The 107,858-nt window shown below is 65.5% G+C and carries 95 protein-coding genes, 1 tRNA gene and 1 riboswitch; of the genes, 45 read left to right on the top strand and 51 right to left on the bottom strand.

Annotated elements, in window-relative coordinates:
• Positions 1–645: 645 nt before the first annotated feature.
• The 3 genes from zapD to M2361_RS27365 all read right to left on the bottom strand — a co-directional run bounded on the left by zapD (position 646) and on the right by M2361_RS27365 (position 2,982).
• Entirely contained in the window at positions 646–1,398 is a 753-nt protein-coding gene (zapD, locus tag M2361_RS27375) for a cell division protein ZapD (RefSeq protein WP_259252906.1), read from the bottom strand.
• A 68-nt stretch (positions 1,399–1,466) separates the two neighbouring features.
• The gene (gene coaE / locus M2361_RS27370; protein ID WP_259252905.1) at positions 1,467–2,084 is read right to left on the bottom strand and encodes a dephospho-CoA kinase; all 618 of its coding nucleotides are present in this window, start codon (positions 2,082–2,084) and stop codon (positions 1,467–1,469) included.
• Positions 2,085–2,124: 40 nt separating this feature from the next.
• The gene (locus M2361_RS27365) at positions 2,125–2,982 is read right to left on the bottom strand and encodes an A24 family peptidase (protein ID WP_259252904.1); all 858 of its coding nucleotides are present in this window, start codon (positions 2,980–2,982) and stop codon (positions 2,125–2,127) included.
• A 193-nt stretch (positions 2,983–3,175) separates the two neighbouring features.
• Here M2361_RS27365 and M2361_RS27360 point away from each other — a divergent pair, with 193 nt between their 5' ends.
• A complete protein-coding gene (locus M2361_RS27360) occupies positions 3,176–3,937 on the top strand; it encodes a copper resistance protein NlpE (RefSeq protein ID WP_259252903.1) in 762 nt (253 codons plus the stop codon).
• Between the two features lie 134 nt (positions 3,938–4,071).
• On the opposite strand, the gene M2361_RS27355 is transcribed toward M2361_RS27360, so the two are convergent.
• From M2361_RS27355 to M2361_RS27340, 4 genes are all read right to left on the bottom strand, one after another.
• The gene (locus M2361_RS27355) at positions 4,072–4,515 is read right to left on the bottom strand and encodes a response regulator transcription factor (RefSeq protein ID WP_259252902.1); all 444 of its coding nucleotides are present in this window, start codon (positions 4,513–4,515) and stop codon (positions 4,072–4,074) included.
• A 137-nt stretch (positions 4,516–4,652) separates the two neighbouring features.
• Positions 4,653–5,507, bottom strand: coding sequence for a pantoate--beta-alanine ligase (gene panC, locus M2361_RS27350; protein ID WP_100853285.1), 855 nt, complete (start codon positions 5,505–5,507; stop codon positions 4,653–4,655).
• Positions 5,508–5,543: 36 nt separating this feature from the next.
• Positions 5,544–6,434 carry a ScpA family protein gene (locus M2361_RS27345; protein ID WP_050447028.1) on the bottom strand — a complete coding sequence of 297 codons (891 nt, stop codon included), beginning with the start codon at positions 6,432–6,434 and terminating at the stop codon, positions 5,544–5,546.
• 17 nt (positions 6,435–6,451) lie between these two features.
• Complete coding sequence (locus tag M2361_RS27340) at positions 6,452–6,640, bottom strand: DUF3460 family protein (protein ID WP_100853287.1); 189 nt, start codon at positions 6,638–6,640, stop codon at positions 6,452–6,454.
• A 98-nt stretch (positions 6,641–6,738) separates the two neighbouring features.
• Here M2361_RS27340 and M2361_RS27335 point away from each other — a divergent pair, with 98 nt between their 5' ends.
• Together M2361_RS27335 and glpK are read left to right on the top strand one after the other, a co-directional pair.
• The gene (locus tag M2361_RS27335) at positions 6,739–8,193 is read left to right on the top strand and encodes a DHA2 family efflux MFS transporter permease subunit (protein ID WP_259252901.1); all 1,455 of its coding nucleotides are present in this window, start codon (positions 6,739–6,741) and stop codon (positions 8,191–8,193) included.
• Positions 8,180–9,700: a glycerol kinase GlpK gene (gene glpK, locus M2361_RS27330; protein WP_259252900.1), complete on the top strand. Its 1,521-nt coding sequence runs from the start codon at positions 8,180–8,182 to the stop codon at positions 9,698–9,700. Before M2361_RS27335 ends, glpK begins: the two co-directional genes overlap by 14 nt.
• Before the next feature lie 282 nt (positions 9,701–9,982).
• Here the strand turns inward: glpK and M2361_RS27325 are convergent, their stop codons facing one another.
• A complete protein-coding gene (locus M2361_RS27325; RefSeq protein WP_259252899.1) occupies positions 9,983–13,594 on the bottom strand; it encodes an indolepyruvate ferredoxin oxidoreductase family protein in 3,612 nt (1,203 codons plus the stop codon).
• Positions 13,595–13,766: 172 nt separating this feature from the next.
• On the opposite strand from M2361_RS27325, the gene mutY reads away from it, so the two are divergent.
• Positions 13,767–14,846, top strand: a complete 1,080-nt coding sequence (mutY, locus tag M2361_RS27320; RefSeq protein WP_259252898.1) for an A/G-specific adenine glycosylase — start codon at positions 13,767–13,769, stop codon at positions 14,844–14,846.
• Between the two features lie 56 nt (positions 14,847–14,902).
• Here the strand turns inward: mutY and M2361_RS27315 are convergent, their stop codons facing one another.
• Entirely contained in the window at positions 14,903–15,733 is an 831-nt protein-coding gene (locus tag M2361_RS27315) for a helix-turn-helix transcriptional regulator (protein WP_259252897.1), read from the bottom strand.
• Positions 15,734–15,826: 93 nt separating this feature from the next.
• On the opposite strand from M2361_RS27315, the gene M2361_RS27310 reads away from it, so the two are divergent.
• Positions 15,827–16,597 carry a class I SAM-dependent methyltransferase gene (locus M2361_RS27310; RefSeq protein WP_259252896.1) on the top strand — a complete coding sequence of 257 codons (771 nt, stop codon included), beginning with the start codon at positions 15,827–15,829 and terminating at the stop codon, positions 16,595–16,597.
• A gap of 75 nt (positions 16,598–16,672) precedes the next feature.
• Here M2361_RS27310 and M2361_RS27305 read toward each other — a convergent pair whose 3' ends face one another.
• The 4 genes from M2361_RS27305 to M2361_RS27290 form a co-directional block, all read right to left on the bottom strand.
• A complete protein-coding gene (locus M2361_RS27305; RefSeq protein ID WP_259252895.1) occupies positions 16,673–18,244 on the bottom strand; it encodes a mannitol dehydrogenase family protein in 1,572 nt (523 codons plus the stop codon).
• On the bottom strand, positions 18,232–19,443 hold the full coding sequence (manD, locus tag M2361_RS27300; RefSeq protein WP_259252894.1) for a D-mannonate dehydratase ManD: 1,212 nt from the start codon (positions 19,441–19,443) through the stop codon (positions 18,232–18,234). Before manD ends, M2361_RS27305 begins: the two co-directional genes overlap by 13 nt.
• Positions 19,444–19,504: 61 nt before the next feature.
• Entirely contained in the window at positions 19,505–20,542 is a 1,038-nt protein-coding gene (locus M2361_RS27295; protein WP_259252893.1) for an L-idonate 5-dehydrogenase, read from the bottom strand.
• Between the two features lie 30 nt (positions 20,543–20,572).
• Entirely contained in the window at positions 20,573–21,301 is a 729-nt protein-coding gene (locus M2361_RS27290) for a FadR/GntR family transcriptional regulator (RefSeq protein ID WP_259252892.1), read from the bottom strand.
• 183 nt (positions 21,302–21,484) lie between these two features.
• Between M2361_RS27290 and iaaH the strand changes: the two genes are divergently transcribed.
• On the top strand, positions 21,485–22,963 hold the full coding sequence (gene iaaH / locus M2361_RS27285; RefSeq protein ID WP_259252891.1) for an indoleacetamide hydrolase: 1,479 nt from the start codon (positions 21,485–21,487) through the stop codon (positions 22,961–22,963).
• Between the two features lie 114 nt (positions 22,964–23,077).
• On the opposite strand, the gene metH is transcribed toward iaaH, so the two are convergent.
• Positions 23,078–26,851, bottom strand: coding sequence for a methionine synthase (metH, locus tag M2361_RS27280; RefSeq protein ID WP_259252890.1), 3,774 nt, complete (start codon positions 26,849–26,851; stop codon positions 23,078–23,080).
• Between the two features lie 446 nt (positions 26,852–27,297).
• On the opposite strand from metH, the gene M2361_RS27275 reads away from it, so the two are divergent.
• From M2361_RS27275 to M2361_RS27250, 6 genes are all read left to right on the top strand, one after another.
• Positions 27,298–29,343 carry a TonB-dependent receptor gene (locus tag M2361_RS27275; RefSeq protein WP_259252889.1) on the top strand — a complete coding sequence of 682 codons (2,046 nt, stop codon included), beginning with the start codon at positions 27,298–27,300 and terminating at the stop codon, positions 29,341–29,343.
• A 52-nt stretch (positions 29,344–29,395) separates the two neighbouring features.
• Positions 29,396–30,418 (top strand): cobalamin-binding protein, encoded by a 1,023-nt coding sequence (locus tag M2361_RS27270; RefSeq protein ID WP_259252888.1) that lies wholly within the window; start codon positions 29,396–29,398, stop codon positions 30,416–30,418.
• A gap of 183 nt (positions 30,419–30,601) precedes the next feature.
• Entirely contained in the window at positions 30,602–31,411 is an 810-nt protein-coding gene (locus tag M2361_RS27265; RefSeq protein WP_259252887.1) for a thiazole synthase, read from the top strand.
• Positions 31,408–32,250: a bifunctional hydroxymethylpyrimidine kinase/phosphomethylpyrimidine kinase gene (thiD, locus tag M2361_RS27260; protein WP_259252886.1), complete on the top strand. Its 843-nt coding sequence runs from the start codon at positions 31,408–31,410 to the stop codon at positions 32,248–32,250. Before M2361_RS27265 ends, thiD begins: the two co-directional genes overlap by 4 nt.
• 184 nt (positions 32,251–32,434) lie before the next feature.
• Positions 32,435–33,115 (top strand): protein-L-isoaspartate O-methyltransferase, encoded by a 681-nt coding sequence (locus M2361_RS27255; protein ID WP_050449103.1) that lies wholly within the window; start codon positions 32,435–32,437, stop codon positions 33,113–33,115.
• 79 nt (positions 33,116–33,194) lie between these two features.
• Positions 33,195–34,526 carry a TolC family outer membrane protein gene (locus tag M2361_RS27250; RefSeq protein ID WP_100853308.1) on the top strand — a complete coding sequence of 444 codons (1,332 nt, stop codon included), beginning with the start codon at positions 33,195–33,197 and terminating at the stop codon, positions 34,524–34,526.
• A gap of 394 nt (positions 34,527–34,920) precedes the next feature.
• On the opposite strand, the gene rfaE2 is transcribed toward M2361_RS27250, so the two are convergent.
• The 6 genes from rfaE2 to ubiE all read right to left on the bottom strand — a co-directional run bounded on the left by rfaE2 (position 34,921) and on the right by ubiE (position 41,049).
• Positions 34,921–35,409, bottom strand: coding sequence for a D-glycero-beta-D-manno-heptose 1-phosphate adenylyltransferase (gene rfaE2 / locus M2361_RS27245; protein ID WP_050449144.1), 489 nt, complete (start codon positions 35,407–35,409; stop codon positions 34,921–34,923).
• A 230-nt stretch (positions 35,410–35,639) separates the two neighbouring features.
• Positions 35,640–36,518, bottom strand: a complete 879-nt coding sequence (locus M2361_RS27240) for a ferritin-like domain-containing protein (RefSeq protein WP_259252885.1) — start codon at positions 36,516–36,518, stop codon at positions 35,640–35,642.
• Positions 36,519–36,698: 180 nt separating this feature from the next.
• The gene (ubiB, locus tag M2361_RS27235; RefSeq protein WP_259252884.1) at positions 36,699–38,252 is read right to left on the bottom strand and encodes a ubiquinone biosynthesis regulatory protein kinase UbiB; all 1,554 of its coding nucleotides are present in this window, start codon (positions 38,250–38,252) and stop codon (positions 36,699–36,701) included.
• 3 nt (positions 38,253–38,255) lie between these two features.
• On the bottom strand, positions 38,256–38,903 hold the full coding sequence (locus M2361_RS27230) for an SCP2 domain-containing protein (protein ID WP_259252883.1): 648 nt from the start codon (positions 38,901–38,903) through the stop codon (positions 38,256–38,258).
• Between the two features lie 188 nt (positions 38,904–39,091).
• Positions 39,092–40,096: a Tim44 domain-containing protein gene (locus M2361_RS27225; protein ID WP_259252882.1), complete on the bottom strand. Its 1,005-nt coding sequence runs from the start codon at positions 40,094–40,096 to the stop codon at positions 39,092–39,094.
• A 176-nt stretch (positions 40,097–40,272) separates the two neighbouring features.
• Entirely contained in the window at positions 40,273–41,049 is a 777-nt protein-coding gene (gene ubiE / locus M2361_RS27220; protein WP_259252881.1) for a bifunctional demethylmenaquinone methyltransferase/2-methoxy-6-polyprenyl-1,4-benzoquinol methylase UbiE, read from the bottom strand.
• A 162-nt stretch (positions 41,050–41,211) separates the two neighbouring features.
• On the opposite strand from ubiE, the gene phoB reads away from it, so the two are divergent.
• From phoB to serA, 8 genes are all read left to right on the top strand, one after another.
• Positions 41,212–41,910 (top strand): phosphate regulon transcriptional regulator PhoB, encoded by a 699-nt coding sequence (gene phoB, locus M2361_RS27215; RefSeq protein ID WP_006227196.1) that lies wholly within the window; start codon positions 41,212–41,214, stop codon positions 41,908–41,910.
• Positions 41,911–41,922: 12 nt separating this feature from the next.
• Positions 41,923–43,230, top strand: a complete 1,308-nt coding sequence (gene phoR / locus M2361_RS27210; protein WP_259252880.1) for a phosphate regulon sensor histidine kinase PhoR — start codon at positions 41,923–41,925, stop codon at positions 43,228–43,230.
• 84 nt (positions 43,231–43,314) lie between these two features.
• Positions 43,315–44,001, top strand: a complete 687-nt coding sequence (locus M2361_RS27205) for a heavy metal response regulator transcription factor (RefSeq protein ID WP_259252879.1) — start codon at positions 43,315–43,317, stop codon at positions 43,999–44,001.
• 39 nt (positions 44,002–44,040) lie between these two features.
• Complete coding sequence (locus tag M2361_RS27200; RefSeq protein WP_259252878.1) at positions 44,041–45,474, top strand: heavy metal sensor histidine kinase; 1,434 nt, start codon at positions 44,041–44,043, stop codon at positions 45,472–45,474.
• A 112-nt stretch (positions 45,475–45,586) separates the two neighbouring features.
• Positions 45,587–47,365, top strand: a complete 1,779-nt coding sequence (locus M2361_RS27195) for a copper resistance system multicopper oxidase (protein WP_259252877.1) — start codon at positions 45,587–45,589, stop codon at positions 47,363–47,365.
• 27 nt (positions 47,366–47,392) lie between these two features.
• Complete coding sequence (locus tag M2361_RS27190) at positions 47,393–48,367, top strand: copper resistance protein B (protein WP_259252876.1); 975 nt, start codon at positions 47,393–47,395, stop codon at positions 48,365–48,367.
• 39 nt (positions 48,368–48,406) lie between these two features.
• The gene (locus M2361_RS27185) at positions 48,407–48,862 is read left to right on the top strand and encodes a DUF411 domain-containing protein (protein WP_259252875.1); all 456 of its coding nucleotides are present in this window, start codon (positions 48,407–48,409) and stop codon (positions 48,860–48,862) included.
• 211 nt (positions 48,863–49,073) lie between these two features.
• Positions 49,074–50,270 carry a phosphoglycerate dehydrogenase gene (gene serA, locus M2361_RS27180; RefSeq protein ID WP_259252874.1) on the top strand — a complete coding sequence of 399 codons (1,197 nt, stop codon included), beginning with the start codon at positions 49,074–49,076 and terminating at the stop codon, positions 50,268–50,270.
• A 574-nt stretch (positions 50,271–50,844) separates the two neighbouring features.
• Here the strand turns inward: serA and M2361_RS27175 are convergent.
• On the bottom strand, positions 50,845–51,708 hold the full coding sequence (locus M2361_RS27175) for a LysR substrate-binding domain-containing protein (RefSeq protein WP_259252913.1): 864 nt from the start codon (positions 51,706–51,708) through the stop codon (positions 50,845–50,847).
• Positions 51,709–51,853: 145 nt separating this feature from the next.
• On the opposite strand from M2361_RS27175, the gene M2361_RS27170 reads away from it, so the two are divergent.
• Genes M2361_RS27170 through M2361_RS27160 form a run of 3 tightly spaced genes read left to right on the top strand, consistent with a single transcriptional unit; the run spans position 51,854 to position 54,038 of the window.
• The gene (locus M2361_RS27170; protein WP_100853321.1) at positions 51,854–52,285 is read left to right on the top strand and encodes a VOC family protein; all 432 of its coding nucleotides are present in this window, start codon (positions 51,854–51,856) and stop codon (positions 52,283–52,285) included.
• 23 nt (positions 52,286–52,308) lie between these two features.
• The gene (gene pxpB, locus M2361_RS27165) at positions 52,309–53,043 is read left to right on the top strand and encodes a 5-oxoprolinase subunit PxpB (protein ID WP_259252873.1); all 735 of its coding nucleotides are present in this window, start codon (positions 52,309–52,311) and stop codon (positions 53,041–53,043) included.
• Entirely contained in the window at positions 53,040–54,038 is a 999-nt protein-coding gene (locus M2361_RS27160) for a biotin-dependent carboxyltransferase family protein (protein ID WP_259252872.1), read from the top strand. Before pxpB ends, M2361_RS27160 begins: the two co-directional genes overlap by 4 nt.
• Positions 54,039–54,051: 13 nt before the next feature.
• Here M2361_RS27160 and M2361_RS27155 read toward each other — a convergent pair whose 3' ends face one another.
• The gene (locus tag M2361_RS27155; protein WP_259252871.1) at positions 54,052–54,765 is read right to left on the bottom strand and encodes a GntR family transcriptional regulator; all 714 of its coding nucleotides are present in this window, start codon (positions 54,763–54,765) and stop codon (positions 54,052–54,054) included.
• Positions 54,766–54,906: 141 nt separating this feature from the next.
• Positions 54,907–55,545 (bottom strand): trimeric intracellular cation channel family protein, encoded by a 639-nt coding sequence (locus tag M2361_RS27150; RefSeq protein WP_050449121.1) that lies wholly within the window; start codon positions 55,543–55,545, stop codon positions 54,907–54,909.
• 291 nt (positions 55,546–55,836) lie between these two features.
• On the opposite strand from M2361_RS27150, the gene M2361_RS27145 reads away from it, so the two are divergent.
• Positions 55,837–56,706 carry a universal stress protein gene (locus M2361_RS27145; protein ID WP_259252870.1) on the top strand — a complete coding sequence of 290 codons (870 nt, stop codon included), beginning with the start codon at positions 55,837–55,839 and terminating at the stop codon, positions 56,704–56,706.
• 56 nt (positions 56,707–56,762) lie between these two features.
• On the opposite strand, the gene M2361_RS27140 is transcribed toward M2361_RS27145, so the two are convergent.
• The 3 genes from M2361_RS27140 to M2361_RS27130 all read right to left on the bottom strand — a co-directional run bounded on the left by M2361_RS27140 (position 56,763) and on the right by M2361_RS27130 (position 60,007).
• Positions 56,763–58,046 carry a muropeptide transporter gene (locus tag M2361_RS27140; RefSeq protein WP_404976460.1) on the bottom strand — a complete coding sequence of 428 codons (1,284 nt, stop codon included), beginning with the start codon at positions 58,044–58,046 and terminating at the stop codon, positions 56,763–56,765.
• A 75-nt stretch (positions 58,047–58,121) separates the two neighbouring features.
• The gene (metW, locus tag M2361_RS27135; RefSeq protein ID WP_100853326.1) at positions 58,122–58,736 is read right to left on the bottom strand and encodes a methionine biosynthesis protein MetW; all 615 of its coding nucleotides are present in this window, start codon (positions 58,734–58,736) and stop codon (positions 58,122–58,124) included.
• Entirely contained in the window at positions 58,733–60,007 is a 1,275-nt protein-coding gene (locus M2361_RS27130) for a homoserine O-acetyltransferase (RefSeq protein WP_259252869.1), read from the bottom strand. Before M2361_RS27130 ends, metW begins: the two co-directional genes overlap by 4 nt.
• Positions 59,997–60,078, bottom strand: a riboswitch (SAM riboswitch). Its footprint overlaps the gene before it by 11 nt.
• A 134-nt stretch (positions 60,079–60,212) precedes the next feature.
• Between M2361_RS27130 and M2361_RS27125 the strand changes: the two genes are divergently transcribed.
• Positions 60,213–61,220, top strand: coding sequence for an Ldh family oxidoreductase (locus M2361_RS27125; RefSeq protein ID WP_259252868.1), 1,008 nt, complete (start codon positions 60,213–60,215; stop codon positions 61,218–61,220).
• A gap of 84 nt (positions 61,221–61,304) precedes the next feature.
• Here M2361_RS27125 and M2361_RS27120 read toward each other — a convergent pair whose 3' ends face one another.
• Positions 61,305–62,201: an AEC family transporter gene (locus M2361_RS27120; RefSeq protein WP_259252867.1), complete on the bottom strand. Its 897-nt coding sequence runs from the start codon at positions 62,199–62,201 to the stop codon at positions 61,305–61,307.
• A 299-nt stretch (positions 62,202–62,500) separates the two neighbouring features.
• On the opposite strand from M2361_RS27120, the gene M2361_RS29030 reads away from it, so the two are divergent.
• Entirely contained in the window at positions 62,501–62,719 is a 219-nt protein-coding gene (locus M2361_RS29030) for a helix-turn-helix domain-containing protein (protein ID WP_310508938.1), read from the top strand.
• Here the strand turns inward: M2361_RS29030 and M2361_RS27110 are convergent.
• Entirely contained in the window at positions 62,709–63,332 is a 624-nt protein-coding gene (locus M2361_RS27110) for a hypothetical protein (RefSeq protein WP_259252865.1), read from the bottom strand. The genes M2361_RS29030 and M2361_RS27110 overlap by 11 nt on opposite strands.
• A 42-nt stretch (positions 63,333–63,374) precedes the next feature.
• Between M2361_RS27110 and M2361_RS27105 the strand changes: the two genes are divergently transcribed.
• The 3 genes from M2361_RS27105 to M2361_RS27095 all read left to right on the top strand — a co-directional run bounded on the left by M2361_RS27105 (position 63,375) and on the right by M2361_RS27095 (position 66,504).
• Positions 63,375–64,283, top strand: coding sequence for an alpha/beta hydrolase (locus tag M2361_RS27105; RefSeq protein ID WP_259252864.1), 909 nt, complete (start codon positions 63,375–63,377; stop codon positions 64,281–64,283).
• 32 nt (positions 64,284–64,315) lie between these two features.
• Positions 64,316–65,887, top strand: a complete 1,572-nt coding sequence (gene gshA / locus M2361_RS27100) for a glutamate--cysteine ligase (RefSeq protein ID WP_259252863.1) — start codon at positions 64,316–64,318, stop codon at positions 65,885–65,887.
• A gap of 98 nt (positions 65,888–65,985) precedes the next feature.
• Positions 65,986–66,504, top strand: coding sequence for a lipocalin family protein (locus M2361_RS27095; RefSeq protein ID WP_100853332.1), 519 nt, complete (start codon positions 65,986–65,988; stop codon positions 66,502–66,504).
• 22 nt (positions 66,505–66,526) lie between these two features.
• On the opposite strand, the gene M2361_RS27090 is transcribed toward M2361_RS27095, so the two are convergent.
• From M2361_RS27090 to M2361_RS27035, 12 genes are all read right to left on the bottom strand, one after another.
• Entirely contained in the window at positions 66,527–67,471 is a 945-nt protein-coding gene (locus tag M2361_RS27090) for a succinylglutamate desuccinylase/aspartoacylase family protein (protein ID WP_259252862.1), read from the bottom strand.
• A 58-nt stretch (positions 67,472–67,529) separates the two neighbouring features.
• Positions 67,530–68,522 carry a tripartite tricarboxylate transporter substrate binding protein gene (locus tag M2361_RS27085; protein ID WP_100853334.1) on the bottom strand — a complete coding sequence of 331 codons (993 nt, stop codon included), beginning with the start codon at positions 68,520–68,522 and terminating at the stop codon, positions 67,530–67,532.
• A 156-nt stretch (positions 68,523–68,678) separates the two neighbouring features.
• Positions 68,679–69,593 (bottom strand): LysR family transcriptional regulator, encoded by a 915-nt coding sequence (locus M2361_RS27080; RefSeq protein ID WP_259252861.1) that lies wholly within the window; start codon positions 69,591–69,593, stop codon positions 68,679–68,681.
• A 25-nt stretch (positions 69,594–69,618) separates the two neighbouring features.
• On the bottom strand, positions 69,619–70,503 hold the full coding sequence (locus tag M2361_RS27075) for an alpha/beta hydrolase (RefSeq protein WP_259252860.1): 885 nt from the start codon (positions 70,501–70,503) through the stop codon (positions 69,619–69,621).
• On the bottom strand, positions 70,496–71,257 hold the full coding sequence (locus tag M2361_RS27070; RefSeq protein WP_310508937.1) for an FCD domain-containing protein: 762 nt from the start codon (positions 71,255–71,257) through the stop codon (positions 70,496–70,498). The genes M2361_RS27075 and M2361_RS27070 overlap by 8 nt, the downstream gene beginning before the upstream one ends.
• Before the next feature lie 95 nt (positions 71,258–71,352).
• A complete protein-coding gene (locus tag M2361_RS27065; protein ID WP_259252858.1) occupies positions 71,353–72,057 on the bottom strand; it encodes an ABC transporter ATP-binding protein in 705 nt (234 codons plus the stop codon).
• Positions 72,044–72,814 (bottom strand): ABC transporter ATP-binding protein, encoded by a 771-nt coding sequence (locus M2361_RS27060; RefSeq protein ID WP_259252857.1) that lies wholly within the window; start codon positions 72,812–72,814, stop codon positions 72,044–72,046. Before M2361_RS27060 ends, M2361_RS27065 begins: the two co-directional genes overlap by 14 nt.
• Complete coding sequence (locus tag M2361_RS27055) at positions 72,804–73,790, bottom strand: branched-chain amino acid ABC transporter permease (protein WP_100853339.1); 987 nt, start codon at positions 73,788–73,790, stop codon at positions 72,804–72,806. Before M2361_RS27055 ends, M2361_RS27060 begins: the two co-directional genes overlap by 11 nt.
• Positions 73,787–74,701 carry a branched-chain amino acid ABC transporter permease gene (locus M2361_RS27050; protein WP_054421256.1) on the bottom strand — a complete coding sequence of 305 codons (915 nt, stop codon included), beginning with the start codon at positions 74,699–74,701 and terminating at the stop codon, positions 73,787–73,789. Before M2361_RS27050 ends, M2361_RS27055 begins: the two co-directional genes overlap by 4 nt.
• Entirely contained in the window at positions 74,698–75,891 is a 1,194-nt protein-coding gene (locus M2361_RS27045; RefSeq protein ID WP_259252856.1) for an ABC transporter substrate-binding protein, read from the bottom strand. The genes M2361_RS27050 and M2361_RS27045 overlap by 4 nt, the downstream gene beginning before the upstream one ends.
• 46 nt (positions 75,892–75,937) lie before the next feature.
• Positions 75,938–76,849, bottom strand: coding sequence for a fumarylacetoacetate hydrolase family protein (locus tag M2361_RS27040; RefSeq protein ID WP_100853341.1), 912 nt, complete (start codon positions 76,847–76,849; stop codon positions 75,938–75,940).
• Between the two features lie 116 nt (positions 76,850–76,965).
• Positions 76,966–78,090: a cupin domain-containing protein gene (locus tag M2361_RS27035; protein WP_259252855.1), complete on the bottom strand. Its 1,125-nt coding sequence runs from the start codon at positions 78,088–78,090 to the stop codon at positions 76,966–76,968.
• Between the two features lie 199 nt (positions 78,091–78,289).
• Here M2361_RS27035 and M2361_RS27030 point away from each other — a divergent pair, with 199 nt between their 5' ends.
• Positions 78,290–78,535, top strand: coding sequence for a hypothetical protein (locus M2361_RS27030; RefSeq protein ID WP_006217094.1), 246 nt, complete (start codon positions 78,290–78,292; stop codon positions 78,533–78,535).
• Positions 78,536–78,820: 285 nt separating this feature from the next.
• Here the strand turns inward: M2361_RS27030 and M2361_RS27025 are convergent.
• Positions 78,821–78,895: transfer RNA gene (locus M2361_RS27025), tRNA-Arg, on the bottom strand.
• A 231-nt stretch (positions 78,896–79,126) separates the two neighbouring features.
• On the opposite strand from M2361_RS27025, the gene M2361_RS27020 reads away from it, so the two are divergent.
• Complete coding sequence (locus M2361_RS27020; protein ID WP_259252853.1) at positions 79,127–80,095, top strand: cytochrome c5 family protein; 969 nt, start codon at positions 79,127–79,129, stop codon at positions 80,093–80,095.
• Positions 80,096–80,307: 212 nt separating this feature from the next.
• On the opposite strand, the gene M2361_RS27015 is transcribed toward M2361_RS27020, so the two are convergent.
• From M2361_RS27015 to M2361_RS27000, 4 genes are all read right to left on the bottom strand, one after another.
• Positions 80,308–81,831, bottom strand: coding sequence for a 3-hydroxyacyl-CoA dehydrogenase (locus M2361_RS27015; protein ID WP_100853344.1), 1,524 nt, complete (start codon positions 81,829–81,831; stop codon positions 80,308–80,310).
• Positions 81,832–81,919: 88 nt separating this feature from the next.
• A complete protein-coding gene (locus M2361_RS27010; protein ID WP_230694995.1) occupies positions 81,920–83,149 on the bottom strand; it encodes a CaiB/BaiF CoA-transferase family protein in 1,230 nt (409 codons plus the stop codon).
• Positions 83,150–83,355: 206 nt separating this feature from the next.
• Positions 83,356–84,504: an acyl-CoA dehydrogenase family protein gene (locus M2361_RS27005; RefSeq protein ID WP_050446748.1), complete on the bottom strand. Its 1,149-nt coding sequence runs from the start codon at positions 84,502–84,504 to the stop codon at positions 83,356–83,358.
• A 48-nt stretch (positions 84,505–84,552) separates the two neighbouring features.
• Entirely contained in the window at positions 84,553–85,176 is a 624-nt protein-coding gene (locus tag M2361_RS27000; protein WP_100853347.1) for a TetR/AcrR family transcriptional regulator, read from the bottom strand.
• Positions 85,177–85,380: 204 nt separating this feature from the next.
• On the opposite strand from M2361_RS27000, the gene M2361_RS26995 reads away from it, so the two are divergent.
• Together M2361_RS26995 and M2361_RS26990 are read left to right on the top strand one after the other, a co-directional pair.
• The gene (locus M2361_RS26995) at positions 85,381–86,352 is read left to right on the top strand and encodes a nitronate monooxygenase family protein (RefSeq protein WP_259252852.1); all 972 of its coding nucleotides are present in this window, start codon (positions 85,381–85,383) and stop codon (positions 86,350–86,352) included.
• A complete protein-coding gene (locus M2361_RS26990) occupies positions 86,349–87,086 on the top strand; it encodes an enoyl-CoA hydratase-related protein (RefSeq protein ID WP_259252851.1) in 738 nt (245 codons plus the stop codon). The genes M2361_RS26995 and M2361_RS26990 overlap by 4 nt, the downstream gene beginning before the upstream one ends.
• A 188-nt stretch (positions 87,087–87,274) precedes the next feature.
• On the opposite strand, the gene M2361_RS26985 is transcribed toward M2361_RS26990, so the two are convergent.
• A complete protein-coding gene (locus tag M2361_RS26985; protein WP_050446752.1) occupies positions 87,275–88,108 on the bottom strand; it encodes an enoyl-CoA hydratase/isomerase family protein in 834 nt (277 codons plus the stop codon).
• A gap of 115 nt (positions 88,109–88,223) precedes the next feature.
• On the opposite strand from M2361_RS26985, the gene M2361_RS26980 reads away from it, so the two are divergent.
• From M2361_RS26980 to dapD, 11 genes are all read left to right on the top strand, one after another.
• Positions 88,224–89,102, top strand: a complete 879-nt coding sequence (locus M2361_RS26980) for an NAD(P)H-hydrate dehydratase (RefSeq protein WP_259252850.1) — start codon at positions 88,224–88,226, stop codon at positions 89,100–89,102.
• A gap of 121 nt (positions 89,103–89,223) precedes the next feature.
• Positions 89,224–89,457 (top strand): hypothetical protein, encoded by a 234-nt coding sequence (locus tag M2361_RS26975; protein ID WP_050446754.1) that lies wholly within the window; start codon positions 89,224–89,226, stop codon positions 89,455–89,457.
• Between the two features lie 356 nt (positions 89,458–89,813).
• Positions 89,814–91,427: an ABC transporter substrate-binding protein gene (locus M2361_RS26970; RefSeq protein ID WP_259252849.1), complete on the top strand. Its 1,614-nt coding sequence runs from the start codon at positions 89,814–89,816 to the stop codon at positions 91,425–91,427.
• A 93-nt stretch (positions 91,428–91,520) separates the two neighbouring features.
• On the top strand, positions 91,521–92,492 hold the full coding sequence (locus tag M2361_RS26965; RefSeq protein ID WP_259252848.1) for a succinylglutamate desuccinylase/aspartoacylase family protein: 972 nt from the start codon (positions 91,521–91,523) through the stop codon (positions 92,490–92,492).
• Between the two features lie 102 nt (positions 92,493–92,594).
• On the top strand, positions 92,595–93,572 hold the full coding sequence (locus M2361_RS26960) for an ABC transporter permease (RefSeq protein WP_259252847.1): 978 nt from the start codon (positions 92,595–92,597) through the stop codon (positions 93,570–93,572).
• Between the two features lie 6 nt (positions 93,573–93,578).
• Positions 93,579–94,499, top strand: a complete 921-nt coding sequence (locus tag M2361_RS26955; protein ID WP_259252846.1) for an ABC transporter permease — start codon at positions 93,579–93,581, stop codon at positions 94,497–94,499.
• Positions 94,496–95,479, top strand: coding sequence for an ABC transporter ATP-binding protein (locus M2361_RS26950; protein ID WP_259252845.1), 984 nt, complete (start codon positions 94,496–94,498; stop codon positions 95,477–95,479). The genes M2361_RS26955 and M2361_RS26950 overlap by 4 nt, the downstream gene beginning before the upstream one ends.
• Positions 95,476–96,486: an ABC transporter ATP-binding protein gene (locus M2361_RS26945; RefSeq protein ID WP_050446760.1), complete on the top strand. Its 1,011-nt coding sequence runs from the start codon at positions 95,476–95,478 to the stop codon at positions 96,484–96,486. The genes M2361_RS26950 and M2361_RS26945 overlap by 4 nt, the downstream gene beginning before the upstream one ends.
• Complete coding sequence (locus tag M2361_RS26940; RefSeq protein WP_259252843.1) at positions 96,486–97,391, top strand: alpha/beta hydrolase; 906 nt, start codon at positions 96,486–96,488, stop codon at positions 97,389–97,391. Before M2361_RS26945 ends, M2361_RS26940 begins: the two co-directional genes overlap by 1 nt.
• A 39-nt stretch (positions 97,392–97,430) precedes the next feature.
• Complete coding sequence (locus tag M2361_RS26935) at positions 97,431–98,561, top strand: M20 family metallopeptidase (RefSeq protein ID WP_259252842.1); 1,131 nt, start codon at positions 97,431–97,433, stop codon at positions 98,559–98,561.
• 104 nt (positions 98,562–98,665) lie between these two features.
• A complete protein-coding gene (gene dapD / locus M2361_RS26930; protein WP_259252841.1) occupies positions 98,666–99,643 on the top strand; it encodes a 2,3,4,5-tetrahydropyridine-2,6-dicarboxylate N-succinyltransferase in 978 nt (325 codons plus the stop codon).
• Between the two features lie 206 nt (positions 99,644–99,849).
• On the opposite strand, the gene M2361_RS26925 is transcribed toward dapD, so the two are convergent.
• Both M2361_RS26925 and M2361_RS26920 read right to left on the bottom strand, forming a co-directional pair.
• The gene (locus tag M2361_RS26925) at positions 99,850–100,470 is read right to left on the bottom strand and encodes a hypothetical protein (RefSeq protein ID WP_259252840.1); all 621 of its coding nucleotides are present in this window, start codon (positions 100,468–100,470) and stop codon (positions 99,850–99,852) included.
• A 156-nt stretch (positions 100,471–100,626) separates the two neighbouring features.
• A complete protein-coding gene (locus M2361_RS26920; RefSeq protein ID WP_259252839.1) occupies positions 100,627–101,478 on the bottom strand; it encodes a class II glutamine amidotransferase in 852 nt (283 codons plus the stop codon).
• Positions 101,479–101,594: 116 nt separating this feature from the next.
• On the opposite strand from M2361_RS26920, the gene M2361_RS26915 reads away from it, so the two are divergent.
• On the top strand, positions 101,595–102,656 hold the full coding sequence (locus tag M2361_RS26915; protein ID WP_259252838.1) for a low specificity L-threonine aldolase: 1,062 nt from the start codon (positions 101,595–101,597) through the stop codon (positions 102,654–102,656).
• A 28-nt stretch (positions 102,657–102,684) separates the two neighbouring features.
• Here M2361_RS26915 and M2361_RS26910 read toward each other — a convergent pair whose 3' ends face one another.
• From M2361_RS26910 to M2361_RS26900, 3 genes are read right to left on the bottom strand one after another with little or no spacing between them, the layout of a single operon-like run.
• Positions 102,685–103,512 (bottom strand): AraC family transcriptional regulator, encoded by an 828-nt coding sequence (locus M2361_RS26910; protein ID WP_259252837.1) that lies wholly within the window; start codon positions 103,510–103,512, stop codon positions 102,685–102,687.
• A 15-nt stretch (positions 103,513–103,527) separates the two neighbouring features.
• Positions 103,528–105,588: a UvrD-helicase domain-containing protein gene (locus tag M2361_RS26905; RefSeq protein WP_259252836.1), complete on the bottom strand. Its 2,061-nt coding sequence runs from the start codon at positions 105,586–105,588 to the stop codon at positions 103,528–103,530.
• A 13-nt stretch (positions 105,589–105,601) separates the two neighbouring features.
• Positions 105,602–107,692, bottom strand: a complete 2,091-nt coding sequence (locus M2361_RS26900) for a primosomal protein N' (RefSeq protein ID WP_259252835.1) — start codon at positions 107,690–107,692, stop codon at positions 105,602–105,604.
• Positions 107,693–107,858: the final 166 nt, after the last annotated feature.

Below are 107,858 nucleotides of genomic sequence, written 5' to 3'. Positions count from 1 at the left end.
CTGGGCTATGGCCTGCCGCGCTCCACCCATCCTACGGATGCGTTTTGCCGGGCGGGTGACGTGATGGTGCTATTTGGCGGTGCTTGATGGGTTTCTCGCGTTGGGGGGCTGGGTACTGGGCTATGGCCTGCCGCGCTCCACCCATCCTACGGATGCGTTTTGCCGGGCGGGTGACGTGATGGTGCTATTTGGCGGTGCTTGATGGGTTTCGCGCGTTGGGGGCTGGGTGCTTGGCTTTGGCTTGCCGCGCTCCACCCATCCTACGGGTGCGGTTTGCCGGGCGGGTGACGTGATGGCGCGAATTCGGCGGTGTGTGATGGGTTTCGCGCGTTGGAGGGCTGGGTGCTTGGCTTTGGCCTGCCGCGCTCCACCCATCCTACCGGTGCTTTTTGCGGATGGATGGCGCGATGTTGATCGTAGGATGGGTGGAGCGCGGGAAACTGTGCGCTAGAACACGACTGGGTATCGCGCGAAACCCATCAGGCAGCGCTGAATTCTAGGAAAGGGTGACCACAGTGCGACGGCTGCTTGATGGGTTTCGTGCGATCTACGGTGGGGTTCTTGCCACTGATCTCCCGCACTGCACCCATCCTACCGGCTTCATCCATCCTACCGGCTGCACCCGTCTTATCGGCTACACCCACCCTACGAGCTGCACAGGGTCATTTGAAAGGCGACGTCGCGGGCGACTTGCTGGGGTTTGAATTCGCCGTCCTGGGTGGAAAAGCGTATCCAGATCATGTACTTATTCGCGCTGATCTCGGGAAACAGACCTTGGTCCGGGTCTACCCAGACACGCAGCAATTGGAATTGCTTGCCGCCCAGCATCTGCTGGTAGGCGCCCTGCTCGGCCACGATATCGGTCTTGCGGCCGGATTCGCGCAGCAATCGCAAGGCCAGCGTCAGCCCGTCGTATAGCGCCAAAAAGGGAGACACCCAGGCCTGCAGGTCCGCGCAGCGGGCGGCTTCGGACTTGTTCTGCCAGGCAAAGTAAGAAGGCATGTCCACTTGCGTGGCGCTGCCCGGCACGGACAGGCGTCCGCGCAAGCTGGTCAGCCATTCGTTTTCACGCAGGGACTGCCCGGTCTTGCCGGGCGCGGCCAGGGCGCTGGCCACTTTTTCAAGTTCGCGCAGCATGCCTTCCAGCGCATCCTGCGCCACGCCGGGGTGATCGCGCAGGCCCATCAGCGCGGTGCGCTGGCGCTCCAGGTCTTGCAGCACGGCGCCTTTCACGTCGGTGCGTTCGCAAGCGTCGAGCAGATCGAAAAGAGAGGTGACGGCCACCTGATGTTGGCGTGAGTCCCCAGCCCGCGAAAAGAAAAACAACCTGTCCAACAGGTATTCCAATCGCAGGTAAGCGCGGATGCGCTCATTGAAGGGATATTCGTAAACAATCACGCTTTTTTACAGGCCCATCAGTAGTCGGCCAAACGGCCGAGATGTTCAGAGTGCCGGTCAAGTTGTGCTTACCGGCTCGTTGTCGCCGCCAGCGCAAGCCAGCGGTCATGCAAGATCCTTGCCTGCGCGCGCAACTGCTCTGGTGATGTGGCGCCGTCGTTGGTGATGACGTCGTCCGCGATGTCCAAGCGAGTTTCCCGCGCAGCCTGTGCCGCCATAATACGCCTGATGGCTGGCTCCGTCAGCCCGCTGCGCGCCTGCACGCGAGCCACTTGCGTGTCGGGGTCGCAATCCACCACGCAGATGCGATCCACGCGCCCACGCCATCGCGTCAGGGACTCCACCAAAAGCGGCACAACGAACACCAGATACGATCCGGTCGCGGCCGCGGCCTGGCGCCGCGTTTCTTCGCTGATGATGGGATGCAGCACGGCTTCCAATCGCAACCGCGCCTGGGGGTCCGAGAAGGCGCGCTCGCGCATCCATTCACGGTTGAGCGCGCCGTCCGGCGTCAGCGCCTGCGCGCCGAATTCAGCTTCAATGGCGGGCATCGCCGCGCCGCCCACCGCCGTCAACGCACGCGCGATTTCATCGGTGTCGACCAGCGTCGCGCCCCATTCCGCCAGCATGTCGGCCACGCGGGACTTGCCCGAACCGATGCCACCCGTCAGCCCGATCTTGAACATGATGTTTATCCTTTCTTGCCGGACTTTCGTCCTGGTGCACCTAGTGCATTAACTGCCACAAGCCCGCATCGCCGCCCAGCAGCAACATCACGATACCGGCCAGGGCCAGGTAGGGCCCGAAGGGCAAAGGCTGCCCTCGGCTCGCGCGCCCGCTCAGAGTCAGCGCACCGCCGATCGCCACGCCCACCAGGGACGCCGCCAGCAGCAGCATCGGCAGCGACTCGGCGCCAAACCATGCGCCTAATGCCGCCAGCAGTTTGAAGTCGCCATAGCCCATGCCTTCGCGTCCGGTCAGCAAGCGGAACAGATGAAAGATCAGCCACAGGAAAACATAGCCGGCCACGGCCCCGATCACCGCCATGGGCAGCGTGGTGAACGTGCCGAACAGGTTGACCAACAGACCCGCCCACACCAACGGCTGCGTCAGCACATCCGGCAGCAGTGTGGTCTCAAAATCAATCCAGGCCAAGGCGACCAGCATGGCCGACAGGCCCATGGCGAACAAGGCAACCGGTGTCGCACCGTAGCGCCACGCACAAGCGGCGAACAAGGCGCAGGTCAGCAATTCAATCGCGGGATAACGCCAAGCGATCACCGCGTTGCAGGCAGCGCAACGTCCACGCAGCAGCAGCCACCCCAACACCGGCAGCCTGCGCCAGCCGCGTACCGGAGCGTTGCAGGCCGGGCAGTGCGACGCGGGGCGGAACAGGCCATCTGGGCTGTCCGGCCGCGCGCGGCCCACCGCATCCAGGCACTGCGCCTGCCATTCGCGTTCCATCATGCGGGGCAGCCGGTAGGTCAGCACCGTGAGCCAGCCACCGATGAACAGCCCGGCCAGCGCGGCCAGGCCAATAAACATGCCCAAGGGAATATCGAAGACCCGCCACACCACGTTCATGCCGCCGCCTGCCCCACGCGCGCACCCGAGTCCGCGCCCCATCTGTCGGCCAGAAGGCAAAAGGCGAAACACCGGCCGTGTCGTTTATTGTTCATAAAGTGCTGGCTACACCCAAGAGTGGCTAAGGGAACGTATCGAATCTTCGCATAAGTGCGTAAAATCGGAGACAGACTCAACTCACGGATAAGCTGCCATGACCGCCCGCGTCGACATCGTTTCTCGATCCCGCAAACTCAGCGTCATGGGGCTGCTGCTGGCCGGAACCGCCCTAGGCGCGGCAGGCTGCGCCCAACAAAAAACCGAAGGCTATTACGACCCCCCGGTTGAAAGCACGGTGACCGATGCCCAATACCAGGGTTCGGGCGCCGGCTACCGCAGCGTCATCCGCGCGCCGTCGCAAGTGCAGATCGCGCTCAAGCCCGATGCCCGCAAGCCGCAGAACCAGGCCGCGCAAGCCTCGGGGGATGCCCCCAGCACCGAAGACGGCCAAGCCGTGCCGGAAGGCGCAAGCAATGCAGGCGGCGCTTCCACGCCCGCCCCGGCCCCGGCCCCCAATGCCGCGTCGCAAAGCCTGGTGCCGCAGCCGCAAACCTATATGGGCACCCTGCCGTGTTTCTCGCCCGCCATGCAATGCACGGCGCAGCGCGTCACGCTGACCTTGGCTCCCAACGGCCGTTGGCGCGGCCGCACGGCCTACCTTGAAGACGACCCCAAAAAGGGCCCCGCCGTCACCGAGCAAGGCTGCTGGGATGCCACCGACGAACGCCCGCCGCGCGTCATCCTGATGGATGCCAACGGCAACGTACGTGTTGAATTCGTGGTGGCCGCCAACAATGTGCTGCGTGTGCGTTCCATTGGTGGCCAAACGCCCAACCTGAACTACAACCTGACCCGCCAGCCGGACCTGGATCCGATTGACGAGCTGGCCAAGGCCGCGGCGCCCAAGTGCCCCTGATGCCATAAAGGCAATGCGACGCCGGGCCGGTTGAATCTGCCCTGCTCCACGACGCAACGCCCATCGGGCCTGACGAACACCACGTTCGCCAGGCCCGGTTCTTTTTGGGCGCAAGCTGGCGGCACATGGGTGCGTCATGACTCGGGCGCGCCGGGTCGGGGATCAGGGGCGGGCGATTCAGGAACCGAGGGTGCGGATTCACCTGCGCCAGGTGGGCAGCCGCCGTATTCCTGAGAGGGTTCGTGCAGCACGTGGGGCGCTGGCAATGGCGATGGCGGAACATGCGCGGGGGCAATCGACGGGCCTTCAGGCAAATCCCCCAGCGCCGCGGCTTCCAGGATGGGAGACGCGCCGGAACGGCCATGCGCGCACAGACGGCAAGCCAGTTGCATGGCGTTGCGAGCGTCAAGCTTGGCGAAGATGCGGGCGCGATGGGCCTCGGCCGTGCGCAGCGAAATGCCTAGGTCAATGGCGATGACCTTGTTCGGCCGGCCGGCCGCTACATAGGCGACGATTTGCCGTTCGCGGGGCGTCAACGCGGAAAGCGCCGTGTCAAGATCGGGACGGGAAACACGCATGGGGCGACTCGTTTTTGCAATGTAGGATTACAAGAAGTCTGCCCGGCCGCCCAAAACGGCGATAGCTGGCAATTCTGTCAGGGGTCAGGGCGGCGCAGGGATGCCACCCTCGACCCGGGCCCCGCCCCCGCATAGGATCAGGCCTTGTAGGCCAGTTCCAGGTTGTCGATCAGTCGGGTGGCGCCCAGCTTGGCGGCTGCCAGCACCACCACGGGTTCGCCGGCCTGCAGGTCGGCGGCGTCAGGGCGGTTCAGGTCACGCTGACGGCGCAAGGCGATGTAGTCCACCTTCCAGCCGCGCTGGGTCAGGTGGTTGGCGGCGTCACGCTCAAGAGCCTGGGCATCGCGCTCACCTTGGGCCAGACGCTGGCCCATGTTCTGCAGGGCGGCATAGAGCGCGGGCGCCTCGGCGCGTTCGCCCTCGGTCAGATAGCGGTTGCGCGACGACAGCGCCAGGCCGTCATCCGCGCGCACGGTTTCATGCGCCAGCACTTCCACCGGCAGTTGGAACTGGCGGCACATATTGCGCACCACCATCAACTGTTGATAGTCCTTCTTGCCGAACACGGCCACGCGCGGCTGCACGCAGGAAAACAGCTTCAGCACCACCGTGCTGACACCCTCGAAAAAGCCCGGGCGGAACTCGCCTTCCAGGATGTCGCCCAGATCATTCGGCGGCTGCACGCGGAAGTTCTGCGGTTCGGGGTACATCTCGCGCTCATTGGGCGCGAACAGCACGTAAACGTCGCGCGCCTGCTCCAGCTTTTCGATGTCGGCGGCCAGGGTGCGGGGATATTGATCGAAGTCTTCGTTGGGGCCGAATTGCAGGCGGTTCACGAAAATACTGGCCACCACGGGGTCCCCGTGCTGACGCGCCAGCTTCATCAAGGACAGGTGGCCTTCGTGCAGGTTGCCCATCGTCGGCACGAAAGACACGCGGTTTTGCCCGCGCAGGTGATCGCGCAATTCCTGGATGGTGTGTACGACTTTCAAGGGGACTCTCCGGGGTTGGGGGCAGCCCGGTCAGGATCAGGCCGCGACCGCCGCCACGCTGGTGTAAGCCAGGCGGACATAGATGGGCGCGTAGGGCTCGGCCTGCGTAATCTCAAGCAAGGATTCGCGGGCCAGCTCCAGCATGGCGATGAAATGCACGACAACGACCGCCGCGGGCGCGCCTTCGCGGACACGCTCCATGAAGAGGTCGCCGAATTCCATGAAGCGCACGTCGTTCAGGCGCCGCAGGATATGCGTCATGTGGTCGCGCACCGACAACTGTTCGCGGGTGATGTGATGGTGCTGGTTCAGCTTGGCCCGTTTCATGATGTCGGCCCAGGCCTGGCGCAGGTCGTCCACGCTGACCTCGGGCATCATGCGTTCAACGCTGAGGTCGGCCACGGCCTGGCTGCTGACAAAGTCGCGGCCCAGTTGGGGCAGCTTGTCGAGCTTTTGCGCGGCCAGCTTCATCTGCTCGTATTCAAGCAGGCGGCGCACCAGCTCGGCGCGCGGATCCTCGGGCTCTTCGCCGGTGTCGGTTTTCTTTACCGGCAGCAGCATGCGCGATTTGATTTCAATCAGCATGGCCGCCATCAGCAGATATTCGGCGGCCAGCTCCAGATTGGTGATGCGGATCTGGTCCACATAAGACAGGTACTGCCGCGTGACATCCGCCATCGGGATGTCCAGAACGTTGAAGTTCTGCTTGCGGATCAGGTACAGCAGCAAATCCAGCGGCCCTTCGAACGCCTCCAGAAACACTTCCAGCGCATCCGGCGGAATGTACAGATCCGTCGGCATCTGGAACAGCGGCTCGCCGTACAGGCGCGCGAACGCCACGCTATCGACGGTGTCTGGCGTGCTGTCCACAGGCGGCGCCACTAGCTTGTCCAGGGCCTCGCCAGGGACTGAAGGGTTACGGGACATGTCTGCCGCAACGGGGATCAGTCTGCCGAGTACACGTACGGTTTTTGGGGCACGCGGGCCGCGCGGAAGCCTTCAAGCAGCTCCGAATCTTGCTGTTTGTCCCACAGACGGGCGCGGCCTTCACGCTGGCGTTCTTCCGTGCCAGGGTGCGACTGCTTGAAGTCTTTCAGGAAAAGGGTGATCTCGGATTCGTAGTTGGTCGCCATGACGCCAATTTCAGTAGGTTGCAGATCCGACGAGTTTACTTCACGCCGGGCAAATCCCCGGCGTTACAATCGTCAGGCTTCCAACGCCCCCGCCCGCCATGTCAGCCGAATCCGCAGCCGCAGCCAATCCCGCTCCGCCCTCAAACCCGGACGCGCTGCGTGCGGCACGCATGATCCCCTTCATCGTGGGCTGTGCACTGTTCATGCAAATGCTGGACGCCACCGTCGTGGCCACCGCCCTGCCCGCCATGGCGCGGGCCTTGGGGTCTACGCCGGTGCGGCTGAACGTGGCGATTACGTCCTACCTGCTGGCGGTGGCCGTGTTCGTGCCGATCAGCGGCTGGGCGGCTGACCGCTACGGCGCCCGCCGGGTATTCTTGGCCGCCATCGGGCTGTTTACGCTCAGTTCGGTCGCCTGCGCCATCTCGCAGGACCTGCCTCAGTTGGTCATGGCACGGATCGTCCAGGGAATGGCGGGCGCGATGATGGTGCCCGTGGGGCGCATCATCCTGCTGCGCACGGTGCCCAAGCAGGATCTGCTGAAAGCCATGTCGTTTTTGTCCATCCCTGCGCTGCTTGGGCCGGTGATCGGACCGCCGCTGGGCGGCTTCATGGTCACGTATATGTCGTGGCACTGGATTTTCCTGATCAATATCCCTATTGGCGTGTTGGGTATTGCGCTGGTGCTGCGCTATGTAGCTGAAATCAAGGAAGAATCCACCCCGCGCCTGGACTGGCTGGGGTTTCTGCTTAGCGCGCTCTGCCTGGCGTCGCTGGTCAGCGGCTTTGAAGCCATTGGCCGCGATGTGATGCCCTTGCCCATGTTGCTGGGGCTGATCGCGGTGGGCGCGGCGTGCGGATTCCTGTACGCCTGGCACGCACGGCGCATCGAACATCCCATCATCGACCTGTCGTTGATGCGCATTCCCACCTTCGCCATTTCCACGCTGGGCGGCAACCTGTGCCGCTTCGCCGTGGGCGCGACCCCGTTCCTGCTGGCCATGCTGCTGCAGGTGGGCTTTGGCCTGACGCCGTTCGCCGCCGGCATGATCACCTTTGCCAGCGCCGCCGGCGCGCTGCTGATGAAATTCGTGGCCACTCCCATCGTCCGGCACTTCGGTTTCCGCCGCGTACTGACCGTGAATGGGCTGCTTACCGGCGTGTTCATCATGGTGTGCGCCACCTTCACGCCCACCACGCCAGTGTGGTTGATGATTGCCATTCTGCTGGTCGGCGGCTTCTTCCGTTCGCTGCAATTCACCGGGGTAAATACGCTAACCTATGCCGACATACCCCCTTCCAAAATGAGCCACGCCAGCAGTTTCGCCGCCATGGCGCAACAACTGGGCATCACGTTGGGCGTCGGGGTGGCCGCGGTAACGCTGAACGTCAGCATGACCCTGCGCGGCGCCGAGACGCTTGCGGTCAGCGACGTCATCGCCGGCTTCCTCGTCATCGGGCTGATGTGCATGGCCTCGGTCCTTTCCTTTAGACGCCTTGAGCCGCAGGCCGGGGCACACCTGAACGGCGGCAAACAAAGTGACGACGAATGAATTTGTCCTAGCCCTGGACCAGGGCACGACCAGCTCGCGAGCCATCGTGTTCGACCGCGCGGGCGTGGTGCGCGGCGTCGGCCAGCGTGAATTTCGCCAGCACTATCCCCGGCCGGGCTGGGTGGAACACGATGCCGGCGAGATCTGGCACAGCCAATTGGACGTGGCCCGCGAAGCGCTGCGCAATGCCGGCGCCACCGCCGCCGACATCGCCGCCATCGGCATCACCAACCAACGCGAAACCACGCTGATCTGGGAACGCGCCACCGGCCGCCCGCTTGCCCGCGCCATCGTCTGGCAAGACCGCCGCACTGCGCCAATGTGCGACCAACTGCGCAACGACGGTCACGCCGACTTCCTGCAATCGCGCACGGGCCTGGTGCTGGACGCCTATTTTTCGGGCACCAAGCTCGCGTGGCTGCTGGACCACGTGCCCGGCGCGCGCCAGATGGCCGAGCGCGGCGAGCTGGCTTTCGGCACGGTGGACACCTGGCTGATCTGGCAATTGACCGGCGGCGCGGTGCACAGCACCGACTGCAGCAACGCGTCGCGCACGATGTTGTTCGATCTGCACACGCAGGATTGGAACGACGAGATCCTGGCGCTGTTGAATATTCCGCGCAGTGTGTTGCCCCGCATCGCGCCCAGCAGCGCGGTCGTGGGGGAAGCCCTGCCGGAATGGCTGGGCGGCTCAATTCCCATCGCGGGCGTGGCCGGCGACCAGCAGGCCGCCACCTTCGGCCAGGCCTGCTTCACCCCCGGCATGGCGAAGAATACCTACGGCACCGGCTGCTTCATGCTGATGAACGTGGGCGACAAGCCGGTGCAGTCCAAGAACCATCTGCTGTCGACGGTGGGCTGGGGGTTGCCGCAAGCGGGGGTTGATGGCTGGAAGCCCACCTACATGCTGGAAGGCGGCGTGTTCGTGGCGGGCGCGGCGGTGCAGTGGCTGCGTGACGGGCTGGGCATCATCCAGCGCTCGGAAGAAGTGGAATCCCTGGCCGCCAGCGTGTCGGATACCGACGACGTGTTCATGGTGCCGGCCTTCGCCGGCCTGGGCGCGCCGCACTGGGACCCTTATGCGCGCGGCACCCTGGTGGGCCTGACCCGTGGCACGACGCGCGCGCACATTGCGCGAGCGACGCTGGAATCCATCGCGCTGCAAAGCGCGGAGTTGCTGACTTGCATGAACGGCGACAGCGGCATCGCGCTGACCGAACTGCGGGTAGACGGCGGCGCCGCCCGCAACGACCTGCTGATGCAAATGCAGGCAGACCTGCTCGGCGTGCCGGTAGTGCGCCCGCGAGTCCCGGAGTCGACGGCATTGGGCGCCGCGGGTTTGGCGGGGCTGGCAGTAGGATTCTGGGGCAGCCAGGAAGAATTCGCCTCCAAGTGGCAAGCCGAACGCACCTTCGAACCCGCCTGGCCACAAGCCGTGCGCGAAGCCCGGATGAAGCGGTGGCGGCAGGCGGTGGAATTGTCGAAGGGGTGGAGTTCGGGGAAGTGATGGGTTACGTGCGCTGAGCACCCGCGTTCGCGGGCCGACCGCCTCGCACTTCACCCATCCTACAAGGCACGGCATCACACCCGTAGGATGGGTGCAGCGCGCGAGGCCCGATGCAAGAACCCCGTAGCCAGCCGCGCGAAACCCATCAAGCAGCCCACACCCGTAGGATGGGTGCAGCGCGCCAAACCCAGCGCAAGAACCCCACCCCCAACCGCGCGAAACCCATCAAGCAGCGCCGCATTCCTACCAGGATCCGCCACACCCGATCCCCGCAAACTGACATCAAGCCGCCCGCGCTCCAATCGCCACCACACGCGCGCTAAATTCCTTCAACAACTCCTCCCTGACCTGCTCCGCCCGCGCCAACGCCTCTTCCTTCACGTGCCCGTACCCACGTATCTCTTCCGGCACACTAGCCAGCGCGACAGCCTTATCCAGATTTCCGCGATTCAGTTTCGACAAGATTGCCGTCAGCGTTTCCCGATATTCCCGAATCAACTCCCGCTCTGCGCGCCGTTCCGCCGTATACCCAAACACATCCAGCCTAGTCCCGCGCAAGCGCCGCAGCTTCGCCAACACCCCAAACACCTTCAACATCCCCGGCCCGTAACTGCGCTTGATCAGATGCCCCTTCTTATCGCGCCGTGAGAACAGCGGCGGCGCAAGATGGAAATGCAGTTTCCAGTCTCCTTCAAACTGCTCGCTGACCTTCTTCACGAACTCGCCATCCGAATACAAGCGCGCCACTTCGTACTCGTCCTTGTAGGCCATCAGTTTGAAGTAGTACCGCGCCACCGCCATCGCCAGCCGCTGGGTGCCGGTGGCTTCCTGTTCTGCGCGCGCCACCTTGTCCACCAGATCCGTGTACTGCTTGGCGTAGGCCGCGTTCTGGTATTCGGTCAGGAAGGCCTTGCGCTGCGCCACCACTTGCGCCAGTTCACCCGACGGCTTCTTCAGCTCGACCACCGGGGTGGTGGTGCGTGGCCGCTTGAGCTCGATGATGTCTTCCGGCGGCGCCAGCGGCACGCCGCCGTTGGCCATCAGCCGCGCCACGTCGGCCGGGTCATGCGCCGCGCGGCGGCCCCAGGCAAAGGCGGTGAGGTTATTGGCAACCTGCTGACCGTTCAATTCAATCGCGCGCAGCAGCGCCGCTTGCGATAGCGGGATCCAGCCCTTTTGATAGGCGTATCCCATCATCAAGGGATTGGAATAGATCGCGTCACCCAGCAGCGCCACGGCCATCGCGGCGGCATCAACCGCGTAGAGCTTGTCATTGCCGCACGCGGCTTGCAGGTCGGCCGTCAGGTTGGCGCCGGGCAGCGTCCAGTTGGGGTTGGCCACGAATGCAGCCGTAGGCGCGGTATCGCTGTTCAGCAGCACGCGCGTGCGGCCGGGGCGCACGCGCGCCATGCTGTCCGCGCTGGTCGCCACCACCAGGTCGCCCGCCAGCAGCAAGTCGGCCTCGCCCATGGCAACCCGCGTATTCAACAAATGGTCGGGCGATTCCGCCAGCACCACGTGCGAATACACCGCGCCGCCCTTTTGCGCCAGGCCGGCCATATCCAGCACCGAACAGCCCCTGCCCTCCAGGTGCGCGGCCATTCCCAGCAATTGCCCGATGGTGACCACCCCCGTGCCGCCCACGCCCGCGATGAAGACACCATACGGTTGATCCAGCAACGGCACGGTGGGATGCGGCAAGCCTTCGTCCACCACACCCTCTTGCGACAAGGCCTTGGGCTTTTTCAGCTTGCCGCCTTCCACCGTCACAAAGCTGGGGCAGAAGCCCTTCAAACAGGAAAAGTCCTTGTTGCAGCTTGATTGGTTGATCTTGCGCTTGCGGCCGAACTCCGTTTCCAGCGGCTCCACCGACAAGCAATGCGACGCCTTTGAGCAATCGCCACAGCCTTCGCACACGCGCTCGTTGATAACCACGCGGCGGGCGGGGTCGGGATAGGCATTGCGTTTGCGGCGGCGGCGTTTTTCGGTGGCGCAAGTCTGGTCGTAGATCAGCACCGATACCCCGGGATGCTCGCGCAGATCGCGCATCACAGTGTCCAGTTCGTCGCGATGCATCACCGGCACGCCCGGCGCCAAGTCGGATATGTCCTTGTATTGGTCGGGGTCGTCCGTCACCACCACGATCTTGTCGATGCCCTCGGCCGCCACCTGCCGGCTGATCATCGGCACGTTGATGGGGCCGTCCACCGGTTGCCCGCCCGTCATGGCCACCGCGTCGTTGAACAGGATCTTGTACGTGATGGGCACCTTGGCCGCCACGGCCGCGCGGATCGCCAACAAACCCGAATGAAAATACGTGCCGTCGCCCAGGTTGGCGAAGACGTGCTTCTCTTCGGTGAACGGCGCCTGGCCCACCCAGGGCACCCCTTCCCCGCCCATCTGCGTGTAGACCTCGGTATTACGGTCCATCCACCTGACCATGTAATGACAACCAATGCCCGCCATGCCGCGCGAGCCTTCCGGCAAGCGGGTCGACGTGTTGTGCGGACAGCCCGAACAGAACCATGGCTTGCGTTCCTCCACAACGCGCGGACGCGCCAGCGCTTGTTCGCGGTCGCGGATGAAAGCCAGGCGCGCATCGATGCCCGCGCGCACGTCTTCCGGCAGATCAAAACGCAGCAGCCGCGCAGCGATAGCGCGGGCCACCATCGCGGGCGAAAACTCGTAGTGCGCAGGCAGCAGCCAGTTGCCCTGCGGCACGGACCATTCGCCGCCATCCTTGTCATCGAACTTGCCAACCACGCGCGGAATCTTCTTGCCGCTGCCGATCCAACTGAACAGTTCTTCCTTCAGTTGGTATTCCAGCACTTGGCGCTTTTCCTCAATCACCAAGATCTCGTCCAGCCCTTCGGCAAACTGCTGCGTGCCAGTGGATTCCAGCGGCCACACCATGCCCACCTTGAACAGGCGCAGGCCGATGCGCTGGCACACGGCTTCCGTCAACCCAAGGTCCGACAGCGCTTGGCGCGTGTCCAGATACGCCTTGCCCGACGTCATGATGCCAAAGCGCGCATCGCGTTGCGGCACGTGCCAGAGCTCGCGGTTGAGCTTGTTGGCGCGCGCGTAGGCCAACGCGGCGTACAGCTTGTAGTCCAAGAGCCGCGCCTCTTGTTGCAAGGGCGTATCCGCCAAGCGGATGTTCAGGCCGTCGGCCGGCAGGATGAAATCTTCGGGCAGTTGGATCTGCACGCGCTGCGGGTCCACGTCCACCGACGCGGACACTTCGACGATATCGGTGATGCACTTCATGCCCACCCACACGCCCGCGTAGCGGCTCATGGCCCAGCCGTGCAGGCCGTAGTCCAGCACTTCCTGGACGCTGGACGGAAACAGCACCGGAATCATGCAGGCTTTCAGGATGTGGTCGCTTTGGTGCGGCAAGGTGGATGACTTGGCCGGATGGTCGTCGCCCGCCACCACCAGCACGCCGCCATGGCGCGACGTGCCCGCCGCATTGGCGTGCTTGAAGACGTCGCCGCAACGGTCCACGCCGGGGCCCTTGCCGTACCACATGCCAAAGACGCCGTCGTATTTTGCGCCGGGAAACAGGTTGACCTGTTGCGAGCCCCAGACCGCCGTGGCAGCCAGGTCTTCATTGATGCCAGGCTGGAACTCAACGTGGTGCGCCTTCAGGTGCTTGGCCGCCTTCCACATGTTCTGGTCCACCCCGCCCAGCGGGGACCCCCGGTAGCCGGACACGAAGCCCGCCGTGTTCAAGCCGGCCTGTACATCGCGCACGCGCTGCATCATGGGCAGCCGGACCAGGGCATGGATGCCGCTCATCCAGGCGCGCCCGGATTCCAAGGTGTACTTGTCGTCCAACTGGACGGATTCAAGCGCCGCGCGCAAGGCGGGAGTCAGGGGGGCATTCATGTCTACTCCAAGATCCTGGATGCCCCTCCAGCAACGCGAGCCGCCTCGCTTGACGGTCACGCGGGCCAACAAGGGCCGTGAAAGTGAAGTCGTGGCGCGTACGCGCTGTAGTGCCGATAGTTGTAACCGGTCACCCCCACCCCGGCAATAGGGCGATGCGATAATTGCCGGCATGGACTTCGCCCCTCGAATCGTTGCCTGGCAACGCCAGCATGGCCGCCACGATCTGCCCTGGCAAAACACACGTGACCCGTATCGGATCTGGCTGTCCGAGATCATGCTGCAGCAAACGCAAGTGGCCACGGTGATTCCGTATTACGAGCGCTTCCTGCAACGCTTTCCAACCGTGGCCGCGCTTGCCGCCGCCACCCAGGAAGACGTGATGCCCTATTGGGCGGGGCTGGGCTACTACGCCCGCGCCCGCAACCTGCATCGCTGCGCGGTGCAGATCGCTGAAAACTGGAACGGAAGCTTTCCGCCTTCGGCCGAAGCCATCGCCACGCTGCCCGGCATCGGCCGGTCCACCGCCGCCGCCATTGCCGCCTTCGCCTACGGCGAGCGTTCCCCCATTCTGGACGGCAACGTCAAGCGCGTGTTCACCCGCCACTTCGGCATCGCCGGCGACCCCGCCAAGCGCGAGGTCGAAACCCGGTTGTGGGCGCTGGCCGACGCACAGGTCGAGGCCGCGCCCGGCCTGGACATGGCCGCCTACACGCAAGGCTTAATGGACCTGGGCGCAACGCTGTGCACGCGCGGCAAGCCCGCCTGTGAACGATGTCCCATGGCAGAGACCTGCGTCGCCCGCCGTGAAGGACGCCAGGCCGAACTGCCCACGCCCAAGGTACGCAAGACGATCCCCGAACGCGAGACGGGCATGTTGGTGCTGCAATACCAGGGCGCTTTCCTGTTGCAGCAGCGGCCCGAGCCGGGCATCTGGGGCGGGCTCTGGAGCCTGCCAGAATTCGACGTGTCGGGTGACCCCGATGCCGCTTCCCGCGCGCTGGGCCTGGAACCCGAACAACGCTTCGAACTAGCCGCCTTCGCGCACACGTTCACGCACTACCGCCTGCACATTCGCCCCTGGCTGGTGCCGGTGCGCGCGGCCAGCCTGCGCGAATCGCCCTTACCCGAACGCTGGGTGCAGGCCGACAAGCTGGCATCGATGGCGCTGCCCGCGCCGGTCAAGAAGCTATTGCAGGGGCTGGTCGACGCGGGGATGCAAGACAGATTGTTCTCCACGGCCAAGGCCTGAACCGCGATCGCGGCGGGCGGCGAGCGCCAGCGGACGACCAACGGCGCGCTGAACCGCTACCTGTCTTCGGGCGCCGCCCCGCTCAACAACATCACCAGCTTCAAGTCCGGATGCGTGGCCAGCCGGAACGTGATCTGCTGAAACGCCAGCTTGCCGTCGCGCGGATGCTGGAATTCGCGCAAGCCCCCTTCGCGTTCCACCACGGCGTGGCGCGTCCACCAATGGGCGAAGACGGGGCTTTGGCGATTCAGCGTGTCCAGCAAGGCCAGCACGGCGGACTCGTCCAGATGCGCACCCGCGTCGGCGCGAAATTCCGCCACGACGCGGCGCGCGCGCTGGTCCCAGTCCACCACCAGATCACGGGCGGCCGGGTCCAGGAAGATGTAGCGCAGCAGGTTGGGTTCGGGGTCGCGCGTGGGCCAGTTGTCGAACAGGTCGCGCAGCGGCTCATTACAGGCCAGCACGTTCCAGGCGCGGTCCAGCACATAGGCCGGCGCGTTGATCGCGTCCACGCATTCCTGCAAGGGGCCGGGCGCGGCGCCCGCGTCATCGCGCGCGTGTTGCGGGTCGGCGCAGTCGGCCAGGTCGAACAGGTAGGCGCGTTCCGCGCGCGCCAATTGCAGCACGCCCGCAATGCGCGACCACACGGACGGCGACACCGAGACCTCGCGCCCCTGTTCGATCCACGTGTACCAAGTGACGCTGATGCCGCACAACTGCGCGACCTCTTCGCGGCGCAGGCCAGGCGTGCGCCGTCGCATGCCTTCGGGCAGGCCGGCCATGCGCGGGGTGATGCGGGAGCGCGCGCTGCGCACGAATTCGCCCAGTGCCTGGCGGCGCAGGGGCGACCCGTCTTGGGGGGCCGTGCCTTGGGGGGAAGTAGTCATACCAGGATAAGCAATGGACTTGTACGTGTATAAAGGCCGGCCTATCTTAGCGCCTGCACCTGACATCCCGCACAACGCCATCAAAGGAATTTCATGACCGCCAGCACCCACGACGCCGCCGTCGACCGCCAGTTCAGCCCCCGCGCCACCGCGTACCTGACCAGCGCCGTCCACGCCCAGGGCGAAGACCTGCTGCAAATGGCCGGCATCGCCCGCCAACACCCCCAGGCGCGCGTGCTGGACCTGGGCTGTGGCGGCGGCCACGTGAGCTTTCACGTGGCGCCCGAGGTCAAGGACGTGACCGCCTACGACCTGTCTCAGCAAATGTTGGACGTGGTGGCGGGCGAAGCCGCCAAGCGCGGCCTGAACAACCTGGCCACGCGCCAGGGCAAGGCCGAATACCTGCCGTTTGCGGATGGCGAGTTCGACCTGGTGATGTCGCGCTATTCCACGCACCACTGGCAAGACGCCGGCCGTGGCCTGCGCGAAGCGTTTCGCGTGCTCAAGCCCGGCGGCATCGCCGTGTTTGCCGATGTGGTGTCGCCCGGCGAGCCGCTGCTGGACACCTGGCTGCAAACGATAGAAGTGCTGCGCGACACGTCCCACGTGCGCGACTATTCGGTGGCCGAATGGACGCGCATGCTGACCGAGGCTGGCTTCACGTTGCAGGGCCTGTCGCCGCGCCGCCTGCCGCTGGAATTCCAGACCTGGGTCACGCGCATGCGCACGCCGGAGACGCTGGTGGCGGCGCTGCGCCATATGTTCAGCATCGCGCCTGACGTGGTGCGCGCGCATTTTGACGTGCAGCAAGACGGCTCGTTCACCAGCGATACGGCCACGATCGTGGTGAAGAAGCCGGGCTGATTCACCCCCGCGCTATGCGATGCATGAGGTGCCCGGCATGTCCGGCGTGGATGCCGGGCTGACGGGTAAGGCAGCTCACGGCAGCAGATCGCTTAGCGCCCCGCCTACGCCCTGACTGCGCAGCGCGTGCGCCGCTTGCGACACCGCCCGCACAAAACGCGGGTCTGCGCCCAGGTCGCCGAACACTGCGGGCATGCCGGTCAGCGTTTCGGTCCAGGCCAGCATGGCGGCCGGCCCAGGGCCGCTGCATTCAGCGGCAAGTTCGGCGGCAAGTTCTGCTTGCGCGTAGCGTTGCGCCAGCTCGGCGGCCATGGGGTCCTGGATGTCGTAGCGCAGCCCAGCCTCGTCAACGCCGCGCAGGAAATGCAGCCACGCGGCAACCGCCAGCGCCAGCTTGCCGATCGGCAAGTCCGCCGCCAACCGCGCCCGTACGGTGTCCAGCAGGCGCTGCGGCAGCTTCTGCGAACCGTCCATCGCAATCTGCCGGGTCTGGTGCTTCAACGCCGGGTTCTCAAAGCGCTGCAACAGCCTTTGCTGATAGCGCGCCAGGTCCAGGCCCGGCAGGGGCGGCAGCGTCGGCACGATTTCGTCCTGCATCAACGCTGCCAGATAGGCTTTCAACGCGGGCTGCGCCATCGCTTCGTCCACGGTTGCCCAGCCCGCCATTACCGACAAATAAGCCAGCGCCGAATGCGCGCCGTTGACGGTGCGCAGCTTCAAGGTTTCAAACGGCGCGGCCTCGGCCACGAAGCGCGCACCGCCCGCGACCCAGTCGGGGCGGCCGGCCGCGAACTGATCTTCCACCACCCATTCCAGATACGGCTCACCCAGCACCGGCCAGGCATCGTGCATGCCCAGCGCTCGCGCCACATCGCGCCGGTCCTGATCGGTCGTGCGCGGCACGATGCGGTCCACCATTGAGCACGGGAACGCGCACAGTGTTTCGATCCACGTCGCCAGCGCCGGGTCTACCTGCCGCGCGAACTCCAGCACCATGCCGCGCAGCAAATGCCCGTTGCTGGGCAGGTTGTCCAGCGACATCAGCGTGATCGGGCCACGTCCCGCCGCACGCCGTTGCTGCAAGCCCCGCACCAGAAAGCCGATGGTGCTGCGCGGTGCCTGCGCTTGCGCAAGGTCATGCACGATGTCGGGGTGTTGCAGGTTCAAGCGGCCGCTGGCCGGGTCGTGGCAATAGCCTTTTTCCGTCACGGTCACGCTGACGATGCGCGTGTCCGCATGCCCGATGCGCGCCAGCACGGCCTGCGGATCTTCCGGCGCAACCAGCATTTCAAGCAGGCAGCCGATTACCGTGGCCTGCTGTTGCTCGCGGCCGGTCGCGTCGGCGCTGCGCAAGGCCAAGGTGTACAAACCCGCTTGCGGCGCCAGCGCATCGCGCGTGTCGGCCTGCCGCAAGGACACGCCGCAAATGCCCCAGGCCAGGTCCACGCCCCCGACCCCGCCCCCGCCTACATGCAGCGCGGCTTCGTTCACCGCGGCAAGATGCGCGCGCGCGAACGCGCCCAGGCCCAGATGCACGATGCCCACGCGCAAGGCGTTGCGGTCGTAAGAAGGCCGTGCCACGTCCAAGGGCAGCGAGGCCAGACAAGCAGGTGTCAGGTGCTCCACACCAGCCGCTACCAATTCCATAGCGTGCCGTCCTGCTGCAAGCGGTTCACCGGCAGGTAGGCGCGCTTGTACGGATACTTGGCCGCCAGCTTTTCGTCGATGTCGACCCCATGGCCGGGCACATCACCGGGGTACAGCATGCCTTGGTCGAACGTATAGGCGTGCGGAAACACGGCGTCGGTCTCTTCCGTGTGGCGCATGTATTCCTGGATGCCGAAGTTGGGCACCCACAAATCAAAGTGCAGCGCCGCCCCCATGCAAACCGGCGACAGATCGGTGGCGCCGTGGCAGCCGGTGCGCACCTGATACAGCGAGGCCAGGTCCGCGATGCGGCGCAGATGCGTGATGCCGCCAGCGTGCACCACGGTGGTCCGGATGTAGTCGATCAACTGGTTTTGCACCAGGTCCTTGCAGTCCCAGATGGAATTGAATATCTCGCCCACGGCCAGCGGCGTGGTCGTGTGCTGCCGGATCAGGCGGAAGGCATCCTGGTTTTCTGCCGGTGTGGCGTCTTCCATCCAGAACAGGTTGTAGGGTTCCAGCGACTTGCCCAGCCGCCCGGCTTCAATCGGCGTCAGGCGGTGATGCACGTCGTGCAGCAGATGGTGCTCGAAACCCAGCTTGTCGCGGATGCGGTCAAACAGTTGCGGCGTGTGGCGCAGGTACTTTTCGGTGGACCAGTCGTGCTCGCTGGGCAGGTCGGCGTCGGCGGGCTCGTAGAACAGGTTGCCGCGCCCCACGCCGTAGACCTTGTCCAGCCCCGGCACGCCGCTTTGCGCGCGGATGGCGCGGTAGCCCATGTCGGCATAGCGCAGGACTTCATCCACGGTGTGCTCGATGTCCGAGCCATTGGCGTGGCCGTAGACCATGACGCCGCTGCGGCTCTTGCCGCCCAGCAGCTGATACAGCGGCAAGCCCGCCGCCTTGGCCTTCAGGTCCCACAGCGCAGTGTCCACGGCGGCAATCGCTGTCATGGTGACCGGGCCGCGTCGCCAGTAAGCGCCTTTGTACAGGTACTGCCAGATGTCCTCGATCTGATGCGCGTCGCGCCCGATCAGGCAGGGAATGACGTGTTCGGTCAGATAGGCCGACACCGCCAGTTCGCGCCCGTTCAAGGTGGCGTCGCCGATGCCGGTCAGGCCCTGGTCGGTTTCGATTTTCAAGGTGACGAAATTGCGTCCCGGCGAACAAACGATCACGCGAGCATTCGTAATTTTCATTTTGGTTTCCGGGTAGGCGGGAGGGGGATAGAAAACTGGGGCGAACCGGCTGGATGCCGCGTCAGAACGTCACCATCACTTTCATCGCCTGATGCCGGTCAGCCGCCAGCGCGAAGGCGTCATGCACGTTGCGCACCGGCACCGCCGCCGTCAGCAGGGGCGACACGTCCAATACGCCCCGGCTTAGATAATCCACAGCCCAGGCGTATTCATCGACAAAGCGAAAGCTGCCGATCACGGACAAGCTCTTCACCATGATCTGGTTGAAGGGGCATTGCTCGCTGCTGCCGTTCAAGGTGCCCACGGTGACGATCACGCCGCGCGGGCGCGTGGCGCGAATGCAGTTGGCCAGCCCCGCGTAATTGCCGGAGGCTTCGAAGCACACGTCGATGGTGCCCTTGCCCTCGGCCAGCGCGTCGATGGCGCCCGGGTCGGTCGCGGCGTTGAGGGTGCGCGTGGCGCCCACCCGGGAGCAAGTGGCCAGCGTTTCGTCCACGATGTCCACCACCGTCACCTGGCTGGCGCCGGCCAGCCGCGCCCCCATCAAGGTCAGCGCGCCGATGGGTCCGGCACCCACCACCATCACCGACTTGCCCAGCAGGCTGCCGGCGCTGCGTACCGCGTGCAGCGCCACGGCCAGGGGCTCGCCGAAGGCGGCGAGTTCGAACGACAAGCTATCCGGCACGGGCAGGCACTGCTTTTCCTGCACCACCACCTGTTCGCGCATCGCGCCCTGCATGTGCGGATACCGGCTGGCGCTGCCGAAAAAGTGCACGGCTTCGCAATGATTGGAATCGCCTTGGCGGCAGTAGCGGCACACGCCGCAAGTGCGCGCCGGGTCCAGCGCCACGCGGTCGCCCCGCTTCACGGTGGTGACGGCGGCCCCCACTTCAAGCACCTGACCCGAGGCCTCGTGGCCCGGCGTCAGCGGCTCGCGGATGACGAAGTCGCCCACCCTGCCATGGCGGTAGTAATGCAGGTCCGACCCGCAGATACCCACGGCCTTGATGCCCACGCGCACCTGCGTCGGCGCCAGCGGCTCGGGCGCCTGTTCGTCCAGGCGCAGATCCTGGGCACCATGAATTGCGCAATTCAACATGCTTGTGTGCTCACTGCATGGCGGGATGCCCTATCGCCACCCCTGTGCGAACTCGCCGATGACGCGCTCAAGGTGAGCGCGCATGGCTTGCCTGGCCGCCTGCGCATCGCCAGCGACCAAGGCGCTGAAAATGCGCTGATGGTCTTCTTGCGATGCCTGGCGTAATTCCTTCGTATGGAAATGCTGTTCTATCTTTTTCCAGATAGGCCCTTGGGCCTGATCCCACATCGACGTCACCGTCGCCAGCAGCACGCTATTGCCGGTGGCCTGCGCGATATACAGATGAAAGCGGCGGTCAGCCGCTTCGTTGGCCGCCTTGTCCGTCATGTGTTCGCGCATGGTCGTCAGCGCTTCAAAGATGCGGTCCAGGTCGGCGTCGTTACGGGTGGTGGCCGCCAACGCGGCGATTTCGGATTCAATCAGGCAGCGTGCACGCAGCAATTCAAAGGGCCCCGCCCCCGCTTCCTGCGCGGGCGGCAGGCGCGCCACGCCGGGCTTGGGTTCGCAAACGTAGATGCCCGATCCGCCCCGCACTTCCACCACCCCTTGCAGTTCCAGCGCGATGATCGCTTCGCGCAGCGCGGTGCGGCTGACGTCGAAACGTTCGGCCAGCGCGCGTTCGGCCGGCAAGCGCTTGCCGACGGCGAATTCGCCTTGAGCGACCAGGGCCTGGATTTGCGCGGCCAGCCGTACATAGGCGCGGTCCGCCACCGGCTTGTTGGCGGGTTCTTCGAGTTTGGGGAGCAGTTGCAGCGTCATGGCATTTGAAAAGTGGTTCGACCAAATCTAAATTGGTTTACCAATTTTCAACATCATGGTTTACCAGTATCAAAGTGGTAAACCGTCGAAGCAAGCTGGAAAAGCGAAGCCTGCTCGACACACCCCGCGCCCACGCGGTATAGATGGCGGTTCCACAAAATCCGTGCCGGTAAGGAAAGCGCCATGTCCGAATCATCATCACAGCCCGTGTCCGCCCAACCCCTGTCACACCCGGCCGGCGACGATACCCTGGCCAACCTGACCGTCGGCCAGGCCGCCGCCCTGATCCGCGAAGGGAGCTTGTCCAGCGTCGCGCTGACACAGGCCAGCCTGGACCGCATCGACGCCCATGCGGCGCTGAATGCCTTCATCACCGTGGACCGCGACGGCGCGCTGGAACAAGCCCGCGCCTATGACGCCAGGCCGAACAAAGGGCCGTTGGGCGGCGTGCCCATCGCCATCAAGGACAACATCCACGTGGCCGGCTTGCCCAACACGGCCGGCACGCCCGCCCTGAAATCGTTTCGGCCCGCCGAAGACGCGCCGGTGGTGCAACGGCTGCGCGCGGCGGGCGCGGTCATCGTGGGCAAGACCAACATGCATGAACTGGCCTTTGGCGTGTCGGGCTACAACACCGCGTTTCCCGGCCCGTTGGGCGATGGCACGCGCAACGCCTACGACCACAGCCGCATCGCCGGGGGTTCGTCGTCCGGCAGCGGCGCGGCGGTGGGTGCGCGCCTGACGCCCGCCGCCATGGGCACCGACACGGGCGCATCGGTGCGGTTGCCGGCTTCAGTGAACGGCGCCGTCGGGTTCCGGCCGTCGGTCGGGCGCTACGACGGCGCGGGCATCACACCCATTTCGCACACCCGCGACACCCCGGGCCCCATTGCCAACAGCATGGAAGACATCGTGCTGCTGGATGCGGTGCTGGCCGATGACGCCACAGCGCTTGCCCCCCTGCGTTCGGAGAACATCCGCCTGGGCCTGGCCAGCTATTTCTGGACCGACCTGGCCCCCCAGGTGCGCGACGTCACGTACGCCGCGCTGCAAAAGCTGCGCGACGCCGGCGTGCAATTGGTAGAGATCGACATGCCCGAGCTGCCGGCCGCGAATGCGGCGGTGGGCATGCCGCTATGCCTGTACGAACAAAAGCCCGACCTGACCGCCTACCTGCAACGCTACGGCACGGGCGTGAGCTTTGACGAGGTGGTGGCGCAGATATCCAGCCCCGACGTCAAAGGCATCTTCGAAGGCTTGATCGTGCCAGGCGTGCTGCCCACGCCGGACGGCCAGGTGCTAGCGCTGCAACCGCTGTACGAGCGCGTTATCGCGGAACAACGCGATGAGCTCATCGACGTTTACCGCCGCGCGTTCCAGGAACACGAGCTTGACGGCCTGCTCTTTCCGACGGTGCCGATCCTGCCGCCGGCCGCCACGCCGGAAGCCAGCAGCTTCGAGGCGTTCAGCGAATTGGCCCGCAACGTGGACCCCGGCAGCAACGCCGGCCTGCCGGGCTTGAGCGTGCCGGCCGGGTTGTCGAAAGAAGGCTTGCCGGTGGGCTTGGAAATCGACGGACTGCCGGGCGAAGACCGGACGGTGCTGGCTATCGGGCTGACCGTTGAACGCATCCTGGGCCGCATCGCCCCGCCGAAGCCATAGACAGGAATAGGCGGCGATGGTTGGGAACAGGCGCCACAGGCGCCAAGGGCGCCACCTGCCAGGGCCGGCGCTCAGCCCCGAAGGGCCAGCGCCTTTGCGCGGAAGGCCAGCGACTTAGCCCAGGTTGGGCGCCAGCGTGCGCTTCAGGTCTTCGATGCTGCGACCGCTGCGCTTGGCGTAGTCCTCTAGCTGGTCTTCGCCGATCACGCCCACGTTGAAGTATTGCGAGTCGGGGTGGCTGAAGTAAAAGCCTGACACGCTGGACGCCGGGTACATGGCGTAGCTGTCGGTGAGCATCATGCCGATGTCGCTGCCGTCCAGCACGCGGAACATGTCGGTCTTGACCACGTGTTCCGGGCAGGCCGGGTAGCCAGGCGCGGGGCGGATGCCCACGTATTTTTCGGCAATCATGTCTTCGTTGGACAGGGCCTCGTCGGGCGCGTAGCCCCACAGGTCCTGGCGCACGCGGGCATGCAGGCATTCGGCGAAGCCTTCGGCCAGGCGGTCGGCCAAGGACTTCAACATGATGCTGGAATAGTCATCCAGCGCCTTCTCGAATTCCGCTTCCTTTTTCTCGATGCCAATGCCCGCCGTCACGGCGAACATGCCGATGTAGTCCATCTTGCCCGACGACTTGGGCGCGATGTAGTCCGACAACGATTTGTTGCTGACGCCTTCGCGCTTGGCGCCCTGCTGGCGCAGGTTGCGATACGTGAACAGCACTTCGCTGCGCGTTTCGTCCTTGTAGATTTCGATGTCTTCGTCGTTGACGCTGTTGGCCGGGTAGAAGCCGACGACGCCGTTGGCGGTCAGCCAGCGGCCTTCGACGATGCGCTTCATCATGGCCAGGCCGTCGGCGTAGACCTTGCGCGCCTGCTCGCCCACGACCTTGTCGTCAAGAATGGCGGGGAACGGGCCGAACAGGCTCCACGTCTGGAAGAACGGGCCCCAATCCACATACTTCACGATCTCGGCCAGGTCATAGCTCTTGAACGTGCGGCGGCCAATGAACTTCGGGCGCGGCGGCGTGTAGTTGTCCCAATCGATGACCGGACGCGAGGCGCGCGCGTCCGCCAGCGGCAGAATCGGCGTGGCCTTGCGGTTGGCGTGGCGGCGGCGCACGTCCTCATATTCCTGGGCCAGGTCGGCCAGGTAGGTTTCGGATTGGTCCGACATCAGATTCGTAGCCACGCCCACCGAACGGCTGGCGTCCGGCACATAGATGACCGGGCCGTCGTAGTTGGGCGCAATCTTCACGGCGGTGTGCACGCGGCTGGTGGTGGCGCCGCCGATCATCAGCGGCAGCTTGCGGCTGCGGAAGTACTCGTCGCGCTGCATTTCGCTGGCCACATAGGCCATTTCTTCCAGGCTGGGCGTGATCAGGCCGGACAGGCCGACGATGTCGGCGTTTTCTTCCTTGGCTTTTTCCAGGATCTGTGCGCAGGGCACCATCACACCCATGTTCACGACTTCGAAGTTATTGCACTGCAAGACCACCGACACGATGTTCTTGCCGATGTCGTGCACGTCGCCCTTGACGGTGGCGATGACGATCTTGCCCTTGGCGCGCACGTCGCCGCCAGCGGCCGCGATCTGGCGCTTTTCTTCTTCGATGAACGGAATCAAATGGGCCACGGCCTGCTTCATGACGCGCGCGGATTTCACCACCTGCGGCAGGAACATCTTGCCTTCGCCGAACAGGTCGCCCACGACGTTCATGCCGTCCATCAGCGGGCCTTCGATGACTTCGATGGGGCGGCCGCCCCGGTCAAAGATCTTCTGGCGTACTTCTTCGGTGTCTTCCACGATGAACGTGGTGATGCCGTGCACCAGCGCGTGCGACAGGCGCTGCTCGACGTCCGCCTTGCGCCAGGTCAGGTCTTCTTCGCGCTTGGCGCCGGAGCCCTTCACGCTGTCGGCAAACTGCACCAGGCGTTCAGTGGGCGTGCGCTCGTCGTCGGGCTCTGTCTTGCCGACGGGGTTGGGGCGGTCCAGCACCACGTCTTCAACCAGGTCGCGCAGTTTCGGATCCAGGTCGGCGTACACGCCCAACTGACCGGCGTTGACGATGCCCATCGTCATGCCTTCCTTGACCGCGTAATACAGGAACACGGTGTGGATGGCTTCGCGCATCGGCTCGTTGCCACGGAACGAGAAGCTGACGTTGGACACGCCGCCCGAGATGCGGGCGTGCGGCAGGTTGTCGCGGATCCAGCGGGTGCCTTCAATGAAGTCCACCGCGTAGTGGTTGTGTTCGTCGATGCCGGTGGCGACCGCGAAAACGTTCGGGTCGAAAATGATGTCTTCCGGCGGAAAGCCTTCTTCGTCGACCAGGATCTTGTACGCGCGTCCGCAGATTTCCTTGCGACGTTCCAGCGTGTCGGCCTGGCCCAGTTCGTCAAAGGCCATGACGACCACGGCCGCGCCGTAGCGGCGGCACAGGCGCGCGTGATGGCGGAAAGGCTCGATCCCTTCCTTCATGGAAATGGAGTTCACCACCGCCTTGCCCTGCACGCACTTCAGGCCGGTTTCGATGACTTCCCACTTCGAGCTGTCGATCATGACCGGCACGCGCGCGATGTCGGGCTCGGACGCAATCAAGTTCAGGAAGCGGTGCATGCAGGCCACCGAATCCAGCATGGCCTCGTCCATGTTGATGTCGATGATCTGCGCGCCGTTCTCAACCTGCTGGCGGGCCACGGCCAGCGCCTCGTCGTACTTTTCCTCGCGGATCAGGCGGGCGAACATCTTGCTGCCGGTCACGTTGGTGCGTTCGCCCACGTTGACGTACAGCGTGTCTTCGTCGATGTTCAGCGCTTCCAGGCCCGACAGGCGTGTCTTGACGGGAATGTCGGGCACGACGCGCGGCGTCAGCGACGCGACCTTGTCGGCAATGGCGCGGATGTGGTCGGGCGTGGTGCCGCAACAGCCGCCCGACATGTTCACCAGCCCGGCGCGGGCAAATTCTTCCAGCAGCGCGGACGTGTCGGCGGGCGTTTCGTCAAAGCCGGTTTCGGCCATGGGGTTGGGCAGGCCGGCGTTGGGGTACACGCAGACGTAGGTGTCACAGATCTTGGACAGCTCGGCCACGTAGGGCCGCATCAGCGCCGCGCCCAGCGCGCAGTTCAGGCCGATGGTGACGGGGCGCGCATGGCGCACGGAATTCCAGAAGGCTTCGACCGTCTGGCCCGACAGGATGCGGCCGGAAGCGTCGGTGACGGTGCCCGAGATCATCACGGGCAGGCGGATGCCGCGCGCTTCGAACACTTCTTCGGTGGCGAAGATGGCGGCCTTGGCGTTCAGCGTGTCGAAAATGGTTTCGATCAGGACGATGTCGATGCCGCCGTCCAGCAGACCGTTCAACTGCTCGATATAAGCCACGCGCAATTCGTCGAAGGTGACGTTGCGGGCGCCGGGGTCGTTCACGTCGGGCGAGATCGACGCGGTCTTGGGCTGCGGGCCCAGGGCGCCGGCCACAAAGCGCGGCTTGTCCGGCGTGCTGTAGGCGTCACAGGCTTCGCGCGCCAATTGCGCGGACACCAGATTCAGTTCGTAGGCCAGTTCGGGCAGGTCGTAGTCGCCCTGCGCGATGGTGGTGGCGCCGAAGGTGTTGGTCTCGATGACGTCGGCGCCCGCTTCCAGATATTGGCGGTGGATCTCGGAGATGACGTCGGGGCGCACCAGCGACAGCAGTTCGTTGTTGCCCTTGACGTCCTTGCCGTGTTCGGCGAAACGCTCGCCCCGGAAGTCGGCCTCGCCCAGCTTGTAGCGCTGGATCATGGTGCCCATGGCGCCGTCCAGGATCAGGATGCGCTTGCCCAGCAGGCGGGCGAATTCGCCGCCCTGGGTATAGGCTTCGGGCGGGTACGGCAGGCGGGGATATGACACGGGCAAGTCCGGATAAAGTGGCCAACGGCGGCGCGGATGTGGCTAAAAAGCGAAAAACGCCGGAAAAACAAGCCCTGATCGTAACAAAACGGGGTCTCTCGCGGCCTCGGGTGATACAGTTTCGGCCCCGAACCGGTGCTTTCGGCGCATTGGGCTGGCAAGAACGCAACACTTGCCGGTCCGCGTGCGAAAGGTAAACGGGAAACAGGAAGACGCCCCCCGGGCCGCCGCCGCCCACCAGGCTGCCGGCAGGCCCCGCGTCCAGCCTGTGCTGCCCCCGCAACGGTCCCCATGCGCGCTTTGCGCCCATGGCAGCCCGATACCGGCCAGTTCGATCGCCAGGAAGTCCATCGCCGCCACCCAGGCCAGCCTGGTTTGCCGTGGCGCGGGGCATCCTCCCATCGTGATTGGCCTGCGGGGTCGCGGGTCGCATCGAGGTTACGTAGATGAAAGCCCGCTCTATCCGGCGTTACGCCGGCGCCCTGCTCTGTTCCGCTCCGGCCATCGCCGCCGCTCAGCAAGCTGCCTCCCCCACCCCTGAACTCGACACGGTCACCGTCACCGCCCAACGCGTGCCGACCGACGGCCGCACGCTGCCGGTGTCCATTTCGGTGATCAGCGCCGAAGACATCGCCGCCAGCAGCGCCCGCACCATGCAGGACCTGCTGTCGACCCAGGCCGGCATCAACCTGATCAACACCAGCAGCTCCAGCGACAACGCGATTGTCGACCTGCGCGGCTTCGGCATCACGGGCGCCAGCAACACGCTGATCCTGATCGACGGCGTGAAGCAGAACACCAATGACCTGTCGGCTCCCAGCCTGGGCGTGGTGCCGCTGGACCAGGTGGAACGCATTGAAATCGTGCGCGGCAGCGGCTCGGTGCAATACGGCGGCGGCACGACCGGCGGCGTGATCAACATCATCACCAAGTCGGACTTCTCGAAAGAGCCGGTGACGGCCCGGGCCACCGCCACGTTCGGCAGCTACGGCCTGCGCCAGTACGACGCCGCGGTCGCGATGAACAACGAGAAGGTTGGCGTAGACGCCTACATGCAGTCGCTGCACAGCGACGGCTACCGCGACCACAGCGGCGAGCGTCGCGAGGGCGGCGGCGCCGGCATCACGCTGCGCCACGACAACGGCTCGATTCGCCTGTACGGCCGCACCACCTCGCAAAAGCTGGAACTGCCCGGCCCGCGCCTGATCAGCCCGTCGACCGGCGTGAACGAGTTCCAGGACGACCCGCGCGGCGCGAAGAACGATGTGGACTACGTCAAGACCACGTCCAACACCTTCGGCCTGCAAGTGGAGCAAGCCATTGGCGTGGGCATGCTGTACGCCGACCTGTCCACCCGCGAAAAGAAGCTGAACGGCCTGACGTATGACGGCTTTGGCGACACCTTGCGCGACCAGAAGCTGGAAGAGAACATCGCCAGCGTGCGCTATCGCCTGCCGATCAACGGCGGCCACAGCATCGTCTTCGGCGCCGACGCGCAGGAATCCAAGACCACCGCCAACCAGAACGCCTACTACGACTTCGAACCGTCGAAGTGGCAGTCGCGCCAGCACCAGTACGGCCTGTTCGCCGAAGGCCTGATCCGCGCCACCGACAGCACCACCGTCACGGCCGGCGTGCGCCGCCAGTACGCCTCGGACGATCTGGAAGTGCTGAGCGGGTCGGGCACCGCGTCCGACCGCAGCAACCACCTGACCGCCTGGCAGTTGGGCGTGCGCCAGGAACTGTCGGCCGGCTTCGGCCTGTACGGCAAGGTCGGCCGCAGCTTCCGCCTGCCCAACGCCGACGAACTGCTGTCGGTGCAAAGCCCGCTGGCCCCGCAAACGTCCATCGACAAGGAAATCGGCGTGACGTGGCAAGGGCAGGCCAGCAGCGCCCGCCTGTCGTACTTCCGCTATGACCTCACCAACGAAATCCAGTACAACCCGCTGGCCGACGGCATGTGGGGTCCGGGCACCGGCGCCAACACCAACCTTGACCCGACCCGCCGCCAAGGCATCGAACTGGAAGGCCGCACCGCCGTGTCCAGCAGCGTCACGCTGGATGCCAACCTGACCTGGATGGAAGCGCAATTCCGCTCGGGCACCTACGCGGGCGTGGACCTGGCCGGCAAGACCGTGCCGCTGGCGCCCAAGTGGCTGGCCAACGCCGGCGTGACCTGGCGCCCCACCGATGCGTTCCTGTGGAACGTGTCAGCGCAGTACGTGGGCAAGTCGCGCATGGACAACGACCAGGCCAACCAGTTCGACAAGGAACTGGACGCCTATGTGCTGTTCAACACGAAGGTGGCCTACAAGTTCACGCGCAACATCGAAGGCGCCATCGGCGTGAACAACATCTTCGATCGCCAGTACGCCACCTACGGCATACGCGGCGGCAATGCATCGTTCGAAATGCTGGGGCCGGTTGCCAACTACAACCTGTACCCGGCGCCGGGACGCAATTTCTACGCGTCGCTCACGCTGCGCTATTGATGGCGGACATCCGATATAGTCGGCGTTCTTCGCTGACCTTATCGGCTCTTGCATGACGTTCGCACGCGCATTGACCCGCCCCTGCCCGGGGCGGTCCCTGAAGCGATCCCTGGGCCTTGTGCTGGCCCAGGGCGCCCTGCTGGCTTCGGCGGCGACCATGGCCGCGCCCTCGGTCGCAGCGTCGGCCGCAACTTCGGACGCACCCTCGGTCGTACCTTCGTCCGCACCCTTGGCCGCTACCCCGGCCGCAATTCCCGCCGGCACCGCCATCCACACGCAGGACGACAAGGGCCGCCCGGTTTCCCTGGCCGCGCCCGCGCGCCGCGCCATCACGCTGGCCCCGCATGCGACTGAACTGGTTTACGCCGCCGGCGCGGGCGACTATCTGGCCGCCACCATCCGCGGCAGCGACTACCCCCCGGCCGCGCGCCAGGTGCCCGTGATCGGCGACGGCACGCAACCCGATGCCGAGCGCGTGGCCGCCGTCCGCCCCGACCTGCTGATCGCCTGGCAACCTACCGCCGCGCAACCTGTCGTGCGCGTCATGGACAAGCTGGGCGTGCCGGTGTTCTACAGCGACCCCTTGACGCTGGCCGCCATTCCCGACGCCGTGGAACGCATGGGTGTGTTGTTCGGCACCCAGGCACAAGCCCAACCGGCCGCCGCGCAACTGCGCGCGCGCCTGGCCGCCCTGACCGCGCGCTACGCTGGCCGCCGGCCGGTGCGCGTCTTCATCCAGGCCGGGCTGGAGCCGATCTACACATTGAACGACAGCAGCATCGTCAGCGACGCGCTGCGCATCTGCGGCGGCGTCAACGTCTTTGGCCAGGCGCCCATCGTGGCCCCCCAGGTCAGCCTGGAAGGCGTGCTGGCGGCCCGGCCCGAGGCCGTGCTGGCGGGCGTGAGCCGGCCTGAAGACACCGCCCGCAACCTGGCCGCGTGGCAGGCGCTGGGGCTGCCCGCCGCCCGCCTGGGGCACGTGTACGGCGTGGATGCCGACGCGCTGTATCGGCCGGGGCCGCGCCTGATCGACGCGGCCGAGGCCATCTGCGCCGACCTGGACCGGCTGCGCTGATCGGTTCTTGCTGATCCGTTCTTGCTGATCCGTTCTTGGCAATTACCACAATCCTTGAAAAACGGAACGCGGCTTCCCAGGGACTTCCGCGTGCGGCGCGACATCGTGCTTTATCATTCGCAAAAGCCTCTCAGTCAGCCTCCGCGGGCATCGCTGTGCGCACCCGCCCTTTGAAACACCGCCATGACCACACAAGACACTCTCACCATCGCCGGACGCGCCTATTCGTCGCGCCTGCTCGTCGGCACCGGCAAGTACAAGGACTTTGAACAGACCCGCGCGGCGCTGGATGCCAGCGGCACGGAAATCGTCACCGTCGCCATCCGCCGCACCAACATTGGCCAGAATGCGGGCGAACCGAACCTGCTGGACTACGTCCCGCCGTCCAAATTCACGCTGCTGCCCAACACCGCCGGCTGCTACAGCGCCGACGACGCCGTGCGCACGCTGCGCCTGGCGCGCGAACTGCTCGACGGCCACGATCTCGTCAAGCTGGAAGTGCTGGGCGACCCGCACACGCTGTTCCCGAACATGCCTGAAACCCTGAAGGCCACCAAGACGCTGGTCGACGAAGGCTTCAAGGTCATGGTCTATTGCACCGACGACCCCATCCAGTGCCGCATGCTGGAAGACATGGGCGCCGTGGCCGTCATGCCGCTGGCGTCCCTGATCGGCTCGGGCATGGGCATCCTGAACCCCTGGAACCTGCGCTTGATCATCGACCAGGCCCGCGTGCCGGTCGTGGTGGACGCCGGCGTGGGCACCGCGTCCGACGCCGCCATCGCCATGGAACTGGGCTGCGACGCCGTGCTGATGAACACCGCCATCGCCGCCGCGCAAGACCCGATCCTGATGGCCAGCGCCATGAAGAAGGGCGTGGAAGCCGGCCGCGAGGCTTTCCTGGCCGGCCGCATGCCCAAGAAGCTGTATAGCGGCGCGCCCAGCTCGCCCACCGAAGGGCTGATCACCGGCGGCCCGGGCGCGGCGAAATGAGTTCGCGCCAACAGGACGGCAACGCCCGTCCCATTCCCAACGCGCTGACCATCGCCGGCGTCGACCCGTCCGGCGGCGCCGGCATCCTGGCTGACGTCAAGGCCATGAGCGCGCTGGGCGCCTATGGTTGCGCCATCATCGCGGCGCTGACGGCGCAGAACACCAAGGGCGTCACCGGTATCTCGGCCGTGCCGCCCGCCTTCGTGGGCTTGCAGATCGACACGCTGTTCGCCGACGTGCGCATCGACGCGGTCAAGATCGGCATGCTGGGCCAGTACCCGGTGATTGAAGTGGTGGCCGAGAAGCTGGCCAAGTGGACCCCGGCGCACGTGGTGCTGGACCCGGTCATGGTCGCCAAGAGCGGCGACCTGCTGCTGGAGAACGACGCCGTGGGCGCCATGCGCGAGGCGCTGCTGCCGCAGTGCACGATGCTGACGCCCAACCTGCCCGAAGCCGGCGTGCTGCTGGAAGAGCGGCCGGTGGAAACCGTCAAGGAAATGCGGCGCGTGGCCGAACGCCTGCGCAACAAGCTGGCGCATTCCGGCGAACGCTGGGTGCTGGTCAAGGGCGGCCATCTGCCCGGCAATGAAACCATCGACCTGCTGCACGACGGCGACCGCATGATCGAACTGCCCGGCCACCGCATCGAAACGACCAATACCCACGGCACGGGCTGCACGCTGTCGGCGGCACTGGCGGCCTTGTTGCCGCAAATTGGGGACGTACCCGAGGCCGCCCGCCGCGCCAAGGCGTATCTGACCGAAGCCATCCGCCACGCCGAGCGCCTGTCGGTGGGGTCGGGCCACGGCCCGGTGCATCACTTCCACGCCTGGTGGTAGGCGCGTAGATCAAGGCTACGTTTTGCCCGAGACCTCGCGGCGCTTTTCGAAGCGCCGCGCTCATTTCCACGGCCGGATTCGCGGCGCGGCCCGGCCTGAAACAGGTGCCTGCGGCGCGCGCCGTCACAGGACGCTACGAATCGGTACAATGGCCGGCTGATTCCTCTGTTTTTTCCTGACCGTCATGAACGCTTCGACCCTGCCCGACGTAGAACAAGCCCGCTTCAATATGGTGGAACAGCAGATCCGCCCTTGGGACGTCCTGGACGCCAACGTGCTGCAAGCGCTGTTCGATGTGCGCCGCGAACAATTCGTTCCGCCGGCCCTGCGCGCCCTGGCGTTTTCCGACCTGGAACTGCCGCTTGAAATCAATGCGGTGAACACCCGCCAGACCATGCTCGCCCCCAAGGTTGAAGCGCGTCTGGCGCAAGAACTGCAATTGACCAAGTCCGACTGTGTGCTGGAAATCGGCACCGGTTCCGGCTACCAGGCCGCGCTGCTGGGCTATCTGGCCCAACAGGTGACCTCGGTTGAAATCGACAGCCGCCTGGTGACGTTCGCGCAGCAGAACCTGCAAATGAACAACGTCACCAACGTGAAGGTTGAAACCGGCGACGCCCGCAACGGCTGGGGCTCCACCGAATACGACGCCATCCTGGTCACGGGTTCGGTGCCGGTCGTGCCGGACGCGCTCAAGTATCAATTGCGCGTGGGTGGCCGTCTGGTCGTCATCGTGGGCCAGGCTCCCGTCATGACGGCCTGTCGCATCACCCGCACCACCGCCGCCAGCTTCGAAACGGTGAACCTGTTCGAAACCGTGATCAAGCCGCTGCGCGGCGTTGCGGTGTCGCAGTTCAAGTTCTAAACCCCCTCCCTGCCGCCCCGCGCCCGCCCCGCATCGGGGCCAACGCATTCCGGGGCGGCCCGGCGTATCGTTGAAAATCATGCGCGTCCGACTGCTTACGGCTTTACTGGTATTTACCTGCGCCGCAAGCGTCGGGCCGTCACCCGCGTTCGCGCAGAACCTGATCCAGGTCTGGCAAGCCGCGCTGGGCAATGACCCGACCTACGCCGCCGCCCGCGCCAACTATCGCGCCGGGCTGGAAAAAGAACCCCAAGCAAGATCGCTGCTGCTGCCGCTGATCACGGCGGAAGCCGGTGGCGCCTACCAGGAAACGCGCAGCACGCGCGGCCTGGGCGTGTCGTATAGCGGCGGGCGCGGCGTCTGGGATCTGGCGCTGACCCAGCCTCTGTTTGATTGGGGCCGCTGGCAGAACTACGAACAGTCCAAGCTGATCGTTGCCGATGTCGAGGTGCAACTACAGCAGGCCTATCAAGACTTGCTGCTGCGTGTTGCCGATGCGTATTTCAACGTGCTGTATGCGCAAGACGCGCTGACCGCCACCGAGGCCGAGAAGGCCGCCGTGGCCGGGCAACTGGAATCGGCGAAGCGCAATTTCGAGTTGGGCAATTCCACGGTCACTGACACGTATGAAGCGCAGGCGCGCTACGACCTGGTGGTGGCGCAGGAACTACGCCTGCAGAACGATCTGGACGTGCGCCGCGACGAGCTCGCCAAGATCATCGGCTCACCGCCTGGCGCGCTGGCCGAACTGCCCTACGGCGTGCAATTGCCCGCGCCCCAACCCGCCCGCGTCAACGACTGGAGCACACAAGCCGAGTCATCCAGCCTGGAAGTGCTGCGCGCGCAGTTGCTGACCCGCATCGCGGGGCGAGAGATCCAGATCGCCAAGAGCGGCCACTACCCCAGCCTGAACCTGCGCGCCACCAGCGGCAGCGCCAGCGACGCGGTCATGCGCAATGCCGCGCCGGGCAAACCGATCGACAACACGGTCGGCGTGGTGCTGTCGATTCCGCTGTATTCGGGTGGCGGCGTGTCGTCGCAAGTGACCGAAAAGGTGCAGTTGGAACAGAAGGCCCGCCACGATTTCGAAACCGCGCGCCGGCAAGCAATTCAAGCTGCGCGGCAGTATTACACCGGCGTGACGAGTGGGCTGGCACGTATCCAAGCGCTGGAAGCGGGCGAGAAGTCCAGCCGAGCGGCGGTGGAAGCCAACCGCACGGGCTACGAAGTGGGCGTGCGTATCAACCTGGATGTGTTGAACGCGCAGCAACAGCTTTATGCGACGCAACGGGATCTGGCGCTGGCGAGGTATAGCACGGTGTTGTCGGGATTGAGGTTGAAGGCAACCAGCGGCATCCTGGCCGAGACGGATCTGGAAGCGATCAATCGATTGTTGAGGGAACCGCGGTGAGGGAGTGATGGGTTGCGCGCGATGGGTGATGGGTTGCGCGCGATGGGCGCTTGGTCGTTCATGACCGATGTGCCGCGCTTCACCCATCCTACGCATCAAGGACAAGATGCCCCGCTCGTAGGATGGGTGTAGCGCGCGATACCCGTCACAAGAACCCGGTCGAAGATCGCGCGTAACCCATCGCGCGGACGTTGCTGATGGGTTACGCGCGACAAACGCCAATTTTCGCGCGCCGGCGGTGCCGCGCTTCACCCATCCTACGCATCAAGGACAGGATGCCCCGCTCGTAGGATGGGTGTAGCGCGCGATACCCGTCACAAGAACCCGACCGAAGATCGCGCGTAACCCATCAGCTTCCCGCGCAAAAAAATGCGGCCCTTAAGCCGCATGTTTGTCAGCCGCCCTGGATCTTCTTCACCAGCGCCGTCGTGGAGCGCTCGAATTCGAACGGGATCGCCACCGCGCGGCCGCCCCAGCTTTTTACCAGCGCCGTTTCCGGCAGCGTTTCCATGTCGTAGTCGCCGCCCTTGACGATCAGGTCGGGCTTGATCTCGCCGATCAAGGCTTCGGGTGTGTCTTCATGGAACGACGTGACCACGGTCACGCAGCCCAGCGCGGCAAGTAGCGCGGCGCGGTCTTCCATGCGATTTAACGGACGTTCGGCGCCTTTGCCCAGGCGGCGCACCGACTCGTCGGTGTTCACTGCCACTACCAGCGTCGCGCCCAGCTGGGCGGCCTGGTCCAGATACGTGGCGTGGCCGCGATGCAGGATGTCGAAGACGCCGTTGGTGAATACCAGCGGCCGCGGCAGGCGGCCAGCGGCGACGGCGGCGACGCATTCGTCGCGGGACAGGACTTTGGATTCAAAACGGGCGGCGGACATGCGGCGATTATATCCGCGCATCCGCCGCCAAGAAGCAGCATCCCCGGGGGCTCTCCGGCGAGCTTTCCGGGCAGCATCTCGGCATTATTCCGGGCAGCATCTCGGCATCATTCCCGGCAGCATCTCGGCATCATTCCCGGCAGCATCTCGGCATCATTCCCGGCAGCATGCCGAGCAGCATCCCCCACAACACGGCAGGCGCCCCAGAACAGCCCGCCGCCCGAGAAATATCAGGCGCCGTCCAGGATGATCTTCTTTTCCTTGGGTACGACCAGCGCCGTCATTTCCTTGCGGTAGCGGTTCAGGTCCTTCACCGTTTCGAAGCTGCGATCCATCAGCTTGGACAAAATGTGCAGGATGCGGCTGGCGACCTTTTGTTCCCAGATGCCGTCAAAGCGGATCTGCGTGTCCAGCCAGTGCTCCAGCCAGCCCGGCTCGGGCAGGCGCGATTGCACGGTGTCGTTGGGGAACAGGTCTTTGTTCACGTGCAGGTTGGTCGGGTGCAGCGCCTGCTGCGTCCGGCCGGCCGAGGCCATCAGCACGCCGATCTTCGAGAACGCCAGGCGGGCCTGCTCGCTGGTGTCCTGGCCACGGTCATGCAGCGCGCGGCGCATGTATTGCAGATACGCGCCGGCATGGCGGGCTTCGTCTTGCGCCACGGTCTTGTAGATGGCCTTGATGACCGGTTCCGTGTGCCATTCCGCGGCACGGCGATACCAGTGGTTCAGGCGGATTTCGCCGCAGAAGTGCAGCATCAGCGTTTCAAGTTCCGGCGCGGCGTCGAATTCGAAGCGCACGTTGTGCAGCTCTTCTTCGGTGGGAACCAGGTCCGGACGGAAGCGGCGCAGGTATTCGATCAGCACCAGCGAATGCTTCTGTTCTTCAAAGAACCACACCGACATGAATGCGCAGAAGTCACTGTCGCCGCGGTTGTCGCGCAGGAACATCTCCGTGGCCGGCAGCGCCGCCCATTCGGTGATGGCGTTCATCTTGATGGTTTGCGCCTGCTCGTCAGAGAGCTTGCTGCTATCGAAATCCCCCCAGGGGATGTCGTGAGCCATGTTCCAGCGCACCGCTTCCATGGTCTTGAAGAGTTCAGGATAAAGCATGGTCTGCCCTTGTATTCGTCCCGCTTGTGGGGCGATAGAAATTAATGAATGGCGCGCGCGTCTTGTCGGCGTGACGCTGCATTCATCCACCGCAGCGCTATTTTTCGCCGTTTCCCGCGAAGCTATGATGACCGTTTCATGAATGAAACATGACAGCGTTCGTCTAGATCATTGCGCCGCCTACCGGGTCAAGGCCCATATTGCGACCCCGATCGCAAGAGCCACTACCCCAACCAGCGCTGCAACCAGCCGGTTGTTCTGTTCCTGGGCGCGCCGCAGGTGAACCATCTCGGCCAGCAGCGCCGGCGAGACGTTCGGGCGGCTCAGGTGGTCATGGACCAGCCTGGGCAAAGCGGGCAGCATTTGCGACCACTGCGCGGCTTCTTTTTCCAGGCTTTGGCGCAAGCCCTTGAACCCGACACGCTGGCGCATCCAGCGTTCCAGATAAGGCTTGGCCGTCTTCCAGAGATCCAGGTCTGGGTCGAGCTGACGGCCCAATCCCTCGACGTTCAGCAAGGTCTTTTGCAGCAAGACCAGTTGCGGCTGGATCTCTACATTGAACCGGCGCGACGTCTGGAACAGGCGGAGCAGGACCTGCCCCAGCGAGATCTCGGACAGCGGCCGGTCAAAGTACGGTTCGCAGACGGCGCGCACGGCGCCCTCCAGTTCTTCTTCGCGCGTGTCGGCGGGCACCCAGCCCGATTCGATATGCAGTTGCGCCACACGCCGGTAATCGCGGTGGAAGAAGGCCAGGAAATTCTGCGCCAGATAATTTTTGTCGAACTCGGACAGCGAGCCCACGATGCCGAAGTCCAGCGCGATGTAGCTGCCAAGCGTGTCAGGGCGGTCCGACACATAGATGTTGCCGGGGTGCATGTCGGCGTGGAAGAAGCCGTCGGTAAACACCTGCGTAAAGAAGATTTCCACCCCGGTGCGCGCCAGCGTCGGGATGTCGATGCCCGCCTCGCGCATGCGCTGCACCTGGCCCACCGGCATGCCGTACATGCGTTGCATCGTGAACACAGTGGATGCGGTGTATTCCCAGATCACCTCGGGCACGATCAGCATGTCGCCCCGGCCGGATTCCGGGCCGAAGTTGCGGCGCAACTGGCTGCAGTTGGACGCTTCGCGCACCAGGTCCAGTTCGTCGTGCAGGTATTTGTCGAATTCGGCCACGACTTCTCGCGGCTTCAGGCGGCGGCCGTCGGCGCCCAGTCGTTCGATGATGCGCGCCACGATCTTCAGCAGCGACAGGTCTTTTTCGATGATGCCCAACATGCCGGGCCGCAACACTTTCACGGCGACCTCGCGGCCGTCGTGCAGCACGGCAAAGTGCACCTGCGCGATCGACGCCGACGCCACCGGGTCTACATCGAACTGCGCGAACAGCTTTTCGGGCGGCGCGCCCAGCGCGGCCTCGATGCAGGCCGCCGCCTGTGCCGACGGGAACGGGGGCACGCGGTCTTGCAGCAAGGCAAGTTCGTCAGCGATATCAGCGGGGATCAGGTCGCGCCGGGTGGACAGCACCTGGCCGAACTTCACAAAGATGGGGCCCAGCGACTCCAGCGCCAGGCGCAGGCGCTGCCCACGGGGCTGGCGCGGGCGCGTGCCCAGGCGGATGACGCGCAACAGGCAGGTGGCCAGCGGGTGGTTCAGGCCGGACAGGACGAGCTCGTCGAGGCCATAGCGCAGGGATACAACGATGATGCGAAGCAGGCGCAGCAGGGGAAACATGGATCAGGCACCCCGCTTTGCACTGGCGGAAGCCAGACGGGTTTGCAGCGCACCGGCCGAACGCGCCAGCGCGTCCGCGCGCGTGTTCAGCTCGGCCAGGTCCAGGCGCCATTGCTCCAGTGCGGGGCGGCCCACCAGCACGCCGCTTTCTTCGGCCAGGTATTCAGACACGTTTTCGGCCAGCCGCTTGCTGGCCGTGCGTGCGCCGTCGGCCGCCGCGCGCGCGCCGCCCACGATGCGCAGGGCGGCGATATCGCCCACCACGCGGGCCAGCGCGTCTTCGGGATCCCAGCGCAACTGCTTGGACAGATCAGCCACCACCTGCGCCAGGGCGGCATCGCCCGAGATGTGCGTGGCTTCGGCGAAATCAGGCGCTTCGCGATCATCGCCCAAGCCTCCGAGACGCGGCAGGGGCAGTTTTTCAGGGGCGACCGTCAAGGTCACGTCGGGCACCACGGCCGGGTCGGCTTGCGCGGCCAGGCCTTCGCTGTCGATCGTCAGGGCCAGCGTAAAGGCGCCCAGCGCAAATCGCACGGTCTTGCCCGCGTGCTTCGCCAGGCGCTCGCGCGCCCAGTCCTCGCGCCGCAACAAGGCGTTGAGCGCGCTGACAGCCATTCGCGAGGGGGTGGGCAGGAACGAAAAAGGCAGCATGACGGTCTGCAACGACCCGGTGGCCGGGGTTGCCGAAATTAGTGGCTAAATCGGGAGTGTAACGGGTTAGATGCGAGCGCGTTTCAGGCAGCGGGACAAGGAAAAACCGGCCCATCTAGGGCCGGTTCTATCGGATGCCGGGTGGCATCCTTCAGCAGTGGACAGGGTCAACCCCGGCCAAACAGCGTTTAGCTGGCCAGATCCACGGGGATCTGTTGAATGCCGGCCAACAGCCAGCCGCCATTGGCGGGCTTGAACAGGTTCCAGACTTCTTCGAAGCGGAAGGCCTCGGTACCCGGGGCCTCGCGCAGCATGCCGGAGAAGCGCACGCTGGCCAGGTGGCCGTCGGATACGGTCTCGATACCCAGCATTTCAGCGTTCAGCAGGACCACTTCGGTCTTGTTGGGCGCCGCGCCGCGCTCGGCCAATTGCGGCTTGAGCTCGGTGATCAGGTCATCGGTCAGGAAGTCGCGCAGACCATCGGTGCTGCCGCTGTCCCAAACGGCCTGGATGCGAACGAACTGCTCCTTGGCCTGCTTCAGGAAGGCGGGCGTGTCGAAGTCGCCCGGCACGAACCAGTTGTTGTCCGCGCCAGCCTCGGGCAGCACAGCCGGAGGCGCCACAGGCGCGGCGGCGGCAGCGGCAGCCGGAGCGGCAGCGGCGGTCGGCTTCAGCGCTTCACGCCACATGGGCTGCTGTTGCTGGCCCGGTGCGTTGTTGGCGCCATTGAACGCGCCTTGCGTTGCCGTACGCGGACCGGCGCCACGCAGGCGACGGATGATGAACATGACAGCGAACACGACAGCGGCGATCAGCAGCGCGGAACCGAGGAATTCGGCGAACGCGCCCGACAAGCCCATGCTGGACAACAGGGCGGCGATACCCAGGCCAGCGGCGATGCCGGCGATGGGGCCAAGCCAGCGCGACGCGCCGCTCTTGGCGGCGGCGCCCGCGGCACCTGCCGTGGCAGCGCCCGCGGCGGCCGGGGCCGCGGTGGCGCCGGCCGTGTTGTTGGCGGCGGCCGGCGGCGTGGTGGCCTGGCGCTGCTGGGTCACATTGGAGGATTGACGGCCGACGCTGCTGCCACCACCCGCGCGACGGGCTTCGGCATCAAACGATGCCGTGACCAACGCCGCGCCGGAAACGGCGATGAGCGCCGCGGCGACAAACCGCGAAAAACAGAATTTGGACATAGAGTTTGCTCCCTCGTACTCGCGCCCCCGCTGCCCCGAGCAGCAAGGAGTCCCACGGACAGCGGGACCTATTCGCGACTTTTCTTACAGTAATCTGAACGTCGTAAGAATAACGGACAAGCGGCCGCCCCACAAGTTCCCCGTGGGGGACGAATCATCCGATGAACATGCCGGGTTCAGCCCAGGCGCACGCCTTCGTGCAGCGCGGCGATGCCGGCGGTCAGGTTGAAGTACTGCACCCGTTCCAGGCCGGCGGTACGCAGCATGTCGGCCAGGGTTTCCTGGTCGGGATGCATGCGGATGGATTCAGCCAGATAGCGGTAGCTGGCCTCGTCGTTAGCAATTTTCTTGCCCAGCCACGGCAATACGTTGAAGGAATACCAGTCGTAGGCGGGCGACAAGGGCTTGGCCACGCGCGAAAATTCCAGCACCAGCAGCTTGCCCCCCGGCTTGAGCACCCGCGCCATTTCAGCCAGCGCACGGTCCTTGTGGGTCATGTTGCGCAGGCCGAAGGCCACGCTGACACGGTCGAAATACCCGGTGGGGAACGGCAGGCGCTCGGCGTCGCACACGGTGGTGGGCAGCAGCAGGCCGGCGTCGGTCATGCGGTCGCGGCCTACGCGCAGCATGGAATCGTTGATGTCGGTCAGCCAGACCTCGCCCGTGGGGCCGGCGCGCTTGGCGAACGCCTTGGCCAGATCGCCCGTGCCGCCGGCAATGTCCAGCACCTTCATGCCGGGGCGGATGGCGGCGCGGCCAATGGTGAAGGCCTTCCAGATGCGGTGCAGGCCCGCCGACATGAAGTCGTTCATGACGTCGTAGCGCTGGGCGACCGAATGGAAAACTTCAGCGACCTTACGGGCCTTTTCGCCTTCCGGCACCGTTTGGAAACCGAAATGCGTGGATGAGTCGTTGGATTGCGCGGAATGTTGCGATTCGGAGGGGTTTTGCATAGTGAATTCCCGATATATCGGGCAATGGTAGCCTATCGGGCATGCGGCGGCGGCTCGAAAACCCGCCCTGAAAGCGCCTGGCGGTCACATACCTGAAATATTGCGGCCATACTATCGCAATGTTCGCGCCGCGCCGGCGCTCAGAAGCGTGCCAAATTCGCCATGTCCAGCACCATCCTCGTCGTCGAAGACGAACCCGCAATCCAGGAACTGATCGCCGTCAACCTGTCCTTCGCGGGGCACAAAGTGCTGCGCGCCTTCGACGCCGACCAAGCCCAGACCCTTATCCGCGCCGAATTGCCCGACCTGATCCTGCTGGACTGGATGCTGCCCGGCACGTCCGGCCTGGCCATGGCACGCAAGCTGCGCAATGACGAGCGCACCCGCGCCGTGCCGGTCATCATGCTGACCGCCAAGGGTTCCGAACAAGACAAGGTTGACGGCCTGGAAGCCGGCGCCGACGACTACATCACCAAGCCCTTCTCGCCCAAAGAGTTGATGGCCCGCATCAAGGCCGTGCTGCGCCGCCGCGCGCCCCAGCTGACCGACGACGTCATCGACGTGGGCGGCCTGAAGCTGGATCCGGTGACGCATCGCCTGTCGGGCAACAGCCAGTCGCTGCAGATCGGCCCCACCGAGTTCCGCCTGCTGCACTTCTTCATGACCCACCCCGAGCGCGTGTTCTCGCGCTCGCAACTGCTGGACCAGGTCTGGGGCGACCACGTGTTCGTTGAAGAACGCACCGTGGACGTGCATATCCGCCGCTTGCGCAAGGCGCTGGAACCCAGCGGCCACGACGCGCACGTGGAAACGGTCCGTGGTAGCGGTTACCGGTTTACGGCACAGCTTCCGACGCGGTAAAACTCCCGCACGATGATCTGGCTGCGCACACTTTTCCTGGTCGCCCTGTGGGCGGTGATTGCCTTACTGGCGCAATGGCTCATAGGAGACCCCGCGGGCTGGATTGTATTTTCAGCCGCACAGGCCACCATGCTGCTTTGGCGCAGTTGGCGCCTGACGCTGGTTTCCCGTTGGGCCAATCAGCCCGACACCTCGCCCCCCGCTTCCGTCGGCCCCTGGGACGACATCCTTGCCCCCCTTTACCGCTACACCCGCGCGCGTGCCCGTGAGCTGACCGAAACCCGCGACACCATGCAAGGCATGCTGGCCGCCGCCCAGGCCTTGCCGGACGGCGCGGTCACGCTGAATGAAGATTTTCAGATTGACTGGTGCAACCGCATGGCGCGCCAGCATCTGGGTCTGCGCCTGCCGGCCGACCGTGGTCACAATCTGCTGAACCTGCTGCGCGCCCCGGAGTTCGTGGAATACGCGCATCGGCCCGCGTGGCCCGAGCCCATCCTGGTGCGCCTGGGCCAACAGGGCCAGGAACGCTTGATGATGATGCAGCTGACGTCCTACGCCAGCAACCAGCGCCTGCTCATCACCCGCGACGTGACGCAGATCGAACGCCTGGAAACGACCCGCCGCGACTTCGTCGCCAACGTGTCGCACGAACTGCGCACGCCGCTGACGGTGCTGGCGGGCTTTCTGGAAACGCTGCGCGACATGCCCGCCGACGCGCTGCCCGAAGAACAGCGCGCGCAGTACATCGACATGATGCACGAGCAGGCCCAGCGCATGCAGGCCATCGTGGAAGATCTGCTGACCTTGTCCACGCTGGAATCGTCGCCGGGCAGCGACCCGCGCGCCATCAACATGGGCGCGCTGCTGCAAAAGGCGCGCCAGCAGATCGAAGCGCTGTCGGGCGGACGCCATGTGCTCGAATGGCATATAGACGAAGCGCTGGACGTGCTGGGCGCCGAGACGGAACTGACCTCTGCCTTGTCCAACCTGCTGACCAACGCGGTGCGCTATACGCCCGATGGCGGCACGATCACCGTGCGCTGGGCACGCGAGCCCGATGGCGGCGCGCGCTATAGCGTGCAGGACACCGGCATCGGCATCCCCGCGCGCCACCTGCCGCGCCTGACCGAACGCTTCTACCGCGTGGATCGCGGACGCTCGCGCGCGGTCGGCGGCACTGGCCTGGGGCTGGCGATCACCAAGCACATCGCCATGCGCCACGACGCCGAACTGCTGATCACCAGCGAACCCGGCAAGGGCAGCGTTTTCACCCTGCGTTTTCCGCCCGAACGCATCGCCGTGGACGAAGCTGAATAAGGGGCTGCGGCTTCGGCCGCAATCCCGGCTGCCCCCGCCCCTCGCCCGCACCGCGCTCGCGGCGCGGGTGGTAAATTCCGGGCCATGCGCATCCTGGTTATCGAAGACGAACCCAAGCTGGCCGACTACCTGAATAAGGGCCTGTCGGAACAGAGCCATGTCGTGGACGTGGCGCGCGACGGCGTGGACGGCCTGCATCTGGCGCTGGAAGGCGCGTACGACCTGATCGTGCTGGACGTGATGCTGCCCGGCGTGGACGGCTTCGGCATTCTGGCCGCCGTGCGGGCGCGCAAAGACACCCCCATCCTGATGCTGACCGCGCGCGACGCGGTGGAAGACCGCGTGCGCGGCCTGGAAGGCGGCGCCGACGACTACCTGGTCAAGCCCTTTGCCTTTTCGGAATTTCTGGCGCGAGTGCAGGCGCTGTTGCGCCGTGGCCGCGCGCAGGAACCCACGCTGCTGCGGCTGGCCGACCTGGAACTGGATCTGGCCAGCCGTCGCGCCCAGCGCGGCGGGCGCCGGCTGGACCTGACCGCCAAGGAATTCAGCCTGCTTGCGCTGCTGCTGCGCCGCCAGGGCCAGGTGCTGTCGCGCACCACGCTGGCCGAACAGGTGTGGGACATGAATTTCGACAGCGACACCAATGTCATCGACGTGGCGGTGCGCCGCCTGCGCAGCAAACTGGACGCCCCCTACGAAGCCAAGCTGCTGCATACCGTGCGCGGCATGGGCTACGTGCTGGAGTCGCGCAGCCAGCCGCTGCCGACATGACGCAGGCTGACGAATGGCCGCGCCCATGAGGTCACTCCGATGACACCGCCCCGCCCCAAGCCGCCCCGCATGCGCTCGATGCAAGCCCGGCTGACGCTGCTGCTGGGCGCCATTGCGCTGCTGGTGTCCAGCCTGGCGGGCGCGACCTTGTTCTGGGCGCTCAAGCGCGAAGTCGAGCGCCAGGAAATCACCGAGGTCAGCGGCAAGCTGGAACTGATCGACCACTTGATCGACATGCAAAACAGCGCCAGCGGCCTGCAAGACCTGGCCGCCACCTTTGACCAGATGCGTGCGGGGCAAGGCCAGTTGGGCATCTGGATCGTGGACGCGCAAGGCCACGCCGTCTATGGCGGACCGCCGCCTGAAACGCTGGACACGGTCAACGGCCGGCAGGTGGTGCTGCAAACCGCCGACGGCGGCCGCATGCGCGGTTTGCGCGTCGCCATGAACGACCGCATCCTGCCCGGCGCGCAATTGACCGTGGCGGTCAGTACCCGCACCAGCTCGCAATTCCTTTACGCCTATGGCACGGCGCTGGTGCTGATCTGCGCGCTGTGGGTGGGCGCGACCGTGGTGCTGGCGGCCTGGGCCGTGCGACGCAGCATGGCCCCCACTCGGCGCCTGTCGGAACAGGCCGCGCGCATCCAGCCCGACAACCTGGCGCACCGTTTGCCGCTTGAAGACACCGACCGCGAACTGCATGACCTGGTGCGCTCGTTCAACCGCACGCTGGAACGCCTGCAAGCGGCCTATCAGCAAATGGAAGGGTTCAACGCCGACGTGGCGCATGAGCTGCGCACGCCGCTGGCCACGCTGATCAACGGCGCTCAGGTCATGCTGTCGTCGCCGCGCGATGCCGCCGAACTGCGCGACGCGCTGGAATCCAACCTGGAAGAACTTGAAGACCTGAAGACGCTGGTCAACGACATGCTGTTCCTGGCCCGCGCCGATCGGGGCGAACAGGCGGCCGACCTGGCGCCCGTGTCATTGGCCGCCGAAGCGCGGCGGGTGGCGGACTACTACGAGGCCATGCTGGAGGCACAAGGCGTGCGCCTGCGCTGCGAGGGCGATGCGACGGTGGCGGCCAACCCCGGCCTGGTGCGCCGGGCACTGGCCAACCTGATCGCCAACGCCATCAAGGCCACGCCAGCCGGAAGCGAAATCGTGCTGACCTGTTCCGCGCAAACGGCGGGCGCGCGCGTGGAAGTGCGCAACCCCGGCACGCCGATTCCGGCGGCGGACCTGCCCCGCATCTTTGACCGCTTCTTCCGGTCGGGCGCATCGCGCGCGCCGCGCAGCGAGGGCCACGGACTGGGGCTGGCCATCGTGCGCGCCATCGCCCGCATGCATGGCGGCGATGTCGATGCGGCGTCCGACGCGAACGGCACGGTGGTGGGCATCACACTGAAGGGTTCTCACTCGACCCCGGACCGGTCCCTGACCAACGCGCCGGCGAACATTACAAAACCGTAATCCAGGCGACAGAATCAGGTCACCCCGGCTTTCCTAAAGTGTCATCACGGTCACTCCTTCAAGGACTTTCGTGAAAGACGCTCTGCCCCGCTTCCGCCCCGCCGCGAAGCCCATGGGCACCTCATCTCTTGCCCGCCGCCGCTTTGTGCAAGGCCTGGCCACGGGCGGCGCGTTGGCGGCGCTGGGCGGCTGGCGCGCCGCCTGGGCCGCGCCCGCACCCGCCCTCACCGCCGAACTACGCGGCACCGAATTCCATCTGGAGATCGGTGAAACACCCGTGAACTACACCGGCGCGGCCCGCATCGCCACCACGGTCAACGGCCAGTTGCCTGCGCCAATACTGCGCTGGCAAGAAGGCGACACGGTCACGCTGCACGTCACGAACCGGCTGCGCGAACAAACGTCCATTCATTGGCACGGCATTCTTCTGCCTTCCAACATGGACGGCGTGCCAGGCATGAGCTTTGGCGGCATCGACCCCGGCCAGACGTTTACCTACCGCTTTCCGGTGCGTCAAAGCGGCACGTACTGGTATCACAGCCATTCGGGCTTTCAGGAACAGACCGGCCTGTACGGTGCCATCGTCATCGACCCACGCCATCACGACCCCGTCGCCTTCGACCGCGAGCACACGGTGCTGTTGTCCGACTGGACGGACGAAGATCCCATGCGGCTGTTCAACAAGCTCAAGGTGATGCCCGATTACTACAACGGCATCCAGCCCAGCGTCCAGAGCCTGTCGGCCGACGCGCGCGAGCACGGCTGGCGCGCCGCGCTGTCCGAACGGCTGATGTGGGAGCAGATGCGCATGAATCCGTCGGACCTGGCGGACGTGTCCGGCGCCACCTACACCTTCCTGACCAACGGCGCCACACCCGCCGGCAACTGGACGGGGCTGTTCAAACCGGGCGAACGCATCCGGCTGCGCTTCATCAACGGCTCGGCGATGACCTACTTCGATGTGCGCATTCCCGGCCTGAAGATGACGGTGGTGGCCGCCGACGGGCAGGACGTGCGGCCGGTGGAGATAGAGGAATTCCGCATTGGCGTGGCGGAAACGTATGACGTCATCGTCGAACCCAAAGACGAGCGTGCCTACACCATCTTCTCGCAAGCCATGGACCGTTCGGGGTACGCCCGCGCCACGCTGGCGCCGCGCGCCGGCATGCAGGCGGACGTCCCCGCGCTGGACCGCGTGCAACTGCTGGGCATGATGGATATGGGGATGTCGCATGACATGGGCGCAAGCAAGGAAGCCCCCATGGACGATGCCGGCGGCACGGACCATGGCGCGATGAACCACGGCGCCGTGCCCGGCCTGGAACACGGCGATGCGCACGGCTCAGGGGCTGGCGAAGGCGGCATGGTTCAAGTCCAACACCCCTACCCCACGGAACGCGGCGTGGGCAATTCCATGTTGCCGGACCAGGTGTCGACGCGACTGGACGACCCGGGCGTGGGCCTGCGCAACAACGGCCGCCGCGTGCTCACCTATGCGGACCTGCATTCGCTGCGCGAACCCGACGACAAGCGCGCGCCATCGCGCGAGATCGAACTGCATCTGACGGGCAACATGGAACGCTACATGTGGTCGTTCAACGGCGTGAAGTTTTCGGATGCCAAGCCCATCGTGCTGCGCTACGGCGAGCGCGTGCGCTTTGTGCTGGTCAACGACACGATGATGACGCACCCCATCCACCTGCATGGCCTGTGGAGCGACCTGGAGTCGCCCGACGGCGCTTTCCAGGTCCGCAAGCACACCATCACGCTCAACCCCGCGCAGCGGCTCAGCTACCGGGTCAGCGCCGACGCGCGCGGGCTCTGGGCATACCACTGCCACCTGCTGTATCACATGGAGGCCGGTATGTTCAGAGCGGTCGTGGTGGAGTAATCAATGACGCTTTCGATGAAACCCTCAATGACATCGAGCACACGGCAACTGAAGCTGTGCGCCGTGGCAATGGCAATGACGCTGGCCGCGGCAGGCGCGCAGGCGCAGTCGCCCGCCGCGGATCATGGCACGATGGACCATTCCAGCATGGACCACGGCGCGACGCCCTCACCCGAACCGGCCTCGACAGACCACTCCAGCATGGACCACGGCGCGGCGCCGCCAACTGCCCCGGCCGCGATGGATCACGCGGACATGAACCATGACGCCCCCGCTTCGGGTTCGCCGCCCCTGGGCAGCCTGCCGTCCAGCGACGGCGCGGGGGAACGCGGCTACGACAGCTATGGCATCCACCCACACATGATGGACAACGCGCCTACTTGGCAGGTGCTGTTCGACAAATTCGGCGTATCGCGCAACCGCGATGGCCAGAACGCGCTGGAGTGGGATGGCCGCTTCTGGTTCGGCACCGCCACCGACCGCCTGGTCGTGAAGAGCGAAGGTGAACGCGAAAACGGTGGCGGCTCGGACGGCAAGGTCGAAGCCTTCTGGAGCCACGCGGTATCGCCCTTCTGGGACCTGCAACTGGGTGCGCGCCGCGACATCGGCACCGGCCCCAAGCGCAACTGGGCCGCCTTCGGCATTGAAGGCGTGCTGCCTTACAACGTAGAACTGGAAACCACCGCGTATGTGGGCGCGTCGGGCCGCACGGCGCTGGCGCTGAAGGCCGAATACGACCTGCTGCTGACGCAACGGCTGATCTTCACGCCCGAGCTGGAAGCCAGCCTGTATGGCAAGTCCGATGCCGAACGCGGCATCGGGTCGGGCCTGTCCACGGGCTCGCTGTCCTTGCGCTTGCGCTATGAAGTCACGCGCGAATTCGCGCCGTATATCGGCGTATCCTTTGAACGAAAGTTCGGCCAGACGGCGCGCTACGCGTCGGACGCCGGCGCCAGCCGGTCGCAGACCGCCGTCATGGCCGGCGTGCGATTCTGGTTCTGACGAACACTTGCCCTTGTCCATCACCCTGATCGGAGCATCATGAACGTATCCCGACTGACACGCCTGGTTCTTGCCGCAGCGCTCTGCGCGCCGGCGTTCGCCACCGCCCAAGGCCCCATCAAGGTCGAGGTCTGGAAAACGCCCACCTGTGGCTGCTGCGAAGACTGGGTCAAGCACATGCGCGACAACGGCTTCATCGTCACCACCCACGATGTGCAAGACACCGGCCCCATCCGCCGCAACGCGGGCATGGCGGACTACGGCTCTTGCCACACCGCGATGGTCGACGGCTACGCGGTCGAAGGCCACGTGCCCGCCAGCGACGTACGCCGTCTGCTGCTGGAAAAGCCCGACGCCGCCGGCCTGGCCGCCCCCGGCATGCCGCTGGGTTCGCCAGGCATGGACGGCCCCGAGTACGGCGGCAGAAAGACGCCGCATGACGTGCTGCTGGTCGGCAAGCAAGGCGACGCCCAGGTGTTTCAGGCCTATCGTTGAAACCATTCATCCGCACTGGCAAGCAAGGCGGAGCTCAGGTTTCCGCGCTACCGCTGAATCCACTCATCGACACCGGTAGCCAGGCGCTGCCCGGGTGCTTCCGCCCTACCGTTGAAACAATTCATCCACACCGGCTCAATGGCTACTCCTTGCACTGCAGCAAAAATGCGCCACAATAAATAACAAGCTTTCTCACCACCCCCTGGCAGTCATGGCAAAAATCGTCCTGTTCGAGAACATCCACCCGAGCGCCCGCGCGGTCTTCGAAGCCGCCGGCTACACCGATATCGTCACGCACGCAGCGGCCTTGCCGCCGTCGCAGATGCACGACGCCCTGCGCGGCGCGCAGGTGGCGGGGATCCGTTCTCGCACGCACCTGGACGCCGCCTTGCTGTCCAGCCCCGACCTGCGCGTGGTGGGCTGCTTTTGCATCGGCACCAACCAGGTCGACCTGGACGCGGCCATGCAGCGCGGCATCCCGGTATTCAACGCACCGTTCTCCAACACCCGCTCGGTTGCCGAACTGGTGCTGGGCGAAGCAATTCTGCTGCTGCGCCGTATTCCGGAAAAGAACGCCCGCGTGCATTTGGGCCATTGGGACAAAAGCGCCGCGGGCGCGTTTGAAACCCGGGGCAAGACGCTGGGCATCGTGGGCTACGGCAACATCGGCTCGCAGATCAGCACGCTGGCCGAAAGCCTGGGCATGCGCGTCATTTACCACGACGTCGAAGCCAAGCTGCCGCTAGGCAATGCACGCCCCGCCGGCACGCTCAACGAGTTGCTGGAGCAAGCCGACGTGGTCACGCTGCACGTGCCGGGCGGCAAGTCGACCGAGAACATCATGAATGCGGAGACCATTGCGCGCATGCAGCGCGGGGCCATCCTCATCAACGCCTCGCGCGGCACGGTGGTGGACATCGACGCGCTGCACGCGGCGCTGAAGTCCGGCCACCTGGCCGGCGCGGCGCTGGACGTGTTCCCCACCGAGCCCAAGAGCGCCGACGAACCCTTGGCCAGCCCCTTGATCGGCATGCCCAACGTGATTCTGACGCCCCACATCGGCGGCAGCACGCAGGAATCGCAAGAGAACATCGGCCGTGAAGTGGCCGAAAAGTTGGTGCGTTTCATGCAGGCGGGCACGACCAAGGGCGCAGTCAATTTCCCCGAGTTGCCCTACCTGGAACCAGCCGGCGCCACCCGCATCCTGCACGTCCACCGCAACGCGCCGGGCGCGCTGGGCACGCTGGACAACCTGATGGCGCAACATGGTTTGAACATCGTCAGCCAGACACTGCAAACCAAGGGGCAAATCGGCTACGTCATCACCGACGTAGAAGGCCAGGTCGACGACATCGTCATGACCACCCTGCGCAGCCACCCCATCACCGTCCGCTGCGACAAACTGTAGGATGGGCAGGATGGGTGCAGCGCGCTAGACCTTTGGCAAGAACAGCGCCAGGCTTCGCGCGAAGCCCATCACGCGGCGCTGCCTATATGGCTGCTGCCGTTTTGGGTATACCGCTGCTTGATGGGTTGCGCGCGTTTTACGGCCGCTTTTTTCTGACGCGCCTGCCGCGCTTCACCCATCCTACGAACCAGACACTGCGGCTGTAGGATGGGTGCAGCGCGCGAGACCTATGGCAAGAACACCGCCAAGCTTCGCGCGAAACCCATCATGCGGCGTTGCCTATATGGCTGCTGCCGTTTTGGGTATACCGCTGCTTGATGGGTTGCGCGCGTTTTGCGGCTGCTCTTTTCTGACGCGCCTGCCGCGCTTCACCCATCCTACGAACCACACACTGCGACTGTAGGATGGGTGCAGCGCGCGAGACCCTTGGCAAGAACACCGCCGGATTTCGCGCGAAACCCATCATGCGGCGTTGCCTATATGGCTGCTGCCGTTTTGGGTATACCGCTGCTTGATGGGTTGCGCGCGGTTTACGGCTGCTTTTTTCTGACGCGCCTGCCGCGCTTCACCCATCCTACGAGCTTGCTGCCTCGGCTAAACATTCCGCCATTTTTTCGCGCACGCTGCCGGCATCGAAAGGCAGGCGGCCGATGATGCCGATTTCGCGCTGAAAGGCATGGTCTCCTAGCGGCAGCAGGCGTAACCCCGTCACGTCCAGCCCGCGCAATTGCGGCAGCAGCGCCACGCCCACGCCGTGCCTCACCATGCTGGCAATCGCCTCAATCTCATCAAGCTCCACGGCCTCGTGCACGTTGATGCGATGTTTCTTCAGGAAGATATCCACCACGCGCCCACCGAACGACGCACGGTCGTAACGGATGAACGGTTGCGTGGCCAAGAGTTCGCGCCAGGGCGCCACGGGCATGGATTCCGGCATGGCCAGGACCACCGGCTCACTCAGCAAACGCTGCCAGCCCAGCTCCGGCGGCAGCGCAAAAGGCGGGCGGATCAACACCGCCATGTCCACTTCGCCCGCGTCCACCTGCCCCAACAGCGACAGCGACACGCCCGGCACCACGCGCACCCGCACGTCGGGATACACGGCGCGAAACCGGCCCAGCGCGCCGACCAGCAAGCCTTGCTGCACCGAAGCAATCGCCCCGATACGCAAGGACCCGCTGACCTGCCCGGCGCCGGCCGTCGTGACCATGCGTTCGGCCATGGCCACCAATTCTTCCGCCTGCGGCAGCATCTCGCGGCCATGGGCGTTCAAGACAGCGGCACGCGCGCTGCGATCGAACAGCGCCACGCCCAGGTATTCCTCCAGGCGCTTGATCTGGGCGCTGACCGCAGACTGCGTCAGGCCCAGGTGCGTGCCGGCTCCGGTGAAGGTGCCATCCCGCGCCACGGCGATGAATGTCTTGAATTCTTTGATCACAATCATTTTTTTCGATGCTAAGACACAAAAAATATCGTTTTTCAATCAAAAAAACAATACCTAAACTATGCCCTGGAGCTTGTGATCAGCAACACCAGGCAAGCATCCGCATCACCATCACACTTTGAATGACCCGGAGTTTTTCATGACCGCCCAAACCAACCTGCCGCCGTTCCATTTGGCCTTCCCGGTCCGCGACCTGGCCGAAGCCCGCGCCTTCTACGGCGAAACGCTGGGCTGTCCCGAAGGCCGTAGCTCGAACGAATGGATCGACTTCAACTTCTACGGCCACCAGATCGTTGCCCACCTGGCTCCCAGCGAATGCGGCCACAACGCCACCAGCGCCGTTGACTCGCACAACGTGCCCGTGCGCCATTTCGGCGCCGTGCTTTCCATGGAACAATGGGAAGCCATGTCCAAGCGCCTGATCGACGCCGGCACGGAATTCGTCATCGAACCGTACATCCGCTTCAAGGGCGAAGTGGGCGAACAAGCCACGATGTTCTTCCTGGATCCGTCGGGCAACGCCCTGGAATTCAAGGCATTCAAGAACATGGATTCGCTCTTCGCCAAGTAATCCGCCCAACAGGTGCCGCGCCGTTGAACGATTCTTCCGAACCTCCTTCCTCGGCCCGTCCCCGCTGGCGCATCCTGCCTCAGGGTGACCGCTGCATCGTCGTCTCATTCGGCGACCGCATCGACGCCGACCTTGGCCGCACCTGCCTGGCCGCCGCGCGCAAACTGCGCGACGCGCGCTGGGCGGGCGTCACCGACGTGGTGCCGTCGTTTGCCGCCGTCGCGGTGCATTACCGGCCCGACGGCCTGGGCAACGGCCCCACCTGCGCCAACCTGACCGACCGCATCAACGCCTTGCTGGCCGAAGGCATACCCGCCGACGCCGTGGGCGGACGCGACATCGACATTCCCGTTTGCTATGGCGGCGAACATGGGCCCGACCTGGCCGACGTGGCGCAGGACGCGGGCCTGTCGCCCGACGCCATCATCGCCCTGCACAGCCAGCGTCGCAGCATGGTCTTCATGCTGGGATTCGCGCCGGGCCATGCCTATCTGGGCGTGCACGATGAACCGCTGAACATTCCACGCCGGCCCTCGCCGCGCACCGCCGTCCCCGCAGGCGCCGTGGCGGTGGCCAACCGCCAGACGGTGATCTACCCGAGCCGCCTGCCGGGCGGCTGGAACATCATCGGCGCCACCCCACTGACCCTGTTCGACCCTGCCCGCGAACCCGCATCGCTGCTGCAACCTGGTGATTCCGTCCGCTTCGTGCCGATTGCGCCCGAGGAATTCGACCGCATCCGCAAAGGCCAGCCATGAGCGTGACCGTCATCAAACCCGGCATGCTGTCCAGCTTTCAGGACCGGGGCCGCGAGGGCTACCAGCACCAGGGCATTCCCGCCGCGGGCGCGATGGACGAGCGCGCGCACCGGCTTGCCAATGCGCTGGCCGGCAACACCGGCGACCCCGCCACGCTGGAAATCACGCTGACAGGCCCCACCCTGCGTTTTGACTTGCCGGCCTGTTTTGCCTTGGCTGGCGCCGACCTGGGCGCCACACTGAACGGCCAGGACATTCCCGTGCATCGCCCGCTCGTGGCCCGCGCGGGCGACACGCTGGCCTTCGGCGCCCGTGCCGCAACAGGCGTGCGCGCTTACCTGGCGGTACACGGCGGCTTTGCGCTGCCGTCGGTGATGGGTAGCGAAAGCACGTATTTACGCAGCGGCTTCGGCGGTTTCAAGGGACGCGCGCTGGCCAAGGGCGACCAGGTTGCGCTGCGCACACCGCTGGCGGAGGGCCGCGACCTGGACGCCCTGCATCAGGCGCTGTGGAATCTGCGCATCTATCTGCCCGGCGTCGTGGCCAACAAGCGGCGGGAGTCCATCCGCTTTCTGCCCGGCCTGCACTGGGAAGCGTTTTCGGAGGCCTCGCGACTAGCCTTCACCACGGCCGAATTCCGCATCAGCCCGCAGTCGGATCGCATGGGCTATCGCCTGCTCGGCCCGGCATTGAACATGGACGCGCCGCGCCAGATGCTGTCTGAGGCCGCCTGTTTCGGTACGGTGCAGGTGCCCGCGGGCGGCGAGGCCATCATACTGATGGCCGACCGGCAGACCACGGGCGGTTATCCCAAGATTGCGCAGATCGCCACGGTGGACCTGCCGGCGCTGGCGCAGGCCGCGCCCGGCCAAACCTTGCGTTTTCAGCAGATAACGATGGAAGACGCGCAGCGCCTGGACAGTGACCGGGAACGCGCTTTTGTGCAATTGCAGGACGCCTTGGCGCCACTGCGCGCAGTGCTGGCACCAGTTTGACGAACCGGGCGGATCAGCCCCGGGCGTAGCGGGCGGGCGTGTCTGCCGTGTCCGGCACCGCCGTCTGCCCGGCGGCCTCGCGGTAAGCCTCCAGGATGCTTGGCAGCACTTCCAGCACATACGTGCGCGTCAACTCAGCAGCGCGGTCAACGTCGCGTGCCGTCAACGCCAGCGTGATGCTGTTGGTGTACGACTGGATCACATGCGTTTGCACCGACCGCTTGGCCAGCAAAAAGCGCAGCGGCTCCACCTGTTCATAGAGCTTGCTCAGCATGCTGGTCAGCGGGGTGTTGCCCGTGTAGCGGGCGCAGGCCAGATAGAACTCGCGCGCCGCCGCGATGCAGGCCCGCGCGTCGCGCTGGGCCATCGCGGACGCGATCGCCTGATCGTAACTGCGCAGTTCGACCACCAGCGGCGCCAAGTCTTGCATGTCGGCCAACTGGCGCATGCAATACGCCTCCAGTTCGGCGCGCAGCATGTACAGGTGGCGGATCTGCGCTTCGGTATAGAGCGTGGCCCGAAAGCCCTTGCGTTGGATATGCGTGACCAGGCCACTCAGTTCCAGCAGGCGCAGCGCCTCCCGGATCGGGCTGCGGCTGGTGCCGAAACGCTGCTCCAGTTCTTGCTCCCGCAAGGGCTGGCCTGGCCGGATCGTGCCATCCACGATCAACGCGCGGATTTGTTCCTGCAGAAAATACGGAATCGTGGCGGGCGCTTTGACGTCCAATCGGCTCCCCTTTGTACTGCGCGAGGCATGGTATGAGACAGCGAGAAGATACTAGAAATCTATTGAAACACAAATAAGAAAATTGTTGCAGAGCCGAATTCGGGCCACAGGCGACGCCGGCAGGCGCTCAGTGACCGCCGATCAGTGCCAATCGTCCCGATACACGAATTTCGGCATCTGCCAGTTGAAACGCAACGCCAACAGCCGCAGCGCCAGGCCCGCCACCAGCGCAAGCGGCACGGCCGCGTTGGCCGACAGGCCAAGCGATTGGCCGCCCAGGTACAGCGCCCCGGTCACCACCGACACACTGGCGTAGAGCTCCTTGCGAAACAGCAGCGGCACTTCGTTGCAGAGCACGTCGCGCAGCACCCCGCCCGCGCAACCGGTGATCATGCCGCTGATCAGTACGACGGTAATGGGCAACTGCATCATCTGCGCCACCTGGCAGCCAATGACGGTAAAGGCCACCAGGCCCAGCGCGTCGGCCAGCAGGAACAGGCTGCGCAGCCGCCGCATCACCGGCGCGATCAACGCCGTCAGAATGGCCGCGCCCCCCGTCATCCACAGGTACTCGGGGTGGATGACCCAGGTCAGCGGGTAATGCCCCAGCAGCACGTCGCGCAGCGATCCGCCGCCCAGCGCCGTCACGCACGCGATGATGCACACGCCCATCCAGTCCATGTCGCGCCGGCCGGCCGACAGCGCCGCGGTCATCGCTTCGGCCACGATGGCGACCAGGTACAGCGTGTGCAGCAACAAGGGGGATATGTCGGAGAGCATGGGGAAAATTCAGGAATGACGGGGATCGGACCCTGCCCGCAATCGGGCAAGTAACGGCGACAAAAGCTTGAGCCCCAAGGCAAGGCTGGCCCCCATTGTATTGAGACTGACCTGGCGCAAGGCGGGATTGCCACCCGTGCTGTCATCCCCTACGCTGGTCCGTGCGTTGATATCCATCAATTCCCGATTTGCATCGCGGCGAGACAATCGGGACATGCCCTTCAAGGGCCAGAAAGCCAGGCTGCGCGGACGCGGGGTTCGTCACCCTGGCTGCAACCGGGAGATAAAGATATGACACAGCAAACAGGCCCCATCCTTTTGGCGACCGACCTGAGCGCGCGCGGCGACCGCGCCCTGGACCGCGCGCTACAGCTTGCCCGCGAACTCGGCACCCAGCTGATCGTGCTGCACGTCATGGAAAGCCACGCCACAACGGCGCGCCTGACCACCCCGGTCTGGCGGCGGCTATCCACCGACCACAAGGCGCTGGCCGAACGCGAGCTGGCCGAAGACTTGGCCGCAGCCGACGTCTCCACCGAAGTGGTCGTCGTATCGGGCGACCCCCTCACGCGCATCATCGAAACCGCCGACAGCTATGGCTGCTCGCTGATCGTTACCGGGACCGCGCGCGACGAAACCCTGGGCCGGCTGCTGCTGGGCACCACCGTCGAAAAACTCGCCCGCCAGGCGCGCCAGCCGGTGCTGGTGGTGAAGACCCGTCCGCGCAAGCCGTATCGCGACGTGCTGGTCGCCACCGACTTTTCGGATGGATCGCGCCATGCCCTGCGTGCCGCGCTGCAACTGGTGCCCAACGCCAACCTGACGCTGTTCCACGCTTATGACGTGCCGTTCAAGGGCAATGCCGCGCCCGACGATGCCGTCACGCGCAGCTTCTACAAGGGCGCGGAGCAGAGCGCGCGGGAATTCACCGCCAACACGCCCGAATTGGCGGGCCGCACGCCGCCGCAGGTGGTGCTGGAACCCGGCCAGCCCGAGACCGTGCTGTCGGAATATTCGTTCCACCATCGGTCGGACCTGGTGGTGACGGGCACGCATGGCCGCACCGGCATCCTGCGCACCGCGATCGGCAGCGTGGCCGAGCGCCTGCTGGAATCCCTGCCCAGCGACGTGCTGATCGTCCGGTTGCAAGACGAAAGCTAGTCTGAAAATGGCGGCGCTTAAAGCGCCGCCATTTTTTTAGCCTGCCCGCCGTCGCGTCAGGCCTGGTCGCCCTGCTTTTCCATCGTGTCGATGGTGCCGCGCAAGACCTGCAACAGCACCAGGCCCGGCAAGGCGATCACCACCGTCAACAGGAAGAAGCCCGGCCAGCCCATATGTTCCACCAGCGGCGGCGTCAGCGGCCCGGCCAGATAGGTGCGGCCCACGGCCGACAACGCGGACAGCAGCGCAAACTGCGTCGCGGAAAACCGCCGTTGGCACAGCGCCATCAACAGGCCCACGAAAGACGCCGTGCCCAGCCCGCCGCACAGGTTTTCAATACCCACGCCGGTGGCCATCAGCCACAGCGTTTTCGGGCTGATGGCGATCAGCCAATACGCCAGGTTCGACACCGCCTGCAACAGGCCGAAGGCCATCAGCGAGCGGTACAAGCCCCAGCGCGACATCAAGGACCCGCCGGCCAGCGCGCCCACGATGGTGGCGGCCAGGCCAAGCACCTTGTTCACGGTGCCGACCTCGGTGGGCGAGAAGCCCGCGCCACGTATCAGGAAGGTGGTGGACAAGGCGCCCGCGAAGGCGTCGCCCAGCTTGTACAGCACGATCAGCGCCAATATCGACAGCGCGCCGCGACGGGTGAAGAATTCGTGCAACGGCTCGCCGATTGCCTCACCCAGGTTGCGCGGCGCGCGCGCGACGTGCTCGGGCTCGGGCGCCAGCAGCGTGGCGATCGCGCACAGCAGCATCAGGCCGCCCATCAGCACATAGGTATAGCCCCAGCCGATCCACTGGTCCGCCATGATCAGCGCCAAGCCGCCGGACGCAATCATCGCCAGCCGGTAGCCCATGACCTTGACCGCCGCGCCGGCGCCGCGTTCCTCCTTGCGCAACACGTCCGTGCAATAGGCGTCGAACGCGATGTCCTGCGTGGCGGACAGGAATGCGACCAGCACCGCCAGCATGGCCAGCGGCATCAGCGCGGTGGACGGCGACAGCGCTCCCATCACCATGATTGCCACGGCCAGCAGCAGTTGCGTCAGCAGCATCCAGCCCCGGCGCCGACCCAACAGGGGCGGCACATAGCGGTCAACAAAGGGAGCCCAAAGAAACTTGATGGTGTAGGCAGTGCCCACCAGCGTAAGAAACCCGATTTCCTGAAGCGGCACCCCTTCGACGGTGGCCCAGGCCTGCAAGGTACCGCCGGTTAGCGCCAAGGGCAGTCCGCTGGCAAAGCCCAGGACCAGCAAGGGGGCCACGCGGGGGCTGGTATAGACGTTGGATACAGCGGTGATGACGGTCTCCTGAAACGCGGCCGCGCGGCGCAACAGGCGTTGGGCCACGGGCTTGCGGCATTTTAGGGCCTGTTCAGCCGCGCCGTCAGGAGGATCGGTGTCGGAATGTCAGGGCGTGGCGAAACGGTACACCGCCAGCGTGCTGCGCCAGCTTGGGAACAACTTGACCTCGTGGCCTTCGTTGAACGTGGCGCGTTCCAGGATGCGCAGCTTCAGCTCGTCGGCCAATTGCTCGAAATCGCGCAGCGTGCACAGGTGGATGTTCGGCGTGTTGTACCACTGGTAGGGCATCTGGCCGGTGACCGGCATGCGCCCGCGCAGGATGGCCCAGCCGTGCGGCCAGTAGCCGAAGTTGGGAAACGACACGATGCCGTGGCGGGCCACGCGCGCCATCTCGCGCAGGATGTGCTCGGTGCGATGCATGGACTGCAAGGTCTGCGACAGCACCACGGTGTCGAACTGCTTGTCGTCGAACAGCGCCAGCCCGTCTTCCAGGTTTTGCTGAATCACCTCGACCCCGCGCCGCACGCAGGCGATCACGCAGGTGTCGTCCAGCTCGACACCCGCGCCGCGCACCTGGCGATGGTCGCGCAGGTGCGCCAGCAGCGCGCCGTCGCCGCAGCCCAGGTCCAGCACGCGGCTGCCGGGCTCGATCCAGCCGGCGATGCGCGCCAGGTCGGGCCGCAGCGCGCTATGGGCATAGCGGGGGGTGACAGGATTCATTCGGAGCGTCCTTCGGTCTGCGCGGCGCCAGCGGCCAGGCCAAGCTCGCGCGCGATACGTTCGTAGTAGCCGCGCACCACGGCGTGGTAGCGCGCGTCTTCCAGCAGGAAGGCGTCGTGCCCATGCGGCGCGTCGATTTCGGCGTAGGTCACGGGGCTGGCGTTCTTCAACAGCGCGCGCACGATTTCGCGCGACCGTTCCGGCGGGAAGCGCCAATCGGTGGAAAACGACACCAGCAGGAAGTCGGCCTTGGCGGGCGCCAGCGCGCGCGCCAGGTCGCCGCCCGTGGTGCGGGCCGGATCGAAATAATCCAGCGCGCGCGTGATCAGCAGATAGGTGTTGGCGTCGAAATAGCGGGTGAACTTTTCGCCCTGGTAGCGCAGGTACGACTCCACTTCGAATTCGACGTCGTAGCCGTAGTGGTAGGCGCCGTTCTCGGCCGGCGCGCGTTGGGCGCGGCCGAATTTTTCGGCCATGTCGTCGTCGGACAGGTAAGTGATGTGGCCGATCATGCGCGCCACCGACAAGCCCCGGCGCGGCACCGTGTCTTGCGCGTAGTAGTCGCCGCCGTGGAAATCCGGGTCGGTGATGATGGCGCGGCGCGCCACTTCGTTAAAGCCGATGTTCTGCGCCGACAGGCGCGGCGTGCTGGCGATGACGACGCAATTGGCCACGCGGTCGGGCAAGGTGATGGCCCAGCTAAGCGCTTGCATGCCGCCCAGGGATCCGCCCATCACGGCCGCGAAGCGCTCGATGCCGAAGTGGTCGGCCACGCGGGCCTGAGCGCGCACCCAGTCTTCCACCGTCAACACCGGGAACGCGGCGCCCCAGGGCTTGCCGGTGGCCGGGTTGATGCTTGCCGGGCCGGTCGAACCAAAGCACGAGCCCAGGTTGTTGACGCCGATCACAAAGAAAATATTGGTGTCCACCGGCTTGCCGGGGCCGACCATGTTGTCCCACCAGCCGACGTCGCTGGGGTTGTCGGCCGCTTGCCCGGCAACATGGTGCGAGGCGTTCAGCGCGTGGCAGATCAAGACCGCGTTGCTGCGCTGGGCGTTGAGCGTGCCGTAGGTTTCCACGGCCAGTTCGTAGGCAGCCAGCGACTGGCCGCTAAGCAAGGGCAGCGGCTCATCGAAGCGGATGAAGGTGGGTGCGACCAGGCCGACGGAACCGGGATCAACGGTGTCGGAAGTCGTGACGGTGGCGGGGATGAACCCGCTGGCCGGATCAGCGGCCAGATCACCGGCCAAATGTTGGGCAGGAGTGGTCATACGGACCTCTTTAGCTGGATTTATTGGAAGGCGCCCGCAAGCGGATCAGGCAAATCGGCGCCGAAATATGGGTAATGCATGGGTACAGCGAAAAGAATTCTAGCACTGCTTGCGGATGCTGCAGCCGCCCCGCGCTGGTGGGACAATCGTGTTTACCGGCGGCGCCCCGCCCCTGCGCGGCGCGCGCTCTCCTGACAGGAAGGCTATGGCTCACATCTATCTGGACGAACTGCAACATCTGGCGGCCGCCGCGCTTGCCGCCGCCGGCGCCAACCCGGCCATGGCGGACAGCACCGCCCGCGCGCTGGTTTTTGCGGAAAGCCAGGGCATCAGTTCGCACGGCCTGTCGCGCGTGCCGTTCTACGCCGGGCACCTGCGCGCGGGCCGCGCCATTGGCTCAGCCGTGCCGCGCATCGTGCATGAACGCGGCGGCGCGGCGCTGATTGATGCGGGCTCGGGCCTGGCGTTTCCCGCCTGCGCGATGGCGGTCGAGCAAGCCGCGCTGCGCGCCCGTGAACACGGCATTGCCTTCATCGGCGTGGCCAACAGCCACCATTTCGGCGAAGCCGCCTACCACCTTGAAACCCTGGCGGACGCCGGTCTGGTGGCGCTGGCCCTGAGCAATTCCCCCGCCGCCATGCCCGCCTGGGGCGGCAAGCGCCCGCTGTTCGGCACCAACCCCATCGCGGCGGTCTTTCCCCGGCGCAACGGCGCAAGGCTGGTGATCGACATGTCGCTCTCGCAGGTGGCGCGCGGCAAGCTGATGATCGCCGCGCGCGACAATCAGCCCATTCCGCTGGGCTGGGCGCTGGACGCCGAGGGCCAACCCACCACCGACCCCAAGGCCGGCCTGGCGGGCAGCATGCTGCCGGCGGGCGGCGTCAAGGGCGCGATGCTGGCGCTGATTGTTGAACTGCTGGCCTGCGCGCTGACGGGTGCGCACTTCGGCTTCGAAACGGAATCGTTCTTTGTTGACGCTGGCGGCCCGGCGCGGCTGGGGCAGGCGTTCATGGCGATCGACCCCGGTGCGCTGGCCGGCAACAACGCCTACCTGGAGCGCGTTGAAACGCTGGTGGACGCCATGCTGGAAGACGACGGCGTGCGCCTGCCCGGCGACCGCCGCCGCAAGCTGCGCGACGCCGCCATCAAGCACGGCGTGGACATCCCCGACGCGCTGATGGCGCAGTTGCGCGACATGGCCGGGGCAGCCTGAAACCGCGAGTTTGGCCGGGGGTCTGGCTGCGGGTTTCGCCACGGGCTTCGCCGGGCATCACGACCCGCATCCCAGCCCGCCGCGCTACGCCCCGTGTGTGAACCACAGCATCAGCGGTGCCAGCAACAAAAACACCACCGTCGACACCAGCACCGCGCCCGCCGCGGTGTCGCCCATCGTCGTGTAGCGCTTGGCATACATATAGCTGACCACGGCGCAGGGCATGGCCATCTGCAAGGTAAGCGCTCCGCCCAACACGGGCTCCAGATCCAGCGCCCACACCACCGCCAGCCCCGCCGCCAAGCCCACCACCAACCGGATCGCCGCCACCTTGGCGCCGTCGCGCAGGCCATTGGATGGGATCAGTGCCAAGGCGTGGCCCAGGCTCAGCAGCATCAGCGGCACCGTGACGGCGCCCAGCATGCGGGCCGTTTCAATCAGCCATTCGGGCACCGGAATGTGCAACAGGCGCATCGCCACCGCCACCACCGACGCCAGCAGGATGGGGCTTTTCCAACTGCCCTTGGTGTTGACGCCAGGCAGCAGCCGCACGGCCACGGTATGCATGACGAACGAGTTCACCGCAAAAAACGCCACCGCCACCGACAGGCCCGCGTCGCCAAACGCCAGTTGCGAAATCGGCAGCCCCAGGTTGCCGGCATTCGGCAGGCTCGCCGTGGGCAGCAGTGTGCGCACCGGCAGCTTCCAGATTTTGAGCAGCAGCGCGCCGACCAACGCGCACAGCAGCAGGGCCAGCAGCGTGGCGGCCGCCACATCGGCCAGCGCGCGGTCGTCGAGCTGGGTCGTGACAAAGGTGTGGAACACCAGCGCGGGCGTGGTCACCGAGGTCACCAGCGTGGTGATGAACGCGCCGCCAAAGGGGATATCGCGCTTGCCCCAGAACACCCCGATGCCCACGCAGGACAGCAGAGGCAGCATCAGCACGATGGCTGAAAGATAGAACTGGGCGATGGCCAACATACAGCTATTCCGTCAAAGATAAGAAGATCAATTCGCCAAGGCATCAATGCTTGCGCGCTGGTCGGGGCAACCGCAGCATGCAGCAACTTCAACGACGGGGCGCCTTGCCCCCAGCCGCCATGACCGCTACCCGCCGCCTGCCCACGATTCCGCGCTCGTCCGAGTTTTCGCGTTCATCCGCATTTCCGCGTTCATCCGCATTTCAACGTTTGTGCGCGTTCCACCCAGAGCTTGCCCAGGGCGGCGGGCCGTTGTCGGCGCTTGGCCCGCCCCTGGCGCCGACAACGTCGCTGTCGGCGCTGCCGGCCCCGAAAGCGCTGTCAGACCGCCAGGCCATGTGCCTGTTCTGGTCGGCGGCGGGCAAAACCAGTTGGGAAACCAGCCGCATCCTGGGCGTCAGTGAAAGCACCGTGAATTTCCACCTGCGCAACGCCTGCGCCAAGCTGGGCGTACGGGGCCGACGGGCCGCCGTGGTGGCGGCGTTGCGCCAAGGGCTGCTGGACACCGTCATTGCTTGACGGGGCTGGCGGGCGCTGGGCCACCGGCAGAACTCCCGGCAGGGTTGACCGGCTGGCTGGGCTGGCCCGGCTTGCCGGGCTTGATCACCACTGACCGCAGGAATTCCCGCGCGCGTTCCGGTGGCAGGCTTTCCGTCGTGCCGGCGGCCACCGCTTCGATCAGCATGGTGTCGGTCACCCAAACCTTTGCCTGTAACCATCCCGGCTTGCCCATGGCCTTGCCGTGCACCTCGATGTCCTGCCCGTAGGCGGGCCATTGGGTGGGCGGCGGCGCCTGCATGTTGGTGTACAAGGACTGCATCAGCGCCATGCCCAGCGCCTGCCTGGCGGCGGGGTCCGCCGCAATCTCGGGCGGCAGCGGCGCGGACCCGATCGCGAACACGGCTTCACCCACGGTCGCGGTGGACAGGGTAAAACGCAAGGTGTGGGTATCCAGGCGCAGGTCGCGGCTGTCGGTGGACACGCGGTCCGGGAATGCCGCGCGCACATGGCCGTCGGCCACGTCGACTTCCCGCCAGTTGTAACGGGGCGAGCAAGCAGCCACCAGCAAAGCCAACCCCACAATCAGGCCGGCTTTCTTGAACATGAAACGAAACAGCGATGAAATCGTCATTACCGTGACCCGACGGCCCATTCATTTCGAGGAATGCTGAAATTGTCGCCGATTTCCATCACCCCCGCGCCCGACGGCACCCCCTTGGCCAACTATCTTTGGCCCGCCGCCCCCAATGTGCCCGCCCCCATCACCGGCCCCGGCACCCCCAGCGTCTACCTGATGCATGGGCTGAGCGAACACGCCGGCCGCTACGACCGGCTGGCCCGTTGGCTGGCCGCGCGAGGCTGGACCGTGGGCGCGCACGACCATCGCGGCCATGGGCGTTCGGGCGGCCCGCCCGCCACCCTGAGCCACCAGGACGACCTGGTCCACGACGCCGTTGAGCGCCTGCTTGCCTGGACCCAGGCCCAGGGCCGCCCGCCCATCTTGCTGGCCCACAGCCTGGGCGCGCTGGTGGCTGTGCGCATCGCCCTGCGCCGCATGGCCGAGCTGGACGCGCTGGTACTCAGTTCACCGCCCTTTGTCGTCAACGTGCCCCTATGGGTGCGCCGCACGCTGACCTGGATGTCGCTGCATGCGCCGAATCTGCGCGTGCCCCACGGCCTGGCGCCCGCCCGGATCTCGCACGACCGGGCCGTCGTGAAAGCCTACCGGTCCGACCCGCTCGTGCGGCGGCGCATGACGGGCCGACTGGCCCGCTTCGTGGATGAAAATGGCCGCGAATCCCTGCGTGAAGCCGGCTTGCTGCCCTGCCGCACCCTGCTGATGGTGGCAGGGGATGACTCCATCGTCGCCGCCGAGGGCAGCCGCCAATTCGCCCAGCGCGCGCCCGCCGAATTGCTGACTCTGCGCTGGTACGACACCGCCTGGCACGAGATCTTCAATGAAACGGCCCCTATTTCTGATCCGGTTTATGCTGACCTGGACGAATGGCTGGCGCGCACGGCGCAAGCATTGTCCCTGCCCCCTGTATTGACTCCCTCGGCACAGGAGGCCGGCACCCCGTAAAATCCCGCGACAGACCCAAACGAGAAGAATCCGTGACTGATACCGCCGCCAACCGCCTCTCCCGCCTAGAGGCCAACCGCTCGCTGCTGACCCAGACGTTGCGAGGCATTGAAAAAGAAGGCCTGCGCGTGGACGAGCAGGGCATTTTGTCCCGCACGCCCCACCCTGCCGGCCTGGGTTCGGCGCTGACCAATGAACACGTCACCACCGATTACTCCGAATCGCTGCTGGAACTCATCACGGGCACGCACACCGATGTGGACGCCCTCCTGGCCGAGCTCACCAACACCCACCGCCACGTCTACAGCGTGCTGGACCACGAGCTGATCTGGAATCAGTCCATGCCCGCCACGCTGCCCGCCGAAGCGGACATTCCCATCGCGTGGTACGGCAAGTCCAACACGGGCATGCTCAAGCATGTGTATCGCCGTGGGCTTGCCGAACGCTATGGCAAGACGATGCAATGCATTGCCGGCGTGCACTACAACTTCTCCCTGCCTGAAGACCTTTGGTCGGTGCTGGACACGCAAGCCGGGTCCGCGCAAGACCGCCGTTCGCGTGGCTATATCAGCCTGATCCGCAACTTCACGCGCTATTCCTGGTTGCTGATGTACCTGTTTGGCGCCGCCCCCGCGCTGGCCAGCGATTTCCTGCGTGATCAGGACCACCCGTTGCAACGCCTGGGTGACCACACGCTCTACCTGCCCTACGCCACGAGCCTGCGCATGAGCGATCTTGGCTACCAGAACAAGGCGCAGTCGCAGCTCAAGCTTTGCTACAACGACCTGGACACGTTCCTGGGCCGCCTGTACGACGCCGTGACGCAACCCTGGCCTGATTACGAAAAGATCGGCACGCATCGCAACGGCGAATGGATCCAGCTCAACACCAACGTGCTGCAGATCGAAAACGAGTACTACTCCAGCATTCGCCCCAAGCGCGCCACCGGCCGTTGCGAACGCCCCATCACCGCGCTCACGGAACGCGGCGTGCAGTACGTGGAAGTGCGCTGCCTGGATATCGACCCCGAATCGCCCGTGGGCATCGATGCCAGCACGAGCCGCTTCGTCGACGCGTTCCTGCTGTTCTGCGCGGCGTCCGACAGCCCCTTCTTCCCCGCCAACGGCTACTGTCAGCGCAGCGCCGACAACTTTTCCACGGTGGTCAAAGAAGGCCGCAAGCCCGGCCTGACGCTGGACCGCGACGGCAAGTCCGTCACGCTGCCGCAGTGGGGCCACGATCTTCTGGACCAGATCGCCCCTTACGCCGCCTTGTTTGATTCGGCCCTGGGCGGCAGCGCCTACGCGGACGCGCTGGCCGCGCAACGCGTCAAGCTGGATCAGCCCGACGCCACCCCGTCGGCGCGCTTGCTGGAAGCCCTGACGCAAAGCGGCCTGTCGTTTCACGACTACTCGCTGGCGCAAAGCGCCAAGCACGCCGACACGCTGCGCGCGCAAGCACTGCCCACAGACTTGGCCGCGGCCTATGAACAGGCGGCGGTGAAGTCGGCGCAGGAACAGCTGCGCCTAGAGGAGTCGGACACGGTGGACTTCGCCACCTACGTGGCCCGCTACCACGACGCCCTGAAAGCGCCGCGCAAATAAGGCGTATCGTTAGGGTTTGCGTTCGCGGCGCGCGCGCCCAACAGGCAAGCGCGCGCCGTGGCTCAAATCCGTTATTCGTTAAGCCGGAGGTTTTTTACATGCGCCGCACCGCAACATTCCTGATGGCCCTGGCCGCCAGCGTGGGCATCGCCCATGCCGCGCCGCCGCCCATGCAGACCGTGGAATCGGTGGACCTGAAACGCTACGCCGGGATGTGGTACGAAATCGCGAATTTCCCCATGTTCTTCCAGCGCAACTGCGTGGGCGACACCACCGCCGAATACACCGCGAATGCCGATGGCACCATCGGCGTGAACAATCGCTGCCGCACCAAGGACGGCGACATCGATTCCGCGACCGGCAATGCCACCGTCGTGGAAGGCAGCAACAACGCCAAGCTGGAAGTCACCTTCTTCAAGCCGTTCAAGGGCGACTACTGGGTCATCGGCCTGGACCCCGAATACCGTTGGTCCGTGGTGGGCACGCCTGATCGCAAGTACTTGTGGATATTGTCGCGTTCGCCGCAACTGCCCAAGGAAGAATTGGACAAGGCCCTGGCTGCCGCCAAGGCCCAGGGCTATGAACTAGACGAGCTGCGGTACACGCCGCAGAAATAACGTGCGGGTTCAGCCGACGCGGTCAGCCCGCATAGTCTCGGGCCAGCCGCACCACCGTCACGCCCGGCTTCAACTGCCGCAACGACGGCATGATCAAGGTGCAGTTGTCGTAGGGCGTCACGATCGGCTGGCCATCCGCCCAGCCGATCACCGAGCCAGCCTGCTCCAGCGTTTCAAGGCCCGTCCACGGCTGCGCGAAAGTCACATCCATCGACGGCGCGACCACGGCGTCAGTCACTTCCAGCACACGCTGCGTTGCCGGATCGGGCAGCCGCCAGCCGGCCGGCACGTCAGCCGCATCCAGCACCCCCGACTCCACCAGCATGCGGGCCACCATGTCGCGGGCGACATCGCGCGCGGCCAGCTCGCCATGGAAACCACATTCGATCAGCAAGGCGCAGGCGTCTTCACGCGCGGCGTCGCCGAACTGCGCGAAGTCACGCATCCGCACGCCGTCCTTGTGCCCCGCGTCCACGATCACGTGCTGCGGCGCTTTCAGCCGACGCGCCAGCGCAATGTTGCGCGGCAGTACGCCGGTCAGCAGCAAGGGCGCGCCCGGCTCGTGCATGGAATGCAGGTCCAGCAGCCAATCTGCTTGCTGCACCCAGGGGCGCAGCTCGCCGCCGCGTTGGCGGTCGGGCGTAGTGGGGTTGTCCAGACGCTCGGCGCTCCAGACGCGGTTCATGTCTTCGGCCACAAAACGCGAGGCGTCATGGTTGGCGTGGTCGAAACGGTCGAAGGCGCCCAGGTTGCAAAAGGCCAGCGTCAGGCTGCCACGGCGCGGCTTGACGCCGGCCGCCAGCAGGTCCTTCAGCGCCCAGGCGCCGCACAGCTCGTTGCCATGCACCAGCGCGGTCACCATCAGCGCGCGTCCCGGCATGCCCGAATCAAAATGCCAGACGCCCGGCGTGTCGGTGTTGCCGGCGCGCTCGGCGCTCAGGTCAGGAACGGGTAGCTTGAATTCCATGGTGTGATCCGCTTTATCCGGTGGTGCTGGGGGCTTGGGCCTGTGGGCTTGTGCGTGATTATTGCGCTTCGATCTTGGCGGCCTTGACCAGCGCGCCGTACTTTTTCGTTTCTTCAACCTGGTAGGCCGCCAGATCCACGCCCGGCTTGGCGATTTCACCGCCCGCGTCCTGCATCTTGCCGCGGAACTGGTCCGACTTCAGCGTTTCGTCCAGCGCGCCGCGCAGCTTGGCGACCACCGGCTCCGGCAGGCCGGCCGGGCCATACAGCGCGAACCACAGGTTGATGTCGACGGATTCAAAGCCCGGGGTGGCGGCCAGCGGCGCGATTTCGGGCGCGGCCGGCGAACGCTTGTTCTCCGTCAGGCCCAGCGCCACGATGTTGCCACTGCGCACTTGCGGCAGGCCCGAGGACAGCACCAGCATGCCGAAATCCAGTTGGCCGCTCATCAGGTCGGTGACCAGGGGCGACACGCCACGGTACGGCACGTGCTCGGCGCGCGTGCCGGTGGCCTGGTTGATCATTTCACCGGCCAGATGCAAGGTGGTGCCCACGCCGGACGAGCCGTAATTGAACGTGCCCGCTTCCGCGCCGCGCAGCTTCTGCAAGTATTCCGCCGCCGTCTTGACGCCGGAATTCTTGCTGGCCGCCAACAACATCGGCTGCGACGCCACCAGGCCCAAGGGCGTGAAATCCTTGGCGCTGTCGTACTTCACCGCAGTGTTGATCATGCGGGCAATCACCATTTCGTTGGTGGAGCCCAGGAAAATCGTATAGCCGTCGGGGGCTGCGCGCGCCACGCGCTGCGCGCCGATCGTGCCGCCGGCGCCGCCCACGTTTTCAACCACCACGGTCTGGCCCAGACGCTTGCCCAGCTCTTCGCCCAACAGGCGCGCGGTCAGGTCCAGGCTGCCGCCGGCGGGGTAGCCGACAACCAGTGAAATGCTACGCGAGGGGTAATCGGCGGCGAAGGCGGCCGGAGCGGCGGCCACGGCCGAGGCGGCACAAAACGCAACAAGCGCCGCACGCAGCGGATGCAGGTAAGACTTCATGTTTTCTTCCTTGGGGTGCTGAGGTGGACGGCGTAGCCGTCTCGTTGGAGGTTTAGGCTCGTATTTTCACGGGCGCCTCGGCCATCAGCCGTGCTGAAACGGCACATCTTCGTGCTGATCTGGCCTAGCCTCAGACCACTGACGCGGCGGCGCGCGTCAGACCTTGCGATTCGCGGTGGCCTCCCAGGCGGCCTCCGCCAGGTCCGTCAAGCGAGCGCGCGGACGGTACAGGCGCACCTCGAAAGCGATCTCTTCGCTGCGGCCGCCCAGCGCAACCAAGGCACCGCGACGGCAATCCGCCGCCACCATGGACCACGGCAGCCACGCCACGCCCAGGCCCTTGGCGACCGCGCCGTGCGCCGCGTCCAACGAATCGCTGCGCACGAAAGGCGTCAGCGCATAGGGCGTGGTTTCCAGGCGGTCGCCCACAATGCGCTCCATCGCCAGGCCGCCCGTATAGGTGATCAGCGGCACCGGCTGGCCACCGTCTTGCAGCGCATAGCGGGTACGGCCACGCGCATCCACCTGGCTCACCGGCACCAGCTTGTCGGTGGCCAGCGTCATGTAGCGGTAGCGCGCGGGGCTCAAGGGCACGGACAAGGCCGGATGCTCGTAGCAGCACAACAGATCCACCTTGCCCAGCTCCAGCCGCACCACCAGATCTTTCGCCTGACCCGTCGACAGTTCAACCTGCGTGCCTTCGGTCAGCACCTTGGGCGTGCGATGCCGCAAGCGCGCAATCCAGTCCGCGACCAGCGTGCGGGCCAGGCTGCGGCCGGTGGCAATGCGCAGCACGGCGTCACCGCCCGCGCCCGAACTGCTGATGCGATGGCGCACCAGCCCCATCTGTTCGACCACCTGCGTGGCCGTCCTGAGCAGCGCCTCGCCTTCCGGGGTCAGCGTCACGGGGAGGTGCTGGCGTTCGACCAGCGGCGCGCCCGCCCAGGCTTCCAGCGCGCGGATGCGCCGCCCGAACGCGGGGTGGGTGACGTGACGCAGTTCGGCGGCGCGCACGAAACTGCCCGTGCGCGCCAGCGCGATCAGGTCTTCCAGGAGTTTCAGATCAGCCATGCGCGGCGGCCATCAGCGCTGGCCCTCAACGGGCGGCTAGCCCCATCATCGCCAGCGTGGCCCGGGTCAGCGCGCTGTCCGGGTCTTCCAGCTCGTTGACCAGATCAAAGTGATTGCAGTGCGGCGTGGGAATGCGGGTGGACGCCAGGCCCGCCGCGTTCCAGGCCGCCTCGAACGCGCTCGTCTGGTTCTTGAAGCCCTGCGTCTCCAGCCCGCCCACGGCCAGCAGCATGGGGCCGGCGCGCTCGGGCAGATTGAAGATGGGGCTTTGATGCGCGGCTTGCTCCGGCGTCAGTCGCAGCCAGGTGTTGGGCAGGATGTCGCACAGCGGACGCAGATCAAACAGGCCGGACAAGGCCAGCGTGCCCTTGATGATGTCGTCCGGCACGCCATAGCGCGCGGGCCAGCCGGGTGCGGCCAGCATGCCGGCCAGGTGGCCGCCGGCCGAGCTGCCGCTCACGTAGATACGTTCGGGGTCCACACCATAGGCCGCCACGTTCTGGTACAGCCAGGCCACGGCGGAACGCACTTCGCGCACCACTTCGCCCAAGGTGGCTTCGGGCACCAGCGTGTATTCGAGTGTGGCCACGGCCGCGCCCGCCGCGTTGAAGGCCTCGGCCATCACGGGCGCGTCTTCCTTGCGCTGCGCGCGCCAGTAGCCGCCGTGGATGAACACGAACAGCGGCGCGGGCGCGTGGGACGCGGCGGGCAGGAACAGGTCCAGCCGCTCGTCCTGACCCATGCCGTAGCGCAGGTCCAGCACGCCGGGGCGGCGCGAGCGTACCCGCGCCGACGATTCCGCGTAGCGCCGCACGCAGGCGTCAAAGTCGGCCACGGACTCGCGCGCGTTGTATTGCACGTCGCGTTCGGCGATAGAGGAAAAGAAAAGATCGATCTCGGCGTTATGCATGTCGTGCCTGGGTGTCGGGCTGTGAAATGATGCGTTCGATGAACTGCGCGGTCTTGCGGTAGTGCGCGGCCAGCATGGTCACGGAACGCTCGGCGTCGCGCGAGATCGCGGCGTCCAGCAGTTGGCGGTGTTCGTCGTCGACGTTGCGTTCCGGCCCGTAGGCCGTGGCGCCCGCGCGCGCGGGGCGGCGGTAGCGCTCGGTTTGCGCATACAACTGCGTGGACAGGTCCAACAGCCAATGCGAGCGGCAAGCGCCAATCAGCGCGTGATGGAAATCCAGGTGGCGGGCTTCCAGCAGATCTTCCAGTTCATCGGACGGGGCTGACGCTTCGCCCGCGCGCTGCGCCGCCAGTGTCAGCGCGTGGTAGGCGCCGACCAGCCGCGCTTCCCAGGCGTCGTCCGCGTTCGCCAGCGACCGGCGCAAGGCATCGCAGTCGATCAGGATGCGGGTTTCACAGGCGTCCCACATTTCCTCGACCGACAAAGGCGCGATGCTGAAGCCGCGCGACGTGGTGTTCACCACCATGCGTTCGCTGCGCAAGCGGTTGAGCGCTTCGCGGATGGGCGAAAAACTGCTGCCGTAGCGCTGCTTCAACAATTCCAGCCGCAGCGATTGGCCCGGCGCGAAAACCCCGCTCATGATGTCGCGCCGAAGCAGGCGGTAAACCTGCTCCGACAGCGTGATGTCTTCCACGTCAGCGTTCCCGGCCGATCCGGAATCGTCCTGGCGGGAAGCTTTGATTCTTGGCTTCAACATGCTCTCCAGATGTCAGCGGCGTGTCCGCTGATCCGCGCACAGGCGGCCCATTCTACTCGCGCCCAGGGGCGGCACGGGTAGGCCGGGCGGCCTCATATACCCAGATACCGCTGCGCCAATTCGGGTTGGGCGGACAGCTCGGCGGGCTTGCCCGACCAGGCCACGCGGCCCTTGTCCACGATGTAGTGGCGGTCGACCAGCGTGGCCATTTCGGGCAGGTTCTTGTCGATGACCAGAATGGTCTGGCCCTCGGCCTTCAGCGACCGCAGGCAACGCCAGATCTCCTGGCGGATCAGCGGCGCCAGCCCTTCGGTGGCTTCGTCCAGGATCAGCAGCTTGGGGTTGGTCATCAGCGCGCGGCCCACCACCAGCATCTGCTGCTCGCCGCCCGACAAGGTGCGCGACGACTGCGCGCGGCGCTCTTTCAGGCGCGGGAACAGGGAGTAGACGCGCTCCAGGTCCCAGCCGTTCGTTGACCCGCCCGCCGCCGGGCGCGCCGTCGCCACCAGGTTTTCCTGCACCGTCAGCGAGCCAAACACGCGCCGCCCTTCCGGCACCAACCCCACGCCCAGGCGCGCCACCGTGCTGGGCGCGGACCGCCCCAGCGTCTGCCCCCGGAACTGCACCGCGCCGCCGGTGGCGGGCAACATACCCATCAAGGTCTTGACCGTGGTGGTCTTGCCCATGCCGTTGCGGCCAATCAGCGAAATCACCTCGCCTTCGCTGGCCTCGAACGACATGCCGAACAGCACCTTGCTGGATCCGTAACCGCCCGTCAGGCCGTCAACCTTCAACATGTTCTTCTCCCAGGTAGGCCGCGCGCACTTCCGGATGGCGGCGCACCTCGTCCGGCGTGCCGCTGAACACCACGCGGCCATAGACCAGCACGCTGATGCGGTCGGCCAGCGCGAAGACGGCGTCCATATCGTGTTCGACCAGCAGCACCGCGTAATCACCCTTCATGCCTTGCAGCAGGCGCGTCATGCGTGCCGATTCCTCGGGTCCCATGCCGGCCATGGGTTCGTCCAGCAGCAACAGACGCGGCACGCGCGCCAGCGCCACCGCCAGTTCCAGTTGCCGCCGTTCGCCGTGCGCCAAGTCGGCCGACCGCACATGGCGGCGGTCAGCCAGGCCCACATGCGTCAACCACTGCATGGCCTCGGCCTTCAGGCCGGCGTCGCGGCGCGGATCGGACCAGGCGCCAAACGCGGGCCCGTCCTTCAGCATGCGCGACAAGATCACGTTTTCCAGCGCGGTGAATTCGTGGCAAAGCTCGGTGATCTGGAACGAACGCCCCAGGCCCAGCCGCGCCCGCTCGAACGCGCGCAGCCCGGTCACGTCCTGCCCGTCCAGATGGATGGTGCCGGAGTCGGGCTGGATCTCGCCGCAGATCTGCGCGATCAGCGTGGACTTGCCCGCGCCGTTGGGGCCGATGATGGCGTGGATTTCGCCGGCCCGCACATCCAGGTCCACCCCATTGGTGGCCACCACCGCGTCAAAGGCCTTGCGCAACTGCGTCAGCCGCAACAGGCTTGCTTGGGCGTCAGTCGACATGGCGCGTCTCCAGCAATTTGCCGAACAGGCCCTTCTGGCCCCACAGCACCACCAGCACCAGGATCGGCCCCATGTACAGCAGCCAATGCTCGGTCAGGGACGACAGCATCTGCTCCAGCCCCAGGAATACCGCCGCGCCCGCGATCGGGCCCAGCAAGGTGCCCACCCCGCCCAGGATGACAATCGCCATCAGCTCGCCGGACTTCGTCCACGCCGCCATGTCGGGCGTCACCAGCCCGGCATAATTGGCCCACAGCACGCCCGCCAGCCCCGTGCCCACCGCCGACAGCACGAACGCGCTCAGGCGGTACGGCGTGGGCGCAACGCCCAGGTTCAGCGCGCGCCGCTCGCTTTGGCGCAGCGCCTGCAACACCATGCCGAAGCGCGAATTAGTGATGCGGATGCACAGCAGCGTCCACGCCGTCAGCAGCGCCAGGCACACGTAATAGAACACCATGGGGCTTTCCAGATTGATGCCCGGCAACACGTTGCGCTGCGTAATCATCAGCCCGTCGTCGCCGCCATAGAACTGTAGCGACACCAGGATGAAATACACCATCTGCCCGAAGGCCAGCGTAATCATGATGAACTGCACACCGCGCGTGCGCAGCGCCAGGTAACCAAACACCCAGCCCGCCAACGCGCACACGGCCAGCGCAATGGGCCACACCACCAGCGCGGCATTGCTGCCGGCCCAGCCGAAGATAGGCCCCGCCTCGGCCGTGTGAAAGGCAATGATGCCCACCGCGTAGCCACCCAGGCCGAAGAACATGGCGTGGCCAAAGCTGACCATGGCGCCGTAGCCGATCACCAGGTCCAGGCTGACCGCCGCCAGCCCGTAGATAAGAAAGCGCGTCACCACGCCAATCAGGAACGGCGAGCCCGAAGCCAGCGCGGCGGCCGGCAGCAGGATCAATACCACCAGGCCGGCCAAGCCCCAGCGGGCGCGATTCGAAAGTGTCTTTGCCATCATCATCCTCGCGCCGGAAACAAGCCGCCCGGCTTGGCGATCAGCACAATCGCCATCAACACATAAATGCTGGCCGACGCCATGCCGGCGGCCAGCGGGTCCGCCGTGGCGGGCGAGAACATCGTGGACAGCAACTGCGGCAGGAAGGCCCGACCCAGGCTGTCGACCATGCCCACCAGCAAGGCGCCCGCCAACGCGCCGCGCACCGAGCCGACCCCGCCGATCACAATGACCACGAACGTGGTGATCAAGATGCGTTCGCCCATGCCGATTTCCACCGCCAGCAGCGGCGCGGCCATCACGCCGGCCAGCCCGCACAGCAGCGCGCCCAGCCCGAACACCAGCGTGTAGAGCTTGCGGATGTCCACGCCCAGCGCGTCCACCATTTCACGGTCATCCGCGCCGGCGCGGATCAGCATGCCGATGCGCGTGCGGTTCACCAGCCACCACAAGCCCACCGCCACCAAGGCGCCGATGGCGATGAACGACAGGCGGATCAGCGGATACTGAAAGCCCGGCGCCAGCGTCACCGCGCCTTCCAGGAACGACGGAATGCCCACCAGCGGCGGACGCCGGCCAAAGATCAGGCTGACGGCTTCGTTCGAAAACAGCAGCAGGCCGAAGGTGGCCAGCACCTGGTACAGGTGATCGCGCTTGTACAGCTTGCGTATCACCAGCACTTCGACGGAGATGCCGTACAGCCCCGCCCCCAGCAACGCCGCCAGCACGCCCGCCAGGAACGAGCCCGTGGTGCCGATGGCATAGGCCGCGCAGTACGCGCCCACCATGTAGAACGAGCCATGCGTCAGGTTGACCACGCCCATGATGCCGAAGATCAGCGTCAGCCCGGCCGCCAGCATGAACAGCATGGCGCCGAACTGCAGGCCGTTAAGCAGTTGTTCGAACAGCAGCGTCATGACGGCATCTTGCAGAATTGGGCGTAGGCGTCCTTGTCGTCAGACACCAGCTTGCGAACCAGATGCGGTGCCAAGCCGCCCGCGCTGTCCTTATCGATACGCATCAGGTACAGGTCTTGAATGGGATGCTGATTGGTGTTCATGCTGAAGTTGCCGCGCAAGGACGTGAAGTCGGGCTTGCGCAGCGCCGCGCGGAATTCCGCCGCCTTGGACAGATCGCCACCCGTGGCCTTCAAACCCACGCCGATCAACTGCGCGGTGTCGTAAGCCTGCATCGCGTAGTCGGTGGGCACGCGGCCATAGGCTGCCTTGAAGGCTTTGACGAAGGCCTGCGATTGCGGGTTGTTGAAGTCTTGCGACCAGATGCCCGTGGTGTAGGAACCCAAGGACGCGTCGCCCGTGGCCTGGATCATGCGCGCGTCCATCGAGAAGCTGGGCATCAGCATGGGGATGCTCTTGTTCAAGCCCGCCGCCGCATACTGCTTGACGAAGTTGATGCCGGTGCCGCCCGGATGAAACTGGTAGATGGCTTCAGGCGCCAGCGAGCGCAAGCGCGCCAGTTCCACCGAGAAATCCGACTGGTCGAGCTTGGTGTAGATCTCGGCCACGACCTCGCCCTTGTAGGTGCGCTTGAACCCTTCGATGGCGTCGCGGCCGGCCTGGTAGTTGGGCGCCAGCAGCACCACGCGCTTGTAGCCCAGTTCATTGGCCGCCACGCCGCCCGCCGTGTGGAAGGCGTCGTTCTGATAGGACGCCACAAAATAGTTGGGGTCGCACTTTTCGCCCGCGAAGTTCGACGGGCCAGGGTTCAGGCTCACGTAGAACGCGCCCGACTTCACCACGCCGGGCACCACGGCGGCCAGCACGTTGGAAAAGTTCACCCCGGTAAAGAGCTTCACGCCCGATTGCACCAGGCGGTCGGCCGCCTGCTTGGCGTTGGCGGGCTTCAAGCCGTCGTCTTCGATGACCAGTTGCACGGGCACGCCGCCCAGCTTGCCGCCGCCTTCCTTGATGGCCAGGTTGAAGGCGTCGCGCTCGTCTTCGCCGATGTAGCCGGCCGGCGTGGACAAGGTGGCGATGAAGCCGATCTTGACGGGCTCTGCGGCGCGCGCGGCGCCCATCGCAACGGCCGCGCCCAGCGCGACGGACAACGCGGCAGCCACGCCGCCCAGTTTCTGTTTCTTGATCATGTTTTCCCCTTGAAGACTGCGTTGCCCGCCTGGCGGCAGGCCTGAGCTAGACCGCCACCACCGGATGGCGCAGCGTGCCGATGCCTTCCACACACGCCACCACCACATCACCCGGCCACAACCATTCCTGCGGCTTGCGTCCCGCGCCCACGCCTTCCGGCGTGCCGGTGGCGATGATGTCGCCCGGTTCCAGCGTGATGCCGGCGCTGATGTCCGCAATCAGGAACGGCACCTTGAAGAGCATGTGGCGCGTGTTCGATCCCTGCTTTTTTTCGCCGTTGACGGTGAGCCACAAGTCCAGCACCTGCGGGTCCGGAATTTCGTCGGCGGTGACGATGCACGGGCCGAACGGCGCGTAGGTGTCCTGGCCCTTGGAATAGATCCATTGCCCGGCGCGGCGGCAGTCGCGCGCGCTCATGTCCAGCATGACGCTGTAGCCGAACACGTAGGACAGCGCATCGGCCTCGGCCACGCGCGAGGCACGGCGGCCCATGATCACGGCCAGCTCCACTTCCCAGTCCAGCTGCTGCGTGATCTTGGCGTTGTGCTCGATGGCGTCGCCCGGGCCGATCACGGTGGTGGGCGGCTTGGAGAAGATCACGGGCTGCTTGGGCAGGTCGGCCGACGTATCCAGCGTACGGCTGGATTCCGCCACGTGTTCAACGTAGTTCAGGCCGATGCCGAAGATGTTCTTGCGCGGACGCGGAATGGGCGCCAGCAGCTTCACGTTCTCTTGCGGCAGCGCCGTGCCCACGGGCCACTCGCCACGGTAGGCGTCCATCAGGCGGCTGGCCTGCGCCACGGCCACCGGGCCCAGGTCGATGAACGCCAGCATGTCGTCGGGCAGGTCCACGCCGCCTGCACGGCCCAGCAGGGCCAGGTCGATTACATAGCCTTCGGCCAGCGCGCCAAGCCGCGCGGCAGCGGTGGGATGAGCGCGAAAAGTCACCAAGCGCATAGGAACTCCATTGATTCAGGACGGGTTGAGTAGGAAGAGTTAAGTCAGGACGAGTTGAGCCAGGCGCGCGGACAAGGCCCGCGCGGCGGATGAAAATTCGAACAGGGGTGGCGGTGCTAGATCAGCACTTGATGGCCGTCGTTTTCCTTGACCGCTTCTTCGCGGTAGAGCGCCAGCGACCGCATCACGGGCAGGTCGTTGAAGCAGAACAGGCAGGCGTCGTCATTGCTGGACAGGTTGGCGTGTTCGTGGATGGCCCAGGACGGCACGCAGAAGATGTCGCGTTCGGTCCAGTCATAACGTTTGCCGTCGATGATGGAAAAGCCGCTGCCCTTGGCCACCTGGTAGATGAAGCTGCCCGTGTGCCGATGCGCCTTGGTGTGTTCGCCCGGGCGCAACAACTGCATGCTGGCGCCAATGGTCGGCATCACCGGCCCGCCCGTGGCGGGGTTCACGTAGTCAAGCAGGATGCCGTCGTACGGGCTGCCGGCGGTGGTGCGCGCATAACGGCGCAAGGCCTCGTAAGTGGGTTCCCATTCGTACTTGAAGAGCGGCGAATACGGTTTGGTCCAGCCTGACACTTGCGGGCGCAAGGCCGCGTTGCCCCAGGCGGCGCTGGTGTCGTCCACCGGATGGGTCACCGTCTGGTTCAGGTCGGGATGCACGGCGTAGAAGCCCGCTTCCAAGGCATTGACCAGCGGAATGTCCAGGCCGTCCTGCCAGATGCAGGTGGTGCCGTCTTCGGCCACGCCGTGCTCATGCCAGGTGCCGTTGGGCGTCAGCACGAAGTCGTTCGCGCCCAAGGTCATCTTGTGGCCGTCCACCACGGTGTAGGCGCCCTGGCCTTCCATGATGAAGCGCAGCGCCGAATGCGAATGCTTGTGGGCCGAGGCCAGTTCGCCGGGCTGCATCACCTGCAAGCCGGAATACAACCAGCCCACGGCGGCGGCCACGTCGCGCCGGCCGGGGTTGTTCAGGTAGATCACGCGGCGGCCCGCTTCCTCGGGCGACACCAGTTCGGCCGATCGCAGCACATGCGCGCGCAAGTCCTGGTAGCGCCACACCACCGGCACCGACGCCGAGCGCGGCGCCCAGGGTTCAATCTTGTTCGCCACGGTCCACAAGGCGCCGGTTTCCAGGCGCGCCAGCTCCTGGTAATAGGCAATGCGTTCGGGCGAGTCCGCCACATTAGCGCGGCCTGCGGTGTCCTCGCGATAGGCGTCGTACCGGTTCGCTTTCATCCCTTGCCTCTTTTTATAAAACCGTGAAGATTTTCGAAAATAATAGAGGCGAGCGGAATTTCGGGCAACGATTGCCCGCTAGGGGTTTTCCCGCCACGCAAGATTTAGTTGGTGCGGCGCTTCAAAATACTGTACAAAAACACAGTGCGACGTGATACATTTCGCTCGCCCAAAAAACCTGTCATCCAGGGAGAAACCTGTGTCAGAAGCCGCTCATCTTGTTCAGTACATCGTCGTGCCCTATCGCGCTGCCGCCAACGGCGTGGCCCCCGGGGAAATCCGTCCGGCCAGCAGCGAATTCGGCGCCATCCGAATCGCCAATTCCATGGCCTCCAAATTCGCGGGCGTGGCCGCTTATGAAGTATGGATCGACAAAGAAACCGGCGACATGGAATCGCCCCGCATCCTGACGCAAATCGGCACGGTGCCGTCGCTGGATGATTGAACGCGAATATGCCGCCGCGCGTGTCGAAGCGAATTTAATCCAGGGGGGTTTGTTATTCAGGGAGCTTGATGGCCGTACGACTGGATGGCCGCCCTGATGTGTCGATGTTGATCTGTCGACGTTGATCTGTCGACGTTGATCTATATGTGCTGATGAATCCCGGGTTTCGAATGTCGAATCCCGGGATTCGATTTTCTAAGCCACGTATCTACATCAGGTAGTGCACGTCACACATTGCGCGTCACGTATTTGCACATCCGCATTTGCACGTCATGCCATGATTTGTGGTGCGCCCGACAGGAATCGAACCTGTATCAAGAGCTTCGGAAACTCTCATTCTATCCATTGAACTACGGGCGCAGCGCAAAGAGGCGACATTGTACCTAGTTTTCGATAGCCTGCATGAAGCGGATCAAATCTTCTGTCAATCTCATCGAAAACCCGGTCAGATGCATTGGACGTGCGTCCCTGACACCGTTATATAATCCAGCGTTTGCTTGCAGGCGGATGCCCGACTGGTTCGCCGATTTGTGCAGTTACTGATTTTCTGTTGCCGCCGCCAGGCGCCCCACCCGTTAGCAGGATTTGGTCATGAGCAACGAGCAGGAACACATAGAAGAGCACTCCTCCCCCATCAAGACCCCCAAGCAACTGGTCGTCACGATCGTCCTGTCTTTCGTGATCCCAATCGCCATCATCATCCTGTTGGTGAACATGGTGGTCTCCGGCAACAAGACCGGAGCCGGCTCGGATACGCTGACCCCCGAAGCCGTCACCAAGCGCATCGCCCCGGTCGCGGGGTTTGAACTGGTAGACGCCAACGCCCCCCGAGTCTTCAAGACGGGCGAACAGGTCTTTGCCGCCGTCTGTACGGCCTGTCACACCGCCGGTGTGGCCGGCGCACCCAAGATGGGCGACAACGCAGCCTGGGCGCCGTTCATCAAGGCCGGCTACGACACCATGCTGAACGTGGCCCTGCACGGCAAGGGCGGCATGCCCGCCAAGGGCGGCAACCCCACGCTGTCCGACTACGAAGTCGCGCGCGCGGTGGTCTATATGGCCAACAAGTCCGGCGCGTCGCTGCCCGAACCCGCCGCCCCCGCCGAAGAAGGCGCGAAGAAGGAAGCGGACGCCGGGGCGGCCGTCGCCGCGCCGGCTGCTGGTGCCGCCGCCGCTCCTGGCGCCGCTGCATCTGGAGCCGCTCCTGCTGCTGCCGCTCCTGCTGCTGCCGCCACTGCCGCCGCTCCTGCTGCCGCTGCACCCGCTGCTGCTCCCGCCGCTCCCGCTCCGGCCGCCCCGCAACAGGCCGCCGCCGTCAACCCGGCTGGTGAAAAGCTCTACAAGAGCGTCTGTTTCGCCTGTCACGCCACCGGCGTGGCCAACGCGCCCAAGTTTGGCGACAAGGCCGCCTGGGCGCCCTACATCAAGACCGGCATGGACGCCATGGTGAAGGTCGCCATGCAAGGCAAGCCGCCCATGCCGCCCAAGGGCGGCGCCGCCAACGCCTCGGAAGAAGACATCCGCGCAGCCGTCCAATACATGGTCGACCACGCCAAGTAGGATGGGTGAAGCGCGGCAGGCTTCATGCCACTGAAACACCGCTTCAACGCGCGCAACCCATCAAGCAACCGCGCAAATAAAAAAACCCCCTGAGTTTCTTCTTCAGGGGGTTTTTTCTTGCCGGGGTCGGGTGCAGTTCTGGGCGCTGCTTGATGGGTTGCGCGCGTTGCCGATCGGAATTCTTCTGCCGACTTTTGCGCGCTTCACCCATCCTACGAGGCTGATGATTTCAGCAGGGACAGGCCCAATTGGACGCGGCGTTGCAGCCAGAGGCTGGGGCGGTAGCGCGGGTCGCCGGTCACGCGCTGCATGCTCTTCAGGATTTCCAGGATGCGGTCGGCGCCAAGCTTGTCGCCCAATGCCAACGGGCCCACCGGGTAACCCAGACCCAACGTCACGGCTTGGTCGATGTCTTCCGGGGTGGCGATCTGCTGCTGCGCGATGTCGCTGGCGATGTTGACGATCATGGCCACGATGCGCTGGGCGATGAAGCCCGGCGAATCCTCGATCACCGTCACCGGCACGCCATCGGCGGCCAGCAGCGCGTGCGCGGCGTCGCGCCATTTGGCTTCGGTGGCGGGCGACACCATGATGGTGCGGCGCTTGGCGCCATCGAAGGCATACAGCGTATCCAGGCCCACCGTGCGGCCGGCGTTCAAGCCTTGGGCAGACACCGACGTCGACACATCATCACCAAACGGCGTGACGATAATCAACGCATCCGCGTCGGGCGTCGAACCCGTCACCAGCGTGGCGCCCAGCTTTTCGATCAGCGCCGACGCGCGCGCGTAGCCTTCCGCGTGCTTGGGGCTGACCCAGACCTTCAGGCCTTCCGGCAGCGCCGGCACGGGCGGCTCGGCCGGCACCTGCTTCTGGCCGTCGGCGTAGACGTAGAAGCCTTCGCCTGCCTTGCGTCCGATCAGCCCGCCCGCCAGGCGCACGGTCGTGATCGGCGACGGGCGGAAACGCGCTTCGTCAAAGAACTGGCGGTAGATGGATTCCATCACCGGGTGCGACACGTCCAGCGCGGTCAGGTCCAGCAGTTCAAACGGCCCCATGCGGAAGCCGGCCTGCTCACGCATCACGGCATCGACTTGCGCAAAGGTGGCCACGGCCTCTTGCGCCACGCGCAGGCCTTCGGTATTCATGCCACGGCCGGCATGGTTGACGATGAAGCCGGGCATGTCCTTGGCGCGCACGGGCGTGTGACCCATGCGGCGAGCCAGCGCGGCCAACGCATCGCCCACTTCGGGCGCGCTGCGCAGGCCATCGATCACTTCAACCACCTTCATCAACGCCACCGGGTTGAAGAAGTGATAACCGACCACGCGGCGCGGGTGCTTGCAAGCAGCCGCGATGGCGGTGATGGACAAGGACGACGTGTTCGACGCCAGGATGCAGTCTTCCGACACCACGCCTTCCAGCGCCGCGAACAGGTCGCGCTTCACGTCCAGCCGTTCAACGATGGCTTCCACCACCAGTTGGCAGGCCGACATGTCGGTCAGCGCGGTGGCGGGCTCCACACGTTCCAAGGCGGCTTGCGCATCGGCGGCGGTCAGCTTGCCCTTTTGCGCCAGCTTGTCCCAGGTCTGACGCAAGGACTCGCGCGCGGCGGCAACCGCATCGGCGCTGGTGTCGTACAAGCGCACGCGCAAGCCGGCCTGCGCCGCAATCTGCGCAATGCCGCGCCCCATGGCCCCGGCGCCCACGACGCCGATGGTTTGAATCTCCGTCATCAACTCTCTCCTGCCTGTATTGGAATGGATGGTGCGCGCCGCGGCATGGCGCGTGGCAAGCGGGCGGCGCGCGGCCACCCCGCCGCGATCAAGGCTGGCTTTGTGCCAGCGCCTGGATGTCTTCGGCCGACAAGCCCAGCTTTTCCGCCAGCACCTGCGCGGTGTGCTCGCCCAACATGGGCGGCGGACGGCGGTATTCAACGGGGCTATCGGAAAACTTCAGCGGGCTGGCGGCCATCGGCACCTTGCCGGCGGCCGGATGCGGCAGTTCGCGCTTCATCTGGCGCGCCAGCACGTGCGGGTCTTCGTAGACCTGGTCCAACGTGTTGATGGGGCCGGCCGGCACGCCCACAGCTTCCAGCGCGGCCAGCCAGTGGTCGCGCGCGCCGGTGGCCATGCGTTCGGCCAGCAGCGGCACCAATTCCGTACGGTTCTTCACGCGCTGCGGGTTGGTGGAAAAACGCGGATCGGCCGACAACTCGGGCAGCCCGATGGCGCCGCAATAGTTACGGAACTGGCTGTCGTTGCCCACCGCCACGATCAAATGGCCATCAGCCGCGGCGAACACCTGGTACGGCACCAGGTTCTGGTGTGCGTTGCCGGCGCGCTGGGGCGCCACGCCCGAGGTCATGAAGTTCAAGTTCTGATTGGCCATCATGCTGACCTGGCAGTCCAGCAAAGCCATGTCGATGTGCTGGCCCAAACCGCTATTGGCGCGTTCAAGCAGCGCGGCCAGGATGCCCACCGTGGAATACATGCCGGTCATCAGATCGGCCACGGCCACGCCGGCCTTTTGCGGACCGCCGCCGGGCAGGTCGTCGCGTTCGCCGGTGATGCTCATCAGCCCGCCCATGCCCTGGATCATGAAGTCATAGCCGGGGCGGCTGGCGTACGGGCCGGTCTGGCCGAAACCGGTGATCGAACAATAGATCAGGCGTGGGTTGATGGCCTTCAGGCTTTCGTAGTCCAGCCCATATTTCTTCAGGCCGCCCACTTTGAAGTTTTCAACCAGGATGTCGCTTTGCAGCGCCAGTTCGCGCACCAGTTCTGCGCCACGCGGCGACGCGATATCCAGCGCCACCGACATCTTGTTGCGGTTGGCGGACAGGTAGTAGGCGGCTTCGGTGGTGTCGTTGCCCGCTTCGTCCTTCAGGTAGGGCGGCCCCCAGGCGCGCGTATCGTCACCCGCGCCGGGCCGTTCGATCTTGATCACCTCGGCGCCAAGGTCGGCCAGGTTCTGGGTGCACCAGGGGCCCGCCAGCACGCGGGTCAGGTCCAGCACGCGGATGCCGGTAAGGGGAGCGGGACGTTGCGACATCTGTAGTCTTTTCGCTAGATGAGAAATGAAAACGTCCGGCTTGCGGCCACGCGCGAAGCCAGACTGGAATTCCGTCATGCCGGCGGCCCGGGCCGCCAGCGCGTCATACCCGGACGCGGACCGTTAGGGTCGCGCCCGGAGCACCATTCGTCAATCCGGATATTAGCTGTTTGGACACTCTGGCCGGATTTCCGCTTGCTGCCGCCTCAGGAATGCGCCTTGATCGTCTCGCGCGCGATCACCAGTTGCTGGATCTGCGAGGTGCCCTCGAAGATGCGGAACAAGCGCACGTCGCGGTAGAAGCGTTCCACGGCGTACTCGGACATATAGCCCGCGCCGCCGTGGATCTGCACGGCGCGGTCGGCCACGCGGCCCACCATTTCGGTCGAATACAGCTTGCAGCAGGCGGCCTGCATGGTGGTGTTCTCGCCGCGGTCGCGCATGCGGGCGGCGTCCAGCACCATGCAGCGGGCGGCATAGAGTTCGGCCTGGCTGTCGGCGATCATTGCCTGGATCAGTTGAAACTCGGCAATCGGCTGGCCGAACTGCTTGCGCTCCAGCGCGTACTTGACCGCGTCAGACAGCAGACGCTCGGCAATCCCCACGCAAAGCGCCGAAATGTGCAGCCGGCCCTTGTCCAGCACGCGCATCGACGTCCGGAAGCCGTTGCCCTCTTCGCCACCCAGCAAGGCGCTGGCGGGCACGCGGCAGTTGTCGAACACCACGTCGCTGGTCAAGGCGCCCGCCTGGCCCATCTTCTTGTCGGGCTTGCCGATGATCAGGCCAGGCGTGCCGGCTTCGACCAGGAAGCAAGAAATGGAATTGGCGCGGCGTTCGGGCGCGGTGCGCGCCATCACCGAGAACAGGCCGGCGATGGGCGCGTTGGTGATGTAGCGCTTGGTGCCGTTGAGCACATAGCCGTCGCCATCGCGCTCGGCGGACAGACGCAGTGCCATGGCGTCGGAACCGGCGTCCGGCTCGGTCAAGGCGAACGAGCCGATCAATTCACCGCTGGCCAGCTTGGGCAAGTAGCGCGCGCGCTGCTCGTCGGTGCCGGCCAGCACGATGGCTTGCGAGCCGATGCCGATGTTGGTGCCGGCCAGCGAACGGAACGCAGGGGAAGTCTGGCCCAGTTCGAACACCACGCGCACTTCCTCTTCCATCGTCAGGCCCAAGCCGCCGAAGTCGGGCGAGATCGACAAGCCGAACAGGCCCAGCTCGCGCATTTCGTTGACGATGTCCGGCGGCACCTGGCCGCTAGAGGCCAGTTCGTCTTCGGCGGGAATCAGGCGTTCGTGCACAAAGCGGTGCACGGCGTCCAGCAACAGGTTCAGGGTTTCGGTGTCGAGGGCCATGATGGAAGTCTCAGTAGATAAGCAATGCGTTTCCGGACGGCGGCGCGATCAGGCGCGCATGCCGCCAACCAATAAATCGAAGTAACCGGCGGCGATGGCTTCGGCGCTGTCGCCCTGGCCGGGCTTGTACCAACGCACCATCCAATTCAGCATGGACAGCACGGCGCGGCCGGTGGCGGCCACGTCCAGCGGGCGGAACACACCCTGCTCCACGCCTTGGGCAATCAGTTCGCGCAGGCGCTTTTCGTAGCCGTCGCGCAGGCGGGCGGCGTCTTCGCGTTCGGGTAGCGCCATGCCGGAATAGCCGATCAGCATGGTGACGAATTCGGCATGGTGCTGTTCAAAGTAGCGGGCGTGGCCCACCATGAAGGCGCGCAACCGGTCGGCGGCGCCCTGCGCATCGGCCACATCCTGGCCGACGTTTTGCGTCAGCCCGTTCAACACGCCCAGGATGATGGCGTCGTAGATGTCCTGCTTGGTGGTGTAGTAGTGATAGATGGCCGCCTTGGACACGCCGATAGCGGCGGCCAGGTCAGCTACCGAGCTGCCGTCGTAACCGCTTTGCGCGAACAGCTTGGCGGCTTCTTCCAGGATGCGTTCACGCGGGGCTGCCAGCGTGGGGGGCCGGCCAGCGCGGGCGCGTTTCTGAGCGGGAGGGGCGGAGGTCGCCATGACAGCCTTTGCAAGGGCCGCGCCTGAGGCTGCGGGCAGGCCGCGCGGGCCTCCATTGACAGCGGTTCGGCGCATGCCGTTAAATAAAGATTAATTAATTACCGGACGGTCGGTAGGTAATTATAGGCACATCCGCTTTCAGGGCTCAAGGCCCAATTGCGGGACGCCTTTTCTGGACTGACCTGAACACAACGCGACGACGCTATGCCCCACTCTCTTGTGACAGATTTGTATGGCCAGATGTCCCTGCCGGTCATCAGCGCCCCCATGTTCATCGTGTCCAACCCGCAACTGGTGATCGCGCAGTGCACGAGCGGCATCGTGGGTTCGTTCCCCGCGCTGAACGCGCGCCCGCAAAGCCTCTTGACCGATTGGCTGGACGAGGTCCAGGCCGGGCTTGCCTCGTACCGCGAAGCGAATCCCGGCGCCGCCGTGGCGCCGTTCGCGGTCAACCAGATCATCCACCAGTCCAACGACCGCCTGGAACAGGACCTGGCCGTGTGCGCCAGTCACCGCGTGCCGCTGATCATCACCAGCCTGCGCGCGCCGGGAGACCTGGTCAAGGGCGTGCACGACTGGGGCGGCAAGGTCTTTCACGACGTCACCACGCTGCGCCACGCCGAGAAAGCGCTGGAAGCCGGGGTGGACGGGCTGATCCTGGTGTGCTCGGGCGCGGGCGGACATGCGGGCACGCTGAGCCCGTTCGCGCTGCTGTCCGAAGTGCGCCGTTTTTACGACGGCCCGTTGATCCTGTCGGGCGCCATCACGTCCGGCGCGCATGTGCTGGCCGCGCTGGCCATGGGCGCCGACTTCGCCTACATGGGCACGCGCTTCATTGCCAGCCAGGAAGCCAACGCCAGCGAGGGCTACAAGTCCGCCATCGTCGAGGCCAGCGCGTCCGACATTCTGTACACCCCGTTTTTCACGGGCATTCCCGGCAACTATCTGAAGGCGAGCATCACCGCGTCGGGGCTCGACCCGGCCAACCTGCCGCAGCCCGACAGCGGCGCGTCCAACTTCGGATCGACACGCGTCAAGCCGTGGAAAGACATCTGGGGCGCGGGCCAGGGCGTGGGCGGCATCGCCAGCGTGCTGCCCACGCGGGAAATCGTCGACACGCTGCGCCGCGAATACGCCGAGGCCAAGGCGCAACTGGACGGCAGGTCGTTCGAATGAGCGCGGGCCTGAAAGTCAGCCGGGATGGCGCGGTGCTGACCCTGGTCATCGACCGCCAGGACCGCCGCAACGCGCTGGACACGGCCACCTACGCCGCCCTGACCGAACAGATTTCGCTGGCCAGCGCCGACCAGGCCATCTCGGCGGTGATCCTGACCGGTGCGGGTGAACACTTCACGGCCGGCAACGACCTGCGCGACTTTCAAGCCGAACGCGGGGCGGGTGACAGCGCGGGGCTGACGTTCCTGCGGGCGCTGACCCTGGCCGACGTGCCGGTGATTGCCGCCGTCGAAGGCTATGCGATCGGCATCGGCGTGACGCTGCTACAGCATTGCGACTTTGTCCACATTGGCGAAGGCGCCACGCTGCGCATGCCGTTCGTGGCGCTGGGCCTGTGCCCGGAGGGCGCCTCCAGCCTGTTGATGCCCCGCCTGGCCGGGCGGCGCGCCGCCGAATGGCTGTTGCAGGGCAAGGCGTTTTCCGCCGAAGACGCGCGCGAGGCTGGCTTGGCCACTTCGGTTACGCCACAAGGCCAGGCGCTGGCCGCGGCCCAGGCCACCGCCGCTGATTTGGTCCGCCAACCGCCTGCGGCGCTGCGCCTGACCAAGGCCATGATGAAGCGGGCGGACCGCCAGGCCATCCAGGAAACGCTGGATTACGAGGCCCAGCAGTTCCGAGCGCGGTTGCAGACCGAGGAAGCGCAGGCGGCGTTCGCGAAGTTTTTCAAGAAATAGTGGGCGAGGCGATGGGTTGCGCGGCGATGGGGTGCCAATCGATGGGTTACGCGCGTTGGGCTTTGGCGCTTTGACGTCGAGTCATGCGCGCTTCACCCATCCTACGGTTGAGGTAGGATGGGTGCGGCGCGGCACAACCGACAAAAGAACCCGGCCGCCGACCGCGCAAACCCATCAAACAACGCCCCTCAAAACGGCGAATCCGGCCGGAAATTCGGCGCCCGGCGTTCGCGCAACGACTGAATCCCCTCTTTCACGTCCGGCCCGCCAAACCCCATGAATTCCAAAGCCAGCGACGTATCGAAGCTCGGCCCCGCCATGCGCAGCCAATTGTTCAGCGAATACTTGGTCCAGCGTATCGCCGTCTGCGAGCCTGCCGCCAGCTTGTTGGCCACCTCGAACGCGCGGGAAATCAGCTCGGCTTCGTCCACGCACAATGACACCAGGCCGATCCGCTCCGCCTCTTCGCCGGTCACGGTTTCGCACAGCATCAGGTAGTACTTGGCCTTGGCCATGCCGCACAACAGCGGCCAGACGATGGCGGCGTGATCCCCGGCCGTCACGCCCAGGCGGGTATGGCCGTCAATGATGCGCGCGTCGCGCGCCGCGATCGAGATGTCGGCCAGCAAACCCGCCACCAGCCCAGCCCCCACCGCCGCGCCGTGCATGGCGGACACAATGGGCTTGTTGCAATTGATGATGTTGTAGACCAGATCGCGGGCTTCCCGCCACACGCGGGTACGCACGTCGAAGTCGTCGGCCATCTGCTGCACCAATTCCAGGTCGCCGCCACCCGAAAAGCCCTTGCCTTCGCCCCGGATCACCACCACGCGGGTGTCGGGATCGGTATCGATGTCGCGCCAGATGTCGGCCAGCTCTCGGTGCATGCGGTCGTCCGCCGTGGACAGCTTGCCGGGCTGGCCGCCCTTGGCCCCCATGATCACCTCCAGCACCCCGCCGGGATGCCGGCGCAGCTTCAGGGATTCATAGGCTGAATAGTGTTGCAGCGTGATATCAGTCATTGTCTACTCCGCGTTGTCTTTAGCCGCTGCGCGAGCCTTGGGGCCGGCGCGTTTTTGCGCACTATAGTGGATACGCGGGCGCCCGCCCCGCCGCTTTCCCACGGAGCCTCAGCCAATGAACACCCTCGTCACGTCCGTCGGCGCCCCCATCGACCGCGCCAGCCTGCCCGCCCTGTTCGCTCCGCGTGGGCAGGACACGCACAAAGGCAGCTTCGGCACCGTCGGCGTGGTGGGCGGCGGCCCGGGAATGACGGGCGCGGCGCTGCTGGCCGCCCGCGCCGCATTGAAGACAGGCGCCGGCAAGGTGCTGGTCGGCTTCGCCCAGGACACTGCACCGCTGGCGTGCGACCCGCTGCAACCCGAACTGATGCTGCGCGACGCCCGCTCGCTGCTGGAGGCGGACTGGGGCGTGACCGCCTGGGTGGCCGGCTGCGGCATCGGCACGGATGCGCTTGCCGCAAACGCGCTGTCGGAATTGTTCGTGCTGCGGCGCGAAGCCCCGCTGGTGCTGGACGCCGACGGCCTGAACCTGCTGGCCACGGGCGACATCCGCCCCAACTGGGGCGCGGGCTCTGTCGTGCTGACCCCCCATCCCGCCGAAGCCGGGCGCCTGCTGGGCGTCGGCACCGCGCAGATCCAGTCCGACCGCCCCGGCGCCGCCCGGCAATTGGCGCAGCGTTACAACGGCTGGATTGTTCTTAAGGGCGCGGGCACGGTCGTTTGCAGCCCGGCGGGCGACATACGAATCAACACCAGCGGCAACCCGGGCTTGGCCACGGCGGGAACGGGCGATGTGTTGGCCGGGATGCTTGGCTCGTTGTTGGCGCAAAAGCTACCGGTGGACCAAGCCGTGGCCGGGGCGGTCTGGCTGCATGGCGCCGCGGCCGACGCGCTGGTGGCCCAGGGAATCGGCCCCATCGGCTTGACGGCGGGTGAACTCGCGGACGCGGCCCGCGCCCTGCGCAACGAAAACTGGGGCAGTTTCCGCAGCTAAGTCCCCGTCAAATAAACATTTTTACAACATACTAGGGTTTTCCCTGGAAAGGTCATTGCTTTCGAACTAGGGTTATCCCTATAATGGTTTTCACCAAGACGAAACGGACTGGAGAAAGACCATGAGCGAACTGACCCTGAATAGCACTGCCCGCCTGACCGACGCGCTGGAGCGCGACCTGCTGCGCGGCGCCCTCGAGAACCAACCCAATTCCCATCCGCTGACCAGCCTGAAGAAGGCCGGCCAAGCCGTGATCGCCGCTGTCGCCAGCGTGTTTGCCTTCATCGACGAAGTGAACGAATCGATGAACAAGGCCCGCGCCGCCAGCTCGCGCTTCTCCGGCTCGCAGTGGTAAAAACAGCCGCGCTGGGCTGAAACCGCGATCGATATTCGCGGTTTCGCCCGGCGCGCTGTCGTTTTCGGCCCGCTTGCTGGACAAGCGCCCGATGACAGGCGTTAGGTGTCTTTTTTCGGCACTCTCGCCCGGGCAAGCATCCCCGCTTGTTCCCTTCCTCTCGGCGTTTTCCCTAGCGCCAGATTCGCCGTTCTTCATTGACAACGCGCGAAGCCCCTATTGATAATCGGCCCCTTGCCGTCGTGCCTGGCGCCAACCCATCCTAGTTTTACCGCGGCCGACAATAGTGTCCGGCCGCGGCGGCGGTGGTTTTCGCGCAGGCATGATCCGGTTCGCTATCCCTCCGGAGTTGTCACATGAAGTTGCGCACCACCCTGGCCCTTGTGGCCGCCGCCATTCCCTTGGCAGCCGCTCAAGCCCAGACGCTGAAGATCGGCCTGTCGGCCGAACCCACTTCGGCAGATCCCCACTATCACAAGATGACGCAGAACGATGCGTTCTCCGCGCACGTCTACAGTTCGCTGGTGGGCCGCAGCGCCGACATGAAGCTCACGCCCCAGTTGGCCAAGTCCTGGAAGAACCTGGACGACCTGACCTGGGAATTCAAGCTGCGCGACGACGTCAAGTTCTCAAACGGCAAGCCGTTCACGTCCGAAGACGTGCTGTTCACGATCTGCCGCACGCTGAACAACGAAACCAACGTGTCGCAGTCCTACATGGACATGACCAAGCGCATCGCCGACGTGCAAACGCCCGACGCGCACACCGTCATCATCAAGACCTCCGAACCCTTCCCGCTGATGCCCGCCGAGCTGGCCCGCTCGCTGCCCATCATCTGGAACGGCATCGTGGAACACGGCAAGCTGACGTTCGACCCCAAGAAGGGTTGCGGCGTGACCGGCGCCTGGCCCACCGTTGCCGACTTCAACAACGGCAAGGATGCCATCGGCACCGGCCCGTACACCCTGAAGTCCTACGTGAAGGGCACCGGCATCGAGCTCGTCCGCAACGAGAACTACTGGGGCGACAAGCCGGCCTGGAAGGAAGTGAAGTTCGTGCCGGTGCCGTCCGCCGGCCCGCGCCTGACCGGCCTGCTGTCGGGTGATTTCGACATGATCGAAAACCCCGCCGCGCGCGATCTGCCCCGCCTGAAGGACAACCCGAAGTTCGGCTTCGTCGCTACGCCGTCCACCCGCCTGGTGTTCTTCCAGCCGGACGTGGCGCGCAACCCGAGCCCGTTCGTCAAGAGCGCCGACGGCAAGAACCCGCTGCAGGACCTGCGTGTGCGCAAGGCCATTTCGATGGCCATCGACCGCAAGACCATCACCGCCCGCATCATGGACGGCATGGCCACCCCGGCCTACCAGTTCATGCCCGACGGCATGTTCGGCGCGCTGCCCAAGGCGCCGGAAATCAAGTACGACCCGGAAGGCGCCAAGAAGCTGCTGGCCGAAGCCGGCTACCCGAACGGCTTTGAATTGACGCTGTCGTCCACCAACGACCGCTACGTCAACGACGGCCAGATCGCCCAGGCCGTGGCCCAGTACCTGGCCCGCGTCGGCATCAAGACCAATGTGGACGCCATGACGGCCTCCATCTATTTCCCCAAGCGCGCCAAGCGCGAATTCAGCTTCTCGATGGGCGGCTGGCCGGCGGAAACGGGTGAAGCCTCGGCGCTGTTCCAGTTGTGGGTCGCGTCGCTGGATTCGCCCAAGAGCCTGGGCACCAGCAACTACGGCGGCTTCTCCAACGCCGATTTCGACAAGGTCTACAAGGAAGCCATCGTGACGGTTGACGCGCCCAAGCGCGAAAAGCTGTTGCAGCAAGCCACCCAGATCGCCCTGGACAACGTGCCGCTGATTCCGCTGCACTTTGAAAGCAGCATCTGGGCGTTCCGCAAGGGCATCACCTACGAAGGCCGCCGCGACCAATACACGCTGGCGACGTCGGTCACGCCCGAAAAGAAGTAATCTGGTTCGCTTGAACCGTGAGACGGCTGCCTCGTGCAGCCGTTTTCTTTTGCCGGATCCCTATACAATTCCCCCGCTTCATCGGAGTTCCCCATGCCCACGTCCACGCCCGCGGTCCAGCCCCGCCCTTTTCTTCTTGCCTGTCCGGATTTGTCGTCGGAGCGCTTGGGCAATACGGAGACGCCCGGCGTCTGGCATTTTGACTCCGGCGTGCCGGGCAAGCGGGTGATGTTGAGCGCGCTGATCCACGGCAACGAGCTGTGCGGTGCCTGGGCCTTGAAGGAAGCGCTTGCGGCCGGGCTGCGTCCGCGCCGGGGCTCGCTGACCCTAGCCTTTTGCAACCTGGCAGCGTTCGACCGCTTCGATTCCACCAATTACGCGCCCGCGCGTTTTGTCGACGAAGACATGAACCGCGTCTGGAGCGACGACAAGCTGACGGTGCCCATCAGCCAGGAACGCCGCCGCGCCGCGCAGCTTCGCCCGTGGGTGGAGCAAGCTGACTGGCTGCTGGACTTCCATTCCATGAGCAATTCCGACGTGCCGCTGCAATTGACCGGCATGGAACAGCGCAATATCGACCTGGCGCTGGCCTTGGGCAACCCCGCCACCATCATCGCGGATGCCGGCCATGCCGCCGGCGTGCGCATGCGCGACTACGGCCGCTTTGGCGAAGCGGGTGACAACGGCACGCGCTCGCTGCTGATCGAATGCGGCTTCCACGGCGCCCCCGAAGCACGCGGCGTGGCAGTGGACCAGATGGCGCGCTTCCTGCTGGAAGCCGGCACGGTGGACAGCGGCGATATCCCCGATGCCTGGATTGCGCCCGCACAAGCAGCCCAACGCGCGCTGCGCGTCACCCACGCCATCGCCGCGAAAAGCGCGGACTTCCGTTTCGACCAGCCCTGGAAGGGCCTGGAAACCCTGGCCACGGCGGGCACCGTCATTGGCTGGTCCGAAGGCGAAGCCGTCGTCACGCCTTATGACGACTGCGTGCTGATCATGCCGTCCACGGCCAACCTGCGGCCCGGCGTCACCGTGGTCCGCCTGGCGCAAGCTATCGTTTGATTTAAGAAAACACCCTGGCCATGTTGGCCAAACCCACCAAATAATCCCGCCAAGCAAGCACTCGGCGCCAAGCAACCCTGAGCCCACCAAGGAAATCATCACGTGGCCTTGTTCATCCTGCGCAGACTGATACAGAGTCTGTTCGTACTGCTGGCCGTTTCGGTCGTGGTCTTCTTCGCGGTGTATGCCGTGGGCGACCCGATCGAACTGCTGGTCAGCCCCGAAGCCAGTCAGGCAGCTCGCGAGGCGATGATCGCCCGCCTGGGCCTGGACCTGCCGGTTTGGCAGCAATACACCGGGTTCCTGTGGCGCGCGCTGCATGGCGACCTGGGCACGTCCTTCGTGCACGGCATCCCGGCTATTGAACTGATCGTGCAGCGCATCCCCGCCACGTTCGAACTGGTCGTCGTGGCCATCATGCTGACCTGTGTGATCGGGATTCCGCTGGGGCTGGTCGCCGGCCTGTACCGCGACGACTACCTGGGTCGCGGCATCATGGCGTCGTCGGTGCTGGGCTTTTCGCTGCCGAACTTCTGGCAGGGCATGATGCTGATTCTGCTGTTCGCCGTGTGGCTGGGCTGGTTGCCCGCCACGGGGCGCGGCGACACCGTCACGGTGCTGGGCATACGCCTGTCCATCCTGACCGCCGACGGCTGGTCGCACCTGATCATGCCGGCCATCAACCTGGCGCTGGCCAACATTGCGCTGGTGCTGCGCCTGACCGCCTCGGGCGTGGTCGAGGCGCGCAGCCAGGACTACGTGAAATTCGCGCGGGCCAAGGGCGTGAAGCCCGGGCGCATCGTGCGCCGCCACATCCTGCGCAACATCCTGATCCCGGTCGTGACCGTGATCGGCATGGAGTTCGGCACCCTGATCGCCTATTCCACCATCACCGAAACCGTGTTCGCGTGGCCGGGAATGGGCAAGCTGCTGATCGACAGCGTCTACCAGTTGGACCGCCCCGTGGTGGTCGCCTACGTGATGCTGGTCACCCTGATCTTCGTGGTCATCAACCTGGTTGTGGACATTCTGTACGCCGCGCTCGACCCGCGCGTGCAGCTCGTGGCCCCCGCTCAATAATCCGCCATGGTTAACATTCCCAATTCCGGCCGCACTCGCACCGTCCAGCCTTTGGCCGAGACCCCGCAGCGCGCCTCCATCCTGAAGAAACTGCGTGCGCGCCCCACGGTGCGCGGCTCCGTGATCGCGCTGGCCATCCTGATCATCCTGGTGGTCTTCGCGCCCTACTTCGCGCCGCAAAACCCCTACGACCTGGCCAACCTGTCGCTGCTGGACGGCCGCCTGGCGCCGCGCCAGGCGCTGATGGACGGCAGCATCGCCTGGCTGGGCACCGACGACCAAGGGCGCGACATGCTCAGCGCCATCCTGTATGGCTTGCGCATCAGCCTGATGGTGGGCCTGTCGGCCGTGGTGCTGGCTACCGCCATCGGTGGCGCCATCGGCCTGATCGCCGCCTACATCGGCGGCCTGGTCGACACGGTGCTGATGCGCATCGTCGACTTCATCCTGGGTTTCCCGACCATCCTGGTGGCGCTGGTGCTGCTGGTGGTGCTGGGGCGCGGCGTGGACAAGGTCATCCTGGCGCTGGTGCTGGTGCAGTGGGGCCACTACGCCCGCATCATGCGCAGCCGCGCGCTGCAAGAGCGCCGCAAGGAATACGTGGAAGCCGCCGCCAACCTGGGCTTTCCGGCCTGGCGCATCATGGTGTTTCACCTGCTGCCCAACTGCCTGGGCCCCGTCATGGTGTTCGCCACCATCCAGATCGCCACCGCCATCGCGCTGGAAGCGACGCTGTCGTTCCTGGGCGTGGGCGTGCCGATCACCGAGCCGTCGCTGGGCCTGTTGATTTCCAACGGCTTCCAATACCTGCTGTCCGGCGATTACTGGATCAGTCTGTTCCCCGGCATTGCGCTGCTGGTGCTGATCCTTTCCATCAACATCGTGGGCGACCGCCTGCGTGAAAGCCTGGACCCCCGACGAGCATGAGCGACATTCTTCTTGATGTGCGCGGACTGCGCACTGCATTCCATACCGAAGCCGGCGCGTATCTGGCTGTCGACGGTGTCGACCTTACCGTGCGCCGTGGCGAAATCGTGGGCCTGGTGGGCGAATCCGGTTCCGGCAAATCCGTCACCGGCTTCTCACTGCTGGGCCTGATCGATCCGCCCGGGGAAGTCGTCGACGGCGAAGTGAAGTTCAAGGGCACCGACCTGCGCAACCTCACGGAAGAGCAGATGCGCCAGTTGCGCGGCAACCGCATCGCCATGATCTTCCAGGACCCGCTGATGACGCTGAACCCGGTGCTGCGCATCGGCGAGCAGATGATGGAAGCAATCCTCACGCACGAAAACGTGTCCCGGGCGCAAGCCGAGGAACGCTGCCGCGAAGCGCTGGAGATGGTGGGTATTCCGTCGCCCGAAAAGCGCTTGAAGAGCTACCCGCATGAGTTTTCCGGCGGCATGCGCCAGCGCGTGGCGATCGCCATCGCCATGCTGAACAAGCCCGACCTGATCATCTGCGACGAGCCCACGACCGCGCTGGACGTCACCATCCAGGGCCAGATTCTCTACCGCATGCAAAAGATCTGCCGCGAGCACAACACCGCGCTTATCTGGATCACCCACGACCTTGGCGTGGTGGCCGAACTGGCCGACCGCGTGGCCGTCATGTACGCCGGCCGCATCGTGGAAAGCGGCCCGGTTGAACAGGTGCTGGAATCGCCGCGCCACCCCTACACCCGGGGCCTGTTGGATTCGATGCCCGGCGCCACCCAGCCCGGCGCGCGTCTGCACCAGATCAACGGCATGGCGCCCAGCCTGGCGGGCCGCCCGTCGGGCTGTGCATTCCGGCCGCGTTGCACCAAGGTGATCCCGCGCTGCACCGAACAAGCCCCCTCCGTTACCACCGAAGGTCCGCGCAGCTACCGCTGTTACGTGCCGATAGCCCGCGAGGCACAGCAAGCATGAGCCAAGCCGATACTCCCGTCATCGAGCTCAAGAACGTCCACAAGCGATTCGAACAGCGCCCCGACCTGGCCCAGCGCATCCTGGCCCTGACCGGCCGCCCGCTGGACCGCCGCACGGTGTATGCCGTGAACGGCGTGGACCTGTCCATCAAGCGCGGCGAAGTCGTCGGGCTGGTGGGCGAATCCGGTTGCGGCAAGTCCACCCTGGGCCGTGTCGTGGCCGGCCTGCACCGCCAGACCGAAGGCGAACTGCTGTACCAAGGCCGCGACGCCGTGCGTCTGCGCGGCGCCGACAAGCTGGCCTACACGCTGGGCGTGCAGATGATTTTCCAGGACCCGCAAGCGTCCTTGAACCCGCGCCAGCGCCTGCGCCAGATCCTGGGCGAATCGCTCAAGGTCCACAAGCTGGCGCCCCCGGCCGAGATCCCCGCGCGTATCGACCAGGCCTTGAAGGAAGTGGGCCTGGACGCCGAATACCGCGACCGCTTTCCGCACCAGATTTCCGGCGGCCAGCGCCAGCGTATCGGCATCGCCCGCGCGCTGATGGTGGCGCCCAAGTTCCTGGTTTGCGATGAACCGGTGGCCGCGCTGGACGTGTCCATCCAGGCGCAGGTGATCAACCTGTTCATGGACCTGCGCGAACAGCACGGCTTTACGTATCTCTTCATCAGCCACGACCTGGGCGTGGTCAAGCACATCTCGGATCGCGTCGCGATCATGTATCTGGGCAAGATCGTGGAAATCTCCACGTCGGCCGAGATCTTCGCGCGAGCCAACCACCCGTACACTCAGGCCTTGATGGCCGAGGTGCCGGACGTGGCCCGCCGTGGTCGCAAGTTCACGCCGATCAAGGGCGAAATCCCGTCGCCGCTGAATCCGCCCCCGGGCTGCACCTTCAACCCCCGTTGCCCCCACGCCATGCCGCGCTGCCGCGAGCAGGCGCCGGCCCTGAAAGAAATCTCGGCGGGCCATTGGTCGGCCTGTCACCTGAACGAAGCGAGCGCCTGATGAAACCCTCCGACATGTCCAACGTGGACCGCATCGCCATCGAAATGGGCCATGCGGGCCGCAACACCATCCAGTACATCGACGAAGACCGCAATTCGGATCGTCCGTTCAAGCTGCAAACGTACCGCCCGTACGGCTATACGCCCGACCGCCCGGTCGTCATCGTGCAGCACGGCGTGCTGCGCAACGGCGACGAATACCGCGACTTCTGGGTCGAGGCCGCCGACAAGCACAAGCTGCTGATCGTGGCGCTGACGTTCTCCAACGAGATCTGGCCCGGCGTTGAAAGCTACAACAACGGCCGCGTGTTCTCGGCCGGCGGCAACCCGCGCCACATCGACGGCTGGACGTATGCGCTGGTGGGCAACGTCATCAAGGACATGATCGACGGTGAAATCACCGACGGTCAGAACGTCTACCTGTTCGGCCACTCGGCGGGCGGGCAGTTCGTGCACCGCCTGATGAGCAGCCAGTCGCACGCGCCGTTCAAGGCCGTGACGGCGGGCAACCCTGGCTGGTACACGCTGCCGACGTTTGACTACCCGTTCCCCGAAGGCATGGACGGCGTGGGCCTGACCGAAGAGCATCTGGTGAAGCTGCTGGCCTATCCCATGACGATTCTGGCGGGCGATCAGGACATCGCCACCGACGACCCGAACTTGCCGGCCGAACCGGCCGCCATGCGCCAAGGCCCGCACCGCTTCGCGCGCGCCCAGAACTACTACGACTTCGGCAAGCAAGAGGCCGAACGCCGTGGCGTGCCGTTCGGCTGGACGCTGCAAGTGGTGCCCGGCATCGGCCACGATGGCCGCGCCATGTCGGCCGTTTGCGCCAGCTTGTGGTTTGACGGCAAGATGCCCGACGACGCCGAACTGGCCCGCCTGGCCGGCCAGCAGGTCGCCTGATCGCTCCTTCCTTTTTCATTGCTGAACACCGAACCCGCCATGTCCAACACTCAAAGCACTGAACAGATCGTCGCTGGCATCCAGAGCTGGCTGCAATGCGAATCGCCGTCGAACTTTCCCGAGGGCATCGCCGCCATGGCGCGCATCATCGCCGACTACGCGGCCGCCGCGGGCTTGACGGTGGAGCTGTCGTCGCTGGGCCCCACCACGGGTCCGCTGCTGTACGCCACCAACCGCGCGCCCGGCGACACGCGCCCCGGCATCCTGATCCTGGCGCACATGGACACGGTGCATCCGGTGGGCACGCTGCTTGAGAACCCGGTGCGCATTGATGGCGACCGCCTCTACGGCCCGGGCAGTTATGACATGAAAGCGGGCATCTACCTGGCGCTGACGGCGCTGGCCGGCGTGGCGCGCCCCGGCGCGACGCAACTGCCGGTGGACTTCCTGGTGGTGCCGGATGAAGAAACCGGCAGCCATGCGTCCCGCGTGCACATCGAACGCTTCGCCGCCAACGCCAAGTACGCGCTGGTCTGCGAACCGGCCCGCCCGAACGGCGGCAAGTGTGTGACGGCGCGCAAGGGCACGGGCATGCTCAACCTGAACGTAAAGGGCCGCCCGGCGCACGCCGGCATGCAGCACGAAAAGGGCCGCAGCGCGATCCGCGAAATGGCGCACCAGGTACTGGCGCTGGAAGCGATGACTGACTACGACCGTGGCATCACGGTCAGCGTGGGCACGATTGCGGGCGGCACGGTCACGAACACAGTGCCGGCGCTGTGCCGCTGCGTGGTGGACTTCCGCGTGCCGGACATGGGCGCCGCCGAAGACGTGCTGCGCCGCATGCGCGAATTGTGCGCGGTGGGGCCGGACGTGGAACTGGATATCAACGTTGAACTGAACCGCCCGCCGATGGTGAAGACGGACGCGGCGGCGGCGTTGCTGTCGCTGGTGCAAGGCTACGCGGATCGGGCGGGTTTCCTGCTGGAAGACGCGCCGATGACGGGCGGCGGCAGCGACGCGAACTTCACGTCGGCGATGGGAATTCCTACGTTGGACGGGTTGGGTGCCGACGGGGATGGGGCGCATACCTTGAATGAGTATGTGCTGGTATCGACGCTGGAGCAGCGGTTGAAGTTCTGGGAATTGCTGTTGAAGGAATTGGCGTAGGGGTGATGGGTTGCGCGCGATTTACGGCGGTGTTCTATTGAACGGCCGTTCGCGCTTCACCCATCCTACGTCGAAATTTTCTATTTTTTTTATCGCAAATCATCATGTCCGCCGCTTCCTCCAGCGCCATTGCCTACGGCTTGGCTACGCTTGCCGCCGATGGCTCCGTGCTTGACACATGGTATCCACGCCCGTCGCTGGCCGATCGTACGCCTGCTTCTGGCACGCGCCACCTTACGCCTGAAGAAGCCCGCGCCGCGTTGGGCGAACATGTGCCCACGGCCTTGATCCGCGACACGCGGCGCAAGGTGGATATCGTTGCCGTGCGCACCGCCATTGCTTCGCTGGATGAACCGCCCGCCGATGCGCATGACGCCTATCTTCGGCTGCATCTGCTCAGCCATCGCCTGATCCGCCCGCATGAGGCGAACCTGGATGGCTTGTTCGGCGTGCTGACCAACGTGGCGTGGACGTCCGTGGGGCCGTGCGCGGTGGATCAGGTGGATGCCTTGCGCTGGCAATTGCGCGCCACGGGGCAAACGCTGGAAATTCGCGGCGTGGACAAGATTCCCCGCATGACCGACTACGTCGTGCCCAGCGGCGTGCGTATTGCGGATACGGCACGCGTGCGCCTGGGTGCGCACTTGTCGGCGGGCACGACCGTGCTGCATGAAGGGTTCTGCAACTTCAACGCCGGCACGCTGGGCGCCTCGATGGTCGAAGGCCGCATTAGCGCGGGCGTCATCGTGGACGACGGCAGTGATATCGGAGGCGGGGCGTCCATCATGGGCACCATGTCGGGCGGCGGCAAGCAGGTGGTATCGATCGGCAAACGCTGCCTGCTGGGCGCGAACTCAGGCGTCGGCATCTCGCTGGGCGACGACTGCGTGGTGGAAGCCGGCTGCTACATCACAGCTGGAACGCGGGTGCTGACGCCGGAAGGCACGGTCGTGAAAGCGGCGTCGCTGGCGGGTCGGCACGGGCTGCTGTTCCGTCGAAATTCACAGACGGGGGCTGTGGAAACGCTGATCCGCACCGTCGCCTGGGGCACGCTGAATCCCGCGCTGCACGCGGGGCATTGACCCGCTCGCCAAGACGGTAAGGACAACAGCAACCTCAGCGGCAGCAGCATCAGCAACTGCGCCAGCAACAGCATCAACGTCATCGGCAAAGCGACGCAACAACAAACGCCAAACCCCATGCAAAAGGGCCGCTCGTAATGCTCGGGGCGGCCCTTCGTCTTTACGTATCAAGCGAGCCCGTTACGCTGCTTGCGGGACGACTCCCGTCAGGCGTATTCCGCCGTTTGACCCAACTGGTCGTACACCAGGTTCACCAACAGATCCGAGCTAAGAATGCGCGTCGCCACGCACGAAAACACGGTCTTGCCGTTGTCGTCTTGCAGGGTGATCGTCTCGGTCCAGTCGTTCAGGTCGATGCGCTGCAACGATTCATAGGGCCAGGTGGCGCCGTCAATATGCAGGCCTTCGGCCGACAGGGCCAATTCCTGCGTGTCGAAGCCGGGAAAATCACCGGACTTGATCGTCCGGAATGCCACGCGCTTGCCGTCGGCCATCAACGCTTCCAGCACGGGCAAGCGCTGCGCGACGTAGCGCGAGCGGAATGCATCCAGGAACTGGGCGAAGTTGCTGACGTCGCCGGACACCACGGTCCAGTCTTGCGTCGTGCTGGTACGGTAGGCAAATTGGTTAATCGGGCCTGCCGTTGCGCCCGCTTCAGCGGGGAACAGGCAAAGGTCCAGTACATCCGCGAAGGCGGTGTAGCTGCGTGTGTCGCCTTGTTGGCGGACCACGCCCTTGTCATGCAATTCAAAGCGAACCGGGGCGTTCCCCGTGTGCGTAAACACCGCCAATGCGTCTGAGACCTGCGGGGTTTTGCTATCTGTCATGCAACTTCCTTATTGAGTTGGGGTGCTTTCGCGGCCCAGGACGTCGCAAAGTCACTGCGACACGCATTCTCCCTTATATGAGCGATACGTGCTTGATGACCCCTATTTATCGGCCAATTTCGACGATATTTGGCCGGATTTTGCCCAAAAACCGCGTCAAGGGCCCGGCGCGATCGGTACGAAGGGGTAATGCCGCACATCGCCGCCGCCGGCGATGATGGCGGTGGCTTCCGGCACTTCTTCCCAGACGCCGGGCATTTCGCTCAAGGGTTCGGACAGCAGCAGGAAGGCGTCTTCGTCCAGCGCGGCGATCTGCGGGTCCTGCGGATAGAGCTCGCGCAAATGGCGCACGCAGGTGTTGTGGAACAGCGTGCGCGACTCCGCCTCGCTGGAATAACGCACCGCGATCAGCCTTTCGCCGTCCAGCGCGCACACCGTCATGTTGATGGGATGCGTCACGCCATGGCGGCGGCCCGTTTCTTCCACCGCGCCCACCATGCGGGCCAGTGCGGGAATCGGGTCTTCCTCCAGGCCAAAGGTCAGGGCCAGCAGGAACATCACCTCGGAATCGGTCGACCCTTCCAGCGACCCGAAATAGGCCGGCGCAATCATCAGCATCAGGTCGCGGCGCAGCAGGGGGTAGTCGCGAATTACCCCGTTATGCACGAACAGCCACTGGCCGTGGCGAAACGGATGGCAGTTGGTTTCTTGCGCGGGCGTGTCGGTGGCCGCGCGGATATGCGCCACGAACAGCGGCGCGTGGATGGCGCGCGCGGCTTCGCGCAAGTTGCGATCGTTCCAGGCGGGGTGCACGCTGCGGTAGCGGAACGGCGGCTCGATGTGGCTATTCGAGGGCCGACTGTACCAACCCAGGCCAAAGCCATCGCCATTGGTCGTGGTGGCGCCCAGGCGCGAATGCAGGCTCTGGTCGATAAGCGAATGCTTGGCCTTGAACAGCACGCTTTCCATCTGTAGGGGACTTCCGGTGTAAGCCAGCCAACGACACATGATGCGCTCCTTCAAGATGGACTTGCCCAGTGTAGGAGCCAGCCGCAATTTTCTACAAGCCCGCCTGCGCGCTCCCCGGCATAGTGACGGCTTTCCCGTATCAGCCGAAGCCACCCGTGAACACGCCCCTATCCGTCCCCGCCCCCAATATGGGCTTTTCCAGCGACAACATCGCGGGCGCCAGCCCCGAAATAGTGGAAGCGCTGCTGCGCGCCAGCGCCGGCCAGGCCCAGCCGTATGGCGCCGACGACAGCACCCTGAATGTGCAGCGCCGGCTTGCCGATCTGTTCGAGCACGAGGTCGACGTGCTGCTCGTGCCCACCGGCACGGCCGCCAATTCGCTCAGCCTGGCCGCGCTGACGCCGCCCTGGGGTGCCGTGCTGTGCCACGCGCAAAGCCATATCGCCAACGATGAATGCGGTGCACCCGAGTTCTACACCCATGGCGCCCGCCTGATGCTGCTGGGCGGGGCCGACGCCAAGATCGACCCGCTTGAATTGGCGGAGCAGGCGCGGCGCAAGGCGGGTGACGTGCATTCCGTGCAGCCGTCCTGCGTCAGCATCACGCAGGCCACCGAAACCGGCAGCGTCTACTCCCTGGATGAGATCCAGGCCATCGGCAACGTCTGCCGCGATGCGGGCCTGCCCTTGCACATGGACGGCGCGCGTTTTGCCAACGCGCTGGTCAGCCTGGACTGCACGCCGGCGGACATGACGTGGAAAGCGGGCGTGGAGATCCTGTCGTTCGGCGCCACCAAGAACGGCGTGCTGGGCGCCGAGGCCATCGTGATGTTCAACCGCGAGCGTGCGCGCGACCTGGCGTTCCGGCGCAAGCGCGGCGGCCATCTGCTGTCAAAGATGCGCTTGCTGTCCGCGCAGATGGAAGCGTATCTGGATGATGGCCTGTGGCTGCGCAACGCGCGCCAGGCCAACGCCATGGCCGCCCGGCTGGCGGCGGGCATGCAAGGCCTGCCCGGCGTGACCCTGCAAGGCAAGGCCGACGCCAACATCCTGTTCTGCCAATTGCCCGCCGCCGCCATCGACGGCCTGCTAGCCGACGGCTTTCGCTTCTATCACGACCGCTGGGGCCCGGGCATCGTGCGTCTGGTGACGTCCTTTGCCACCACGGAACAAGACGTCGACCACTTCCTGTCTGCGCTGCGCGCGCGGGTGAGCTGAACCGGCAGTGTGACGCCTGCGGCTTCGATTACGCCGCCGGTTGATAGGCCGAAGGCGGTGCGCCATAGGCGGCGCGGAAGGCGCGGTTGAAATGGCTTTGATCATAGAAACCCACTTCCGCCGCCACCTCGGCCACCGACATGCGTGCGGTGGCCAGCACCGCGCAGGCCCGCTCCAGCCGCAGCCGCACCAGCCAGGCGTGGGGCGTCAAACCGGCCGTGTGCGTAAAGCGCCGCAGGAATTGAAAACGGCTAAGTCCGCACAACCGCGCCAGGTCGTCCAGCGCGATCTTCTCGCTCAGATGCGCATGGCAGTAATCCCGCACCGCAAGCCGATGCGCCGCTGACAGGCCACCCTTGACCACCTGCGGCGACACCGTGCGCGTGCGCACGAACAGGTCGGCCATCAAAGCCAGTGATTGCGACTGCCGCGCCAACGGCTCGTCCGGCGCGCGGGACATCCACACGTTGTGCAAGGCCATGAAGCGCTGCGCCAGCGCGGCGTCTTGCAGCAGCGTGCCGAAGAAGTGCTCGCGGGGCGCGGCATCCGACACGTCTTCGATCCAGGCACGCATCAACGCCGCTGAAATTCGGAACGTCTTCAGCACATAGGCCGAGCCCTGGTCGTCCGCCCCCATGCCGTCATGGATTTCGCCGGGCGGCATCAGCGCAATGCCGCCCGGCCCCAGCAGAATGCTCTGCCCGCGAAAGTGCTGGCGTTGCACGCCCTGCGTCACCAGGCCGATGTGATAGTCCTCGTGATAGTGGCGGTCAAATTGGAATTCGCTAAGACGCGCCTGCCCCAGCACCAGCCCCGGCGTGCCGGACACGGGCAGATAGCGGACGTCGTCTTTCATGGCACAGGCCGCGCGCTACTTCTTCAGCAGCGCTTTCAACATGGCCATGCGCTCCTTGGGGTTCATGGCGGCGGTGGCTTCGTCTTCCTGCACGCGCACATCTCCCAGCCCCATCTCTTCGATGAAGCGCGACGGCTCGCGCACCAGGTCTTCGCGCGCGCGGCGGCGGCGCTTGCACCAGCTAAGGTTCAGGCTGCGCTGCGCGCGGGTGATGCCCACGTACATCAGGCGGCGTTCCTCCTGGATGCGCGTGGCCAGGTTCTCGGCCGCGCGCGCGGGGTCGCCCACTTCGTCGTCCTTGCCCAAGTGCGGCAGCAAGCCTTCTTCAACGCCCGCCAGATACACGTGCGGATACTCCAGGCCCTTGGACGCATGCAGGGTCGACATCTTCACCGCATCGGGCTCGTCTTCCTCGCCGCGCTCCAGCATCGTGACCAGCGCCACGTGCTGCACCAGATCGAAGAGCGTCATGTTGTCTTCTTCGGCCTTGCGCTTGAGCCAACCGGTCAGCTCCAGCACGTTCTGCCAGCGTGTTTGCGCGGGGCGTTCCTCGAACAGTTCGAACAGATGGCGTTCGTACTGAATGGCCTCCAGCAAGTCGTCCAGGATGACGCCGGCGGGTTCAGCCGGCGCGGCGTCCTTGCCCGTGGTGCCGCGTCCGGCGCGCCATTGCATGCGGCGGATGAATTCGGCAAAGGTGCGCAGGGGCTCCAACTGGCGAGGCGCCAGCAGGCTTTCCAGGCCGGTCTCGGCCACGGCGGCCAGCAGCGACGTTTCGCGCGTGGCCGCGTACTGGCCCAGCACCTGCAACGTGGCCTGGCCGATGCCGCGCTTGGGCGTGGTGGCCGCGCGGATGAACGCGGGGTCGTCATCGTCATTGGCCAACAGGCGCAGGTACGACAGGACGTCGCGCACTTCCGCCTTGTCGAAGAAGCTTTGCCCGCCCGAGATCGTGTACGGAATCTTCAGGTTGCGCAGCGCCTGTTCCAGAATGCGCGACTGATGATTGCTGCGGTACAGGATGGCGAAATCCTTCCACTGCGCCTGCCGTTCAAAGCGCGAGGCCGACACCTTCATGGCGATGGATTCGGCTTCCTGCTCTTCGCCGTCCATGGCCGACACCAGGATGGGCTCGCCCACGCCCAGGTCGGACCACAGCTTCTTGTCGAACAGCTTGGGGTTCTTTTCAATGACCGCGTTGGCGGCGGCCAGAATACGCTGCACCGAGCGGTAGTTCTGTTCCAGCTTGATGAGCTTGATGTTGGGGTAGTCGGTGGTCAGCTTGGCCAGGTTTTCAATGGTGGCGCCGCGCCAGGCATAGATGGCCTGGTCGTCGTCGCCCACCGCCGTGAACATGGCGCGCGAGCCCGTCAGCAGTTGCACCAGCCGGTACTGGCACACGTTGGTGTCCTGGTATTCGTCCACCAGCAGATAGCGGACGCGGTTTTGCCAGCGCGTGCGCACCTCTTCGTTGCTGGACAACAGCAGCGCGGGAATGCGGATCAGGTCATCGAAGTCCACCGCCTGATAGGCCGCCAGCGTGGCGGCATAGCTGCGGTAGATGTGGGCGGCTTCCACGTCGCCGGGCGTGACGGCTTCGCGCGCGGCGTCGTCCGGCTCCATCAGCCCGTTTTTCCACAGCGAAATAATGCCCTGCACGTGCCGCAGCCGCGCCTTGTCGGTGGTGGCCAGCAGTTCCTGGATGATGGACATGGCGTCATCGGCATCCAGGATGGAAAACGTGGGCTTGAGCCCGGCGTTGCGCGCTTCCTCGCGCAGCATCTTCACGCCCAACGAGTGGAACGTGCTGATGATCAGGCCCTTGGACAGCTTGCGGTCCACCAGCGTCTTGACGCGCTCGTCCATCTCGCGCGCGGCCTTGTTGGTGAAGGTCAAGGCCACCACGTTGCGGCCCATGTAGCCGCATTCACGCAGCAGATACGCAATTTTCTGCGTGATCACGCGCGTCTTGCCGCTGCCGGCGCCGGCCAGCACCAGACAGGGGCCGTCCAGGTACAGCACCGCCTCTCGTTGGGCGGGGTTCATCCCTTGGGCAATGGCTTCGTTGGCGGACATGTTGGACCTTGGGCTAGATTTCAAGCGGATCGACTTCCAACTGCCAGCGCACCCGCGCCTCGTTGGCGATATACGGCAAGTGGTGCGACCACGACGTCAGAAAGGCCTGTAAGGCCGGCCGGCTGCTGCTTTCCACCAGCAGTTGGGCTCGCTCGATATTAGCCACCCGCACCACCCGCAGCGGCACCGGGTCGTACAGCATGATGGCATCCAGGCCCGGAAAATCGGCGGCCCATTCGCCTTCCGGCAGCACGCGCGCGCGCTCCAGGAAAGCTTGCGCCACTTTCAGTTCGCGCGCTTCGGCCGTCAGCAGGGCTTGATAGACGAAGGGCGGCAAGCCGGTGCTTTCGCGTTCATGCAGGGCATGGCGCGCAAAGCCCGCGTAGTCATGGCGCAGCAAGGCCTGATACACCGGCTGCTCCGGGTAGCCGGTCTGGATAAGCACCTCGCCATTGCCCTGGTGGCGGCCGGCACGGCCCGCCACCTGCATCAGCTGAGCAAACAGGCGCTCGGGCGCGCGGAAGTCGTGCGCGAACAGCATCGAATCGGAATTCAGCACGCCCACCAGGCCCAGCCGCGCAAAATCATGCCCCTTGGCCACCATCTGCGTGCCCACCAGGATGTCGACCTCGCCCGCATGGACCGAAGCGAACAGCGCTTCGGCACTGCCTTTCTTGCGCGTGCTGTCGGCATCAATGCGCAGGATGCGCGCACCCGGAAATAGCTCGGCCAGATGCTCTTCGATGCGCTGGGTGCCCCGGCCCATGGGGGCCAGGTCCTGGTCGCCGCATTCCGGGCACGCACGCGGCACCGGCGCCTGGTAACCGCAGTGGTGGCACTGCAGCCGATGGCCGCGCCCATCCGTGCGATGCAGCACGGTAAACGCGGTGCAGCGCGGGCAGTTGCTGACCCAGGCGCAAGACTGGCAATGCAGCACTGGGGAATAGCCGCGCCGATTCAGGAAGATCAGCGACTGCTCTTTGCGTTCCAGTCGCTGGCCGATGGCCTCCAGCAAATGCGGCGACATGCCGTGCTTCATCTGCAAGCGGCGTGTATCCACCAGGCGCATCGACGGCAGCGTGCTGGAGCGCGCCCGGCCCGGCAGCGTCAAGCGCAGATAGCGGCCGCGCTCGGCATGCTGCCAGGTTTCCAGGGACGGCGTGGCCGACCCCAGGACCACGGGAATATCCAGATCATGCGCCCGCCACACGGCAAGGTCACGCGCCGAATAGCGCAGGCCGTCCTGCTGCTTGTAGGAAGCGTCGTGCTCTTCGTCCACCACGATCAAGCCCAGCTTGCTCAGGGGCGCAAAGATCGACATGCGCGTGCCCAGCACCATGCGCGCCTCGCCGCGTTGGGCGCGGGCCCAGGCTTGCAGCCGCTCACCGTCGGACAAGCCGCTGTGCATGACGGCCAGGCCATCCGGCCCCACCAAGGCTTCCAGGCGCGCGCGCAGCGCGGCTTCCAACTGCGGCGTCAGGTTGATCTCGGGCACCATCAGCAGCACCTGGCGCCCTTGACCCAGCACTTTTTCCGCTGCCCGCAGGTAGACCTCGGTCTTGCCGCTGCCCGTTACACCGTGCAGCAGCACAGGCTTGAAGCCGGTCAATGCCCCAATGGTGTCCACGGCGGCGCGCTGCGCGTCGTTAAGTTCCGGCGGCTGGTCCGCCTTGGCCAGCGCACGCACCGGCTTGCGCTTGCGATTGTCCAGGCGCGCCACTGGGCCGCCCGCCGAGCGCTTGCCTTGATACGCGGTGGGCTTGCGCAGTGGCGGCGGCAAGGTCGGCAACATCACTTCGCCCAGGGGCCGTTGATAGTAGTCCGCCGCAAAGCGCGCCATGCGCAGCCAATCTTCGTCAAAGGGGGGCAGGTCATCCAGCACCTGTTCGATCGGCCGGATCTGCTTGGGCTCGTATGACGGCTCCGCCGGGTTCTCCACCACCACGCCGACCATCTTGCGCCGCCCGAACGGGACGATCACCCGCAAGCCCACCGCGACGGGCGCATCGCTGCGGTAATCGAAGGGGCCGGGCAAGGGCACGTCCAGCGCCACGCGCACCCAGCAGACGGCTTCGGACGTCGTTCCTGGCAGCGGTTCAGACATGGAGGCTTGGGCGGGTCATGGAAAAGGATTAATCCGAATGGCTGATAGGTAATGGGGGAAGGCGCCGCCGGACAATTGCCGCCGGGGCGCGCCGGCCGGCTTGGGCGGCGCCTGTGGATAACTTTGGGGAAAAGGCTGGAGCAACGTCAATTTTCGGAATAAGCCA

Source organism: Achromobacter sp. JUb104, assembly GCF_024806975.1.
GTDB classification, from domain to species: Bacteria; Pseudomonadota; Gammaproteobacteria; order Burkholderiales; family Burkholderiaceae_B; genus Achromobacter; species Achromobacter spanius.
Note: the sequence above shows the minus strand (reverse complement) of the source record. Positions and strands in the feature narration are given on the sequence as shown.

What these genes read in the sequence shown, in the direction of transcription:
- dapD (WP_259252841.1), top strand. Translation starts at nt 98,666, where the DNA reads ATGTCCGCCGCTTCCTCCAGCGCCATTGCCTACGGCTTGGCTACGCTT.
- M2361_RS27055 (WP_100853339.1), bottom strand. Translation starts at nt 73,790, where the DNA reads ATGATGATGGCAAAGACACTTTCGAATCGCGCCCGCTGGGGCTTGGCC.
- thiD (WP_259252886.1), top strand. Translation starts at nt 31,408, where the DNA reads ATGAGTTCGCGCCAACAGGACGGCAACGCCCGTCCCATTCCCAACGCG.
- M2361_RS27355 (WP_259252902.1), bottom strand. Translation starts at nt 4,515, where the DNA reads ATGCGTGTTTCCCGTCCCGATCTTGACACGGCGCTTTCCGCGTTGACG.
- M2361_RS27075 (WP_259252860.1), bottom strand. Translation starts at nt 70,503, where the DNA reads ATGCATAACGCCGAGATCGATCTTTTCTTTTCCTCTATCGCCGAACGC.
- M2361_RS27255 (WP_050449103.1), top strand. Translation starts at nt 32,435, where the DNA reads ATGAACGCTTCGACCCTGCCCGACGTAGAACAAGCCCGCTTCAATATG.
- M2361_RS27035 (WP_259252855.1), bottom strand. Translation starts at nt 78,090, where the DNA reads ATGAAAGCGAACCGGTACGACGCCTATCGCGAGGACACCGCAGGCCGC.
- M2361_RS27160 (WP_259252872.1), top strand. Translation starts at nt 53,040, where the DNA reads ATGAGCGTGACCGTCATCAAACCCGGCATGCTGTCCAGCTTTCAGGAC.
- M2361_RS26910 (WP_259252837.1), bottom strand. Translation starts at nt 103,512, where the DNA reads ATGAAAGACGACGTCCGCTATCTGCCCGTGTCCGGCACGCCGGGGCTG.
- M2361_RS27315 (WP_259252897.1), bottom strand. Translation starts at nt 15,733, where the DNA reads ATGACTACTTCCCCCCAAGGCACGGCCCCCCAAGACGGGTCGCCCCTG.
- M2361_RS27010 (WP_230694995.1), bottom strand. Translation starts at nt 83,149, where the DNA reads ATGTCGCAACGTCCCGCTCCCCTTACCGGCATCCGCGTGCTGGACCTG.
- M2361_RS27265 (WP_259252887.1), top strand. Translation starts at nt 30,602, where the DNA reads ATGACCACACAAGACACTCTCACCATCGCCGGACGCGCCTATTCGTCG.
- M2361_RS27240 (WP_259252885.1), bottom strand. Translation starts at nt 36,518, where the DNA reads ATGCTTTATCCTGAACTCTTCAAGACCATGGAAGCGGTGCGCTGGAAC.
- M2361_RS27295 (WP_259252893.1), bottom strand. Translation starts at nt 20,542, where the DNA reads ATGTTGAATTGCGCAATTCATGGTGCCCAGGATCTGCGCCTGGACGAA.
- M2361_RS26940 (WP_259252843.1), top strand. Translation starts at nt 96,486, where the DNA reads ATGAAACCCTCCGACATGTCCAACGTGGACCGCATCGCCATCGAAATG.
- M2361_RS27340 (WP_100853287.1), bottom strand. Translation starts at nt 6,640, where the DNA reads ATGGCGACCAACTACGAATCCGAGATCACCCTTTTCCTGAAAGACTTC.
- metW (WP_100853326.1), bottom strand. Translation starts at nt 58,736, where the DNA reads ATGAATCCTGTCACCCCCCGCTATGCCCATAGCGCGCTGCGGCCCGAC.
- M2361_RS27225 (WP_259252882.1), bottom strand. Translation starts at nt 40,096, where the DNA reads ATGTCCAAATTCTGTTTTTCGCGGTTTGTCGCCGCGGCGCTCATCGCC.
- M2361_RS27190 (WP_259252876.1), top strand. Translation starts at nt 47,393, where the DNA reads ATGACATCGAGCACACGGCAACTGAAGCTGTGCGCCGTGGCAATGGCA.
- M2361_RS27200 (WP_259252878.1), top strand. Translation starts at nt 44,041, where the DNA reads ATGACACCGCCCCGCCCCAAGCCGCCCCGCATGCGCTCGATGCAAGCC.
- M2361_RS27195 (WP_259252877.1), top strand. Translation starts at nt 45,587, where the DNA reads ATGGGCACCTCATCTCTTGCCCGCCGCCGCTTTGTGCAAGGCCTGGCC.
- M2361_RS27365 (WP_259252904.1), bottom strand. Translation starts at nt 2,982, where the DNA reads ATGAACGTGGTGTGGCGGGTCTTCGATATTCCCTTGGGCATGTTTATT.
- M2361_RS27125 (WP_259252868.1), top strand. Translation starts at nt 60,213, where the DNA reads ATGGCTCACATCTATCTGGACGAACTGCAACATCTGGCGGCCGCCGCG.
- M2361_RS27095 (WP_100853332.1), top strand. Translation starts at nt 65,986, where the DNA reads ATGCGCCGCACCGCAACATTCCTGATGGCCCTGGCCGCCAGCGTGGGC.
- M2361_RS27040 (WP_100853341.1), bottom strand. Translation starts at nt 76,849, where the DNA reads ATGCGCTTGGTGACTTTTCGCGCTCATCCCACCGCTGCCGCGCGGCTT.
- M2361_RS27005 (WP_050446748.1), bottom strand. Translation starts at nt 84,504, where the DNA reads ATGGCCCTCGACACCGAAACCCTGAACCTGTTGCTGGACGCCGTGCAC.
- manD (WP_259252894.1), bottom strand. Translation starts at nt 19,443, where the DNA reads ATGAAAATTACGAATGCTCGCGTGATCGTTTGTTCGCCGGGACGCAAT.
- M2361_RS27085 (WP_100853334.1), bottom strand. Translation starts at nt 68,522, where the DNA reads ATGAAGTCTTACCTGCATCCGCTGCGTGCGGCGCTTGTTGCGTTTTGT.
- mutY (WP_259252898.1), top strand. Translation starts at nt 13,767, where the DNA reads ATGGACTTCGCCCCTCGAATCGTTGCCTGGCAACGCCAGCATGGCCGC.
- serA (WP_259252874.1), top strand. Translation starts at nt 49,074, where the DNA reads ATGGCAAAAATCGTCCTGTTCGAGAACATCCACCCGAGCGCCCGCGCG.
- M2361_RS27050 (WP_054421256.1), bottom strand. Translation starts at nt 74,701, where the DNA reads ATGACGCTGCTGTTCGAACAACTGCTTAACGGCCTGCAGTTCGGCGCC.
- M2361_RS27150 (WP_050449121.1), bottom strand. Translation starts at nt 55,545, where the DNA reads ATGCTCTCCGACATATCCCCCTTGTTGCTGCACACGCTGTACCTGGTC.
- ubiE (WP_259252881.1), bottom strand. Translation starts at nt 41,049, where the DNA reads ATGCAAAACCCCTCCGAATCGCAACATTCCGCGCAATCCAACGACTCA.
- M2361_RS26920 (WP_259252839.1), bottom strand. Translation starts at nt 101,478, where the DNA reads ATGTGTCGTTGGCTGGCTTACACCGGAAGTCCCCTACAGATGGAAAGC.
- M2361_RS27185 (WP_259252875.1), top strand. Translation starts at nt 48,407, where the DNA reads ATGAACGTATCCCGACTGACACGCCTGGTTCTTGCCGCAGCGCTCTGC.
- M2361_RS27060 (WP_259252857.1), bottom strand. Translation starts at nt 72,814, where the DNA reads ATGTCGACTGACGCCCAAGCAAGCCTGTTGCGGCTGACGCAGTTGCGC.
- M2361_RS26990 (WP_259252851.1), top strand. Translation starts at nt 86,349, where the DNA reads ATGAGCGCGGGCCTGAAAGTCAGCCGGGATGGCGCGGTGCTGACCCTG.
- M2361_RS27120 (WP_259252867.1), bottom strand. Translation starts at nt 62,201, where the DNA reads ATGTTGGCCATCGCCCAGTTCTATCTTTCAGCCATCGTGCTGATGCTG.
- M2361_RS27170 (WP_100853321.1), top strand. Translation starts at nt 51,854, where the DNA reads ATGACCGCCCAAACCAACCTGCCGCCGTTCCATTTGGCCTTCCCGGTC.
- M2361_RS27000 (WP_100853347.1), bottom strand. Translation starts at nt 85,176, where the DNA reads ATGGCGACCTCCGCCCCTCCCGCTCAGAAACGCGCCCGCGCTGGCCGG.
- M2361_RS27015 (WP_100853344.1), bottom strand. Translation starts at nt 81,831, where the DNA reads ATGACGGAGATTCAAACCATCGGCGTCGTGGGCGCCGGGGCCATGGGG.
- M2361_RS26900 (WP_259252835.1), bottom strand. Translation starts at nt 107,692, where the DNA reads ATGTCTGAACCGCTGCCAGGAACGACGTCCGAAGCCGTCTGCTGGGTG.
- M2361_RS27335 (WP_259252901.1), top strand. Translation starts at nt 6,739, where the DNA reads ATGTCAGCCGAATCCGCAGCCGCAGCCAATCCCGCTCCGCCCTCAAAC.
- phoR (WP_259252880.1), top strand. Translation starts at nt 41,923, where the DNA reads ATGATCTGGCTGCGCACACTTTTCCTGGTCGCCCTGTGGGCGGTGATT.
- M2361_RS27325 (WP_259252899.1), bottom strand. Translation starts at nt 13,594, where the DNA reads ATGAATGCCCCCCTGACTCCCGCCTTGCGCGCGGCGCTTGAATCCGTC.
- M2361_RS26985 (WP_050446752.1), bottom strand. Translation starts at nt 88,108, where the DNA reads ATGACTGATATCACGCTGCAACACTATTCAGCCTATGAATCCCTGAAG.
- M2361_RS27250 (WP_100853308.1), top strand. Translation starts at nt 33,195, where the DNA reads ATGCGCGTCCGACTGCTTACGGCTTTACTGGTATTTACCTGCGCCGCA.
- M2361_RS26945 (WP_050446760.1), top strand. Translation starts at nt 95,476, where the DNA reads ATGAGCCAAGCCGATACTCCCGTCATCGAGCTCAAGAACGTCCACAAG.
- rfaE2 (WP_050449144.1), bottom strand. Translation starts at nt 35,409, where the DNA reads ATGTCCGCCGCCCGTTTTGAATCCAAAGTCCTGTCCCGCGACGAATGC.
- M2361_RS27110 (WP_259252865.1), bottom strand. Translation starts at nt 63,332, where the DNA reads ATGACGATTTCATCGCTGTTTCGTTTCATGTTCAAGAAAGCCGGCCTG.
- M2361_RS27305 (WP_259252895.1), bottom strand. Translation starts at nt 18,244, where the DNA reads ATGGAATTGGTAGCGGCTGGTGTGGAGCACCTGACACCTGCTTGTCTG.
- M2361_RS27310 (WP_259252896.1), top strand. Translation starts at nt 15,827, where the DNA reads ATGACCGCCAGCACCCACGACGCCGCCGTCGACCGCCAGTTCAGCCCC.
- M2361_RS27290 (WP_259252892.1), bottom strand. Translation starts at nt 21,301, where the DNA reads ATGACGCTGCAACTGCTCCCCAAACTCGAAGAACCCGCCAACAAGCCG.
- M2361_RS27270 (WP_259252888.1), top strand. Translation starts at nt 29,396, where the DNA reads ATGACGTTCGCACGCGCATTGACCCGCCCCTGCCCGGGGCGGTCCCTG.
- M2361_RS27130 (WP_259252869.1), bottom strand. Translation starts at nt 60,007, where the DNA reads ATGACCACTCCTGCCCAACATTTGGCCGGTGATCTGGCCGCTGATCCG.
- M2361_RS26905 (WP_259252836.1), bottom strand. Translation starts at nt 105,588, where the DNA reads ATGTCCGCCAACGAAGCCATTGCCCAAGGGATGAACCCCGCCCAACGA.
- M2361_RS27345 (WP_050447028.1), bottom strand. Translation starts at nt 6,434, where the DNA reads ATGTCCCGTAACCCTTCAGTCCCTGGCGAGGCCCTGGACAAGCTAGTG.
- M2361_RS27275 (WP_259252889.1), top strand. Translation starts at nt 27,298, where the DNA reads ATGAAAGCCCGCTCTATCCGGCGTTACGCCGGCGCCCTGCTCTGTTCC.
- M2361_RS26925 (WP_259252840.1), bottom strand. Translation starts at nt 100,470, where the DNA reads ATGACAGATAGCAAAACCCCGCAGGTCTCAGACGCATTGGCGGTGTTT.
- M2361_RS26980 (WP_259252850.1), top strand. Translation starts at nt 88,224, where the DNA reads ATGAACACCCTCGTCACGTCCGTCGGCGCCCCCATCGACCGCGCCAGC.
- M2361_RS27020 (WP_259252853.1), top strand. Translation starts at nt 79,127, where the DNA reads ATGAGCAACGAGCAGGAACACATAGAAGAGCACTCCTCCCCCATCAAG.
- M2361_RS27080 (WP_259252861.1), bottom strand. Translation starts at nt 69,593, where the DNA reads ATGGCTGATCTGAAACTCCTGGAAGACCTGATCGCGCTGGCGCGCACG.
- M2361_RS27065 (WP_259252858.1), bottom strand. Translation starts at nt 72,057, where the DNA reads ATGTTGAAGGTTGACGGCCTGACGGGCGGTTACGGATCCAGCAAGGTG.
- M2361_RS27090 (WP_259252862.1), bottom strand. Translation starts at nt 67,471, where the DNA reads ATGGAATTCAAGCTACCCGTTCCTGACCTGAGCGCCGAGCGCGCCGGC.
- coaE (WP_259252905.1), bottom strand. Translation starts at nt 2,084, where the DNA reads ATGTTCAAGATCGGGCTGACGGGTGGCATCGGTTCGGGCAAGTCCCGC.
- phoB (WP_006227196.1), top strand. Translation starts at nt 41,212, where the DNA reads ATGTCCAGCACCATCCTCGTCGTCGAAGACGAACCCGCAATCCAGGAA.
- M2361_RS26970 (WP_259252849.1), top strand. Translation starts at nt 89,814, where the DNA reads ATGAAGTTGCGCACCACCCTGGCCCTTGTGGCCGCCGCCATTCCCTTG.
- M2361_RS27230 (WP_259252883.1), bottom strand. Translation starts at nt 38,903, where the DNA reads ATGCTGCCTTTTTCGTTCCTGCCCACCCCCTCGCGAATGGCTGTCAGC.
- M2361_RS26935 (WP_259252842.1), top strand. Translation starts at nt 97,431, where the DNA reads ATGTCCAACACTCAAAGCACTGAACAGATCGTCGCTGGCATCCAGAGC.
- M2361_RS27045 (WP_259252856.1), bottom strand. Translation starts at nt 75,891, where the DNA reads ATGATCAAGAAACAGAAACTGGGCGGCGTGGCTGCCGCGTTGTCCGTC.
- M2361_RS27205 (WP_259252879.1), top strand. Translation starts at nt 43,315, where the DNA reads ATGCGCATCCTGGTTATCGAAGACGAACCCAAGCTGGCCGACTACCTG.
- M2361_RS27360 (WP_259252903.1), top strand. Translation starts at nt 3,176, where the DNA reads ATGACCGCCCGCGTCGACATCGTTTCTCGATCCCGCAAACTCAGCGTC.
- M2361_RS26995 (WP_259252852.1), top strand. Translation starts at nt 85,381, where the DNA reads ATGCCCCACTCTCTTGTGACAGATTTGTATGGCCAGATGTCCCTGCCG.
- M2361_RS26975 (WP_050446754.1), top strand. Translation starts at nt 89,224, where the DNA reads ATGAGCGAACTGACCCTGAATAGCACTGCCCGCCTGACCGACGCGCTG.
- iaaH (WP_259252891.1), top strand. Translation starts at nt 21,485, where the DNA reads ATGTCCGAATCATCATCACAGCCCGTGTCCGCCCAACCCCTGTCACAC.
- M2361_RS26955 (WP_259252846.1), top strand. Translation starts at nt 93,579, where the DNA reads ATGGTTAACATTCCCAATTCCGGCCGCACTCGCACCGTCCAGCCTTTG.
- M2361_RS27145 (WP_259252870.1), top strand. Translation starts at nt 55,837, where the DNA reads ATGACACAGCAAACAGGCCCCATCCTTTTGGCGACCGACCTGAGCGCG.
- ubiB (WP_259252884.1), bottom strand. Translation starts at nt 38,252, where the DNA reads ATGTTTCCCCTGCTGCGCCTGCTTCGCATCATCGTTGTATCCCTGCGC.
- M2361_RS26965 (WP_259252848.1), top strand. Translation starts at nt 91,521, where the DNA reads ATGCCCACGTCCACGCCCGCGGTCCAGCCCCGCCCTTTTCTTCTTGCC.
- M2361_RS26950 (WP_259252845.1), top strand. Translation starts at nt 94,496, where the DNA reads ATGAGCGACATTCTTCTTGATGTGCGCGGACTGCGCACTGCATTCCAT.